This window comes from Neisseriales bacterium (assembly GCA_016699915.1).
Lineage (GTDB): Bacteria > Pseudomonadota > Gammaproteobacteria > Burkholderiales > Q3-R57-64 > Q3-R57-64.
Map to the genome: position 1 here is coordinate 173,015 of CP064990.1, position 115,343 is coordinate 288,357.

General features: G+C 42.8%; 100 protein-coding genes, 3 tRNA genes, 3 rRNA genes, 4 pseudogenes and 1 other annotated feature (2 of these 111 running past the window's edge). Of the genes and pseudogenes, 54 read left to right on the forward strand and 56 right to left on the reverse strand.

From position 1 onward, the window contains the following. From fabF to fabD, 4 genes are all read right to left on the reverse strand, one after another. A protein-coding gene (gene fabF, locus IPK86_00845) for a beta-ketoacyl-ACP synthase II (GenBank protein ID QQS16782.1) crosses the window boundary here: on the reverse strand, nt 1-1,123 show its 5' portion. Its footprint begins 119 nt before the window's first position; only the first 1,123 of its 1,242 coding nucleotides appear in the window; it begins with the start codon at nt 1,121-1,123; the stop codon falls past the left edge of the window. A gap of 44 nt (nt 1,124-1,167) precedes the next feature. Continuing rightward, entirely contained in the window at nt 1,168-1,407 is a 240-nt protein-coding gene (gene acpP, locus IPK86_00850) for an acyl carrier protein (GenBank protein QQS16783.1), read from the reverse strand. Between the two features lie 262 nt (nt 1,408-1,669). Continuing rightward, entirely contained in the window at nt 1,670-2,407 is a 738-nt protein-coding gene (gene fabG, locus IPK86_00855) for a 3-oxoacyl-ACP reductase FabG (protein QQS17016.1), read from the reverse strand. Nucleotides 2,408-2,465: 58 nt separating this feature from the next. Further along, nucleotides 2,466-3,392 carry an ACP S-malonyltransferase gene (gene fabD, locus IPK86_00860; GenBank protein QQS16784.1) on the reverse strand — a complete coding sequence of 309 codons (927 nt, stop codon included), beginning with the start codon at nt 3,390-3,392 and terminating at the stop codon, nt 2,466-2,468. Between the two features lie 142 nt (nt 3,393-3,534). Between fabD and IPK86_00865 the strand changes: the two genes are divergently transcribed. Next, the gene (locus IPK86_00865; protein ID QQS17017.1) at nt 3,535-4,422 is read left to right on the forward strand and encodes an NAD(+) kinase; all 888 of its coding nucleotides are present in this window, start codon (nt 3,535-3,537) and stop codon (nt 4,420-4,422) included. A 40-nt stretch (nt 4,423-4,462) separates the two neighbouring features. Continuing rightward, the gene (recN, locus tag IPK86_00870; GenBank protein QQS16785.1) at nt 4,463-6,133 is read left to right on the forward strand and encodes a DNA repair protein RecN; all 1,671 of its coding nucleotides are present in this window, start codon (nt 4,463-4,465) and stop codon (nt 6,131-6,133) included. Here the strand turns inward: recN and ruvX are convergent. Next, nucleotides 6,126-6,557: a Holliday junction resolvase RuvX gene (ruvX, locus tag IPK86_00875; protein ID QQS16786.1), complete on the reverse strand. Its 432-nt coding sequence runs from the start codon at nt 6,555-6,557 to the stop codon at nt 6,126-6,128. The two genes, recN and ruvX, sit on opposite strands and share 8 nt — an antisense overlap. Continuing rightward, nucleotides 6,550-7,110, reverse strand: coding sequence for a YqgE/AlgH family protein (locus IPK86_00880; GenBank protein QQS17018.1), 561 nt, complete (start codon nt 7,108-7,110; stop codon nt 6,550-6,552). Before IPK86_00880 ends, ruvX begins: the two co-directional genes overlap by 8 nt. Before the next feature lie 222 nt (nt 7,111-7,332). Between IPK86_00880 and IPK86_00885 the strand changes: the two genes are divergently transcribed. From IPK86_00885 to IPK86_00900, 4 genes are all read left to right on the forward strand, one after another. Next, a complete protein-coding gene (locus tag IPK86_00885; GenBank protein ID QQS16787.1) occupies nt 7,333-7,944 on the forward strand; it encodes a glutathione S-transferase N-terminal domain-containing protein in 612 nt (203 codons plus the stop codon). Nucleotides 7,945-7,947: 3 nt separating this feature from the next. Next, nucleotides 7,948-8,412 carry a ClpXP protease specificity-enhancing factor gene (locus IPK86_00890; GenBank protein QQS16788.1) on the forward strand — a complete coding sequence of 155 codons (465 nt, stop codon included), beginning with the start codon at nt 7,948-7,950 and terminating at the stop codon, nt 8,410-8,412. Nucleotides 8,413-8,467: 55 nt separating this feature from the next. Beyond that, a complete protein-coding gene (gene tyrS / locus IPK86_00895; GenBank protein QQS16789.1) occupies nt 8,468-9,754 on the forward strand; it encodes a tyrosine--tRNA ligase in 1,287 nt (428 codons plus the stop codon). Nucleotides 9,755-10,151: 397 nt separating this feature from the next. Beyond that, nucleotides 10,152-11,840, forward strand: coding sequence for an ABC transporter substrate-binding protein (locus tag IPK86_00900; protein ID QQS16790.1), 1,689 nt, complete (start codon nt 10,152-10,154; stop codon nt 11,838-11,840). Nucleotides 11,841-12,440: 600 nt separating this feature from the next. Here IPK86_00900 and IPK86_00905 read toward each other — a convergent pair. The 5 genes from IPK86_00905 to gyrA form a co-directional block, all read right to left on the reverse strand. Continuing rightward, nucleotides 12,441-12,515 (reverse strand) — tRNA-Val (locus IPK86_00905). Nucleotides 12,516-13,073: 558 nt separating this feature from the next. Further along, nucleotides 13,074-13,150: transfer RNA gene (locus IPK86_00910), tRNA-Ile, on the reverse strand. Between the two features lie 76 nt (nt 13,151-13,226). Beyond that, nucleotides 13,227-14,774, reverse strand: a 16S ribosomal RNA gene (locus IPK86_00915). A 158-nt stretch (nt 14,775-14,932) separates the two neighbouring features. Continuing rightward, nucleotides 14,933-16,021 carry a 3-phosphoserine/phosphohydroxythreonine transaminase gene (gene serC / locus IPK86_00920; GenBank protein ID QQS16791.1) on the reverse strand — a complete coding sequence of 363 codons (1,089 nt, stop codon included), beginning with the start codon at nt 16,019-16,021 and terminating at the stop codon, nt 14,933-14,935. A gap of 71 nt (nt 16,022-16,092) precedes the next feature. Beyond that, nucleotides 16,093-18,675 (reverse strand): DNA gyrase subunit A, encoded by a 2,583-nt coding sequence (gene gyrA / locus IPK86_00925; GenBank protein QQS16792.1) that lies wholly within the window; start codon nt 18,673-18,675, stop codon nt 16,093-16,095. 280 nt (nt 18,676-18,955) lie between these two features. On the opposite strand from gyrA, the gene IPK86_00930 reads away from it, so the two are divergent. From IPK86_00930 to trpS, 3 genes are all read left to right on the forward strand, one after another. After that, nucleotides 18,956-20,824: an RNB domain-containing ribonuclease gene (locus IPK86_00930; GenBank protein ID QQS16793.1), complete on the forward strand. Its 1,869-nt coding sequence runs from the start codon at nt 18,956-18,958 to the stop codon at nt 20,822-20,824. A gap of 189 nt (nt 20,825-21,013) precedes the next feature. Further along, nucleotides 21,014-22,384: an amino acid permease gene (locus tag IPK86_00935; GenBank protein QQS16794.1), complete on the forward strand. Its 1,371-nt coding sequence runs from the start codon at nt 21,014-21,016 to the stop codon at nt 22,382-22,384. 1 nt (nt 22,385) lies between these two features. After that, nucleotides 22,386-23,411, forward strand: a complete 1,026-nt coding sequence (gene trpS / locus IPK86_00940) for a tryptophan--tRNA ligase (GenBank protein QQS16795.1) — start codon at nt 22,386-22,388, stop codon at nt 23,409-23,411. Between the two features lie 731 nt (nt 23,412-24,142). On the opposite strand, the gene pstB is transcribed toward trpS, so the two are convergent. The 4 genes from pstB to pstS all read right to left on the reverse strand — a co-directional run bounded on the left by pstB (nt 24,143) and on the right by pstS (nt 27,856). Then, on the reverse strand, nt 24,143-24,907 hold the full coding sequence (pstB, locus tag IPK86_00945; GenBank protein QQS16796.1) for a phosphate ABC transporter ATP-binding protein PstB: 765 nt from the start codon (nt 24,905-24,907) through the stop codon (nt 24,143-24,145). 11 nt (nt 24,908-24,918) lie between these two features. Continuing rightward, entirely contained in the window at nt 24,919-25,770 is an 852-nt protein-coding gene (gene pstA, locus IPK86_00950) for a phosphate ABC transporter permease PstA (protein ID QQS16797.1), read from the reverse strand. 9 nt (nt 25,771-25,779) lie between these two features. Beyond that, nucleotides 25,780-26,742, reverse strand: coding sequence for a phosphate ABC transporter permease subunit PstC (gene pstC, locus IPK86_00955; protein QQS16798.1), 963 nt, complete (start codon nt 26,740-26,742; stop codon nt 25,780-25,782). Nucleotides 26,743-26,821: 79 nt separating this feature from the next. Next, nucleotides 26,822-27,856: a phosphate ABC transporter substrate-binding protein PstS gene (pstS, locus tag IPK86_00960; protein QQS16799.1), complete on the reverse strand. Its 1,035-nt coding sequence runs from the start codon at nt 27,854-27,856 to the stop codon at nt 26,822-26,824. 199 nt (nt 27,857-28,055) lie between these two features. On the opposite strand from pstS, the gene IPK86_00965 reads away from it, so the two are divergent. The 17 genes and pseudogenes from IPK86_00965 to nuoN all read left to right on the forward strand — a co-directional run bounded on the left by IPK86_00965 (nt 28,056) and on the right by nuoN (nt 43,751). Then, nucleotides 28,056-28,823 carry a triose-phosphate isomerase gene (locus IPK86_00965; GenBank protein ID QQS16800.1) on the forward strand — a complete coding sequence of 256 codons (768 nt, stop codon included), beginning with the start codon at nt 28,056-28,058 and terminating at the stop codon, nt 28,821-28,823. Beyond that, nucleotides 28,814-29,164, forward strand: a complete 351-nt coding sequence (gene secG, locus IPK86_00970) for a preprotein translocase subunit SecG (GenBank protein ID QQS16801.1) — start codon at nt 28,814-28,816, stop codon at nt 29,162-29,164. The genes IPK86_00965 and secG overlap by 10 nt, the downstream gene beginning before the upstream one ends. A 9-nt stretch (nt 29,165-29,173) precedes the next feature. Beyond that, nucleotides 29,174-29,259: transfer RNA gene (locus tag IPK86_00975), tRNA-Leu, on the forward strand. Between the two features lie 159 nt (nt 29,260-29,418). Next, on the forward strand, nt 29,419-29,772 hold the full coding sequence (gene ndhC / locus IPK86_00980; protein ID QQS16802.1) for an NADH-quinone oxidoreductase subunit A: 354 nt from the start codon (nt 29,419-29,421) through the stop codon (nt 29,770-29,772). 2 nt (nt 29,773-29,774) lie between these two features. Further along, nucleotides 29,775-30,251 carry an NADH-quinone oxidoreductase subunit B gene (locus IPK86_00985; GenBank protein QQS17019.1) on the forward strand — a complete coding sequence of 159 codons (477 nt, stop codon included), beginning with the start codon at nt 29,775-29,777 and terminating at the stop codon, nt 30,249-30,251. Then, complete coding sequence (locus IPK86_00990) at nt 30,248-30,844, forward strand: NADH-quinone oxidoreductase subunit C (protein QQS16803.1); 597 nt, start codon at nt 30,248-30,250, stop codon at nt 30,842-30,844. The genes IPK86_00985 and IPK86_00990 overlap by 4 nt, the downstream gene beginning before the upstream one ends. Continuing rightward, the gene (locus tag IPK86_00995; GenBank protein QQS17020.1) at nt 30,837-32,087 is read left to right on the forward strand and encodes an NADH-quinone oxidoreductase subunit D; all 1,251 of its coding nucleotides are present in this window, start codon (nt 30,837-30,839) and stop codon (nt 32,085-32,087) included. The genes IPK86_00990 and IPK86_00995 overlap by 8 nt, the downstream gene beginning before the upstream one ends. After that, nucleotides 32,087-32,560: an NADH-quinone oxidoreductase subunit NuoE gene (nuoE, locus tag IPK86_01000; protein QQS16804.1), complete on the forward strand. Its 474-nt coding sequence runs from the start codon at nt 32,087-32,089 to the stop codon at nt 32,558-32,560. Before IPK86_00995 ends, nuoE begins: the two co-directional genes overlap by 1 nt. Continuing rightward, on the forward strand, nt 32,560-33,864 hold the full coding sequence (nuoF, locus tag IPK86_01005; protein QQS16805.1) for an NADH-quinone oxidoreductase subunit NuoF: 1,305 nt from the start codon (nt 32,560-32,562) through the stop codon (nt 33,862-33,864). Before nuoE ends, nuoF begins: the two co-directional genes overlap by 1 nt. 12 nt (nt 33,865-33,876) lie before the next feature. After that, the gene (locus IPK86_01010; GenBank protein ID QQS16806.1) at nt 33,877-36,240 is read left to right on the forward strand and encodes an NADH-quinone oxidoreductase subunit G; all 2,364 of its coding nucleotides are present in this window, start codon (nt 33,877-33,879) and stop codon (nt 36,238-36,240) included. A gap of 1 nt (nt 36,241) precedes the next feature. Continuing rightward, entirely contained in the window at nt 36,242-37,294 is a 1,053-nt protein-coding gene (gene nuoH / locus IPK86_01015) for an NADH-quinone oxidoreductase subunit NuoH (GenBank protein ID QQS16807.1), read from the forward strand. Between the two features lie 18 nt (nt 37,295-37,312). Then, nucleotides 37,313-37,792, forward strand: coding sequence for an NADH-quinone oxidoreductase subunit NuoI (gene nuoI / locus IPK86_01020; protein ID QQS16808.1), 480 nt, complete (start codon nt 37,313-37,315; stop codon nt 37,790-37,792). Nucleotides 37,793-37,801: 9 nt separating this feature from the next. Then, on the forward strand, nt 37,802-38,434 hold the full coding sequence (locus IPK86_01025) for an NADH-quinone oxidoreductase subunit J (protein ID QQS16809.1): 633 nt from the start codon (nt 37,802-37,804) through the stop codon (nt 38,432-38,434). Then, nucleotides 38,425-38,733 carry an NADH-quinone oxidoreductase subunit NuoK gene (nuoK, locus tag IPK86_01030; GenBank protein ID QQS17021.1) on the forward strand — a complete coding sequence of 103 codons (309 nt, stop codon included), beginning with the start codon at nt 38,425-38,427 and terminating at the stop codon, nt 38,731-38,733. Before IPK86_01025 ends, nuoK begins: the two co-directional genes overlap by 10 nt. Before the next feature lie 18 nt (nt 38,734-38,751). Continuing rightward, nucleotides 38,752-40,767, forward strand: coding sequence for an NADH-quinone oxidoreductase subunit L (gene nuoL, locus IPK86_01035; protein QQS16810.1), 2,016 nt, complete (start codon nt 38,752-38,754; stop codon nt 40,765-40,767). Continuing rightward, the gene (locus IPK86_01040) at nt 40,757-42,253 is read left to right on the forward strand and encodes an NADH-quinone oxidoreductase subunit M (GenBank protein ID QQS16811.1); all 1,497 of its coding nucleotides are present in this window, start codon (nt 40,757-40,759) and stop codon (nt 42,251-42,253) included. The genes nuoL and IPK86_01040 overlap by 11 nt, the downstream gene beginning before the upstream one ends. Before the next feature lie 8 nt (nt 42,254-42,261). Beyond that, a pseudogene (nuoN, locus tag IPK86_01045) lies at nt 42,262-43,751 on the forward strand (NADH-quinone oxidoreductase subunit NuoN). Nucleotides 43,752-43,809: 58 nt separating this feature from the next. Here the strand turns inward: nuoN and IPK86_01050 are convergent. After that, a complete protein-coding gene (locus tag IPK86_01050) occupies nt 43,810-44,190 on the reverse strand; it encodes a RidA family protein (protein QQS16812.1) in 381 nt (126 codons plus the stop codon). Nucleotides 44,191-44,421: 231 nt separating this feature from the next. On the opposite strand from IPK86_01050, the gene IPK86_01055 reads away from it, so the two are divergent. Then, nucleotides 44,422-45,030 (forward strand): 4'-phosphopantetheinyl transferase superfamily protein, encoded by a 609-nt coding sequence (locus tag IPK86_01055; protein QQS16813.1) that lies wholly within the window; start codon nt 44,422-44,424, stop codon nt 45,028-45,030. 607 nt (nt 45,031-45,637) lie between these two features. Here IPK86_01055 and IPK86_01060 read toward each other — a convergent pair. Next, nucleotides 45,638-47,014: pseudogene (locus IPK86_01060) on the reverse strand (nitrate reductase subunit alpha). Nucleotides 47,015-47,080: 66 nt separating this feature from the next. After that, the gene (locus tag IPK86_01065; GenBank protein QQS16814.1) at nt 47,081-48,316 is read right to left on the reverse strand and encodes a NarK/NasA family nitrate transporter; all 1,236 of its coding nucleotides are present in this window, start codon (nt 48,314-48,316) and stop codon (nt 47,081-47,083) included. 228 nt (nt 48,317-48,544) lie between these two features. Here IPK86_01065 and IPK86_01070 point away from each other — a divergent pair, with 228 nt between their 5' ends. Next, complete coding sequence (locus tag IPK86_01070; GenBank protein QQS16815.1) at nt 48,545-49,171, forward strand: NTP transferase domain-containing protein; 627 nt, start codon at nt 48,545-48,547, stop codon at nt 49,169-49,171. 165 nt (nt 49,172-49,336) lie between these two features. Here the strand turns inward: IPK86_01070 and rmuC are convergent, their stop codons facing one another. The 3 genes and pseudogenes from rmuC to IPK86_01085 all read right to left on the reverse strand — a co-directional run bounded on the left by rmuC (nt 49,337) and on the right by IPK86_01085 (nt 52,718). Beyond that, complete coding sequence (gene rmuC / locus IPK86_01075) at nt 49,337-50,587, reverse strand: DNA recombination protein RmuC (protein QQS16816.1); 1,251 nt, start codon at nt 50,585-50,587, stop codon at nt 49,337-49,339. A 159-nt stretch (nt 50,588-50,746) separates the two neighbouring features. Next, nucleotides 50,747-51,360, reverse strand: a pseudogene (locus IPK86_01080) (RloB domain-containing protein). Nucleotides 51,361-51,371: 11 nt separating this feature from the next. Then, nucleotides 51,372-52,718 (reverse strand): AAA family ATPase, encoded by a 1,347-nt coding sequence (locus tag IPK86_01085; protein ID QQS16817.1) that lies wholly within the window; start codon nt 52,716-52,718, stop codon nt 51,372-51,374. A gap of 329 nt (nt 52,719-53,047) precedes the next feature. On the opposite strand from IPK86_01085, the gene IPK86_01090 reads away from it, so the two are divergent. After that, complete coding sequence (locus IPK86_01090; GenBank protein QQS16818.1) at nt 53,048-53,662, forward strand: carbonic anhydrase; 615 nt, start codon at nt 53,048-53,050, stop codon at nt 53,660-53,662. A gap of 31 nt (nt 53,663-53,693) precedes the next feature. Here the strand turns inward: IPK86_01090 and IPK86_01095 are convergent, their stop codons facing one another. The 8 genes from IPK86_01095 to rpmH form a co-directional block, all read right to left on the reverse strand. Beyond that, nucleotides 53,694-54,338 carry a site-2 protease family protein gene (locus IPK86_01095; protein ID QQS16819.1) on the reverse strand — a complete coding sequence of 215 codons (645 nt, stop codon included), beginning with the start codon at nt 54,336-54,338 and terminating at the stop codon, nt 53,694-53,696. Further along, nucleotides 54,328-55,248 (reverse strand): PHP domain-containing protein, encoded by a 921-nt coding sequence (locus IPK86_01100; protein QQS16820.1) that lies wholly within the window; start codon nt 55,246-55,248, stop codon nt 54,328-54,330. Before IPK86_01100 ends, IPK86_01095 begins: the two co-directional genes overlap by 11 nt. Nucleotides 55,249-55,316: 68 nt before the next feature. Continuing rightward, nucleotides 55,317-55,754, reverse strand: coding sequence for a molybdenum cofactor biosynthesis protein MoaE (locus IPK86_01105; protein ID QQS16821.1), 438 nt, complete (start codon nt 55,752-55,754; stop codon nt 55,317-55,319). A gap of 65 nt (nt 55,755-55,819) precedes the next feature. Continuing rightward, nucleotides 55,820-56,068 carry a MoaD/ThiS family protein gene (locus tag IPK86_01110; GenBank protein QQS16822.1) on the reverse strand — a complete coding sequence of 83 codons (249 nt, stop codon included), beginning with the start codon at nt 56,066-56,068 and terminating at the stop codon, nt 55,820-55,822. A gap of 15 nt (nt 56,069-56,083) precedes the next feature. Next, a complete protein-coding gene (gene yidC, locus IPK86_01115; GenBank protein ID QQS16823.1) occupies nt 56,084-57,709 on the reverse strand; it encodes a membrane protein insertase YidC in 1,626 nt (541 codons plus the stop codon). An 18-nt stretch (nt 57,710-57,727) separates the two neighbouring features. Next, nucleotides 57,728-57,958, reverse strand: coding sequence for a membrane protein insertion efficiency factor YidD (gene yidD / locus IPK86_01120; protein QQS17022.1), 231 nt, complete (start codon nt 57,956-57,958; stop codon nt 57,728-57,730). 58 nt (nt 57,959-58,016) lie between these two features. After that, entirely contained in the window at nt 58,017-58,322 is a 306-nt protein-coding gene (rnpA, locus tag IPK86_01125) for a ribonuclease P protein component (protein QQS16824.1), read from the reverse strand. Between the two features lie 38 nt (nt 58,323-58,360). Next, on the reverse strand, nt 58,361-58,495 hold the full coding sequence (gene rpmH, locus IPK86_01130) for a 50S ribosomal protein L34 (protein QQS16825.1): 135 nt from the start codon (nt 58,493-58,495) through the stop codon (nt 58,361-58,363). 190 nt (nt 58,496-58,685) lie between these two features. Between rpmH and dnaA the strand changes: the two genes are divergently transcribed. Genes dnaA through IPK86_01155 form a run of 5 tightly spaced genes read left to right on the forward strand, consistent with a single transcriptional unit; the run spans nt 58,686 to nt 65,370 of the window. After that, nucleotides 58,686-60,083 carry a chromosomal replication initiator protein DnaA gene (dnaA, locus tag IPK86_01135; GenBank protein ID QQS16826.1) on the forward strand — a complete coding sequence of 466 codons (1,398 nt, stop codon included), beginning with the start codon at nt 58,686-58,688 and terminating at the stop codon, nt 60,081-60,083. 34 nt (nt 60,084-60,117) lie between these two features. Further along, entirely contained in the window at nt 60,118-61,224 is a 1,107-nt protein-coding gene (locus IPK86_01140; protein QQS16827.1) for a DNA polymerase III subunit beta, read from the forward strand. Between the two features lie 52 nt (nt 61,225-61,276). Next, the gene (gene gyrB / locus IPK86_01145; GenBank protein ID QQS16828.1) at nt 61,277-63,667 is read left to right on the forward strand and encodes a DNA topoisomerase (ATP-hydrolyzing) subunit B; all 2,391 of its coding nucleotides are present in this window, start codon (nt 61,277-61,279) and stop codon (nt 63,665-63,667) included. Nucleotides 63,668-63,685: 18 nt separating this feature from the next. Then, complete coding sequence (locus IPK86_01150) at nt 63,686-64,651, forward strand: biotin--[acetyl-CoA-carboxylase] ligase (protein QQS16829.1); 966 nt, start codon at nt 63,686-63,688, stop codon at nt 64,649-64,651. Beyond that, complete coding sequence (locus tag IPK86_01155) at nt 64,648-65,370, forward strand: type III pantothenate kinase (protein ID QQS16830.1); 723 nt, start codon at nt 64,648-64,650, stop codon at nt 65,368-65,370. Before IPK86_01150 ends, IPK86_01155 begins: the two co-directional genes overlap by 4 nt. A 65-nt stretch (nt 65,371-65,435) precedes the next feature. Here IPK86_01155 and IPK86_01160 read toward each other — a convergent pair whose 3' ends face one another. The 3 genes from IPK86_01160 to IPK86_01170 form a co-directional block, all read right to left on the reverse strand. Next, nucleotides 65,436-66,782 carry a sodium-dependent transporter gene (locus tag IPK86_01160; protein QQS16831.1) on the reverse strand — a complete coding sequence of 449 codons (1,347 nt, stop codon included), beginning with the start codon at nt 66,780-66,782 and terminating at the stop codon, nt 65,436-65,438. 238 nt (nt 66,783-67,020) lie between these two features. Continuing rightward, nucleotides 67,021-67,230: a hypothetical protein gene (locus IPK86_01165; protein ID QQS16832.1), complete on the reverse strand. Its 210-nt coding sequence runs from the start codon at nt 67,228-67,230 to the stop codon at nt 67,021-67,023. Nucleotides 67,231-67,232: 2 nt separating this feature from the next. Further along, nucleotides 67,233-68,129 carry a hypothetical protein gene (locus IPK86_01170; GenBank protein ID QQS16833.1) on the reverse strand — a complete coding sequence of 299 codons (897 nt, stop codon included), beginning with the start codon at nt 68,127-68,129 and terminating at the stop codon, nt 67,233-67,235. 332 nt (nt 68,130-68,461) lie between these two features. Here IPK86_01170 and IPK86_01175 point away from each other — a divergent pair, with 332 nt between their 5' ends. Together IPK86_01175 and IPK86_01180 are read left to right on the forward strand one after the other, a co-directional pair. Further along, nucleotides 68,462-69,073: a biotin transporter BioY gene (locus IPK86_01175; GenBank protein ID QQS16834.1), complete on the forward strand. Its 612-nt coding sequence runs from the start codon at nt 68,462-68,464 to the stop codon at nt 69,071-69,073. Nucleotides 69,074-69,177: 104 nt separating this feature from the next. Beyond that, nucleotides 69,178-70,554 carry an MATE family efflux transporter gene (locus IPK86_01180; GenBank protein QQS16835.1) on the forward strand — a complete coding sequence of 459 codons (1,377 nt, stop codon included), beginning with the start codon at nt 69,178-69,180 and terminating at the stop codon, nt 70,552-70,554. 280 nt (nt 70,555-70,834) lie between these two features. Here IPK86_01180 and IPK86_01185 read toward each other — a convergent pair whose 3' ends face one another. The 3 genes from IPK86_01185 to IPK86_01195 all read right to left on the reverse strand — a co-directional run bounded on the left by IPK86_01185 (nt 70,835) and on the right by IPK86_01195 (nt 71,942). Continuing rightward, nucleotides 70,835-71,323, reverse strand: a complete 489-nt coding sequence (locus tag IPK86_01185) for a hypothetical protein (protein QQS16836.1) — start codon at nt 71,321-71,323, stop codon at nt 70,835-70,837. 149 nt (nt 71,324-71,472) lie between these two features. Next, nucleotides 71,473-71,721 (reverse strand): hypothetical protein, encoded by a 249-nt coding sequence (locus IPK86_01190; GenBank protein QQS16837.1) that lies wholly within the window; start codon nt 71,719-71,721, stop codon nt 71,473-71,475. 65 nt (nt 71,722-71,786) lie between these two features. Continuing rightward, nucleotides 71,787-71,942 carry a hypothetical protein gene (locus IPK86_01195; protein QQS16838.1) on the reverse strand — a complete coding sequence of 52 codons (156 nt, stop codon included), beginning with the start codon at nt 71,940-71,942 and terminating at the stop codon, nt 71,787-71,789. Between the two features lie 473 nt (nt 71,943-72,415). Between IPK86_01195 and IPK86_01200 the strand changes: the two are divergent. Next, nucleotides 72,416-73,881 (forward strand): annotated as a pseudogene (locus tag IPK86_01200) (NCS1 family nucleobase:cation symporter-1). 146 nt (nt 73,882-74,027) lie between these two features. On the opposite strand, the gene IPK86_01205 reads toward IPK86_01200, so the two are convergent. Both IPK86_01205 and IPK86_01210 read right to left on the reverse strand, forming a co-directional pair. Then, entirely contained in the window at nt 74,028-75,200 is a 1,173-nt protein-coding gene (locus IPK86_01205) for a hypothetical protein (GenBank protein QQS16839.1), read from the reverse strand. A gap of 92 nt (nt 75,201-75,292) precedes the next feature. Beyond that, nucleotides 75,293-75,460 carry a hypothetical protein gene (locus tag IPK86_01210; GenBank protein QQS16840.1) on the reverse strand — a complete coding sequence of 56 codons (168 nt, stop codon included), beginning with the start codon at nt 75,458-75,460 and terminating at the stop codon, nt 75,293-75,295. A 149-nt stretch (nt 75,461-75,609) separates the two neighbouring features. On the opposite strand from IPK86_01210, the gene IPK86_01215 reads away from it, so the two are divergent. The 10 genes from IPK86_01215 (at nt 75,610) to IPK86_01260 (ending at nt 86,985) form a co-directional block, all read left to right on the forward strand. After that, the gene (locus IPK86_01215) at nt 75,610-76,860 is read left to right on the forward strand and encodes an ImmA/IrrE family metallo-endopeptidase (protein ID QQS16841.1); all 1,251 of its coding nucleotides are present in this window, start codon (nt 75,610-75,612) and stop codon (nt 76,858-76,860) included. A gap of 11 nt (nt 76,861-76,871) precedes the next feature. Further along, nucleotides 76,872-77,426, forward strand: a complete 555-nt coding sequence (locus IPK86_01220) for a hypothetical protein (GenBank protein ID QQS16842.1) — start codon at nt 76,872-76,874, stop codon at nt 77,424-77,426. Nucleotides 77,427-77,543: 117 nt separating this feature from the next. Beyond that, nucleotides 77,544-80,464 (forward strand): 23S ribosomal RNA (locus tag IPK86_01225). 57 nt (nt 80,465-80,521) lie between these two features. Further along, nucleotides 80,522-80,638, forward strand: a 5S ribosomal RNA gene (gene rrf / locus IPK86_01230). A gap of 87 nt (nt 80,639-80,725) precedes the next feature. Then, nucleotides 80,726-82,729: a M3 family metallopeptidase gene (locus IPK86_01235; protein QQS16843.1), complete on the forward strand. Its 2,004-nt coding sequence runs from the start codon at nt 80,726-80,728 to the stop codon at nt 82,727-82,729. Between the two features lie 31 nt (nt 82,730-82,760). Then, nucleotides 82,761-83,522: a HesA/MoeB/ThiF family protein gene (locus IPK86_01240; GenBank protein ID QQS16844.1), complete on the forward strand. Its 762-nt coding sequence runs from the start codon at nt 82,761-82,763 to the stop codon at nt 83,520-83,522. A 33-nt stretch (nt 83,523-83,555) separates the two neighbouring features. After that, complete coding sequence (locus tag IPK86_01245) at nt 83,556-84,416, forward strand: methyltransferase domain-containing protein (GenBank protein QQS16845.1); 861 nt, start codon at nt 83,556-83,558, stop codon at nt 84,414-84,416. A 27-nt stretch (nt 84,417-84,443) separates the two neighbouring features. Further along, nucleotides 84,444-85,088, forward strand: a complete 645-nt coding sequence (gene nadD, locus IPK86_01250; GenBank protein ID QQS16846.1) for a nicotinate-nucleotide adenylyltransferase — start codon at nt 84,444-84,446, stop codon at nt 85,086-85,088. Between the two features lie 104 nt (nt 85,089-85,192). Beyond that, the gene (locus tag IPK86_01255; protein QQS16847.1) at nt 85,193-85,684 is read left to right on the forward strand and encodes a hypothetical protein; all 492 of its coding nucleotides are present in this window, start codon (nt 85,193-85,195) and stop codon (nt 85,682-85,684) included. A 469-nt stretch (nt 85,685-86,153) separates the two neighbouring features. Beyond that, nucleotides 86,154-86,254 (forward strand) — a sequence feature (23S ribosomal RNA rRNA prediction is too short). 113 nt (nt 86,255-86,367) lie between these two features. Beyond that, nucleotides 86,368-86,985, forward strand: coding sequence for an MFS transporter (locus tag IPK86_01260; protein QQS16848.1), 618 nt, complete (start codon nt 86,368-86,370; stop codon nt 86,983-86,985). A 256-nt stretch (nt 86,986-87,241) separates the two neighbouring features. Here IPK86_01260 and dnaK read toward each other — a convergent pair whose 3' ends face one another. Genes dnaK through IPK86_01295 form a run of 7 tightly spaced genes read right to left on the reverse strand, consistent with a single transcriptional unit; the run spans nt 87,242 to nt 96,733 of the window. After that, nucleotides 87,242-89,188, reverse strand: a complete 1,947-nt coding sequence (gene dnaK, locus IPK86_01265) for a molecular chaperone DnaK (protein ID QQS16849.1) — start codon at nt 89,186-89,188, stop codon at nt 87,242-87,244. A 15-nt stretch (nt 89,189-89,203) separates the two neighbouring features. Continuing rightward, entirely contained in the window at nt 89,204-89,827 is a 624-nt protein-coding gene (gene grpE, locus IPK86_01270) for a nucleotide exchange factor GrpE (protein QQS16850.1), read from the reverse strand. Nucleotides 89,828-89,856: 29 nt separating this feature from the next. Further along, the gene (gene ispH, locus IPK86_01275) at nt 89,857-90,855 is read right to left on the reverse strand and encodes a 4-hydroxy-3-methylbut-2-enyl diphosphate reductase (protein QQS16851.1); all 999 of its coding nucleotides are present in this window, start codon (nt 90,853-90,855) and stop codon (nt 89,857-89,859) included. 33 nt (nt 90,856-90,888) lie between these two features. Then, on the reverse strand, nt 90,889-91,389 hold the full coding sequence (locus IPK86_01280) for a lipoprotein signal peptidase (GenBank protein ID QQS16852.1): 501 nt from the start codon (nt 91,387-91,389) through the stop codon (nt 90,889-90,891). Next, nucleotides 91,382-94,165 (reverse strand): isoleucine--tRNA ligase, encoded by a 2,784-nt coding sequence (gene ileS / locus IPK86_01285; GenBank protein QQS16853.1) that lies wholly within the window; start codon nt 94,163-94,165, stop codon nt 91,382-91,384. Before ileS ends, IPK86_01280 begins: the two co-directional genes overlap by 8 nt. Next, a complete protein-coding gene (locus IPK86_01290; GenBank protein QQS17023.1) occupies nt 94,166-95,080 on the reverse strand; it encodes a bifunctional riboflavin kinase/FAD synthetase in 915 nt (304 codons plus the stop codon). A 24-nt stretch (nt 95,081-95,104) separates the two neighbouring features. Then, nucleotides 95,105-96,733: an ABC-F family ATPase gene (locus IPK86_01295; protein ID QQS16854.1), complete on the reverse strand. Its 1,629-nt coding sequence runs from the start codon at nt 96,731-96,733 to the stop codon at nt 95,105-95,107. A 179-nt stretch (nt 96,734-96,912) separates the two neighbouring features. On the opposite strand from IPK86_01295, the gene IPK86_01300 reads away from it, so the two are divergent. Continuing rightward, nucleotides 96,913-97,794: a 4-hydroxy-tetrahydrodipicolinate synthase gene (locus tag IPK86_01300; protein ID QQS17024.1), complete on the forward strand. Its 882-nt coding sequence runs from the start codon at nt 96,913-96,915 to the stop codon at nt 97,792-97,794. A gap of 93 nt (nt 97,795-97,887) precedes the next feature. On the opposite strand, the gene IPK86_01305 is transcribed toward IPK86_01300, so the two are convergent. The 3 genes from IPK86_01305 to rdgB form a co-directional block, all read right to left on the reverse strand. After that, nucleotides 97,888-98,046 (reverse strand): hypothetical protein, encoded by a 159-nt coding sequence (locus IPK86_01305; protein ID QQS16855.1) that lies wholly within the window; start codon nt 98,044-98,046, stop codon nt 97,888-97,890. A gap of 259 nt (nt 98,047-98,305) precedes the next feature. Further along, nucleotides 98,306-99,478, reverse strand: coding sequence for an oxygen-independent coproporphyrinogen III oxidase-like protein (locus tag IPK86_01310; protein QQS16856.1), 1,173 nt, complete (start codon nt 99,476-99,478; stop codon nt 98,306-98,308). Further along, nucleotides 99,475-100,074, reverse strand: coding sequence for an RdgB/HAM1 family non-canonical purine NTP pyrophosphatase (rdgB, locus tag IPK86_01315; protein ID QQS16857.1), 600 nt, complete (start codon nt 100,072-100,074; stop codon nt 99,475-99,477). Before rdgB ends, IPK86_01310 begins: the two co-directional genes overlap by 4 nt. Before the next feature lie 157 nt (nt 100,075-100,231). Between rdgB and ftsY the strand changes: the two genes are divergently transcribed. From ftsY to rpoH, 4 genes are all read left to right on the forward strand, one after another. Next, entirely contained in the window at nt 100,232-101,179 is a 948-nt protein-coding gene (ftsY, locus tag IPK86_01320; GenBank protein QQS16858.1) for a signal recognition particle-docking protein FtsY, read from the forward strand. Continuing rightward, on the forward strand, nt 101,176-101,829 hold the full coding sequence (gene ftsE / locus IPK86_01325; GenBank protein ID QQS16859.1) for a cell division ATP-binding protein FtsE: 654 nt from the start codon (nt 101,176-101,178) through the stop codon (nt 101,827-101,829). Before ftsY ends, ftsE begins: the two co-directional genes overlap by 4 nt. A 29-nt stretch (nt 101,830-101,858) precedes the next feature. Further along, complete coding sequence (locus IPK86_01330; GenBank protein QQS17025.1) at nt 101,859-102,767, forward strand: FtsX-like permease family protein; 909 nt, start codon at nt 101,859-101,861, stop codon at nt 102,765-102,767. 91 nt (nt 102,768-102,858) lie between these two features. Next, complete coding sequence (gene rpoH / locus IPK86_01335; protein ID QQS17026.1) at nt 102,859-103,737, forward strand: RNA polymerase sigma factor RpoH; 879 nt, start codon at nt 102,859-102,861, stop codon at nt 103,735-103,737. Nucleotides 103,738-103,755: 18 nt separating this feature from the next. Here the strand turns inward: rpoH and IPK86_01340 are convergent, their stop codons facing one another. The 8 genes from IPK86_01340 to ybeY all read right to left on the reverse strand — a co-directional run bounded on the left by IPK86_01340 (nt 103,756) and on the right by ybeY (nt 112,925). Continuing rightward, nucleotides 103,756-105,564, reverse strand: coding sequence for an O-antigen ligase C-terminal domain-containing protein (locus tag IPK86_01340; protein QQS16860.1), 1,809 nt, complete (start codon nt 105,562-105,564; stop codon nt 103,756-103,758). Between the two features lie 15 nt (nt 105,565-105,579). Continuing rightward, entirely contained in the window at nt 105,580-107,067 is a 1,488-nt protein-coding gene (locus IPK86_01345; GenBank protein QQS16861.1) for a trypsin-like peptidase domain-containing protein, read from the reverse strand. 20 nt (nt 107,068-107,087) lie between these two features. Further along, nucleotides 107,088-107,720 carry an endonuclease III gene (nth, locus tag IPK86_01350; protein QQS16862.1) on the reverse strand — a complete coding sequence of 211 codons (633 nt, stop codon included), beginning with the start codon at nt 107,718-107,720 and terminating at the stop codon, nt 107,088-107,090. A gap of 86 nt (nt 107,721-107,806) precedes the next feature. Further along, nucleotides 107,807-108,922, reverse strand: a complete 1,116-nt coding sequence (gene mutY / locus IPK86_01355; protein QQS16863.1) for an A/G-specific adenine glycosylase — start codon at nt 108,920-108,922, stop codon at nt 107,807-107,809. A 10-nt stretch (nt 108,923-108,932) separates the two neighbouring features. Then, nucleotides 108,933-109,529, reverse strand: a complete 597-nt coding sequence (locus IPK86_01360; GenBank protein QQS17027.1) for a sugar transferase — start codon at nt 109,527-109,529, stop codon at nt 108,933-108,935. Then, nucleotides 109,510-110,718 (reverse strand): DegT/DnrJ/EryC1/StrS aminotransferase family protein, encoded by a 1,209-nt coding sequence (locus IPK86_01365; GenBank protein ID QQS16864.1) that lies wholly within the window; start codon nt 110,716-110,718, stop codon nt 109,510-109,512. The genes IPK86_01360 and IPK86_01365 overlap by 20 nt, the downstream gene beginning before the upstream one ends. A gap of 70 nt (nt 110,719-110,788) precedes the next feature. Continuing rightward, nucleotides 110,789-112,339, reverse strand: coding sequence for an apolipoprotein N-acyltransferase (gene lnt / locus IPK86_01370; GenBank protein ID QQS16865.1), 1,551 nt, complete (start codon nt 112,337-112,339; stop codon nt 110,789-110,791). Nucleotides 112,340-112,394: 55 nt separating this feature from the next. Next, nucleotides 112,395-112,925 (reverse strand): rRNA maturation RNase YbeY, encoded by a 531-nt coding sequence (gene ybeY, locus IPK86_01375; protein ID QQS16866.1) that lies wholly within the window; start codon nt 112,923-112,925, stop codon nt 112,395-112,397. A gap of 144 nt (nt 112,926-113,069) precedes the next feature. On the opposite strand from ybeY, the gene gmk reads away from it, so the two are divergent. Continuing rightward, nucleotides 113,070-113,687, forward strand: coding sequence for a guanylate kinase (gmk, locus tag IPK86_01380; GenBank protein ID QQS16867.1), 618 nt, complete (start codon nt 113,070-113,072; stop codon nt 113,685-113,687). Between the two features lie 33 nt (nt 113,688-113,720). Here gmk and IPK86_01385 read toward each other — a convergent pair whose 3' ends face one another. After that, nucleotides 113,721-113,963, reverse strand: a complete 243-nt coding sequence (locus IPK86_01385; GenBank protein ID QQS16868.1) for a sulfurtransferase TusA family protein — start codon at nt 113,961-113,963, stop codon at nt 113,721-113,723. A 129-nt stretch (nt 113,964-114,092) separates the two neighbouring features. Between IPK86_01385 and IPK86_01390 the strand changes: the two genes are divergently transcribed. Next, nucleotides 114,093-115,343: the 5' portion of a cardiolipin synthase B gene (locus IPK86_01390; GenBank protein QQS16869.1), read on the forward strand. The gene runs 210 nt beyond the window's last position; the window shows 1,251 of its 1,461 coding nt (coding positions 1-1,251); the start codon lies at nt 114,093-114,095; its stop codon lies beyond the right edge, outside the window.

Sequence of the window (115,343 nt, forward strand, 5' to 3'; positions counted from 1 at the left end):
CTTCTTTATCTTGATCAGTTAGGTTGATTGTCGGCGGAGAAGCTTGGTGGTGAATTGCTAACACCGTGTAAAGTGCTTCTACTCCGCCTGCCCCCCCTAAAAGATGGCCAACCATAGACTTGGTCGAATTCACAGCAAGTTTTTTGGCATGATGCCCAAATACCAGCTTAAGAGCCTCTGTTTCGTTGACATCCCCTAACGGGGTAGATGTACCGTGTGCGTTGACATAGTCTACTTGATCAGGATTAAGCTTGGCATCATTGAGTGCATTGTTGATGCTCAAGGCAGGTCCTTTCGCAGTTGGTGCCGTGATATGATGTGCATCGGAACTCATACCAAATCCGACCAATTCAGCGTAGATTTTAGCGCCGCGTTGTTGAGCGTGTGCTAATTCTTCCAGAACCATTACGCCCGCGCCTTCGCCCATAACAAAGCCATCTCGACCCTTATTCCATGGACGCGATGCACTTTGTGGGTCATCATTACGTGTGGATAAGGCTTTCATATTCGCAAATCCCGCCACACCTAGTTTGGTAATGGCGCTTTCCGCACCGCCCGCAACCATGATGTCGGCTGTGCCATATTGAATCATACGCGCCGCATCCCCAATCGAATGTGCGCCCGTTGCACAGGCCGACACAATCCCGTAACTGGGTCCTTGATAACCCTTGAGGATAGTAATATGCCCTGCAATCAGGTTAATCAATGAACCGGGAATGAAGAAAGGCCCAACCCTTTTGGGGCCATTTTTAGATACTTCAATGCCGATTTCTTCAATGAGTCGTAAGCCACCAATACCAGAACCGATATTAACCCCTACCTTTGTTTTATCTAGATTAGGTATGGCGTCTAACTGTGCGTCATCAATCGCTTGTAAGGCGGCTGCAATACCAAAATGGATAAATTCATCCATTCTGCGTGCTTCCTTAGCACTGATATATTGCTCAATGTCAAAGTGACAGACTTCGCCTGCGATATGGCAAGGTAAGTCACTCGCATCAAAACGAGTAATCGGTCGTATACAAGCACGACCCGCCATCAAGCTTTTCCACGCATCGGTAACGTTGTTTCCGGCTGGAGAAACTTGACCAAGTCCGGTGACGACAATTCTACGTTGACTCATAGCAAAAGCTACCTCATCATGCCAATTGGCTAATCAATGGGCAGTTATTTGGTTTGATTGTCGTTGATGTAATCAATGGCTTGCTGTACGGTCGTGATTTTCTCGGCTTGGTCATCCGGAATTTCGCATTTGAATTCCTCTTCCAAAGCCATGACCAACTCAACTGTGTCCAGTGAATCGGCTCCTAAATCATCTACAAAAGAGGATTCTGGTTTGACATCTTCTTCTTTGACACCCAATTGTGTTGCCACAATCTTTTTGACACGATCTTCAATGATACCCATGTTCTACCTTTCTGCTGACATGTGAATAATAAAGTTTGGCAATTGTACTAGAAAATAAAAAATTGTATTGGTAAATAATGATTACTGATCAAGCAACACTAAATAGAACCATTTTTGTAAAAGATCCGGAGTATTTTTGCATATCAAAGTGATTGAAAGTTTATATATATTTCAAAACACCCTGCTCATAGCTCAAGTTGCCAATTCTTTTTTTCTCCCATTTCAAGAATAAAAACCGCTTGGTGCTTTGGGTGATACTCAGTTATGACATCAACATACCGCCATTGACATGCAGCGTTTGACCCGTTATGTAGGAAGCATGGGGAGAAGCTAAAAAAAGAACCGCTTGGGCAATATCATCGGCTTCACCAAAACGCCCCAGCACGATATTTTTCATCAGTAAGGCGCGTTGTTCATCTGATAAGGACTGCGTCATCTTAGTGTTGATAAACCCTGGCGCAATACAGTTAACCGTGATGCCACGACTACCTACTTCTCTTGCCAGCGACTTTGTCAAACCAATTAACCCTGCTTTGGATGCGGCATAATTGGTTTGCCCGGCATTGCCTGTTGCGCCGACTACTGAACTGATGTTGATAATACGTCCAAAACGGGTTTTAACCATACTGCGTAGAACGGCTTGAGAAAGCAAAAAAGCTGATGTTAAATTTGTCTGTATCACACTTAGCCAATCGATTTCTTTCATACGCATCAACAGAGCATCCCGTGTTATGCCAGCGTTATTCACTAAAATATCAATATGTTCGTATTGTGCAAGGAGTGCATCAACTAGTTGGGTAATTGCTGCAGGTTGCGTAACATCTAACACTTCACCTGCCCCATTTTGGTGAGCTAATTGTTGTTGAATGGCTAACGCTCCAGCTTGCGTCGTTGCGGTACCAATAACGACTGCACCGTTATCAGCTAGCACTTTGGCACAGGCCGCACCAATGCCTCGTGAAGCACCTGTTACTAAAGCAACGTGATGGCGAAGTAACATCAATTTCTCCTCAATGGAACCGATGGAACCGATCAACACAAAACCTTAAAGGTAGTACTTACTTAAGAGTTGCTTGAGCGGATAAAAGTGTCGCTTCATCAATTAACGCTATCCCATTTAATTGGGGATCAATACGCCTAATTAATCCGGTAAGTACTTTGCCAGGTCCACATTCTACGAAGTGTTGCACACCTTGCTTAACAATCGTCTGGATAGTTTTTGTCCATTGTACAGGTTGATAAAGTTGTGTTAACAAGGTGTGGCGTATAGCTTGAACCGATACATGTTGTTGTGCATCCACATTGTGTAAAACCGCTATACGAGGTGGTTTAAGGGGTAAATTATTTAGTGTATCGGTTAATTTTTCAGCGGCTACTTGCATCAAGGTACAATGGGAAGGAACCGATACAGGCAGGCGAAGTGCTCGTTTGGCACCCTTTTCTTTGGCAATTTGCATGGCATATTCCACAGCTCGTGTTTCTCCGGCGATAACAATTTGTTCGGGAGTATTGAAATTAGCCACTTCAACGCAGCCTTGACTAGATGCTTCATGGCAGATCTTGACAACGATTTGCTCTGCTAGACCCAAAATAGCCGCCATAGCTCCTGTGCTTTGTGGTACGGCTTCTTGCATATATTGTGCCCGTAAACGAACCAAAACTAAGGCATCGCTAAAAGCCATGACTTCGGCAGCTACTAAGGCACTATATTCGCCTAAGCTATGTCCTGCGACAAGAGCTGGCTCTGACCCACCGATTTTTTTCCAGGCACGCCACGTAGCAATGCCTGCGGTAAGCATCAAGGGCTGCGTATTGATTGTATCATGAATTGCCTTGTCGTCTCGTGCGAGCATTGCCCACAAATCAATGCCTAGTACATCGGAAGCTTCTTGAAAGGTTTCTTGAACAATTGGAAAGGCGGTTAGGCTATCCATCATCCCTATGCTCTGCGAACCTTGTCCTGGAAATAAGCATGCAAAAGCCATCGCTGCTCCTTCACTTAAAAAAAACCTTGCACAACTTTATGTGAAACCCACGGCGAATTATGGCAACTTTCTTCCATTTTATAAAACAAAATTTTAAGATTACAGTATGATGCATTGCACCATGTTAAAAGTCCTAACTCCTATGCCAAGATTATTTCGCCGTATTGGATTGATGGTTCGCTTAGCTAGTAAGCCCTCTGTTTTGCAGTTAGTGCAAACACTCGCTAATCATTTAAATAGTCAGGGGCTATCTGTTTTTATTGCTCAAGAAGAGGGTGATGATCCATGGATCCCATCTTACACGGTTATTTCACCTCAAGTACTGGGCCAAACGGTTGACTTAGTCATAGTGATTGGGGGAGATGGCACCATGCTTTCTGCTGCACGACTCTTGGCACCCCATCACACCCCTATGATGGGTATTAATCAAGGGCGATTGGGTTTTATGGTTGATGTGTTACCTCATGATATGATCCGTTCGGTGGATACAGTCTTATCGGGTTGTTTTATCAGCGAGGCGCGCCAGCTAATTAGTGCTACGGTACTCCGACGAAAAAAAACGATTGCAGAGGGTATTGCTCTGAATGATGTTGTCTTTAGTCGCGGCAGCATGGGACAGATGATTGAATTTGAGGTATTTATTGATCAACAGTTTGTTTATACGCAGCGCTCAGATGGACTCATTGTGACGACACCAACCGGATCAACAGCCTATGCTTTAGCCGCAGGCGGACCGATTTTACATCCTACTTTACCGGCCTTTACTATCGTTCCTGTTAGCCCTCATTCGATGAGCTATCGACCGATTGTGATCGGGGATCAATCAATCATTGAATGGGTATTAACAAGTGGTGTTGATGCTTGTGTGCATTTTGATGGGCAGTCTCGGGTTGATTTGAAAAATCATGATCATGTCCTTATTAAGCGTTACACGCATACCTTGAAGCTCATACATCCTGTTGGCTATAGCTACTATGATATGCTGCGTGGCAAACTACATTGGGGCAAAAAACTCTTGTCGGAAAGCTAAACACCAGCTAATCAGCATTTTTTATTGGTCAGGTAACCCTATGCTTTGTATCTTAACAATTCGCAACTTCATCCTCATTGATAGCTTGACGCTTCACTTTGCAAGTGGTTTTAATGTATTAACTGGCGAGACTGGAGCTGGAAAATCTATTTTGATTGATGCGGTAGGATTGTTACTAGGAGATCGAGCAGATGGTATACAAGTTAAAAAAGGAGCCAAGTATGCAGAAATTAGTGCCGAGTTTGATATTGCTCAACGCCCATATATTCAAAACTGGCTGAATAAAGAACAATTTCATGGCACCAAAGCATTACACTTAAGTCGCCGCATTGATCTAAGCGGTCGCTCACGCAATTTTATCAATCAGCAAGCCGCAACCCTAGCACAGCTCAAAGTGCTTGGTGAATTTCTCATTGATATTCACGGTCAACATTTTCATCAATCGCTGATTCGGCCACAAACCCAACGCCAACTCTTAGATGCCTATGCTGGCGCAATCCAATTAGCTGAGGCTGTTTCGAGCACTTGGCAAGCTTGGCAACAAGCAAAACTTGCCAAACAGCAGGCCGAAAACACGATGTATGCTATGCAGGCTAAGCGTGAGGCGTTGCGTTTTCAGATTGAGGAAGTAGCAAGTCTTTCCCTCAAACCGAATGAGTGGAGTGACCTCAATGAAACCCATCAACAGCTGGCCAATGCCAATGCCCTACTTACTGCGGCACAACAGGCTTTGTTTGTGTTATCTCATAATGAGTCCAATTGTTTACATTATCTTACGCAGGCACAACAGGCTTTAAATAAGGCATCAGCGATTGACAAGAATTTACTGGCATTGCAAACGATGTTGTCATCGGCACATGTTGAGTTACGCGAAGCTGCTCATCAGTTACGTCAATATCTTGACCAACTAAAAGAAGATCCGCAGCAATTAGCATACATTGAAGGCCGTATGGATCGCATCTTAACGCTTGCCCGTAAATATCATGTTCAACCAGATACCCTGCTTGGTGAACTTGAAACATGGCAACGGCAGTTTGCGCAATTAAGTGAACAGCAAGTACTAACAGAGCTTGCCCAGCAAGAAATAGCCTGCCAAGATCAATTTTATCGTTTGGCTTCACAGTTGACTCAACAGCGTGTGGTAGCTGCTCAAAGCTTGGCTGCCAAAATCGTGAATAAACTGCAGCAGCTAGCTATGCCCTCGGCACGTTTTGAGATTCAACTCATACCTTTATCCGAGGCTCATGCACAGGGTATGGAGTCGGTCGCTTACCTTGTGTCAACCAATGACGGGATGGATCTACAACCCTTAGCGAAGGTTGCATCAGGTGGGGAGCTTGCCCGTTTGAATCTTGCAATGCAGGTGGCAATTGGCGAAGTATCCAATATACCTACTTTGATTTTTGATGAGGTCGACAATGGTGTTGGCGGCGGTGTTGCCGAGACTATTGGGCGATTACTGAGCCATATTGGTGCGAGCAGTCAAGTGTTTGCGATTACCCATTTGCCACAAGTGGCTGTCCATGGTCACACACATTGGTTGGTGTATAAAGTCAAGCAAGCAGCACAAATTGCGATTTGCGTAGCGCATTTAGTGGATAAGGCACGCATCGAGGAAGTCGCTCGTATGTTAGGGGGGCTTACCTTAACCGACACGACACGACAACATGCTAAAGAACTGCTGTCATCGGCTCATACACATACTACTTAAAAGCCGTGCCGCCGTGGATGAACCAAGTATCTAAAATGACTTTTGCCGCCATTTTATCCAGCAATAGCTTTTGCTTGTGTCCAAAAATGCCCGCTTCATTGAGTAGTAAGCTAGCTGCTTGAGAAGAAAGATGTTCGTCCACTAGCCAAATATTGGCACAAGTTAAGCGCTTTAGCTTCGTTGCGAACGCGTTGATGAATGGGGCAAGCGGATGCAGCGCACCATTTGGATAGGTTGGCAAACCAATCACAAGGTCGGTAGGCTGCCATTCTGCTAGCAGATTTGTGATCGATGACAAAGTGCGCTCGGGTTGCGTGACAGCAATAACAGTTAAAGGGTGGGCATTTTTTAAAGCCATATCCCCCATGGCAACACCGATCCGTTTTTTGCCAAAATCAAAAGCTAGAACAGTCTGTTCAGGCATAACCGATATCGTGGGATAAGCGCATGATGTCAAATCCTAAGCGCGACATGGCAACTTCATAGCGCTGACTGGCGGCTACATCAAATAAGATATCCATGGCAGCGGGCATTGTAAGCCATGCGTTATCTGCCAACTCTTTTTCTAGTTGACCTGCTGCCCAGCCAGCATAGCCAAGGGTGACTAATAATTGATCCGGACCCTTCCCTTCTGCAGCTGCCAATAAAACATCCTTAGAAGTCGTGAAAACTAAATCCTTGCCAATAGTTAAACTAGACTGCCACTTATTTGGATGGGTGTGTAAGACAAATCCGTGATCAAATTGAACCGGTCCACCAAATAACACGGAACCTGTTTTAAGGGACGTATGCTGAACGGGTAAGCCGATTTGCTCAAATAGTTGCATAATCCCCAAATCAGATGGTTTATTAATAATGATTCCCATGGCTCCTTGTTTTTTATGTTCGCATAAGTAAATCAAAGCATGCCTGAAGATAGGATCGGTCGTGCTGGGCGTTGCCAACAAGAAGTGGTTGCTTAGCGAGAAAGTATCCATCATATAATTATGACATAACCTGTTTTGAAAAGCGGGTATTTTCCTGAATAATATGGGGGGTGTTTGCAGTTTATCAACTGACCCTAAAACCATAAAAACTTGCTCTAGCGACTGAAGGGTTTTTGACTTTTTATGACAGAAGCCAGTTTGGCTATCAATTACCTTAAGAAAAAATGCTAGAATGAGGCGAAGTCTACCATTCCTATAGAAAATGGGGTTTTTATGTTAACGCTTTATTCGGGATCTACTTGTCCATTTAGCCATCGTTGTCGCATTGTCCTTTATGAAAAGGATATGGATTTTGAAATTATTGATGTGGATAACCTTCATAAGCCAGAAGATCTAGCGGTGCTGAATCCTTATAATGAGGTACCTGTCTTAGTTGAGCGTGATTTGATACTTTATGAGGCGGGGATTATCAGTGAATATATTGACGAGCGCTTTCCACACCCACAATTGATGCCTGCTGACCCGGTAACACGTGCTAAGGCACGTTTACTACTCTTTCGCTTTGAGCAAGAGTTGTTTTTACATGTTAAAACGTTGGAAAACATGCAGTTAAATCTGACCAGCCGCAAGCGCTCACATGCTCGTGAGGTAATCCGCCAATCTTTAACCATGGTGTCGCCGATGTTTACAGCCAAACAGTATGTTTTTGGTGATGAATTATCCATGGTTGATATTACGATGGCTACCTTGCTTTGGCGATTGGAGCACTATCAAATTAAGATCAACAAAAATATTTTGGGGATGCTGAAATATGCTGATCGTCTTTTTCAAAGAAAGGCTTTTTTAGATTCATTGACTGCAGCAGAAAGAGCTATGCACCATTAAATCATGAAGTCAACGACAGCCAAAGGTGGCATTAAACCTTATTTTTTGCGTGCCTTTTACGAGTGGTGTTGTGATCAAGCTTTAACACCCTACGTTACGGTTTTTATCAACGACCAAGTCAAGCTACCTCGTCAGTACACTTCTGATGAAATCATTACCCTTAATATCAGCCAAAGTGCTTGTTCCGGGTTACTAATAGATAACCATTGGTTATCTGCCACGATGCGTTTTTCTGGTGTCTCCCATGCTGTGTTAATCCCGATGCATAACATCCTGTCTGTTTTTGCCCGCGAGACTGGGCAAGCGATGGTGTTTGAGAAAGAAGGTGAAACCGTGATGCCGACACCACAACCTGTCCTTAAATCAGTTCAGGGTAACTTAACGAGTCAAATATCCGCACCGAATGGTGATAAGCCACCCACTAAGCCGATAAATCAAGGCAAATCTATTTTGCATATTGTAAAATAGCTAAATTAAGCTGAAGTTGTCAGGTATTTACTTACATTGAAGCCAATGTTTTTTTATGTCAGCAGCTAATCAAGCTATTTTAGATTTACAAGCACGTGGACTTATTGCCCAAGTTGCCGAACCGGCTATGTTGCATGCCAGACTTGCAAAAGAATCGGTGACACTTTATTGCGGTTTTGATCCAACAGCAGATAGTTTGCATGTAGGTCACCTTGTGCCGATTTTGACGCTTAAACGTTTTCAGGATGCTGGGCATCGACCAATTATATTGGTTGGAGGGGCAACAGGAATGATTGGTGACCCCAGTTTTAAAGCGGCAGAAAGACCCTTAAAAACACTTGAAGAAATTGAAATAGCTGGCAAAAAAATTGGTGAACAATTGGCTCGTTTTCTCAGTTTAGAAGGTACCAATGCAGCAATTTTAGAAAATAATACGCATTGGTTTGCCAACATGAATATCCTGACGTTTCTACGGGAAATTGGTAAATATTTTTCGATCAATGCCATGATTAGTAAAGATTTTGTGAAGGAGCGTATTGATCGAGCCGATGTTGGTATATCTTTTACCGAATTTTCATACAGTCTATTACAGGCTTTTGACTTTGTTGCACTCAATCGGCGTTATGGATGCACATTACAGATCGGTGGATCGGATCAATGGGGCAATATTACCGTAGGGATTAATCTTGTCAGGCGCCTCGAAAAACAGTCCGTAGATGGCTTAACCTTGCCACTCATTACGAAATCGGATGGAACAAAATTTGGTAAAACAGAAGGCGGTACTGTGTGGTTAGATGCTAATAAAACTTCGCCCTACCAGTTCTATCAATTTTGGTTGCGTGTGGATGATACGGATGTTGATCGTTTTTTAAAATACTTTACTTTTTTATCATTGGATGAGATTAATAGTATTGTATCCAGTAGCAAAAAGGGTATTGGGCAAAGGCGCCTTGCAGAAGAGATGACGCGATTGATCCATGGTGAAGCTGGCCTATCTTCAGCACAGCGAATCACGCATTTTGTTTTTGCGCCAGACCAAGAAGACACCCATATCACCCAAGGTGATGAACAGCAATTGCTCTCTGATCCATTGTTACACTACTGGATGAAAGAAGAACGTTTGTTGGTGAATTTGATTGCTGATAGTGGGTTAGCAACTTCAAAAAGCCAAGCGCGTCAATTGATCAAAGAAGGTGCGGTCAAAGTGAACCATCAAACGGTAATGGATATTGAGTATGTTATCAAGGAAGCAGATTTGACATTTCATCAGCATGCTTTACTGACCTGCGGCAAAAAAAAGCTGGTTTTTTTAAGTCTGACAGATTTGTCTGCTTCGTTTTAAATGAGCTCGAAGTTACACTGTCTTATCTGAAGTAACCTGAGCAATCAGACATGCGTTCTTAATATTTTTTGTAAAACGGCGTAACTCATACGGCGTTAAAAGCATTGTTTTTGAGTCATACTGCATTAGTGTTACGCTTTGTTATGCATATTTTTAATTGGCTTGCTTGTTATTTTCCATAGCACTTAATCAATCTTTTCGGTGCGTTTTCTTCAAACGATGGCCATGCTATAAATGGCACATTGTTTCTAAAAAGATAGCCTGACTATGCACATTAAGAGTTTGGTAAAATAAGTGCGGCTAAAAGAGAAATTAAGGTACATTCAGTTTTGAAAGTGTTGCTTGATTTTATCTCTTATAAGCTAGGTACCTATTATGTTGATAATGTATCTCTTCTATGCTTAATCAGAAAGGAAATTCAGTGGTCAACAAAAAGTTTTGGCTAGCGATTAGTGTTGTTGCAGGCACGTTTTTTATAAGCGAATTAACAGGTGTAACGGCTTTATTGGCTCGTCACTCTTCTAGTACTATGGCTGGGGGGGGGGTAAACGCCAAGACACTGATGGTATGCTCATCGAATCAGCCTTCTGGTTTTGATATTGCGCAATATACCGATGCGGCAACCATTGAGTCTTCCGTTCATGTATTTGATCGACTGGTTGTCTTCCAAAAAGGTAGTACCGATTTGGGTCCCAGCCTCGCCAAAAGTTGGACAGTCTCCCAAGATGGTTTAACCTATACCTTCCATTTAAGACGTGGTGTTCCATTCCATACCACGGATTACTTTAAACCCACAAGAGATTTTAATGCTGATGATGTGGTGTTTACCTTTGAAAGAATGAGGAATCCCAAACATCCTTTCAATGTGGCTTATCCTGCTGAGTTTCCTTATTTTGTTGCGATGGGTCTAGATAAAAACCTTCGGTCTGTCAAAAAACTGGATGATCATACGGTTCAGTTTGTATTAAAGGAAATTAACGCGCCTTTTATTCAGAACATTGCCATGGAGTTTGCTTCGATTTTATCAGCTGAATATGCTAATCAACTCCTACATCAAGGCAAAGCTGAACAAATTAACCAAAAACCAATTGGAACAGGCCCTTTTATGCTGAAAAGCTATAAAAGAAATCAACAGATTCGTTATGTTGCGCATAAAGCGTATTGGGATCAGCGTAAAGAAAATGGGCCTAGGGTTGACCAAATCGTTATAAGTTTGGTCAAGGAAACCATGGTTAATAGTAAAAAAATGCTAGCTGGCGAATGCCATTTAGCAACTTTGGGAGCGATACCGCTTACTGAAATTAAACGTTTTGAACAGCATCCCAAATTTGTGGTGCACAAACAACCTGGATTTGAGACTTGGTTGCTTTCCTACAATACGCAAAAGCCCTACCTTAGTAAAGCTCAAGTTCGCCAAGCTTTAGATATGGCACTTGATAAGGCAGCTATGCTTAAAACAGGTGATGGCTTAATTGAATTGGCGCATAATCTCATGCCGCCTAGCCAATGGTCATATGATCCATCCATTAAAAAGGCTGCATATGATCCTATTCGAGCAAAGCAGTTACTCAAGCAAGCTGGTTATCCGAATGGTTTTGCGCTCAAACTTTTTATTAACTTGGGTCGCAGCCCACTCAATGATCGTTTAGCAGCTATGATCCAAGCTGATTGGAAGAAAATTGGCGTGCGCGTCCAATTGGTAACTTACGATGGTGGCGAATTTTGGAAGCGTGCTGCGGCAGGGGAGCATGATGTTATATTTTCGGGTTGGCAGGGCGATAATGGAGATCCGGATAATTGGTTGAGTTCTGAGTTAGGCTGCAGTGCTATTGGTGGCAGTAACCACGCAAGATGGTGTCACGCAGGCTTTAACCAACTGTTGCTCAAAGCACTTCGTTGTACGAACCATAATGAGCGTATTAAACTTTATCAAGCTGCGCAAAAAATCATTCAACAAGAGGTACCTATTAGTCCTTTGTATTACCGCATGGCATTATATGTTTACAGTAAAGCGGTCAAATTTGAAAGACCTTATATTATTCCAGCGATTGGCGCTGATGAATATGTAGGCATTGCTCTTGAATGATGCTTAATTTTTATTACAGGCTGTTGTCGTAACATGATTGGTAAAAGCCCATTGTCAAGGTGGGCTTTTACTGATTGCTTTAAGTTATGCCATCTTGAAAAAAAACCTTCTAAGGTCAAGACCGTGATCTGAAAGTATGTCTAAGATTGTTAAGTATATAGTTCCTTCAATTTGTCCTGATCTTGGATATTGCAATCCATTAAAATCTTAATATAAGTCTCGTTTGGAAAATGGTGACCAGCAATTACTTTTCCTAATAAATCGGCAAATATTGAGTTTTGTTCAATACATAAAAGCGGTATGAGTTACCTCCTTGCAATGATGTACGCTTGCGTTGAAAAGGTTAAGGATTTTGGTGAGATTCGAGTGAATGTATTATGGTTGTGTGATGCTAGCGTTTATTCTTTCAAATTGTGTGATTATTAACACAAAATATTGTTCTAATTGTAATAAAAAAGAAAAAACCAGTACGCAAAAGCGCTTAATAAAAAGGTACCTAAGAAGTAAATAAAAAAGGGAACTAGATGGCAAATTCGGTAGGATTTGAGCGCAAGATAATTCAGTTTGATGCACCACCATGCTAAATCGTTAAAGTATAACTGGTGGGTGGTGACGGGATTGAACCGCCGACATCCTGCGTGTAAAGCAGGCGCTCTACCACTGAGCTAACCACCCCAAGACAAAACGGTATAACATATATTAAGCAGACGCAGCGTACAGAATTAGCATACTCTTAGCAAATGCTTTTTTATTACCTCAAGCTATATTTAGCGATACAAGGCACCCAATTAAGTCTAATCAATATGGATGATAATCTATATTGACTAACTATCCGATACGTAGCGAAAGCTATACAATCCCTATCATAACACTTAAGACTGTAAATTGTTTAGCGCTTGAGAGTTTTGCTGCATTTGAATTGAGCGGCTGTGTAGAAGTTACGTTACGAATGATTTGTTATGAACACTGTATACAGTAAAAAGTACGATTCATATATTTGGATACGTCATTAGCTGGAATTATCTAAAAGCTTTGGTATATAGCTGGTTTTAGGCTCATTTCAGTTTAGGAAGATTTATCGGTTGTTTTATACCTTACCATTTCGGAATTCAAGCCCTGAAATGCATGGTATGTTAGGTTGATGGATCGTACAAAGACAGGAAAAAGTATTAGTTGTAATCTGTCCGTAGCTCTTTTTGATGCAAAATCCTCAAAACAGTAAAGGCGGATATATGGTGGGTCTGGTTGGACTTGAACCAACGACCCCCGCCTTATCAAGACGGTGCTCTAACCAGCTGAGCTACAAACCCCATGACAGGTAGACATAAAGAACTGATAGATGTGAGACTTGATTGTATTCCTTTTTTAGTCGCTTTCTTTCTCTAGAAAGGAGGTGATCCAGCCGCAGGTTCCCCTACGGCTACCTTGTTACGACTTCACCCCAGTCATGAAGCATACCGTTGTAAGCGACTCCCCGAAGGTTAGTCTACCCACTTCTGGTACCCCCCACTCCCATGGTGTGACGGGCGGTGTGTACAAGACCCGGGAACGTATTCACCGCAGCATGCTGATCTGCGATTACTAGCGATTCCGACTTCATGCACTCGAGTTGCAGAGTGCAATCCGGACTACGATCGGCTTTGTTGGGATTGGCTTCGCCTTGCGGCTTTGCGACCCTCTGTACCGACCATTGTATGACGTGTGAAGCCCTGGTCATAAGGGCCATGAGGACTTGACGTCATCCCCGCCTTCCTCCGGCTTGTCACCGGCAGTCCCATTAAAGTGCTCAACTAAATGGTGGCAACTAATGGTAAGGGTTGCGCTCGTTGCGGGACTTAACCCAACATCTCACGACACGAGCTGACGACAGCCATGCAGCACCTGTGTCCAAATTCCCTTTCGGGCACTCCCGCATCTCTGCAGGATTCTTGGCATGTCAAGACCAGGTAAGGTTTTTCGCGTTGCATCGAATTAATCCACATCATCCACCGCTTGTGCGGGTCCCCGTCAATTCCTTTGAGTTTTAACCTTGCGGCCGTACTCCCCAGGCGGTCAACTTCACGCGTTAGCTGCGCTACTGAGGATTTCAACCCCCAACAGCTAGTTGACATCGTTTAGGGCATGGACTACCAGGGTATCTAATCCTGTTTGCTACCCACGCTTTCGTGCCTGAGCGTCAGTCTTATCCCAGGGGGCTGCCTTCGCCATCGGTGTTCCGCCACATCTCTACGCATTTCACTGCTACATGTGGCATTCCACCCCCCTCTGACAGACTCGAGTTCACCAGTCCTCAATGCCCGTCCCAAGTTAAGCTCGGGGATTTCACATCAAGCTTGATGAACCGCCTGCGCACCCTTTACGCCCAGTAATTCCGATTAACGCTCGCACCCTACGTATTACCGCGGCTGCTGGCACGTAGTTAGCCGGTGCTTATTCTTTGGGTACACTCATGCTATCTTGTTTATTAGACAAGATAAGCTTGTTCCCCAACAAAAGTCCTTTACAACCCGAAGGCCTTCTTCAGACACGCGGCATGGCTGGATCAGGGTTGCCCCCATTGTCCAAAATTCCTCACTGCTGCCTCCCGTAGGAGTCTGGGCCGTGTCTCAGTCCCAGTGTGGCGGATCGTCCTCTCAGACCCGCTACTGATCGAAGCCTTGGTAGGCCTTTACCCCACCAACTAGCTAATCAGCCATCGGCCGCTCGTATAGTGTGAGGCCCGAAGGTCCCCCACTTTCCTCTTCATAACAAAGAGCGTATGCGGTATTAGCTACGCTTTCGCGTCGTTATCCCCCGCTACACGGTACGTTCCGATGTATTACTCACCCGTTCGCCACTCGCCACCCGGTGTTGCCACCTGTGCTGCCGTTCGACTTGCATGTGTAAAGCATGCCGCCAGCGTTCAATCTGAGCCAGGATCAAACTCTTGAAGTTTAATCACTGTTTACATATTGTATTGCATGATTTGCGACTTCTTTGAATCAAAAAAGTCCCACATCTATCGGTTCTTTATGTCTAAATTGTATAAAGAGCATATATCAAACAAGGGGGAAGAACTATACGGGAAGTTAGGTGGGGTGTCAATGGGAAAGCTAGCAATGTGTGCGAGCAAATGCTTGCATAAACGTGGCAAGTGCCTTAATACCATCCATAGACATGGCATTGTAAATCGAAGCACGCATACCGCCCAATACTGTGTGACCCTTAAGGTATTTTAATTGATTGTGCTCAGCTTCTTTTAGAAATGATGCGTTGAGTGCTTCATTGGCTAGCCGAAAAACGACATTCATACGCGAACGAAATGGTGCTTTAACTGGAGCAATATAGAAACCATCGCTCTCATCAATAAGGCGATATAGCCATGCAGCTTTTTCTTCATTACGTTGTGCGATAACTGGAACACCACCTTGCTTCTTGAGCCAATCTAGCACTAATCCGGCCATGTAAATGGCGAAGGTTGGTGGCGTGTTATACATAGAATCGGTTTCAGCCTGCACAATATATTGTAATACATTGGGTATACCGGATCGTTTGGGGGGCATGAGTAGATCTTTTCGAATAACAACTATTGTTAGGCCTGCGATACCCATATTTTTTTGTGCACCAGCATAAATCACACCAAATTGCTTTACATCAATGGGTCGCGATAAAAAATCACTAGACATATCGCACACAAAAGGTACGTTGTGCTGCACAGTCGGCATAGTTGGGAACTGTACACCATGAATCGTTTCGTTAGAAACAAAATGCAAGTAAGTTGCTTGCGAATTGCGGCGCCATGTATTGTCGCTAGGAATGGTTGTATATTGTGTTTGAGCGCTTGAAGCAACCTCATTTACCACAGCATGTTTTGTAGCCGCGTCCATTGCAAGCTGAGACCAATGTCCACTATTAACATAATCAACCACATCTTCAGGTGCAGCAAGATTCATTGCTACCATTGAGAACTGTAATCGAGCCCCGCCTTGCAAAAACAAAATATGGTAGTTGTCAGGAATATCCAGCAATTCTCGCAAGGTATTTTTAGCATGCTGAAAAAGCTTCAAAAATTCGCAACTTCGATGGCTCATTTCCATCACGCTGGAACCAGTACGATGCCAATTACAAAGCTCTTGTTGTGCGATCCCTAGAACCTCGTCAGGAAGTTTTGCGGGACCGGGCGAAAAATTATAAACACACATACTTATTTCGTTTATTTTTGTAAGTTATGGTATGACGAGCGAGCCCATATGGTTAATTGAATAATATGGTACTAGAAAAGGGAATCGCCTTCTTTTTGTTCATGCACAATATTTTCGTGATCAACGATAGCACCCATACCAATTAGTTTTTCGCCTTCATCAAGATTAATTAATTTAACGCCTTGAGCTGTTCTACCTGTTGTGCGCACTTGTTGAGCAGGCATGCGGATGAGTACGCCGCCATCAGTAATAAGGACAAGATCATCAGTCGCTTTCACGAGACATACTGCAACTAGTACACCATTGCGTTTACCAGTATCAATAGCGATGACTCCTTGAGCACCACGACGACACTTACGGTAATGCGTAATGGGTGTACGTTTACCATAACCGTTGGCGGTGGCAGCTAAGACTTGTAACGATTTATCTTCAGACACGAGCATTGCAATAACACTTGCATTGCCTTTAGATAAAGCCATACCTCGTACGCCTCTTGCCGAACGACCCATGCTTCGCACATCGCTTTCGTCAAAGCGAATTGCTTTGCCTTGGCTTGAGAAAAGCATAATTTCATCTTGGCCAGTGGTTAACGTTGCGCCGATTAATACATCACCCTCTTGGAGGTTGAGTGCGATGATGCCGCTGGTACGGGGTCTTGAAAAATCAAGTAATGGTGTTTTTTTGACAATACCATGGGCGGTACACATGAATACATGATAATTTGCTTCAAAGATCGCAACGGGTAATACAGCGTTGATTTTTTCGTTAGGTTGCAGGGCCAAGAGATTAATGATAGGCTTGCCGCGGCTACTTCCACGCCCTTGTGGTACATTGTAAACCTTGATCCAATAACAGCGCCCTAGGGAAGAAAAGCACAACAAATAGTCATGGGTATTGGCAACAAATAAGGTGTCAATAAAGTCATCTTCTTTGGTTGAAGCTGCTTGTTTACCTCGGCCTCCTCTGTGTTGCGTGCGATAGTCATCCATCGGCTGCGATTTGATATAGCCGCTATGCGAAAGTGTTACAACCATGTCTTGGGGCGTAATTAAGTCCTCTAATTCAACATCGCCACCAAACGGCTCAATCTGTGAGCGCCTACCATCGCCAAATTGGTTTTTTGCAGCGAGGAGCTCTTCATCAATAATACTTGTAATACGTTCTGGTTTGGCCAAGATGTCCGATAAATCAAGGATTTGATCCATGGTCAGCTGATATTCATTTACAATCTTATCTTGCTCAAGCCCAGTTAGTTTTTGCAAGCGCATATCTAAAATAGCTTGTGTTTGCGTATCAGAGAGTAGGTAACCTTGATCCTGCAAACCAAGTGAAGCATCCTGATTATCAGGTTGATTAATGGTGCTGTCTACTCTAGATAGAAGTTTTTCAACGAGTTCGGCACGCCAAACACGTGCCATCAATTTAGCTTTAGCTTCTGCTGGATTAGCTGAGGCTTTAATCAGAACAATCATTTCATCAACATTAGAAAGGGCAACGGATAAGCCTTCTAATATATGGCATCGATCGCGTGCTTTTTTGAGCTCAAAAACAGTGCGCCGTGTGACAACCTCTCGACGATGTCGCAAAAATTCTTCCAACATCTGTTTTAAATTAAGCAGTCGCGGTTGTCCATCAACGAGTGCTACCATATTGATGCCGAAACTGTCTTGCAGTTGGGTGAGTTTGTAGAGTTTATTTAAAACAATTTCTGGCATTTCTCCGCGTTTGAGTTCAATGACCATACGCATACCTGACTTATCGGATTCATCGCGTAAGTCGGCTATGCCTTCAATTTGTTTTTCATGAACCAGTTCACCAATTCTTGCTAGTAACCGTGCCTTATTAACCTGGTAGGGAATTTCATCGACAATAATGGCTTCGCGCTCACCTTTTCCATAGGTTTCAACATGTGTTTTAGCGCGCATGATGACGCGTCCACGACCTGTACGATATCCTTCATGGATGCCAGCAGTGCCATAAATGATGCCCGCAGTAGGAAAGTCTGGTGCGGGGATCAAACCAATCATGTCTTCAATATCTAATTCAGGTTGAGCAAGTAATGCACGACAAGCATCAATGACTTCGTTAAGGTTATGAGGCGGTATATTCGTTGCCATGCCTACAGCAATACCTGAACTACCGTTAATTAATAAATTTGGTAGCCGTGATGGAAAAACGAGCGGTTCATATTCAGAATTGTCGTAGTTTGGTGCAAAATCAACAGTTTCCTTACTCAGATCTGCCAAGAGTTCATGTGCAATGCGTGCCATACGAATCTCTGTATAGCGCATGGCAGCAGCGTTATCCCCATCAATAGAACCGAAATTACCTTGCCCATCAATAAGAGGATAGCGTAGCGAAAAATCTTGTGCCATACGCACGATGGTATCGTATGCTGCCGCGTCACCATGTGGGTGATATTTACCAATGACATCTCCAACGATGCGAGCAGATTTTTTATAGGCACGATTCCAATCATTAGATAGTTCATGCATGGCAAATAGTACACGCCGATGTACAGGTTTGAGGCCATCGCGTACATCCGGCAATGCTCGTCCAACAATTACGCTCATGGCGTAATCAAGGTATGAACGGCGCATTTCTTCTTCTAGACTAACGTTTAAGGTTTCTTTGGCAAAAATCTGTTCAGTCATTGACGCAATACTTTTAAAGTTAACGGGTCGCATTTTAGCATGAGCCTGCTACTTTAATCAGTATTTTGACTGAAGAATGTAATAGAGTTGTTTTATCCCATAAGAGGGTACGTTATGATGGCAACTTATTGTGGGGTGGTATATTCCTATTTTGTAAAGCGTAAAAGACGCCATGCATCTTCTTAAAGATGATCAGGTTGACTTTTAAAGTAACAATGAACCACAAATGGCAACGAACCGTAGGTGATATGGTTAGGGTTTTAATTCTTTGGCTTACCACATGAATCTTTTATATGAGGCGAATAAAACCCATCAGGTTGGTCAGGTTATTCGTCAGGAAATTGGCGTATATTGGGTACAAACTGCGACACAACAATCGGTAAAAGTAAAAAGCCAGCAAGTCATTTTGATGCTGACTGAAGATACGGATCAATTTTTGCCTGCTGCTGAAAGGCTATCCAATCAGATTGATATTCAGCGTTTATGGGAAAGTAGTGATGGTCAGACTATGCATTTTGCATCACTTGCCCATCGTTATTTTGTGCATTGGCCTTCAGCCACTGAAAAAGCAGCAACATGGCTTAAACTACGAGCTATGCCGATGTATTTTTACCGGCAATCGGATGGTTATTTTAAGCCCGCTACGGCCACCGCTTTGAAGGCAGCATTAATCAGTATACAAAAAAAGCAAAGCGCACAACAACAAATCGAGGCGTGGTCGACAGCATTATTGTCAGGCCAAGTACCCGATGCAATGGGTACCCAATGGACGATGTTACTACATCAGCCCGATAAACAATCTTGTGCGTATCGCGCTTTACGTGATGCGTGCCGACATAAGCAATGTACACCTTTACAGTTGGCACTCGAATTGGGTGCTATTTCCTCCGTTGCTCAATATTTTTTGGAAGGTTTTTTATTGCAATATTTTCCGATCAAGCCCAAGGCTAGCATCTCTTCCATCCGGCAAGTTTTTGATGATTTACCTTTATCGGACGTTGCAGCTTTTTCGATTGATGATGCTCATACAACAGAAATTGATGATGCGTTTTCGCTACGTCAATTGCCAGACGGATCGCATCGAGTGGGTATACATATTGCTCTACCAGCAATAGGTATTGAGCCCGATCTATCTGTTGATGCGTTATTGTGGCGTTGTGCAACGGTTTATCTGCCTGACCAAAAAATTACCCTTTTTCCGTACGAGGTTATTGAGCAGTTTTCAATGAATGAAGGTACGATCCGCCCAGCGATGAGTTTATATATTGATGTGGATGAACAGTATCATATTAAGCATTGCCAAACACAGATTGATAAAATCAGAATACAAAAAAATTTTGATAAAACAGCATTGGAAATTGCTTTATCTGAAGCATTAACCACTCCTCACGCTTTGCGCAAAAATTTACCCTCTTGTGATAAATTAATATGGTTGATCCATTTTACATCGGCTGTTGCATCGCAATACACCAAACCTAGTCCCTCAATATTCTCTGAGCGTGATTTTGATATTACTGTTTTTGATAACAAGATTAGTGTTCGATCAAGACAACGTAATACGCCGATTGATTGCTTAGTATCTACGATGATGATTTTGGCAAATCAAACTTGGAGCCAAATGCTGGCACAAAGTAATACGATAGCGATGTATCGCTCACAAAACGCAACAGGTACATATACCACATTATCTCCTCGACCGCATGCTAGGCTTAACCTGCAGCAGTACGCTTGGTGTACCTCTCCTTTACGTCGCGCTGCAGATTTTATTAATCAAAGCCAACTTATTGCGCTGTTAACGAATACCAATTCGCGCTATTTAAAAGATCGCAAAACTTTTCTGATGTTTGCAAAACATTTTGATAAAACCTATAGCGCTTACTTAGCCTTTCAACGTCAAATGACGCGTTGCTGGGCGTTACGCTATCTTGTTCAAGAGCACATCACAACGGTTCTTGCAAAGCATATTGGGCATGGTGTGTGTCAGTTGGAGAACTTACCATTACGAAGCCAAGCTATCCCATCTCTTGCTTCATTGCGCATAGGCGAACCTGTTGTGCTTGAGGTTGTTGCGATTGATGAAGCGAATCAATTGGTGATATGGCGAGTATTTTCCAAAACCAAGATAGATGAGTCCATGTTTGTTGAATAAAATTAGTTTTTTTAGAAATGGTAACACGTATTAGACTGCAGCCAATCTTCAAGTTGGTTAGCAAGCGTTGACTTACAAGAATACCAAAAATACCTTACAATCTGCCCATAACTCTTGGTTTTTCATTATTTATTGTTGAGTTTTGGTGGTGGTTAAGCCCATATTTTTTAATTTGCATACAGCACACAAATGACATCAAACAATACTTCATCCAAGCATCAGCTTCAATTAGAAAGAGGTTTGACCAATCGCCACATACAACTGATTATATTTGGTTGCACGATTGGTTCAGGGCTATTTTTAGGGACGGTTCCAGCATTGAAATTAACAGGCCCGTCCATCATATTAAACTACCTTATTGCAGGTTTTGTAGTTTATTTAGTGATGCGCCAGCTAGGAGAAATGGTTGTTGAAGAACCTGCTGCCGGATCATTTAGCCATTTTGCCTATAAGTATTGGGGGGAACAGGCTAGCTTTATTGCCGGTTGGAATTCTTGGATATTATATATTTTGGTTAGTATGGCCGAGTTATCTGCTGTGGGTCAATTAATGCAATTTTGGTTACCAACACTGCCGAATTGGATTACGACTCTTGTTTGTTTTTTGGCTATTAACGCATTGAATTTGATGCATGTTAAAGCTTATGCAGAAACTGAATTTTGGATGTCGCTCATCAAGGTACTGGCTGTTATTGGCATGATCGCTTTCGGTGCTTTTTTATTGCTAAGCGGCGCAGGAGGGGAGCAGGCTAGTGTTGCTAATTTATGGCGCAATGAAGGTGGTTTTTTCGCAGGTGGACTGTCGGGATTTACGATGGCTTTATCACCTGTACTATTTTCGTTGGGTGGTCTTGAATTAGTCGGTATTGCTGCTGCAGAAGCAAATGAGCCCAAAAAAGCGATACCCAAAGCAGTAAATCAGACGATTGCTTGGCTATTAGCCTTTTATATTTTATCTATTGCTATATTGTTGATGTTGTTTCCTTGGCGTCAAGTGATCAGTGGCGGCAGTCCTTTTGTTTTGATTTTTTCAAAATTAGGGAGCGATGTAACGGCGAATGCACTGAATGTGGTGATATTTTCTGCAGCATTATCGGCTTACCATGCTTGTGCATATGCAGGTAGTCGTATGCTGTTTAGCCTAGCTGAAAAAAAAAATGCGCCACAATTTTTTGCGCAAGTCAGTAAGCGCGGCGTTCCTTTTGTTGCGATACTAGTGAGTGCTTTGGCGACATTTGCTTGTGTGGTTGTGAATTTTCTCTTTGCTGAACATGCCTTTAGTATATTTATGATGCTGGTGGTGGTAGCTGCTTTAATCACGTGGTCAATGATTAGTTTATCGCATCTTAAGTTTAGAGAAGCGATGCAAAGACAATGTTTTGCTCCTTCTTTTAAAGCGATTGGCTCGCCAGTGAGCAACTACCTTTGCTTGCTTTTCGTTGCTTTAGTTATTTTTGCACTGATCAAAAATGGTGAAATAGCTTCTGTAGTGGCTATTCCGCTTTGGTTGGTCTTTTTAAGTGGTTTATTTGTCTACAAAAAAAAGCGTGGTTTATCTTAGGATGAAACTGACGAGCATGGCTATATCTCAACGCCCTGTTGTATTGACTGGTGACCGTCCAACGGGGTCGCTACATCTTGGTCATTATATTGGTTCGCTGGTTAATCGCCTTGCGTTACAAGAGACTCATGATCAGTTCATTTTATTGGCTGATACGCAAGCATTAACTGACCATATGGCTCAATATCGTTTTGTGCGCGACAATATGCTTGAAGTGATGCTTGATTATTTAGCGGTCGGTATTGATCCAAACAAAAGCACGATTTTCGTGCAGAGTATGATACCGGAATTAACGGAGCTGACTTACTACTATTTAAACCTGGTGACCATTGCACGATTGGAACGAAATCCAACTGTCAAAGAAGAAATTCGCCAGAAAGGTTTTGAGCGCGCTATTCCGGCTGGTTTCTTTGTATACCCTGTTTCCCAAGCCGCTGACATTACCGCCTTTAAAGCAACTATTGTTCCAGTCGGCCAAGATCAGATCCCCATGATTGAACAAACTAACGAGATTGTTCGACATTTTAATGCCAACGTGCAGCAGTCTATCTTGGTCGAATGTCAGGCACTTGTACCGACAATGGGCAGATTACCGGGTATTGATGGCAAAAGTAAGATGAGTAAATCGCTTGACAACAGTATCTTGTTAAGTGCAAATCCAGACCAGATTAAACAGGCGGTCAAGATGATGTTTACCGATCCCAATCACCTGCGCATTGAGGATCCGGGGCAAGTTGAAAATAATGTTGTTTTTACTTACCTAGATGCTTTTGAGCCTGATAAAGATTTGGTTGAGGATCTTAAAGTGCGTTACCGCAAGGGAGGTTTGGGCGATATAACGGTTAAACAGCATCTTGAAGATTGTCTACAAGCTTTATTAGAGCCGATCCGTTATCGTCGAGAGCGTCTTGCAAAAGACAAACAAGCTATGATTGATCTGCTCAAAATAGGAACGCAACGTGCTCGGGAAGTTGCTGCCAACACGTTAAGCGAAGTCAGGCAAGCTTTGGGGTTAAATGCATGGTAGGATTGTACTCCTTAAACATCTTATTGAGTTCCTATTTCATCCATTCGTTAATTTAGTCATGGCAAGTGCATTGATGCGTGTCAGAGCGGTTGAGTAGTGAGTGCATCTAAAGAACCAAGTCAGCTATAAACTAGAACCTTAGCAATTTTATTTGGGCGGCGTGTCTTTTGCCATGACTTGATTTTACTTCCTTCACATTTTTTCTGGTTACCATCGATATTATCGCTATTTGCCGTTGTCTTTAAATGTAAAAATGTGAGGAGCCACTATGTTGTTTTCTGCTAATCATCCCATGATTATGGTAGGACGATGGGATAAACTTACAGAAGTTGAACATCACACTTGGAGCGTTTTGTTTAAAAAATAAACCAAGTGGTTAGCCGATCGTGTCGTGCTGCCAATGAAATTATTCAATTTATGCAGCATTTAGCAGTTTTTAGCAACAAAATCCCTAAGTTATCTGAATTAAATAAACAATTAACACAAGAAACAGGATGTTCAGCTGTACATGTTGTTGGCTTTATATCGGACAATTTATTTTTTACTCTACTTGCTGAACGCAAGCTCCCCGTTAGTTTTTTGTACGGAAGGTCGCCACCCAAAATCTGATTGTTGCGTGGGGTTCTTGCGCAGTCGAAACTTGAACCCTATAGAATCAATGGGTTCAGCGAGAACTGCTTTATCCTTACTGCAAAAATTGAGTAGCTCAAATAAGGCAATATTGCAACAAGCTAACCAAATTTGCCAGTGATATAGTCTTCCGTCGCTTTTTCTTTGGGCGCCGTAAAGATTTTATCGGTACTACCAAATTCGATCAAATCGCCCAAGTACATGTAAGCAGTGTAATCTGAAACACGTGCTGCTTGCTGCATGTTATGTGTCACCATGACGATAGTGTACTGTGTTTTTAATTCGGCGATGAGCTCTTCAATTTGTGCAGTTGAGATCGGGTCAAGCGCTGAAGTCGGCTCATCCAATAGCAGTACCTCAGGTTTGTTAGCAATAGCTCGTGCGATGCATAAACGTTGTTGTTGACCACCAGATAATGAGCCACCCGATTGCTTGAGCTTATCTTTTACTTCGCCCCACAGCGCTGATTTTTTAAGAGCCCATTCTACTCTAGCTTCAAGTTCTGGCCGAGTGAATCGGTTGTATAGCTTGACGCCGAAGGCAACATTATCATAAATGGTCATCGGAAAGGGTGTTGGTTTTTGAAAAACCATGCCAATTTTTGCGCGTAGCAAACTGGTATTTTGGCTATCTGACAAAATGTTATTCCCATCAAACCATACTTCTCCTTTAGCTTGCATGCCAGGATACAGGGCATACATCTTATTAAAGACACGTAGCAGTGTCGATTTACCGCAACCAGAAGGTCCAATGAAAGCAGTAACTTTTTGCTCAGGGATAGTTAAATTAATTTTTTTAAGCGCTTGAAACCGCCCGTAGTAAAAATCAAGATCCTTGACATGCAGTTTAATAGCATTTGTATTCATAAGCATAACCGTCAATTTGTATGGCGAGAAGAATGTCTACCTAGCCAACGTGCAATGATGTTAAGTATTAACACGCTCAGCGCGATGAATAGTGAAGCAGCCCAAGCTAGTTGATGCCAGTCTTCGTAGGGGCTCATCGCAAAATCAAAAATAACTTTTGGCAACGTAGCGATGGGCGCATTCATATCAGTACTCCAAAATTGGTTGCCAAAGGAGGTAAAAAGTAGCGGAGCAGTTTCTCCAGAAATACGAGCAATAGCAAGCAAAACGCCTGTTAATACACCATGTTTAGCTGCTTTTAAGGTAATTAACCCTACCATTTTCCAGCGCGGTGCACCGAGCGCAATGGCAGCTTCTCGTAAAGTGTTAGGGACTAAGCGCAACATATTTTCGGTGGTGCGTACAACAATAGGGATGACCAACATGGATAGCGCGATAGATCCTGCCCATCCTGAAAAGTGACCCATCGTTTGCACATAAAGTACGGAAACAAAAAGCCCAATAACGATGGAAGGGGCTGAGAGCAAAATATCATTAATAAAACGTGTTGTAGAAGCTAACCAACCGTGCTGGCCAAATTCTGCCAAATAAATACCGGCGAACACACCAATAGGTGTACCGATTAATGCGCCAAAAAAGGTAACCAAAAAACTGCCTAAAAGTGCGTTGGCCAATCCGCCTCGTTCTCCAGGCGGTGGGGTGCTGTGTGTGAAAATATCCCATGAAAGCGCAGCAAAACCGTTGACAAATAATGTCCACAAGATCCAGCACAACCAAAATAAACTAAATGCCATCATCAACACAGCAAAAACCATACCACATACATTGATGATTTTCCGCGTTTGATGAAGAGCAATATCCATTACCTTTTCCTATCCAAAATTACCTTCTTGGCGATGTAAGAATCTCAGTAACAGTTTGGCGCATGCCAATACTAAAAAAGTAATGAAAAATAGGAGCATACCCAGTTCAAGTAAAGCGCCAATGTGAAGTGGAGCAATGGCTTCAGTAAATTCATTAGCGAGTACAGAAGTAATGGAAGCGCTGGGTTGGAAGAGGCCAGCCATGAAATTGGTGGCATTGCCAATAACGAATGTGACGGCCATGGTCTCGCCCAAAGCTCGACCAAATCCGAGCATAATGCCACCTACTACTCCCACTTTGGTATAGGGCAATACAATGCGACGAGCTACTTCCCAAGTTGTTGCCCCTAAACCGTAAGCCGATTCTTTCAAAAGAGGTGGTACGACTTCAAATACATCTCGCATAACGGAGGAGACAAAGGGAATGACCATGATGGCCAAAATAAGTGCCGCAGTAAATATGCCAATACCAATGGTCGGTCCCGAAAATAGCGCGCCAAAAAGTGGCCATCCGTCAAACGTATTGACTAGCCATGGTTGAAGATGCTCGCTAAACCAGGGCGCAAAGACAAAAAGTCCCCACATACCATAAATGATAGAGGGAATACCTGCTAAAAGCTCAACTAAAATACCGAATGGACGACGCAGTTTCAATGGACACAATTCCGTTAAAAACAAGGCCACGCCAAAGCTAACAGGTACAGCGATGATCAGTGCAATAAAAGAAGTAATGAGTGTACCGTAAATAGGAACAGCAGCACTGTAGATATCGTTAACAGGATCCCAGTTATTTTGGGTGACAAAATCCCATCCAAATGCTCTAATAGCTGGCCAAGCACCAACCAGCAAAGACAACATGATAGCAACCAGCAACGCAAAAACTAAAAAAGCAAACCCACGTGTGGTGCCAATAAATATTTTGTCTAAGTTTTGTTGACGCTTAAAGGCACCATCCTGTTTTTTGTCGCCCATTTAATCAACGCTCGTGTTGGTTATGTGATGCGACTCACCGATTAGGCGAGTCGCATCATCTATAAATTAGCGAATATAGTTAGCGGATGGATTTTCCTTCAGTGTTAGTCACGGTTTTCCAACTATTCCGCACGATATCTTTTGTGCTCTTTGGTATGGGGACATAGTCTAACCCAATTGCCATTGCATCACCGTTAAGATAGCACCAATCAAAAAACTTTAAGACTTGTGCACCTTGCGTCGCATTTACTTGTTTTTTATGTAAAAAAATAAATGTTGCGCCAGAGATCGGCCAACTATTTTTGCCAGGCTGATTGGTTAGTACCACATAAAAATGATTAGTGGCGCTCCATTTGGCGTTTGCTGCAGCGGCACGGAATGAGTTAACACTTGGTTGAACAAATTGCTTCGCAGCATTTTGTAATGCAACATGGGCAATTTTGTTTTGTTTGGCGTATGCGTATTCAACATAACCAATGGCTCCTTTAGCACGCATAACAAAACTGGATACACCTTCATTTCCCTTACCGCTTAACCCAGTTGGCCATTTGACTGCGTCGTTTGCGCCAACCGTATTACGCCATCTGGGTGATACTTTGGATAGGTAATGCGTGAATAAGAAACTGGTACCTGAAGAATCTGCACGATGCACAACGGTGATGGCAAGATTAGGTAAGCGCAGCCCTTTATTGAGCCTGACGATCGCCGGATGATTCCATTTATTGATTTTGCCTAAGAAAATATCCGCTAGGACAGCACCAGTGAGCTTTAATTGGCCCGCAGCAATGCCAGGGATATTGACAATTGGCACGGCTCCTCCGACAACGGTTGGAAATTGTATCAAACCACTTTGAGTTAATTCATCGGGGGACAAAGGCTTGTCAGAAGCCCCAAAATCAACCGTTTTGGATTTGATTTGCTTAATTCCACCTCCAGAACCGATGGACTGATAGTTCATTTCATGCCCCGTTTCAGCCTTATAAGCAGCCGCCCATTTTGCATAAAGCGGATAGGGGAAAGTGGCTCCAGCACCTGTAATCTTTGTAGCAACAGCCTGGTTTGCAAAGGCTAAGCAGGCAAGCACTGTAATTGCAATATAACGAACAATTTTCATGACAAATTGCACCTTTTTTATTAAAGACAATAAAGCATTAACAATGACAAAGATCGTACCAAAACATCACCAAAATTTTGCAACGGCGATACAATATCACAATTTTTGTCATCAAGATTCGAAATGATTGTTAAAATTTTTCCATTCAACCCGCATGAGTCGCTTTATGCTATGTAGTCAAGATAATAGAGCTCACACTATGTCGGATCAACTGCTTATTATTGGTAATTGGAAAATGCATGGCAATCCCGTGCATAACGAACAATTTGCCAAGGTATGGCAGTGTGTCAAGCCATCTCAAGGCGTTGGGGTAAGTATTGCCTGTCCCAATATTTATTTAGAGCGCTTGGTTCACCTATTTGCAGGCACACCACTTACTGTTAGCGCACAAGATGTGAGTTGTTTTGTGGACGAAGGTGCCTATACTGGTGAAGTCAGTGCGGCAATGTTAAAAGATATAGGGGCACAATATGTGTTGATTGGACACTCTGAACGGCGACGATACTTCCACGAAGACAATACCACACTATCTGATAAATTTTGTGCAGCACAACAGGTTGGATTACAACCTATTTTTTGTGTTGGTGAATCGCAAGCAGAGCGCCAAGCAGGATGCGCTAAGAAGGTCATTGAAGAGCAATTACAGCCTATTTGTGTTGGGGTTGATTCATTGCAAACCGTTATGATTGCCTATGAACCGGTATGGGCTATTGGAACTGGTAACTTAGCTGGTAGTGAACAAATTTGCGAAGTAAGTGCTTGGATTCAAAATTTTGTCTTGCAAAACATAGGTGGCACTGCTAGCATCAAAATACTATACGGTGGGAGCGTGACTACTGACAATGCACAGGTTATTTTATCCACAGAGGGTGTTGATGGCATACTTGTTGGTGGTGCGTCGTTGGATCCCGAAGTGTTTTTGCAAATTTATTGGATTGCGGAAAGGTTAGTGGCTTCATGGAAATAGTCAGCGCATGTATTTGGATAATAAATCTTATTTCAGCTGTGTCGATTGTATTGTTGGTACTTCTTCAACATGGTAAAGGTGCGGACGCGGGTGCTGCTTTTGGATCAGGAGCCTCGGGTAGTTTATTTGGTTCTGCAGGATCAGCCAATTTTTTAAGCCGTAGCACAGCTATTGCAGCCATTATATTTTTTGCAAGCTGTTTGGCGTTAGCTTTTATCAATCAACGTAGCAGTGAATCTTCGGTGTTAGGTGTGGTTGAAAAACAAATCACAGTGCCCCCTCCTGCGACGGATATGAGCGGTACAGATAAAAAAACCATCCCCCAAAAAATACCGCAATAAGGATGAGTTGCCGACATGGTGGAATTGGTAGACACGCTATCTTGAGGGGGTAGTGGCCTTTGGCTGTATGAGTTCGAGTCTCATTGTCGGCACCAAGTTTAGTTATTGCGAATCGGTATATTTGATTTATTGCTCCATTTAATGAGCCTGCATCCTGAAGCGTTATTTGAAGTTTGGATTCAAATTTTAGGGATGGCAATTTAGTGTTGTTACGTTTACCATCATGACCTTAATTGTGCAACGTTGCTTAAGCTATGCAAAACTATTTATCCATCTTGCTTTTTATCCTCATTGGTTTTTTGATGGGAGTGCTACCCATTGTTGCTGGCAGAATATTGGGGCCGCGTAAACCAGATCCTGCTAAACTTTCTCCTTATGAATGCGGTTTTGACGCCTTTTCGGATGCCCGCATGCAGTTTAATGTTCGTTATTATGTTATTGCTATACTCTTCATACTGTTCGATTTGGAGATTACCTTTCTTTTTCCTTGGGCGGTAGCACTACACAAAATTGGTCTATTTGGCTTTGGCGCTATGCTACTTTTCTTGGTTGTGCTTGTTGTTGGGTTTGTTTATGAGTGGAAAAAGGGTGCACTAGAGTGGAAGTAGAAATGGCTCAAGGTAAGGGGTTTATTGTGACCTCAGTGGATACGCTACTTAATTTAGCGCGTACAAGTTCGTTGTGGCCAGTGACTTTTGGCTTAGCTTGTTGTGCTGTTGAAATGATGCATGCTGGTGCTGCGCGCTATGATTTGGATCGATTTGGCATGTTATTTCGCCCGAGCCCAAGGCAGGCTGATTTAATGATTGTCGCCGGAACGTTATGTAACAAAATGGCTCCTGCCCTAAGAAAAGTATATGATCAGATGGCCGAGCCACGCTGGGTCATTTCTATGGGATCTTGTGCAAATGGTGGCGGATATTATCACTATTCTTATTCTGTGGTGCGTGGCTGTAACCAAATTGTGCCTGTAGATGTTTATGTGCCGGGTTGCCCACCCACTGCCGAAGCGTTGATTTATGGTATCATACAGCTGCAAAATAAGATTCGACGTACGGCCACAATTATCCGCTCAGATGGGTCATGACTTCAGAAACTCTCTTGTTGCTCCAGCAACGCTTAGAGTCCAAATTATCTGACAAACCAATAGTCTTGGTGCGTGCATTGGACGAACTGACGCTCACCTGTTTGAGTACTGAGAGTAAGGCGGTTGCGTTACGTCTCAGAGAGGATCCCGAGCTTGCTTTTGAGCAATGCGTAGATATTTGTGGTGTTGATTACCAAGATTACCCACATCCATTAGCTCGTAATCGACGCTTTGCTGCTGTTGCCCACCTTCTGTCCATTCGTCATAATTATCGATTACGGTTGCGGGTATTTGCTGAGGATAATGCGCACCCTGTATTGCCTTCTCTTGTTGAGGTATGGAATAGCGTCAATTGGTTTGAAAGAGAAATTTTTGATCTGTACGGCATTATTTTTGAGGGTCATCCTGATTTACGGCGTATCCTGACTGATTATGGATTTATTGGTTATCCATTCCGCAAGGATTTTCCTATTTCTGGCTATGCTGAAATGCATTACGATGCTGAACAGCAAAAAGTGGTTTATCGACCTGTGAGTATTGTGACCCGCGAATTAACACCGCATGTCCTTCGTGAGGAAAATTACGGTGGTTAATATCAGCGACTACACGATTAATTTTGGTCCTCAGCATCCAGCGGCACATGGGGTATTGCGGCTGGTGTTAGAGCTAGATGGTGAGGTTGTTAAAAAAGCCGATCCCCATATTGGATTACTGCATCGTGCCACAGAAAAATTAATTGAGCAGCGAACCTTTATCCAAGCCTTGCCTTATATGGACAGATTGGATTATGTTTCCATGATGTGCAATGAGCATGCTTACTGCTTAGCGGTTGAAAAACTGTTAGGGGTGGCCGTGCCAATACGCGCTCAATACATTCGTGTCCTCTTTGCAGAAATAACGCGTATTCTTAACCATTTGTTGTGGATCGGTTCTCACGGTCTTGATATTGGCGCGATGACGATTTTTCTCTATGCTTTTAGAGAACGCGAAGATTTAATGGATTGTTATGAAGCGGTATCTGGTGCGAGAATGCATGCTGCCTATTTTAGACCCGGTGGTGTCTACAGAGATTTGCCGGATACCATGCCTCAATACGAGGCAAAATTTTGTAGTGCGAATGCAACTGCAAAACGCAATGAACACCGCCAAGGCTCATTGCTGGATTTTATTGAGGCATTTACTGAGCGTTTTCCGCGTTGTGTGGATGAATATGAAACACTATTGACTGACAATCGCATTTGGAAACAAAGAACAGTCGGAATTGGCGTTGTTTCTTCTGAGCGTGCTTTACAACTTGGCTTTACAGGACCCATGTTGCGGGGTTCCAATATAGCTTGGGATATCCGTCAAACGCAGCCCTACGAAGTGTATGAAGCCTTAGATTTTGATATTCCTGTTGGCAAAAATGGAGACTGCTATGATCGCTATTTGGTGCGAATTGAAGAGATGCGCCAATCGAATCGCTTGATTAAGCAATGCGTTCAGTGGTTGCGTGCGCATCCTGGACCCGTGATAACGGATGACTATAAGGTTGTGCCACCACCACGTCATACGTTAAACCATAAGATGGAGGAGTTGATCCACCATTTTAAATTGTTCACGGAAGGGATGCATGTACCAGAGGGTGAAGTTTATGTTGCCACCGAACACCCAAAGGGCGAATTTGGTATTTATTTAATATCTAACGGCGCAAATAAACCCTACCGGCTTAAGATTAGACCACCAGGATTTGTGCATTTGTCGGCATTGGATGAAATGGTACGTGGGCATATGATTGCTGATGTAGTTGCTATTATTGGTACGCAGGATATTGTTTTTGGAGAGGTGGATCGCTAGTGTTATCCAAACAAGCATTTGCGAAAATTGATCAGGAAATTGCTAAATATCCTTCTAGCGCTAAGCGTAGTGCTGTGATGTCAGCATTACGTATTGCGCAAACTGAAAAAGGTTGGTTGGATCAGGACACGATTCAATGTATTGCAGATTATTTACAGATGCCGCCTATTGCGGTGCATGAAGTAGCCACTTTTTATCATATGTACTACTTGCATCCTGTTGGTCGCTATACCCTGACGATCTGTACGAATTTATCTTGTGCATTGCAAGGAGGCGTTCAGGCCGCCGATTACCTAAAAAAGAAACTGAATATTGGGTTTGGCGAAACTACATCAGATGGTAAATTTACCCTTTTGGAAAGTGAGTGCATGGGCGCTTGTGGCGATGCACCAGTTATGCTTATTAATAACCATCAATTATGTGGTTTGATGACGCCAGAGGCAATTGATAAAAAACTAACGGAACTTGAATAATGGCAGTATGGGTACCGGGCATTATTTTTGAATCAGTCAATATGCAAGACCCAGCATGTTGGCGCTTGGCAGCCTACCGTGCACGAGGGGGCTATCAAGCACTACAAAAAATAATAACACAACCTTTGTTGCCGGATGCGGTCATTGAAGAAGTCAAAGCTTCTGGGTTACGGGGTCGAGGAGGCGCAGGTTTTCCGACTGGATTAAAATGGAGCTTCATGCCTAAAACTGCTTGCACAAAATATATTGTATGCAATACGGATGAGGGAGAGCCTGGTACGTTCAAAGATCGGGACATTTTGACATACAACCCGCATGCGGTGATTGAAGGCATGATCATTGGGGGATATGCAATGGGTGCCCAGGTTGGCTACAACTATATCCATGGCGAAATTTTTGAACTGTATGAGCGGTTTGAAGAGGCGCTAGCAGAAGCCAATGAAGCAGGATTATTGGGCGACCATATTTTGGGCGCTGACTTTTCTTTTCGACTATATGCACACCATGGTTATGGTGCTTATATTTGTGGAGAAGAGACAGCTTTAATTGAATCGATTGAGGGAAAAAAGGGGCAGCCTCGGTTTAGACCGCCTTTTCCTGCTAGTGTTGGTTTATATGGCCAACCGACTACAGTTAATAATACTGAATCATTCGCTTCGATACCATTTATCATCCGTGATGGTGCCAAAACTTTCTTAGCGCGCGGTATACTTAACAACGGTGGGACGAAATTATTTTCTGTGTCAGGTCATGTGAGTCAACCTGGTAACTATGAAGTATCACTAGGTACACCATTTGCTGATTTATTGGCTCTTGCAGGTGGAGTGAAGGGTGATCGACCACTTAAAGCTGTTATTCCTGGTGGCTCTTCTTCTCCAGTATTACCTGGCAGGATCATGATGGATCTTAATATGGATTATGATGCCATTGCAAAGGCTGGTTCCATGCTTGGGTCTGGGGCAGTGATCGTTATTGCTGAAGGAACTTGTATGGTTAAAGTGCTAGAGCGATTAGCCTACTTTTATCATGAAGAATCCTGTGGCCAATGTACGCCGTGCCGTGAGGGAACTGGTTGGTTATATCGTATTATCCATCGTATTGAGCACGGGCAAGGCTGTTTAGAAGATCTGTTGTTATTAGATACCATTGGCAATAATATGGCCGGACGAACCATTTGTGTGTTGGCGGATGCAGCGGTTTTTCCTGTTCGTAGTTTTCTGAAGCATTTTCGCGATGAATTTGAATACCATATCCACCACAAAGATCATATCAAACAACATGATTGGCCTTCATTTGATCGGTGATTAGAGGTTGCTATGCCTGAAATAGAGATCGATGGTCAAAAAGTAACGGTTTCAGAGGGGTCATCTGTGCTTGAGGCGGCTTGTGCTATCGGAAAATATATTCCCCATTTTTGTTATCATAAAAAGCTATCTATCGCAGCGAACTGCCGCATGTGTCTAGTGGATGTTGACAAAGCACCCAAACCACTACCTGCTTGCGCAACACCTGTTGTTGATGGCATGAAAGTTCAAACCCATTCTAACAAAGCGATCATGGCACAGCGTGGCGTGATGGAATTTTTACTCATCAATCACCCTTTAGATTGCCCTATTTGTGATCAGGGTGGCGAATGTCGATTACAAGATTTAGCGGTTGGTTACGGGCAAAGCGCTTCGCGTTATACAGAGGAAAAACGGACTGTCAAAGGCAAAGAAATGGGTCCTTTGGTTGCTGCAGAAGAAATGTCCCGTTGTATTCATTGCTCGCGTTGCGTACGGTTTTTAGATGAGATCGCTGGATTGCAAGAGATCGGCATTATTCATCGTACTGAGCATGCTGAAGTCACCAGCTTTTTTAACCGCCCACTTGATTCAGAAATTGCTGGTAATATTATTGATTTATGTCCGGTTGGTGCGTTAACTTCCAAGCCATTTCGCTATCATGCGCGTACTTGGGAATTATCGCGCAGAAAATCTGTTGCGCCTCATGATGGACTGGGCTCCAATCTGATTGTTCAAGTGCATCAACACCAAGTCAAACGCGTCTTACCATTTGAAAATGATGCAATTAATACATGTTGGTTATCCGATAGGGATCGCTTTTCCTATGAAGGGTTAAATAGCCCAGATCGTCTTAAAACGCCCATGATTAAAAAAGATGGTCAGTGGTTTGAAGTGGATTGGTTCACAGCATGGCGTGATATCAAAACGCATTTTACTCGCCTCATCGCTAATCATGGCAAAGAGACAGTTGGTGTACTTGCGCACCCGATGTCAACTTGCGAAGAACTTTATTTATTACAAAAACTATTTCGTCAATTGGGTGTTGATAATATTGACAGTCGGCCAAGGCGTAGTGATTTTCGTAGTGACCAGCATCAACAAGGGGCTTTGTGGTTAGGCATGCCCATTGCTGACTTGAGCCAAGCGAAGGCTATTTTGACGATTGGGGCAACGCTACGAAGCGAGCAACCCCTTTTGGCAGCACGTTTGCGACAACTCGCTAAACAGGGCTGCGCATTAAGCAGCATCCATTGTGTTAAAGAAGATTGGCGGTGTTCGCTAGTAGAGCAGGTCGTTGTGGCGCCAAGTCAATTGGTTTATTTACTTGCCGAAGTGCTCAAGGCATTACTTGTTCTGACTCATCAAACCAGTCCATGTGATTTATTAACAGTGTTACCCAGTAAGCAAGCTCAACAGATTGCAAGTAGTTTGTTTAACCAACATGCTGTTTTATTGCTTGGGCAAGCAGCGCAACACCACCCAGCCTTTGCACAACTGTTATCGCTTACCCAAGAAATTGCACGGGTTGGTGGCTTTTCGCATGGTTTATTAAGCGAAGCGGGTAATAGTGTTGGGGCGGAGTTAGTGGGGGCTATACCTACTCATGGTCCATTTTTTAGTCCTGTTAGATCAGGTCTTAACAACATGCAAATGTTGTCTGTGCCACAGAAAGTATATTTTCTTTTTCATCTTGAGCCCGAAGCCGATACCTATAACAGCGCTTTAACGTTATCCGCTCTTAAACAGGCCGAGTTGGTGGTCGCTTGTACAGCCTTTAAGGGAGATGGATTGCTCCATAGTGCAGACATACTGTTGCCAATTTGCCCCTTTACCGAAACGGCTGGTAGTTTTGTTAATATGGGCGGTGATCTGCAATCTTTTAATCAAGTAGTGCCACCACTAGGTGACTCGAAAGCTGGATGGCAAGTCTTACAGATATTGGCGAACCAATTTAATTTACCAGCGTTTAGCTATACATCGGCTGAGGCGGTTCGTGCAGAATGGCTGTCACTTGGCAATATTGATTGCACAACACTCAACAATATGTTATCCGAACTTGTTGTTGAGCGAGCTGCTACGCCGTTATCCAACCAATTAGAACGTATTGGTGAAATACCGATGTATCATGTTGATGCTATTACGCGACGCGCATCCAGTTTGCAAAAAACAACGCCTGCCATGCCGCCAGTTGCTACAATGCATCCGACAACAGCGGCGAGACTGGCCTTGGCGCATAATGCCATCATTGCGGTGTCACAACTTGGTGAAACGGTTTTAACGACGCTACAACTGGATGAAGCAGTACCACAACAAACGTTGCAGTTGCCCGGCGCTCATCCTAAGACTAGTTTGTTGGGTGGGCTATTTGATACCATTATTGTGGGAAACCACTAATATGGAAGCTCTGTTAAGCGCTTATATGGGTCAAGATATCGCTTATCTTATCTGGACACTCATCAAAATTACTGCCATTGTGGCTCCTTTGATGGGTTGCGTGGCTTATTTGACGTTAGCTGAGCGCAAGATCATTGGCTTTATGCAGTTGCGTTTTGGGCCCAATCGTACCGGATGGTTCGGTTTATTGCAGCCTATGGCAGATGGGTTAAAGTTGCTGACAAAAGAAATTATTGTGCCTTCTGCAGCGGATCGTTTTTTGTTTTTAATTGCTCCGGCTTTGTCAATTATGCCAGCGTTGGCTGCTTGGTCTGTCATACCGTTTACCAATCAGTTGGTTTTGGCGAATATTGACGCATCCTTACTTTATGTAATGGCCATTACTTCATTTGGTATCTATGGCGTCCTTATGGCAGGCTGGGCCGCTAATTCCAAATATGCTTTTTTGGGAGCCATGCGAGCGGGCGCACAAATTATTTCCTATGAATTAGCTATGGGATTTGCCTTGATTGGTGTTGTGATGGTTTCCCGCTCTCTTAATTTAGTGGACATTGTGGCACAACAACAGGTTGGTATATTGGGCATGGGCAGTGGATCCTGTTTAGCGTGGAATTGGTTGCCTTTATTACCTTTATTTTTGGTGTATTTCATTGCAGGATTGGCTGAGACCAATCGAGCGCCTTTTGATGTAGCAGAAGGCGAATCAGAAATTGTTGCTGGGTTTCATGTCGAATATTCGGGTATGGCCTTTGCGGTGTTCTTTTTGGCTGAATATGCCAACATGATTTTAGTATCAGCTTTATGTGCTCTGGTGTTTTTAGGCGGTTGGCTTTCGCCTTTTCCCAGCACAATACCGTTTATTGGTGCGCCCCACTTTTTTTGGTTGGCTCTTAAAGTCAGTGGCTTGCTATATGGTTTTTTATGGATCCGCGCAACTTTACCGCGTTTTCGCTACGATCAGATTATGCGTTTAGGTTGGAAAGTATTTATCCCCATTACGTTAATTTGGCTTGTTGTAATTGGGGTGTGGCTATTTCGTGATCAGTTGATTTAGCCTGCTCACGGGAGGGATATGAAAAATTTTTTTAAAACCTTTTTTCTCACTGAGCTTTTTCGGGGCCTGTGGGTGACTTTGTGTTATTGTTTTACAAAGAAAATTACCATTCAATATCCGGAACAACAAACACCATTATCCCCCCGTTTCCGTGGTCTACATGCCCTACGGCGCTATCCTAATGGTGCAGAGCGCTGCATTGCATGTAAGTTATGTGAAGCTGTCTGCCCAGCGCTAGCGATTACCATTGAATCGGAAGAAAGCGCTGATGGGACACGTCGTACCACAAGGTATGATATTGATCTGACCAAATGTATTTTTTGCGGGTTTTGTGAGGAAGCTTGTCCGGTGGATGCTATTGTTGAGACGGATATTTTTGAATATCATGGCGAAAAACCTGAAGACCTGTATTATACCAAACCGATGTTACTGGCCATTGGGGATGTGTATGAAGCGCATATTACAGCAATCAAAGCAAAAGATGCACCTTATAAATAGAAAGCAACTATGTCGTTGCCGCTGATCATATTTTATTTATTGTCTGCTGTTACGTTACTTTCTGCTTGGCGCGTAATTACAACGCATCATCCTGTACATGCTGTTTTATTTTTGATATTAGCTTTTTTTTCTAGTGCCGGGTTATGGGTGATGCTGCGAGCCGAATTTTTAGCGATTGTTTTACTGCTTATTTATGTGGGTGCGGTGATGGTCTTTTTTTTATTTGTTGTCATGATGCTGAATATCAAAATCGAAAAAATGCGCTTGTCAATTTGGCGCCATGCTCGGCTCGCTTTGCTAGTTGCGTTCATCATGGTCGTCGAGTTGGTACTTATCTTTATGACAGTTAAATCACCCACAATTGATGCAATGCAGGAAAAATTGTTCATCAGCAACAATGCACAAATTTTGGGCACGCAACTTTATACCACTTATCTTTTACCCTTTGAATTGGTATCGTTATTATTGGTATTGGCCATGGTTGCAGCCATTACATTGTCTATGCAGTGTTTGCCGACTGCTAAACCATCAAATCAGCCTAGCGAGCAAGTCAAAGTTAATCGCCAAGATCGTATATATAAAGTGAATTTGAGACATGCTCCATCTGCAAAAGCCGATCAGACGGAGGAAACATCATGTTAACCCTGACACATTTTTTAGTATTCGCCGCCCTTTTATTTGTGATGAGCGTATTGGGTATTTTTTTAAATCAGCGCAACATGCTTGCTTTATTCATGGCTATTGAACTGATGCTACTTGCTGTTAATTTTAATTTTTTGGCCTTTGCTTATTACTTATCAGATTTTGCCGGGCAAATATTTGTATTATTTACCCTAACTGTTGCAGCAGCTGAGCTTGCCATTGGATTGGCTATTGTCGTTTTATTGTTTCGGCGTTCCACTTCGATCCACACAGAGGAAATTAGTCAATTAAAAGGCTAACTTATCTTTTTTGAGCGATTGTTGATGATGATTGTTTGCTTGTTGATTGTTTTATTGCCTTTACTGAGTGCATTAGCAATTGGTCTATTGGGCTGGATCATGCCTCGTCAAGTGGTGTACGGGATAGCGATTGCAGGGGTTGCACTAGCTACTTTGCTATCGCTTTATCTATTGTATTATTTTGTTACTGGGCAAGGCATATCCTCAAACTATGATCTTTATACTTGGTTGACGGTCAACAATTGGCGTTTTTCAATGGGCTTATTAATTGACCCATTAACAGCGCTCATGTGTACTGTGGTGACATCAATCAGTTTGATGGTACATGTTTACTCCATAGGTTATATGGCAGAAGACCCAGGATACAAGCGGTTTTTTAGTTATATATCCCTTTTTACTTTTGCTATGCTACTGCTTGTTGTGAGCAATAATTTCATCCAGCTATTTTTTGGTTGGGAAGCCGTAGGTCTTGTTTCTTATCTGCTGATTGGTTTTTGGTTCAAGCGCGATAGCGCAACTTTTGCAAGTTTCAAAGCATTTGTTGTCAATCGCGTAGGGGATTTAGGGTTTTTGTTGAGCATAGGGTTGATTGCGACCCATTGTGGTAGTGCGTTGGATTATGCACATGTTTTTGCGATAGCTCCGCAATTACAGGGTCTATCCATTATGCTGATCCCCCATGTTCATTGGTCGCTCTTGACTGTTATTTGCCTGTTGCTATTTGTGGGTGCCATGGCAAAGTCGGCACAGTTTCCGCTCCATGTTTGGCTTCCTGATTCTATGGAAGGACCAACACCAATTTCTGCGCTCATCCATGCTGCCACCATGGTCACAGCAGGTATTTTTATGGTATCGCGCCTAAGCCCATTATTTGAATTATCGGATACTGCATTGAATGTCATGCTGATTGTGGGTAGCATCACGGCACTTTTTATGGGAATCTTGGGTATTGTGCAGCAGGATATTAAGCGCGTGATTGCTTATTCAACGCTCTCTCAGCTTGGGTATATGACGGTTGCACTGGGAGCTTCGATTTATTCTATGGCGATATTTCATGTGGCAACACATGCTTTTTTCAAGAGCTTATTATTTTTAGCGGCAGGCGCTGTGATCACGGGCATGCATCATGAACAAGATATGCGCAACATGGGTAATTTGCGTCGTTACATGCCGATTACTTGGGCAACTTTTTTACTCGGTTCGCTTTCTTTGATGGGGGCACCTTTTTTCTCAGGTTTTTTCTCAAAAGAGATAATTATTGAGGCCTTACAGTATTCGAATTTACCAGCCGCTCATTTTGCTTGGGGTTGTATGATGCTTGGTGTACTTGTTACTGCACTTTATACGGGTCGCATGTATTGCATGGTGTTTCATGGCAAAGCCCGTTGGCAGCACTTTGTAATGCCTACTAGCCCAGTCACCATGTGTTTTGACCAAACAAGCGATCAGCCACATGAGCCGGGCTGGTCAATGAAACTTCCGCTGATTCTATTAGCAATTCCAGCTACTGTGATTGGTTACTTAGGCCTGCCGTTGTTGCTACATCAACCGTTTTTTGGGACGGCTATTTATGTGAATGATGCACTGCATCCTGCGCTACAAATGCTCTCCTTGCGATTTCATCAATCGTGGACAATGGGGTTACACGGCCTAATAAGCCCGCAAAGTTTTTTGATTGTACTGGGTATTGGTGTAAGTTGGTTATGCTATATCAAACAACCAAAAATCCCCGAAAAAATCAGTCACACTTACCATCGGCTATACCGATTACTAACATGTCAATATTATATTGATACGCTTTACTTTGCGGTCTTCGCTCAAGGTAGCCAATGGTTAGGCAAAAGGTTATGGCAATGGGGAGATATACGCCTCATTGATGGTTTACTGGTTAACGGTAGTGCTGCCATGATTCACCGTTGTGCCGACCTCATGAGAAAATTACAAACAGGTTTTTTGCCCCGTTATGCGCTAGTGATGATCGTTGGTGTACTGACGTTACTGACTTATATTTTTGGCTGCGGTTATGTACGATAAATTACTCAGTCTAATTATTTGGATGCCTATATTGCTTGGTGTATTAACGCTTGTGATTGATAGGCTAGGCTGTTTGAGCCGATATATGAAGCTATTTGCCTTGGCCAGTGCATGCTTGAGTTTTATTGGTGTAGTCCTGCTTTATTTTACTTTTGATCCCTTACAAGGCTCCATGCAATGGGTTGAAATCCGCCCTTGGATTGAGGCGATTCATGCCAACTATCACTTGGGTGTAGATGGTATCTCGCTAATACTTGTGCTTCTGAATAGTTTGATTACTTTAATCGTGGTATGGGCAAATTGGCGTACGACCTTTCATCACGCTGCACAGTATCTGGCGTGTTTTTTGATTATGTCTGGCCTAATTAATGGGGTATTTTTAGCGCTGGATACTTTGCTTTTTTATGTCTTTTTTGAATCCATGCTGATTCCTATGTACCTGATCATTGGGGTATGGGGCGGTTCGCAACGCATTTATGCGGCTTTTAAATTTTTTCTTTATACCTTGCTTGGTTCTTTATTGATGTTAGTGGCTATGATTTACTTATACCAACTAACACAAGATAGTTTTGATTTAGCTGCTTGGCAGCGTTTATATATGCCACTGTCTACCCAAGTTTTATTATTTGTTGCATTTTTTCTGGCTTTTGCTGTCAAAGTGCCAATGTGGCCCTTACATACTTGGCTACCCGATGCGCATGTGGAAGCTCCAACAGGTGGGTCAATGATTCTAGCGGCTATTACTTTAAAAATAGGCGCTTACGGTTTTTTGCGTTTTGCGCTGCCGATTTTGCCGGATGCTTGCCGTTTGTTATCGCCACTGATGGTTGCTTTATCCCTCATTGCGGTCATTTATATTGGCTTCGTTGCACTCGTACAAACCGATATGAAAAAACTGATTGCTTACTCTTCGATTTCACACATGGGTTTAGTTACTTTGGGTTTATTTCTATTTGCAGATGGCCATTTAAATACTTGGGCCGTAGAAGGGGCATTGTTGCAAATGATTTCGCATGGGTTGGTGTCCGCAGCTTTATTTATGGGCATTGGTGTTTTGTATGACCGTACGCATTCTCGTCAAATTCAAGATTATGGTGGTGTTGCAAAACCGATGCCAATTTTTGCATCGTTCATGATGCTTTTTGTGATGGCCAATACAGCGCTACCAGGTACCGCTGGTTTTGTTGGGGAATTGATGATCCTTATTGGGGCGGTACAAACCCATTTTTGGATAGGATGTCTTGCGGGTACCACTGTGGTCTTGAGTGCAGGCTATACATTGTGGCTGTATAAGCGCGTGATTTTTGGGGATGTGATCCATGCATCAATTGCCCAATTAAAAGATGTTAATGCACGTGAATTATGGATTTTAATCTGTTTAGCTGTGGCCATCCTAGGCATGGGTCTATATCCTCAACTGTTGGCCAATACAATCCATCCTACAATTGATCAATTGATTCACCATGTGAATCAACCTAAATTTTAGGAATTGCGATGACTTGGGCAAACCTACTTTTACAACCTGCACTGCCTGAATTATGGCTAAGTGGTGCCATACTCGTATTACTCTTGTTAAGTGTGTTTTATCCTCAAAAACAGCAGCCTTGGATTTACCGACTGTCGCTTTTAAATATTGCCATATGCGCAGGATTACAGTATTGGGTCTTTGCGCAATATCCAGCTCCCATTTATTTATTTTCCGATATGTTTGTGGTTGATGCATTGTCTACTTACTTGAAGTTGGCCATGTATATTGCAACAGCTGGCGTATTACTTTATACCAAACCTTATATGGCAAGTCGCCAGCTCTTGCGGGGCGAATATCTGGTATTGGCTCTTTTTGCGCTACTGGGGATGAATGTTATGGTTAGCGCAGCACATTTACTGGTTGCGTATATCGGCCTTGAAATCTTGTCATTAGCCCTTTATACCCTGATTGCTTTTCAATACACTGCCCGTCTGGCTATTGAAGCAGCCATTAAATATTTTGTGCTAGGTGCCTTAGCCTCTGGCTTTTGCTCTATGGTATGTCTATGTTCTATGGGGCCACGCACACTCTTTATTTACATCACTTATTTGAACAGATTGCCGTTTCATCTTACGAGCCGACCTTACTGGCTTTGAGTGTTGTGTTTATACTTTGCGGTCTTGCCTTTAAATTGGGTGCTGCGCCTTTTCATATGTGGGTACCTGATGTGTATCACGGCGCCCCTTTATCAATTACCCTGATGATTAGTGCGGCACCAAAGTTAGCCATTATAGGTTTTATGATTCGGTTATGGATGGAGTTGCTAGATGGCATACCGATCAATTGGCAAATGCTACTAGTAATCCTTGCTGTTTTGTCCATGACGATTGGGAATATTGCAGCTATCGCACAAACAAATGTGAAACGCATGCTCGCTTATTCAAGCATCGCTCATATGGGATTTTTGCTTCTAGGATTTATGGGCAAAACACCAATCAGTTATGCTGCTGCCTGCTTTTACATAGTGACCTATGTTTTGATGGTGCTAGGTGTTTTTGGTGTGTTACTTGCTTTATCCACAGCAACAAGCGAATGCGAAACGCTGGAAGATTTAAAGGGGCTTAATCAACGCAATAGCTGGTATGCACTCCTTTTATTATTCATGATGTTTTCTATGGCCGGTATTCCACCGATGGTCGGTTTTTACGCTAAATTCAGCGTGATTCGTTCCGTGGTAGGGCTACAGTTGCCTGATCTTCCTTTTGATTTAACAGGTCTGGCTGTTTATGCTGTGACCATGTCTCTGATCGGTGCCTTTTACTATTTACGCATTGTGAAATGTATTTACATGGATAGCAGCACAACGAAAACATCGCCAGTTCGTGTGAATTTGGGTATGCAGATTGCTTTATCAGTCAATGCGCTGGCTGTTTTGCTACTGGGAATTTTACCGAATGCTTTAATGGATATTTGTTTGGCTGTCATGCAAACAAGCAATTTTGCGCTGTCATTTTAAGTTGTTGAAGCATGACATACCCAATACTGCTATTGGGTATGTCACTGGTTTTTATACGTTAACTGCGTAAAGCAATGGCTTCAACTTCGACTAACACACCCTTAGGGAGATCTTTTACAGCAACACAGGAACGGGCAGGGGAAGCATCACCAAAGAAGTTTTTGTACACTTCATTAAATGCTGAAAAATCAGCCATATCGGCTAGAAAGCAAGTTGTTTTAATCACACTACTAAAAGAAGCACCACCTGCCTCTAGAACACCTTGAAGGTTCTTAAGTGCTTGTTCGGTTTGTGCTGCGATGCCACCTAGCACCACTTCGCCTGTTGTAACAGAAAGTGGAATTTGTCCGGACGTAAAGAGCAAATGACCACAAGCAATGGCTTGAGAATAAGGGCCAATAGCGGCTGGAGCATTAGGAGTAGAAATAGTTTTTTTCATGGATCTATCCTCTAAAGTGTCATGTTTATTGCCCGCTCAACAGGTTTTATCCTATTGAGCAGGCGTACTACGTTGCATAAAATAGGTCAATCTTACCGTACATTACTCAGCATTTTACCATCCATTCATTAAAACCCTTACAATGCATCGTTAATGTATTAATGCCTAGCCAAATGGAATGGTATCTTTTGTCAAAGGATAGGCTTTCCTATACTTTTTTGTGCAGCGCACATGCTTACAGTCCAATATTGCTACGCTTTTCTTGATGGCCATTACGATTTTCTGTTAGAAAAGCGCAAGGCTTTATCTCAAAGTGATCGCTTGCGGTTGAAGACGATGACCCATCCTTTACGCCAAGCACAATTTATTGCTGGTCGATTATTGTTGCAACAAGCAGCAAAAAAAGCGGGTTATGCGATAGCTCTAACGGATATGGCGATTCATCCATTTGGGCATCTTTATTTAAGTACTGATTTACGGTGTGCCACAAGCATTACACATAGCCATCATTATGTGGCGGCTGCCTTTAGTGATCGGGGAACATTAGGCATTGATAGCGAATACAAAAAATCCAATCGACCTTTTTTGGCTATTGCGCGCCGTACTTTTAATGCACAGCAATATCGTTGGTTAGTATCATTACCCGATATCCAACAAATGAATGCGTTTTATAGGTTGTGGCTGGAAAAAGAAGCCCGCTATAAAGCGGGTCTGAAAAATCCTGTAACAGGCAATATGCAAAGTTGGTATGATGAAAACTATGCGCATGGCGCATGGTCACTTTGTCCGGTGCGCCTTGTTTTGCATCTGGTTACGCTAACCGATTCAGTTCCTACATAATATGTTTTGTAATATAGCCAGCTGATGCACGTTAGTGATATTTGAAGAAGTCTGGCACAGACTATTAAGGTCTGGCCAGTTTGATTTGTCTAGGCTAAATCAGTTTATGTTAAAACTTATTGACAATGCTGAGTCACTTGAATCAGTATCCGTAGGATCACGAATTAAAGGGTGAATGGCAGGGTATAGGTGAAGGCTATGTTGGTGGTGATGCATTACTTCTTTATAAGTTTGAGAAAAAACACCATCGCTTTCATCAGAGATGGTAACTACAGTCAACTATTCAAATAAAAATCACCATCCCTTCTATTGCTTTATGCTTATAAATACGCGTTATCTTACCTATTGACCTTTCTTACTTTATTCTTCGTTTTTTTAATTTGGAAAAACAAGTAACCTATAAATTTTTTATGATCCAAGGTCTAAAATAGAAAAATAAGCTATAATCGCGTTACTATTACGCAAAAAGGTTGTTTTTATTTTTTAAGTTGTTTATTTATTCAAATAAACTAGCAAGGGTAGTTTTAGGTAATCATGATGAAGGAGTACATGGTGATATCTCATCAAGCTTTGAAACGTTCTTTAGCCCAATTGGGTTTGGCCACACTTACCATGGGTGGATTATCTGATGTGTAGTACTATTAAAATGTTTATGTATAATATTGCCAAAATATGGAAACAAAGCTTCTACAATGGCATCATGTCCCTTGATAAGCGATAGACAGGGTTTGATTGGTTTGCCATCTCTTGTTTCTGCTTTAAGATTCCATTTACCAGAATCAGCGCTTGATTGCTCAGTTTTATCTTAGCTCCATCGGAAGCCAACAGATCCAACTGGTACGACTGGTAAATCAGTATATTCATCAATTACAACAGTTTTCCAGTCTGGATGACTGATTTCACCAAGTGCATCAATAAAATCGGCAGCTCTCACATAGCGATCAGGAACAAATGCACCATCTTTTTTGATCATACGAACAAGATGGGGCATGTCTGTGTATTGACGACAATAATGCTCGAAGTAATCGCTTTTACCCGATACATGAAATTCTTTTAGAATGACATGACACATTGCCATAGCAAGCGCAGAGTCTGTCCCTTGTTTAGGATGCAGCCATATATCTGCAAATTTAGCGCCCTCAGCATAATCAGGAAATACGGATACGATTTTGGTGCCTTTGTAACGAACCTCTGTCATGAAGTGTGCATCTGGTGTACGTGTTTGGGGTACATTTGACCCCCACATCATAATATAGGTAGCGTTATACCAATCGGCTGATTCTGGTACATCGGTTTGCTCACCCCATGTTTGTGGGCTAGCCGGAGGTAAATCACAGTACCAATCGTAAAAGCTTAGGCAAACACCGCCGATTAATGATAAATAGCGGCTACCTGCTGCGTAACTGACCATTGACATGGCTGGAATGGGTGAAAATCCTACTATTCGATCAGGACCGTATTTAGTGGCAGTATAAATATTGGCTGCTGCTACTATATCGTTGATTTCATCCCAAGTCGTTCGCAAAAACCCTCCTTTGCCACGTTCACTTTGATAGCGCTTAACCGTAGCTTGGTCGTTAGAAAGCGCTTCCCAAGCTTGTACAGGCGCAAGTGTTTGGCGATGTTGACGCCATGCTTTTAATAAAGATGAACGTACCATAGGGTGCTTGACACGATTAGCGCTATAAAGGTACCAAGAATACGAAGCCCCACGTGCACAACCGCTCGGCTCATGATTAGGCATATCAGGCCTAGTGCGCGGATAATCCGTTTGTTGTGTTCCCCAAGTAACGATACCGCTTTTGACATAGATTTTCCAAGAACATGAGCCTGTACAGTTTGTCCCATGTGTGGAACGAACAATTTTGTCATATTGCCAGCGACTTCGGTAGGATTCTTCCCACGCACGATCTTCTGCTGTTGTTTGACCGTGCCCATCAGAAAATTTTTCTTTTTTTGCGATAAGAAATTTTAAGCGGTCAATAAACGGATTTCAAATGACGACCTTTTCTGAATATTCTGATGACAATACAAGTATTGCTATAGTTTCTTATTTTCTACGCTCCAATATGGACGAAGAACGAACTTCTGTAAAATGCATCCAAATTAAAGAAACGGAAATGATGCCATATAAAAGCATAAACGCTGAAGAACGAACGCCAGTTAAATCGACCAGTGCGCCAAACATAATCGGTAAAATGAATCCGCCGAGTCCACTAATCAATCCCACGATACCAGAAACAACCCCGATATCTTTTGGATAATCATCTGAAATATATTTAAACACTGAAGCTTTTCCAAAAGCCCAAGCAACTCCCATCGCGAAAAGCAGTAGAGTAAATATTGTAGGAGAAAGACCGATGTGGAATGTTTTATAGCCGTTGATAGTTTGGATGGTAAAGTCTGTTTGTGGGTAAGACATCACAAACAAACAAATCCAACTTACCCACAGCACCCACCATGTTACAGCATGTGCTCCATATTTATTTGATAACCATCCACCTACTGCTCGAAGCACACCTCCTGGTAGAGAAAAACAAGCTGCTAATAATGCGGCTGTTGTTAAGTTAAAACCATACTCTGAAACATAGTATTTAGTCATCCAGAGTGATAACCCAACATATCCCCCAAATACGATCGAATAATATTGACAATATTTCCACACTTTTTTATCTTGTAATACCTGCAATTGATTGGCAATTGGTACACTATTACTGATGTGATGGCTTGTATCAGTAAAACTGAACATCCAAAAAATCAGTGCAGTAACTAGCATGGCAACAGCATAGACTTTAGGTACCATTGCCCAACCAAAGATAACTATAATTGACGGTGCTACAAATTTTGTTAATGAAGCCCCTGAATTGCCAGCACCAAAGATTCCCATTGCCAATCCCTGGCGCTGTTTGTCAAACCATCGCGCAACATAGGCAATGCCAACTGAGAATGACCCACCCGCTAATCCGACGAATAGACCCAAGACTAAGAATTGCCAAAATTTGGTCGCTTCTCCGATCAACCATATAGGTACAATACAGGCTAACATCAATATGAAAAACACAATTCGACCACCGTATTTATCAGTCATCATCCCAAGCGGTAAACGGATTAGTGATCCTGACAAAACAGGCATCGCTGTTAAAAGGCCAAACTCCGTTTCGCTAAGTCCGAGTTTTGCTTTGATGGGTATACCAATGACTGCAAACATCATCCAAACTGCAAAACAAATAGTAAAAGCAAATGTACTGGATGAAACAACTGATAATTGTGCTTTTGTAAATATCATGAGCTCCGATAGCTTATTTAAAATTAGCAAGCCTATTCTACAATGATTGTAGAATATACCTATTTTTTTTAAATCATTTTGTTTTTTTGCATCAAAATTACAAAGATTGCCGCAAGCGATAATGGTGTTGGGTATCTTGCCGTATTACGTTGAATATTTAACCAAAACAAACTGGGTGTGTCAGGAACTGACCACTTTGTATCAATCTCATAGTATATTTTTGATAAGATGGCAACTAATCAACTTCAACAAACTTCTATAACAGTCTTCGGTGTTGTATTAGCTGGCGGTCAATCTCATCGAATGGGCATGGATAAAGCTATACTCAAAATTGGTACGGAAAACTTTTTGCAGCGTTCACGCAAAGTACTTCTTGAGGCGGGTAGTCAACATGTTGTACTTAGTGGATGCCGTAGAGATCAATGGCAAGATCATGTTGTATTGGATCTTTATGCAAAAGCAGGTCCGGTTAGCGGCATTGTTTCAGTTGTTACATGGATTACGTCGCATTTTTCAATGCCACTTGAAGTGTTAATTGTACCAATTGATATGTCATTGCTCAAACCCGATGTACTGAATCATTTACTTATTAACAGCCAATTTTTTGATGGCTGTATAATAGCTCAAAATATGCTGCCTCTTGTTTTGTGTTCAACTCCTCGTGTTGTGTCTCATTGTCGAACTGTAATGTTACGGCTTAAAAATGGTCTTTCATGCTCCATCAAAAACTTTATTAAGCCATTGCATATAAATCAGTTACCTACATCCTCCTCTTTAACTTCCATGCTAAAAAATATTAATACCATTCAAGAATGGAAGAATTTTGAAAAAAATGATGCCAGGGAAGTGAATTGAGAAATTAAGGTAGCTACAAATAAAACTACGTTAGTTATCAACGAATTAGTTAGTGACAGCGAGATTTTGATATCCTCAACAAACTTTTTGTTGTTGCTTGAGGAGCTATTTTATGTGCACAAATTTTAATTGCATTAATAGTAAACTGGCTATTGATAGGCACTATCAATCACCATCTGGTTTTTTTGTTCCCGATGTTTCAGCAATATACGTTAACTCCATTGCTGCTTTATCGACTAATTCTTCAGGCAGTTTTTTTTGTACTGATACCCCTAATTTTTCAAGTGCTTTGGCTTGTTTGATTAGATTATTCTTACCACAATAAAATTGCCCCATTGCTCTATCAAAAATTTCTTTTGATTTATCAATGGATTGCCCAATGCCCAACAAATTTTCCAAAAAGCCAGTTAGTTTTTGATGAAATTTACTAGCTTGTTCTGCCAAGATCTTGGTGTGTGTATTTTGTTCCTCAAATCGCCAAAGCTGCTTGACAATATTTAAACTGGTCAATAAAGTTGTTGGTGTCGTCACTAAAACATGTTGCTCTTCAATGGCTTTTTGAAACAAGCTATCATTTGCACGCAAGGCTTCAACAAAAGCCGACTCAATGGGAATGAACATAAAAACCATTTCTGGAGAATTTAGTCCTGGCAGTTTAAAGTAATCCCGATCAGACAATTCTTTGATGCGATCGCTAATGGCTCTTACATGTTCGTCCAAAGCCATTTTACGTGTTGCTTCGTCCTCTGCTCTGACATAGCGAAGGTAAGCATTGAGCGATACTTTGGCATCAATGATCAGATGTTTATTTTGAGGTAAACGCACTACCACATCTGGGCGTCGATTACCCTCTACCATACTAAAATGCTTTTCTGTTTCAAAATCTTTGCCTTCACGCAATCCTGAACATTCAAGGACATTGCCTAATACTGTTTCGCCCCATGTACCTTGCTGTTTAGCGTGACCCTTTAAGGCGGTAGCCAATTCATGGGCTTCTTTGGTCATGGCTGAGTTTAAGTCTTTAATATGCCGCAACTCGTTTTGCAAAGTTGCCTGTTGCGCAATATCTTGCTTATACATTTCCTCCAATTTTTGCTGGAAGGTTTGAATGTTACTTTGAAGCGGCGTGAGTAATTGCGAAAGATTGACTTGATTTTGCTCGGTAAAGCGTTTGGCTTTTTCTTCTAAAATGTCATTAGCTAATACCTTGAACTGATTTTGTGCTGATTGTGCCAACGCCTCAGCTTGTTTTTTAGTTTCTTCGGCTGTATTGAGCTGAATACGGTACTCAACGACTGTTTCGTTGAGTTGATGGATAGTTTGTTGAGCAGTTTTATTGGTTTTAAGCAACTGAAGCAAGATCATGCTCAAGATCGATATGGTCAGTAGTGCTAAGGATAAGACGAGATAAATCATTGATGGCTCCACTATTCTCCCATGATAACATTCATTCTGGTTTCTTAATGTTTTTCTTGGTTTAAGCCATGACTCCTTAAAGATATCCTAAAACGGATACACGAATGATTGATTTAATTAGGTGTTTTGCAATACTTTAAGCTAAAGATGCCAACCTCATCAAGTTTTGATTTCCTGTTGTAAAATATTGTCAACCAATTTATAAACCGTTGTTTGCCATTTCTCTTGTGGCCATTTCTCGCAAGGCGGATGATCACGCTGTTTGGCACGTTCAACGGCCGAACGAATTTTCTCAATAGTCATTTTTCGATTGTTAATGGTTTTGTCATAATTCGGCATGTGTTCTGCTAGTCGTTTTTTTAATTGATGATCCGAAGTAATGTTTACTCCTTTTTCAAAGTGAAAAAGAAGCCAATATTCGAATTTTGGATTACTGAGAGCTAAGTGATAATTATTTTTTTGTTTTGACCATTCATAAAGAGCATTGAGTTGTTCTTTGTTCCAGCTGTCTTTATCAACGACTAACCATGCTTCGTCGGTAGCCTTAATTGATCCTTTTTCCTTAAGGTGGCTTTGCATGCATTCTAAGACGGCATTTGGTGCACTATGTTTGCTTGTCAGGCAACGCACAAAAACAGCCAAGTTTTTTTCCATTTCATTAAAAAGATTAAAGTAAGCAGGTTCTGTTTTTTGCCTTCGGTGACGATTAAAAACTGCTTGCCATAAGGTAATGCTTGAGAATATCGCTCAAATTTTCTGCGTTCTTTAGCCATTACTATATTTCCTAGGCAATCTCTTCGACAGCCTGACTATTGACAAAATGATTGCCCATTAGAATATGCGGAATACCGCGGAGCCGACCTTGCAGGTAACTTTTTTTGATATCTTTATCGTATCGGATATCCTTATAATCACTAAAAGGTATCAGCATTGATGACCCGGAATGCTTGCGTTCAGCAACCCATATTTCATCGCGACGTAGCAAATGTTGATCCATTAAAAACACATCATGCGTGGTTAGCAGAAGTTGAGATCTTGTTTTATCTGAGCAATTTGCTAAGTAGGCCTCAAGCAGGCGGCGAGTCAGTAGGGTATGTAAACTGCGATCAATTTCATCAATAACAAAAACTTTTTTTGCATTTGACGCAGTGAGCGCAAAAAAAGCAGGAAGCAGATCTAAAACACGTTGAGAGCCATCTGATTCTTGATCAATATCGAACGAGACTTCTGTGCCATCTGCTTTACGATGATTGGCAACCAACTCTCTAACACTTAGTTGTTTATTTTGACAAGTTATAAGGCAACGCTTGTTTTTCCATAGCCGCACTCTAATTGTTTCCCCCTCTTGTATTTTATCCAGTACTTCCTCCTGAAATAACTGCTTAAAGGGTTCTGATAGATGCATCTCTTCCAAAGCAATCGGTTTTTCGCCAAGACGGGCGATACCTGTATCGAGTTGTGGCAACATGTCGTTCATCGTATTATGCAATGAACCGCTTTCATTCATAAATTTATCGAATGGTCCAAAGCGCGAATCGGGCGCAATCAGTACTAGATGTTTTGCAAACCAATCGTAGACAGGTTTAAAGTGCTGCAAATTCAACAATACAGTGCTTGTGAGAAATAACTGGTTATTGCGTGTGCTTTCAAAAGTAAATTTTAGACGCCCCTGTTCAGTTAGTGATTTATCATATTTGATCTTACCGCACGAACGTGTATAAAGCGTTTGTTCGCGATTGCTGAATATTTTGGTCAGTTTTTCTTCCAGAACTTGCTTATGATTGACAGAGAATGCAAATCCATAAATAGTTTTATCTACCAATATTTCTAGCGCAAATCGGGTAGGTTGCTCAACTTTAACATCATCTAGCAGAAAATTTTTAACAGCAATATCGCTATCTGGCTCAGTGCCTCTAACGATGATTTTTCTGACAAAATGGAGCGCCTTAAAAAAATTGGTTTTTCCAGAGGCATTACCGCCATAAATAGCTGTGATAGGCAATATTCGGGTACGATATTTACCCAACTTAGGGACTCTATTGCCATGTTGTCGTTCTTTACTGGCAATCATGGAGAAAGTAACCGGATCACGGAATGACATCCAATTCTCGATTGAGAAACGAATTAGCATTTCTTTACTCCTTTTCTATAAGCATAATTGTACTATGATTCGTTATTTTTTCATAATTAAAGAGCAAAAATCACATTATTTACAGTAAAAACGAGCTCAATAATAGTTTGATCCGAATAAGCAACGGATGATTCTCAGCAAAAACAGTATCATCCTGACTCGATAAATGGTTTTTTCTTGCGAAAATGGCGATTTTTCAACAAAATCAAACTTTTAAAATCAACAGGAATTAGGGCTTGACTCAATCATCATTTTTCAACTTAATGGCTCAAAATCAGGCATACTAACGCCTCTTCATTCTGCTTTTACATTACCCATGGCGACAAAATATGCCTGATGAACTCCTAAAAAAACTACAAGCGTTTCGTCTAGAGTACTTTCCAGCCCATCGCGAAAAGTTTGCTCATTTAGTCAAAGCTGGGCAACGCCCTAAGATTCTCTTTTTGGGTTGTTCTGATTCCAGAATCGTTCCGGATTTATTAATGGGTACGGGGCCTGGTGATTTATTTGTGATCAGAAATGTGGGGGCGATTGTGCCGCCTTATGATGTTTCGCACGGCATGCATGGCACTACTGCAGGCATTGAGTTTGCTGTCTTAAGTTTACAAGTTGATAAGATTATTGTTTGTGGGCATAGTCACTGCGGGGCGGTGCAGTTAGCATATGACGGAGTGCCTCAAGGAGCTGTTAATCTTGCTTCATGGATTAGCTTGTTGGATGAAGCGTTATTACCTCCTCCCAAGACGGATGCTTTATTAAGAAAAGTGGAGCAGCGTGCCATTATTTTGCAATTAGAGCGCCTAATGAGTTTTCCAATGGTCAAGGCTAAAGTTGAGGCTAACCGACTAACCTTGCATGGTTGGCATTATGTGATTGAGCAAGGCGAAGTACATATTTTAGATGTTGCTAAACAATGCTTTATACCAGCTCACGATACATGGTAAGGAAAACGCTATTGCTTTATACCATTCATCCTTAAAAAGGTATGAGCCAATCGGTCAATTGCATTAAATGTTGCAAACAATACCGCAAAAAGCCAGATAGTAGCCCTGATGCTAAAAGTGCAATGAGCAACCATGTACCATAGGGTTCAGTGCGAGCGTATAGATCAGCATAATGACGATTAAAAAGTAAGCTTTGCATGATACGACCGCCATCCATCGGCAAAATCGGTAATAGATTAAATACCATCAGCAGGTAATTAATGTGTATACCAGCTTGACTCATCAACATAAAGGGTAGCGCAAATTCACCCGTCATATTCAACGCTAGGTGATGCAAGACCCCCCAGCTTAATGCCATGAAGAAATTAGCTAATGGTCCTGCAAAAGCTACCCAAGCCATATCTTGCCTTATTCGTCGAAACCGTGCTGGATTGACTGGCACTGGTTTTGCCCATCCAAAAATCCAACCGCCTAATGCAATGGATAGAGCCGGAACAATAATCGTGCCAAGCGGGTCAATATGTTTGAGTGGGTTCAGCGTCATTCTGCCTGCTAAATAGGCTGTATCATCGCCAAAGCGTCGTGCAGCATAGGCATGAGATGCTTCATGGATGGTAATAGCCAAAAGAACAGGTAGTGCGTAGATGATTAAAAACTGAATGGTTTCAGGTTGCATGACCGACTATCCTATCATCATTATTGCTTTGATTGTGTGATGAAGCTACTGGCAGCCAACGGTACCAAACGTAAGGTGCGTGACTCGGTAATGCGGGTGAAAAGCCGACCATTCTGCCATCAGCAGATGGTGCGTGAAAGTCACTACCGACACTGACTTCCAAATTAAACTGCTTGGCATAGTCTACGTAATGTTGGATTTCTGCTACCGAATACCTAGCACTACCGGCTTCGATGGCTATGCCGCCTAAAGCATAAAAAGTTTGCAGAAGTTCAGTTATTTGCTTGGCAGTTAGACCATAACGGCTCGGATGCGCTAAAACAGGAATACCTTTTGCGTGGCGTATCCAAGCCATCACATCCGGTAACGATGCCCAATGATGCGGGACATAGCCGATCTTGCCTGGTGTTAGGTAATAGCGAAATACTTGATGCGTTGTATCAAATAGGCCGATTTTTACGAGGTACCGCGCAATATGCAATCGGCCGACTAGAAGTGGATTTTTAGCATAGTCTAAAGCACCCTCATAAACACCCTCAATACCATGTTCTACAAAAAGGTCATGCATTTTTTTTAGGCGCATTAATCGCCCAGATCGAACTGTTTTAAGACCCTGTATCAATTCAGGGCAAGTTGGATCAATGCCTAGGCCTACAATATGCAGAGTCTGCGTGTTTTGCCAAGTTGCTGAAATTTCAACACCCTTGACAAAGGGTAAGCGCAATGCTTCAGCATAATCATGAGCTTCTGCCAAACCATCGGTACAATCATGATCGGTTAAAGCAAGTAATGCAGCACCATTATTGTAGGCAGTTTGAACAAGTTCAGTAGGGGATAAGACACCATCCGAATAGTAAGAGTGACTATGTAAATCAATAGGTATTTGGGCTAACGCATGGGTACAAGACATAATAAACTTGTGATCAGTGAATGAAATGTACACTCATAAAACCTACCTCTAACCTACACAATTTATGATTAAACAGCCAGCGATTGAGCTTTTGCCCAATAATGGCTGCCATCAATTAATTCTTCGCGTTTCCAAAGCGACACTTGCGTTTTGATCTGATTCATCAGAAATTGCACGGCTTGAAAACCCGCTTCGCGGTGCTGTGTGCCAACTAATACCAGCACAATCGGCTCGCCAGGCAATAATTCGCCGATGCGATGAATGATACGGCAAGCAATGATTGGCCAACGCTTCGAAGCTACATGCGCGATGTTGGTTATTTCTTGTTCGGTCAATACAGGGTAGTGTTCAATACAAAGTGCACGCAACGGTACTGCAGCATCATGAGAGCGTACCACACCTTGAAAGGCAACAATGCCACCAATATCTGGATGCTGTGAACGCAACATAGCTTCTTCTTGCGCCAAATCAAATGGGCTATGCTGTATCGTGACATGTAACCACATCGCCTTATATTTTCCTTGTCAAGGTGATACAAATTAGGTCTAACTTGAAGAGGTTTATGGGGTTGTTATCCGCCTGTGACAGGGGGTAAGAAAGCCACTTCAGATCCGTCTGGAATAGCCGTTGGTTCCTCAATCACTTGGTGATTGAGCACAATACGAAAGACATTTTGTTCAGACAAAGCATTTGCCCAATCGTCACCGCGTGCCCTGAGCTGCTGCAATAATTCGTGACTATCTTGACCCGACCAAGCCAACGTTTCCTCATGGCACTGCAATAATTCGCGTAATAACCCAAAATACCGAATCGTAATCATCTCTTGTTTATCTATCTACCTTGCTGCTTGGCGGTTAACGTACCACTGCTGCAAAATTGATAAAATATTGTTAACCAACCAATATAACACCAAACCTGCCGGGAAGAAGAAAAACATCACCGAAAAAGCAATCGGCATAATCTTCATCATTTTAGCCTGCACCGGGTCAGCCGGTGGCGGACTTAAGTATGTCTGAGCGACCATGGTAATCGCCATTAAAGCTGGCAGGATGAAAAAAGGATCCGGACGTGACAAGTCATGAATCCAACCAATCCAAGGCGATTGGCGCAGCTCAACTGAGGCTAGTAGTGCCCAATAAAGGCCAATGAATACGGGAATTTGTATCAAGATCGGTAAGCAGCCCCCTAAAGGATTGATCTTTTCTGTTTTATAAAGCTCCATGGTTGCTTGCTGCATCTTGATTCGATCATCACCAAAGCGTTCTTTGAGCTGCTGTAATTTCGGGGCAATCGTTCGCATTTTTGCCATGGATCGGTAAGAAGCGGCAGTTAACGGGTAAAACAGTGCTTTAATAATGAGGGTTAATAGCACAATTGCCCAACCCCAATTGCAGGCTAAATCCTGCAGTTTGGTCAACGACCAAAATAAAGGTGCGGCAAAAATATGAACCCAGCCGTAATCTTTGGATAATTCCAGCCCAGGTGTGATATGCGTAAGGAGGTCATATTCTTGAGGTCCTGTAAATAAGGTCATATTAAAGGACTTTTTGGATCCTGGCTTAATCAGGGCAAGGGGTTTTAGTACGCCTGCTGAGTACAAATTATTTTGTAGGGCGTTGACATCAAAATAACAATTTTTTGCACAAGCATTATGTTTACCAGACGGCTGAAAAATCCATGCGGAGAGAAAATGATGCTGAATCATAGCGATCCAGCCATCAGTAGCCTGATTGGGATATTCGGCTTTAGCGCTATCCAAGTCTTCAAAATCAATCTTTTGGAATTGATCTTTTTTGGTGTATAGCGCAGGCCCTGTGAAGGTTGAAGTGAGGCTTGATTCGCCCTCTGGCGTTTGATTGCCACGCAAAAAGCGGTAATAGGCTGTTAAAGATAGGGGCTTATTGAGGCGATTATCAATATCATAGCGCACATCAATAACATAGCTACCGCGATGAAAAGAATAGACTTTATCGACTTGAATACCAGCCAATGGTGGGGCATGTAGACGAACCGTTATGTGATCCCCTTTTAAGGTGTAATGCTCTTTTTCTGCTGTAAAGACTGTTTTATGGGTAGGTAGATCCATTAGGGTTTTATCGGTACTGGTTAGCCCGGTTTGTGCAATATAAATATGACCTTTTTTATCCGAGAGTAATTCAAACGGTTTACCAGTATCAATGGCTGAGTGGTGTTTAAGAAGCGATAAGGTTCTCAAATCGCCTCCCATGGTATCAATTTCAGCTTTCAGTACATCGGTTGTAACAACAATACGTGTTTTACTGGGTAGTGAACTGGCTTCAGATAAGGCCGTGGAGGCTACCGTATTGGGTTCGGCAGTTTTTACTGTGGGTAATGTCGCTATACTTTGTGTGGGTGTATAGGTAGGCGGGAATAAGTAAGTCCAGCCGTACAATAAGGCGGCACTCAAACCAACAAACACCAGTAATTTTTTTAAATCCATGGATAGAGCACTCTTGTGTTAGGGAACAGGGTCATAACCGTGACCACCTAATGGGTGACAACGTAAGATCCGTTTGAAAGCTAACCGTATACCTTTTCGTGTGCCATAGCGCACAATTGCACCTATCGCATATTCAGAGCAAGTGGGTACATAACGGCAACGTGCTGGTAAAAGGGGACTAATGGCGACTTGATAGCCACGAATCACACCGAGTAAAACGTTGAGCCATAGCCGATGAATCCATAACATGCCTCCTTGCCATCGAAGCAGGTTACTACGGTTTTCATGCGACCAGTTCAGTTGCTGTCTATCGAATCGCTTTTTCGAGCTCATATAGCGCTTCCCAAAATGCTTTTTGCTTGGTTTTATCATACACACAGCGGGATTGAATCACGATATCCACAGCAGGAAATCCTGCCTGATGCAGGCGAAACCATTCTCGAACAATCCGTTTAATGCCATGACGTTTACAGGCATGCTTATTGATTTTTTTGGCAACACTCAATCCTAATCTGGGCTCTTGTTGTGCATTAGGCAAGACATAGATGCGAAAAAATGCATTCGAAGCTGTACGGTGACTTTTCAGCACCAACTTAAACTCGGTTGATCGCAATAGGCGCTTTGTCTTATCGAAACGGAGTATCAATGACGCTACACGGCTAAACGTTTGCGACCTTTGGCGCGCCGAGCAGCCAATACAGCACGACCACCACAAGTTCTAGATCGAACAAGAAAACCATGGGTACGTTTCCTGCATATCACAGAGGGCTGGTAAGTACGCTTCATAACGGTGCCATCCAAATAAAAAAGCTTAATATGGGCTATTACACAGTGAACTGGGTGGTTTGTCAATGGTTAAATTCGATAAATTCTGTGGATAACTTTGAGCCAACCATGTAATATGTCACAAGATTCTGCCATCCGTTTGGCATAGTTTTCAGGTTATTAAAGACTATTAAAGATTGCAGCATATTCCATGGATTTAGCGAATTTTTGGGCCAATTGCCTCACTCGCCTTGAAGGCGAGCTGTCTCCGCTTAAATTTAAAACGCTCGTTGAACCCTTATTGCTTGAAACGCACCAAGAAAGCGAAAGTGAATTAGCGTTGATTGCACCCAATCAATTTATTTTAGAAGCGGTTCAAAAAGAAAAGCTATTGGTGTGTATTGAAAAATGGGTCACCGAAGCGGGGCAAGATAAAAAAGTGGTGCTGAAATTGGCTCCTTTACCTCATAGGACTCAAGCGACCCATGCCCCATTGCCCCATGTCCATGTTGTTGCCAATCCGATTGCCTCCGATACACCAAACGCTCATCTTGCTCTACGCAAAAAACACAGCAAAACAGGTCTTGATAATTGCTTTACTTTTGACACGTTGGTGGTTGGCCGTAGTAATGAATTGGCTCACGCTGCAGCATTACAGGTCGCTGGCAATCCTGGAGATAAGGTTTATAACCCGCTTTTTATTTATGGGGGCGTTGGCGTGGGCAAAACCCACCTGATGCAGGCCATCGGAAATCAGATCTATCATCATCAACCCCAAGCTAATATTCGTTACATTCATGCACAAGACTTTGCGCAAGACATTATTCACGCCTACCAGCACAAGGGATTTGAACTGTTTAGAAATACCTATCAAGCCGTGGATTTACTGCTGATTGATGATATTCAATTTTTAGCAGGCAAGCAAAGAACCATGGAGGAATTTTTTTATATTTTCAATACCTTGTTGACAAATCAAAAGCAAGTGGTGATTACGGGCGATGTTTTTCCTAAAAAAATTGGTTCCGATAAAAAACTCATGGATAAACGCTTGATCTCGCGTTTTTCGTACGGCTTGACCATCCAGATTCTCCCTCCCGAATTGGAAATGCGGGTAGCGATTTTACTGAAAAAAGCAGACATGACCAATATAACGATCAGTAACGAAGTAGCTTTTTTTATTGCCCAACATATTCGAGCCAATGGGCGTGAGTTGGAGGGTGCTTTAAAACGAGTCAAGGCATTTGCGGGATTTCATCGGCGACCCATCACTATTGAATTTGCCAAAGAAGCCCTAAAAGATATCATTGCAGCCAACGTACAGCATATTACCGTGGAAATGATTCAAAAGACAGTAGCCGATTTTTATAAAATTCAATTATCGGATATGTATAGTAAACGACGTATTCGCACGATCACCAAACCGCGTCAAGTGGCTATGTTGTTAACAAAAGAGCTGACCCAGTCTTCTTTACCGATCATTGGCAGAGCATTTGGTGGCAGGGATCATTCAACGGTGTTACATGCTTGTCATACGATCGGCGAGCAGTGCAAACACGATGAAACACTGGCCAAAGAAGTGGAACTGTTGCGAGCCATGTTGCAGTATTGATTCTTAACTTGCATAAGATGAGGGAGTTGAACTGATGATCATTTTACAAACTCAATGCGATGCTTTGCTCAAACCCCTCCAAACGGTGGCTGGTATGGTTGAGCGCCGACATACGTTGCCCATTTTGTCGAATGTGTTAATTGAGCAGACCAATAATGCTTTACATATTACAGCAACTGATTTGGATATCCAGATTAGTACGCGTAGCCCAGCATTTGCTAGTGAAGACTTTAGCTTGACAACTTCAGCTAAAAAGTTGCTGGATATTTTACGGGCGATGCCAGAACAAGCTACATTATCACTAGATCAGCAAGCAGAACGCCTTGTTTTAACATCAGGTAAAAGCCGTTTTAATCTGCAAACTTTACCAGCAAAAGACTTTCCAAAGCTTGAAATGGAGCCTGAGACATTAGCCACTTTTACTCTGTCACAGCAGCATTTACATCAATTGTTGTCCCTCGTGCAATATAGTGTTGCTTCCCAAGATATCCGCTATTACTTAAATGGGTTACTGCTACAAACGCGTGCTAAGCAATGCCATTTTGTTGCAACCGATGGACACCGCTTAGCTTACGTGCAAACGGCGCTTGACGACACCATGCCAGATTTAGAGCTGATTTTGCCTAAAAAAACAGTAACCGAATTATATAAACTCTTATCCTTTGATGCAGATCAAACCATTACGGTGAAGTTGTCCGCTAAGCAAGCAGTTTTTGAATTTAATGCTATACAGATTATCAGCAAGATGATTGATGGCAAGTTCCCCAATTATAATGACGCCATTCCATTGGATAACGATAAAATTTTTCTGGCCAATCGACTGGATTTACTGCATGCTTTGCAGCGTGCTGCGATTTTAGCCAACGAAAAAGAGCGCAATGTTAAACTGTCTTTAAAGCCCAATGCTTTATCGATTGTGTGTACCAATAGTGAAAACGAAGAAGCTGAGGAAGAACTGGAGATTGCCTATCAAGGCGAAGCCATGACTATTCATTTTAATGTGAATTACCTACTGGATCTATTGAATAATTTATCCGATGATACGTTGCAATTGGCTTTAAGCGATAACCGTCATCCGGCTTTATTTGTGGTGCCAGGGAACCCTAATTTTAAATATGTGGTCATGCCATTACGGGTTTAATCCATATGCTAGCTTACCCACTTTGAATCAATGATTAGGATAAGAAAACTTGATGACTGAGCAAAAATATGATGCAGAGAGTATTAAGGTACTCAAGGGGTTAGATGCAGTTCGTAAGCGCCCCGGTATGTACATTGGCGATACTTCTGATGGGACAGGCTTACACCATATGGTGTTCGAAGTCTTGGATAACGCCATTGATGAAGTCTTAGCTGGCCATGCTGATACCATCCATATCACGATTCACCCCGATTATTCGGTGACGGTTGAGGACAATGGGCGAGGCATTCCAACGGATATACACCAAGAAGAAAGGCGCTCAGCGGCCGAAGTGATTATGACCGTACTGCATGCGGGTGGGAAATTTGATAACAACAGCTACAAAATCGCAGGTGGATTACATGGAGTTGGCGTATCGGTTGTCAATGCTTTATCGGATTGGCTCAAATTAAAAATATGGCGTGATGGCCATATTCATGAAATGGAGTTTCGGCAAGGTGAGCCCGTGAAGCCACTGCATCAAACAGGCGATACGACCCATTGTGGTACGGCTGTTACTTTCATGGCTAGCGCTGAAGTGTTTGGGGCAATTAGCTATCGCTATGACATCTTAGCCAAACGGATTCGAGAATTGTCTTTTTTAAATCATGGCGTCAAGATTATGTTGACGGATCAAGTCAGTGGCCAAGAGGAAGTATTTTTGCTATCAGGTGGGGTTGCTGGTTTTGTCCAATACATGAACCGCAACAAAACGCCTTTACATTCGACTGTATTTTATGGAGCTGGTGAAAAATCGGGTACTGCAGTGGAAGTGGCGATGCAGTGGAATGATTCGTATCAAGAAAATATTCAGTGTTTTACCAACAATATTCCCCAGCGCGATGGGGGATCGCATTTGACTGCGTTGCGCCAAGTCATGACGCGGACGCTAAATCACTACATTGATGAGCAGGACATTGCAAAAAAAGCCAAGATTGAAACGACTGGGGATGACATGCGGGAAGGTTTAGTATGTGTTTTATCCGTGAAATTACAGGATCCTAAATTCAGCTCACAAACCAAAGATAAGTTGGTCTCCAGTGAAGTTAGTCCCATCATCCATGAAGTCATCGGTGAGGCACTCAAGAACTTTTTACTGGAAAACCCAGTTGATGCTAAGGTGATTTGTGGCAAGATTGCAGAAGCTGCCCGGGCAAGGGAAGCTGCTCGTAAAGCGCGTGAAATTACCCGCAGAAAAAGCGTTTTAGATGGATTACGATTACCAGGTAAGTTGGCCGATTGCCAAGAAAAAGATCCGGCTCTATCCGAATTATATTTAGTGGAGGGCGACTCGGCGGGTGGATCCGCAAAACAAGGTCGTGATCGAGCTTTTCAAGCCATTTTGCCCTTAAAGGGGAAGATCCTGAATGTGGAAAAAGCGCGTTTTGATAAAATGCTCGCTAGCCAAGAAATTGCAATATTGATCACCGCTTTAGGTTGTGGCATTGGTAAGGCAGAATATGATGTAACTAAGCTACGCTACCACCGTATCATCTTGATGACCGATGCGGATGTGGATGGGGCACATATTCGCACGTTGCTACTGACTTTCTTTTACCGCCAGATGAGTGAGTTGGTTGAAAACGGCCATATTTATATTGCACAGCCACCCCTTTATAAAGCTAAACAAGGTAAGCTGGAACGATACCTGAAAGATGATGTGGAGCTGAATCAATATTTATTAACTTTAGCTTTGGATAAGGCGACCTTTATCCCGCGCCGTGGGGCAATGCCGCTTGATCAAACTGTTTTAGCCGATATAGCTCATCAATATTTATTAGCTCGTGCCGTGATGGAGCGGGAAAGCCATGCGATTGATCCTTTGATATTGGAGGCCATGCTCCATACGGGTCCTTTATCACTCCTAACATATGAAGCAGCGATGGATAGCTTAGATGCTTTAGAACCCTTAATCACCAAGCAGGATATAGCTCTTTCACTGATGAAGGATGAAAAAAATAACGCTGAATATATTCAAGTTACCCGACGCTTACATGGCAATACGGTCACTACGCATATCAGCCAACCATTTTTGGAAAGCCAAGATTATGCTGTACTGTGCAAAACAGCACATGTTTTGAATCAATTCGTTCAAGAAGGTGCTCATATTTGTAAAGGGGAAACGCAACAGCCCGTGACGGATTTTGGGATGGCTTTAGACTGGTTGCTTGCTGAGGCAAGACGCGGTGTGAGTATTCAACGCTATAAAGGGTTAGGGGAAATGAATGCGACACAGCTGTGGGAAACAACGATGGATCCCTCGGCGCGTCGCTTATTGAAGGTTAACATAGCCGATGCGATTGCAGCGGACGATGTTTTTACTACCCTCATGGGGGACAATGTTGAACCAAGACGCGCTTTTATTGAACGCAATGCCTTGTCCGCGTCCAACATTGATATTTGAGAAGTAAGAGGCTTTTCCTTGACACGCTTGCCTGATCACGCCATTTTTACCCTATTGCGGCTGCTGGATGATGGCAAAACCCATGCTATAGAGGTGCTGACTCAAAAGCTGTGTTGTTCGCCTGCGGTAATGAGAGAGCTGATCACCCAACTGCAAACCACCTATGGGGTGAGTATTGACACTTTAGCCAATGGGAGCTATCGGCTGCATCGCCCTTTTGAATGGTTAGCAGAAGATAGGGTTTATGCTTTGCTTACGCCGCCTGCTCGTCATGTGTTTACTTTGTCGTTTGTGGATGAAGTCTCCTCTTCCAATACTGTTTTACAAGCTTTGCCCGAACAGGCTCGCTCTTCTGGTTTGGTGCTGGGTGCCGAATGGCAACATGCGTGCCGGGGCAGGATGCACAAAACATGGCAGGTTGCTTTAGGAGGTAGTTTAACGTTTTCTGTTTTGTGGCATTTTGCAAACAAACCTTTAGCATTATCTGGGGTTACCTTAGCTGCAGGGATTGCGGTGATCCGTGCGCTACATCAACTTCAAGTGCCCGCTCAACTTAAATGGCCGAATGATATTGTACTTTGTCAGGGTAAGTTAGGAGGTATCTTAGTCGAAGCCATACATCAACATGCACAAGGCACATGGGGCGTCATTGGTATGGGTTTGAATATTGGTGATGCACCCAATCGACCCGCTACAGCCGTTTATTGCACGATTGCAAGCCGCAACATATTGCTAGCCTATATTCTCAATGCTTTAGAGGCAGTGTTAACAGTTTTAGCTACACAGGGCTTCCAGTGTTTACAAAAAGAATGGGAAAAAGCTTGTGTGCATCTTGATTTACCCGTTCAATTGCTTGTACCTAATGGTCAAATAATGCAAGGTATTGCGCAAGGCGTGAATGAACAAGGAGCCTTATTGCTCAAGACGGATCAAGGTGTGCATCCGTATCATGTTGGTGATATTTCTTTAATCATGATGCCATGAAATTATTGATTGATGCGGGCAATACGCGTATTAAATGGGCGCTTGCCGAAGTAGGGCAGATCGTGCATCAAGGGGTTTTGATGCACCAAGATGTTGCAATGCTTGGTACATTGAGGAAAATAAGTCCAATTAAGCAAGCATTCTGTGCATTGGTAGGTAGTAAGGAGTTAGGCCAGGCTATTACGCAATATTGCCCAGCGCCGATCCGGTGGATGACAACCCAAAAATCAGGTTATGGCTTGCATAATCATGCAGGTAGCTTACGTGATCCATTAGGGGTTGATCGCTGGTTGGCTTTAATTGGTCTTAAAGCGCAAGTGTCAAGCGATGTGGTGTTAGCGTCATTGGGTACCGCATTGACGGTTGAAGCATTGCGCAAAACTGGCGACTACTTAGGTGGATTGATTGCGCCGGGCATGCAAACGATGTGTAACAGTTTAGTAGCCAGTACAGCGCTGATTCGATGTGATATGGGGCACTGGACACCTTTTCCGATTACAACGCCTGATGCTATAGCAAGTGGCATACTGGATGCCTTGGCAGGAGCTATTACCCGATTTCGTGAGCGGTTTGCAGTGCATTGCAGTACCTATCCTATGGAAGTGGTACTTACCGGGGGCGACGCCCACGTGATCCAACCTTTTATTGCTCCACCTTGTCGCTTGATTGATCACCTCGTACTGCATGGCCTCCTCATTGTAGCCAATCAGCAAAGCTAAAAGGATTTATTGATGCCGTGCTCAATGGTTCAACACGCTTGATGAGGGTGCTATTCTAGAATGCACTAATTGCTTTGTACCAGAATAATGAAAATCAGAATTGGTACCACAAAGCGCATACTGTTTTTGATGATTGCCAACCAGATGGGGTGCGTTGGTTGGTTCGACAAATTATTTTGTATGGCATCCCAAGCAACCCAACCTAAAAATAAGGACAACAAAATGCCACCGATGGGCAACATGAGGCAACTGGTGAGGTAGTCCAGAAAATCAAAGAGGGTTTTGCCAAATAATTGGTAATCTGGGCCGCTCCATAGCCCAAATGATAAAGAAATAGGCAAGCAAAAAGGCAAGATTGCAGCAACCGATAATAAGACCGCATGGCGACGTTTTAAGTGTAGTTCATCAATCAGAAAACTGGCTAATACTTCCAGCAACGCAACGGCTGACATTTGGGCAGCAAAATACAACATAACAAAAAATAAGATGGCAAAGAGCTCGCCAAAGGGCATGTGACCAAATATCGCTGGCATCACGATAAAAATAAGACTCGGTCCGGCTGACAAGTTAACACCAAATGCAAAAACAGCTGGTAAAACCACAAGACCAGCTAAAAAACAGGCAAATACGGTTAATAAAGCTGTCCATTTTGCCGAATTGATCAGATTGGTTTTATCGGTTGTGTAGGAGCCGTAAGTCAGGATAATGCCCGTAGCAATTGATAGCGTAAAAAATGCTAAACCCATCGCTTCGAGCAGTGTTGCCATGGATAATTTACTCAAATCGGGGATGAGAAAATATTCAACGCCTGCCCACCCGCCTGGCAAGGTTACAGACCGGATGATGAGAACCAGCATTAAAGCTAAGCGCAAGGGTAGCAATATTTTTGAAAATTGCTCAATACCTTTTTTAACGCCACCCATCACAATCAATAGTGTGGTGAGGGTAAAAAGTGTGCAATAGATAAAAGGTTCAATTGGGTTGGTGATGAATGCATGGAAGATATCTTGGAAAAATTGTGGGTTGACATGAGGTGTAAAGGGAATGGCGCCATCCAAGGATTTGACAACATAAAAAAGCACCCAACCACCAATGATGTAATAGAACCAAGTAATCAACCAACAACTCATGATATTCAGCATACCCACTGCACGCCAGGCTTTATTTTTTGTGATGGCGCGAAAAGCACCAATGGTACTTTTTTTAGTCGTGCGTCCTAAACACATTTCGGCTGCCATCAAAGTCAGTCCTAAAACTAAACAAACAACAAGGTAGGTGAATAAAAATATGCCTCCACCATGCATGCCTGCTAGATAAGGAAAACGCCAAATGGTACCGAGTCCAATTGCCGCACCAACAGCTGAGAGGATAAATCCGACTGAAGAGCCCCATTGCGAACGATTAGTTGACATAATGATCTTTTGTATGATTTTGAAACAGTATATTGCGTGTCACGGTTGCAAAACGGCAGCTATACACATCCACGTTTATCACGATAACAGGTCTACTATTTATTGACAAGCTACCGCTTTCGTCATTTTTTATGCAAGAGCAATCTACGATACATTTTTTTGTGCTACCCCCCCTATAAAACAAAACCCCCCACCTTTTCAGGTAGGGGGTTGATGTTAAGATCAAACTAAAGTTAGATTAGAAGAGTAGATCTAAACCAAGACCTGCTTTAAACCCTTCTGTACTGACTTCTTTTTCAAGACTCAAACCAAGTTCAGCACCTTCTGAGGCCAATAAAGCAACACCACCATTAAGCGTAAACTTGAACTCTGAGGCTTTTGGATCTGCTTGTTCTACGGCAACTTTTACATTCTGGTCAAAGAAGGCTTTTTTAGCACCAAGACCCAATTTCAACGCAACATTGTCTGTTGCTTGAAAGCCTGCTTTAGCACTGATTGAAAGATCCGTTTTTGCTTTTGTAGGATCATCCCCTTCTTCGAATTTTTCAAAGAAGCTTTTCCAATCTCAACTGACAAACTCGGAGAGAATTTGTCAAACTGGGTTGATAAAGCAACACCACCTTTAAAGCCCAAGGCAACGTCTTTGCTTTCAACTGGCTTGCTGTCAGCGCCTATTTTACCAACACTCTTGCTAGCTTTTAACGAGGCTGTTTGTGTCAAGAGCACAGGATTACCTTGTACTTCGCCGATGTGAAGAGCGTACGACTCAAATAGTTGAGCGGCAATAGCACCACCTTCTCTGGCAATACGAAGGTTTTCGTCAGCTTCTTCCTTTGCTGTCTTGGCAGGCTCTACTGATGCTTCCGTAGCAGCAGTTAAGGTTTTTTTAGCAGCAGTAGCGGCAGCAGAAGCTTCTTTTTCATCAAGGGTTAAGGTACCAACCTTAACCTCGTAAGCAATCGTCGCACCTAACTTAAGACCTGTTCCATCTTCTGCAACATCCTGATAGGCAAGGTAGCCACCGAGACCAACAGGCGATGCATTGAATTGTTTTGCGAGGTTAAGTTTTCCAAAAATACCCGATACCAAAGACCCATCTTGGAAAAGATTGGAGCCAAATAGCAAAGCTTTGTCAGCTTTTTTAAACTTATCACCAAAGCTCTCATTAGCGTTAGCTGGGTCACCGAAACCTAATCCACCAACTTCAGCGCTGACAAAAAAATCGCCTTCATCGCCTTCCAAGGGTTGTCCAAGGGGAGAAAAGTCTGCCAATGCAGGACTAGCCAAAGCACCAGCAGTTAAGGTCACTAACCCAAGACGGGCTAAACTGACTTTTAATGAACTCATGTATAACACTCCTACTTGTTTTAATGCGTTTATTCGAATAAATGCTTTTGTTTTGATCAATCAATCTAGTAAAGCTATCTCACAGAATCCTCCCGGGGGCCCCATGAAACTTTCCAACACAACAGCAACAACCTTAAGCTTTATTAGCTCATTCAAAACAATGCCCAGGCAGATTAGCCCATTTTGTGGGGGGTTGTCAAGGTTATTCTAGTATCTACCTCTAAAACGTTGGTTTGACTACACTAAAATAAAAATCTATCATGAGCCTGGCAAGTATTGTTTTTGACATGCATTCCTTAATGTGGAGCATGTTCTTAATTCCTAAAGTATGGATGTTAATCTATTATGGAGTGTCCAAAATGTACAACACAACCTTGGCAGACATGTTGTGGCATGTAAGTGCTAAACCGCTTGTGAACGCACGCTGCTTACTATTAATTGCAGTGGGTGTTTTCCTCTTAACGGTGAGCTCTTACTTGATGATCCCCTTACCATTTTCACCTGTTCCGGTTACGATGCAAACAGCAGCGGTTTCACTGATTGGTTTGACCTATGGCAGACGCTTGGGTGCGATGACTGTTGCAGCTTGGTTAATTGCTGGATCTTTTGGAATGCCAGTTTTTTCTTATGGCGCACGTTATGGCATACCGATTTTTCTGCCAACGGGGGGCTATTTAATTGGTTATTTTTTAGTAGCTAATTTATGCGGTTACCTTGCCGAGAAAGGTTGGGCAAATGATTTTGGTCGATTAACTTTTGCGCTTTTCTTGTCAGCGCTGCTCATCTACATCCCAGGTCTTGCACAGCTGTCACTTTTTGTGAAGGGTGATGTTTTTATGATGGGTTGTTATCCCTTTTTAATTGGTGATATTGCCAAAGCTGCCCTGGTCATAGCATTGCTTCCACCTGTTTGTCGTTGGATACAGAAGCATCAAGCATCGTAAAGGATATGGCGTTTGTTTAACCTGTGATAGATTAATTGATGATAGGCTGATCGGATAGATCAGCCCTGCCTATGTAACTGGCTACTTAATATCAAAAGGATCTTGTGATACTTTCCAGAGTAGTGCATCCAGCTTTTACCATTTTGCATCAAACATGGCCTATTTTACTTAGTCAACTGGCAGTCTGTGGCTTTGGCATCATTGATGTGATGCTCGTTAGCCATTTGTGTGCACAACAATCTGCAGCAGTAGGGGTTGGCATGAATATTTTCAATACGGTGAGTATTGGATTTCTTGCTATTCTTTTTATTCTCCCGCCGAGTATTTCAAAATCTTACGCAGTTGATAATCATCAGGACGTTGCCAGCATCGTTTGCCAAGGGGTTTATTTGGCTTTATTGTTAACGGTGCCAATCAGTGTTTTGCTGTATTTTCCTGATATGCTCATTGGGATTAGTCAACTCAATCCTGCAACCGAAGCCATAACTCGCCGATACTTATTCGGTTTGGCGTGTGCTACACCAGCGATTATGCTCTTTCGTGTGTTTTATGCGTATGCGTCCGGCATGCTACAGACAAAATGGGTGATGCATATGAATCTTGCTGGATTAATGGTGAAAGTTCCGCTGGCTTGGTATTTGGTGTTTGGTATGGGTCAATGGGAAGGGTTGGGAGCCCTTGGTTGCTCCATATCTTCTTTATGCATTTTATGGGCACAAGTTATTTTTGCGGCTTGGTTCATTTACCGTGACCAATCGCCTCATGGACGTTTTATTTTTACCCATTGGTCTAAACCTAACTGGATAAAAATAGGGTACTTATTGAAGAACGGTTTGCCAATTGGTTTGTGCGTTTTTGTAGACTATACAGCACACACGATGATCGGTCTTTGTGTGGCTCGCTTAGGTGATGTCGTCACAGCAGGTCATCAGATCGCTTCTAACATTGCTTTTATCATTTATTTAATCCCGCTTGCTTTATCCATGGCGACAACTATTTTAGTTGCGCACGCCATAGGTAAAAAAGATTGGCTATTGGCTCGTCAAACGGTTTTGACGGCTATTCAACTAGCCATTGGCATAGCATTACTGGTTAGTACATGTTTATTTTTTGGCAATCAGCTCATGGTGTCGCTTTATACTCACCATGATGCTATCCATCATAGCGCTACGCAACTGATTGTTGTTGTTGCTATCTATCACTTTTTTGATGCTTTGGTGACCGTATTTTTAGGTATCTTGAGAGCTTATAACAAAACATTAGTGCCTGCGCTACTATTAGCTAGTACATTATGGTCTTTTAGTTTAGGGGGTGGTTACTATTTGGCTTTTTATTATCAAGAAGGTATGGGTGCGATCGGATTTTGGATAGCCATTACTGTGGCTGAAGTGTTATTGACGATACTTATAGGTTGTTATGCGTGGCGCATGTCTTATCAAATCTTGCGTAAAAACCAAAAAAATGTTGCACCTATTCTTTAAATGATATGCATCCCATTCTTTTGTGCTGATAATGGATACTATGGCCATTGGAAACGCTACCTATCAGATCAGTAGCACATTTCATCATACTGATTAATAAATTATGCGCTTAGCAACATGTACATTGCCAAAAAAGTAATCGCTAGACCTACGACATGCCTTACTAGTTGCGAGATGAAAGATCCATATCACCCAACAATTTTACTACCCCCCCCCCCTATAAAACAAAACCCCCACCTTTTCAGGTAGGGGTTGATGTTAAGATCAAACTAAAGTTAGATTAGAAGAGTAGATCTAAACCAAGACCTGCTTTAAACCCTTCTGTACTGACTTCTTTTTCAAGACTCAAACCAAGTTCAGCACCTTCTGAGGCCAATAAAGCAACACCACCATTAAGCGTAAACTTGAACTCTGAGGCTTTTGGATCTGCTTGTTCTACGGCAACTTTTACATTCTGGTCAAAGAAGGCTTTTTTAGCACCAAGACCCAATTTCAACGCAACATTGTCTGTTGCTTGAAAGCCTGCTTTAGCACTGATTGAAAGATCCGTTTTTGCTTTTGTAGGATCATCCCCTTCTTCGAATTTTTTCAAAGAAGCTTTTCCAATCTCAACTGACAAACTCGGAGAGAATTTGTCAAACTGGGTTGATAAAGCAACACCACCTTTAAAGCCCAAGGCAACGTCTTTGCTTTCAACTGGCTTGCTGTCAGCGCCTATTTTACCAACACTCTTGCTAGCTTTTAACGAGGCTGTTTGTGTCAAGAGCACAGGATTACCTTGTACTTCGCCGATGTGAAGAGCGTACGACTCAAATAGTTGAGCGGCAATAGCACCACCTTCTCTGGCAATACGAAGGTTTTCGTCAGCTTCTTCCTTTGCTGTCTTGGCAGGCTCTACTGATGCTTCCGTAGCAGCAGTTAAGGTTTTTTAGCAGCAGTAGCGGCAGCAGAAGCTTCTTTTTCATCAAGGGTTAAGGTACCAACCTTAACCTCGTAAGCAATCGTCGCACCTAACTTAAGACCTGTTCCATCTTCTGCAACATCCTGATAGGCAAGGTAGCCACCGAGACCAACAGGCGATGCATTGAATTGTTTTGCGAGGTTAAGTTTTCCAAAAATACCCGATACCAAAGACCCATCTTGGAAAAGATTGGAGCCAAATAGCAAAGCTTTGTCAGCTTTTTTAAACTTATCACCAAAGCTCTCATTAGCGTTAGCTGGGTCACCGAAACCTAATCCACCAACTTCAGCGCTGACAAAAAATCGCCTTCATCGCCTTCCAAGGGTTGTCCAAGGGGAGAAAAGTCTGCCAATGCAGGACTAGCCAAAGCACCAGCAGTTAAGGTCACTAACCCAAGACGGGCTAAACTGACTTTTAATGAACTCATGTATAACACTCCTACTTGTTTTAATGCGTTTATTCGAATAAATGCTTTTGTTTTGATCAATCAATCTAGTAAAGCTATCTCACAGAATCCTCCCGGGGGCCCCATGAAACTTTCCAACACAACAGCAACAACCTTAAGCTTTATTAGCTCATTCAAAACAATGCCCAGGCAGATTAGCCCATTTTGTGGGGGGTTGTCAAGGTTTAAGGCAAGTTTAGGGGGGGGGGGGGGGGTGCTATTTGTTGTGCAATAACTACTATCCAAGGTCTAGCTATACTGTTTTTAGTTACAAAAAATCACGTGTTTATATTTTAAAACGCCTGATTTCTAATGCTATATTAATCACCAAGAATCATAGATCATTGATCTTTTTAAGACTATATAGACTATATATAATAGTTTGCTAGACGTTACCAGATTTCCATTCAGTTCGTTATTGTGATTTCTGCATCTTTACTTGTGGGAACATACCGATGACCAATACCAACTTATCCAATAAAGATCTTGACCCAACGACCCAAATTGCCCGTACATGGCGTTGGTATCATTTTGTTGCTGTATGGATTGGGATGATCATGAGTATTGCTGTTTATGAACTCGGGTCACGCCTTATCGAATCAGGTATGTCATGGTCTGAAGCCGTTTTTACCGTCTTTTTAGGTAATGCCATTGTACTTGTCCCAATGCTTTTGATTGGCCATCCTGGTGCCAAATATGGCATCCCTGCTGCTGTACTCATGCGCGCTTCATTTGGCACGATTGGAGGGCGTCTCCCTGCTTTTTTACGGGCTATTGTTGCGTGTGGCTGGTACGGCATCCAAACTTGGTTTGGTGGCCAGATGATTTATACGCTCGGTGGTATTGTCATCGGTCACGCTTTAGGAGGTGCACCCCTTCCTTTTCTGGGCATTAACGCAGCGCAATTCATCTGTTTTTTGCTTTTTTGGGGCATACAGCTTTGGTTTGTTATTCATGGCATTGATTCGATCAGAAAGTTAGAAACCTATACAGCTCCCATCAAAATCATTATTTGTTTTGTGCTTTTGTACTGGATTTATCAAAAGCTGGTGGATTTGGCCCGATTTTGGAGCAACCATCCCAGTTCATTAAAGGCGGTCTTCGGGAAGGGCAATTTTGGCAAGTGTTTTGGCCTTCTTTAACCGCTATGGTTGGTTTTCAAGCAACGTTAACTCTCAATATTCCAGACTTTACGCGTTTTGCTAAAACACAACAAGATCAAGTAATCGGTCAAGCTATCGGGCTGCCGGTGCCGATGGCATTACTCTCGTTGCTAGCGGTGCTTGTAACATCCGGTACTGTTGTGATTTATGGAGAGGCCATTTGGGATCCGGTGACCTTATCAGGGCGCATGACGGGGGCTACTGTCTTGATTGCTTTAATTATCCTGGTGATTGATACAATTAGCGTCAATCTTGCTGCCAATCTTGTCGGACCTAGCTATGACTTTTCTGCCCTTCATCCTCATACAATTTCTTATAAGACTGGCGGCTATATTACCGCTGCTTTAGCCATTTTGATGATGCCGTGGAAACTACTTCAATCAACGGATGGGTACATCTTCACTTGGCTAATTGGTTACTCAGCACTCTTAGGTCCGATAGCGGGTATTATGATGGTGGATTATTTTGTCATTCGGCGCACCCGCTTGAACGTTGAAGATCTTTATCGCCATGATGGTGTTTATTCCTATAAAAATGGTTGGAATAGGGTAGCGATTACCGCTTTTATTGCTGGTGTGTTACCGAATATTCCCGGTTTTTTAGATGCGGCTTTCCCTGAAATGTTGACGCCTATTCCCTCTTTTTTCAAAACTATTTATGCTTATGCATGGTTTCTTGGTTTGGCGATTTCATCCGTGATTTATACGATAGGTATGAAGTGCCGATTCAATAGTTCTGCAATTTATACAAAAAGGTAAGCTGGATATCGGTGTTGCGAAAACATCTGTCAACGCAAGGCGCTAGAGGCGATAATGTTAAAATATGGTTAAAAATACAAACGAATAAGATTACAGTCTAAGCAGATTTTTTTTAAGAACAAGTTTTTAGTTCAGCTTCATGAGCTTTACTTTTTGAGAAACTTTGTTATCCAGTCTACAGCAGTTAGTGGTACTTCATCATCCTTCGCTATGCCGTCACCAGATGGTCTAAACAATGCTGAAAAAATGATTTCCATATGATTACTTCCACTTTCATTAAAGGACTTATTGCGTAGCATTGCCAAATAAGCTTGGCACATCGTTATTTTTTCATAAGCGTTGTTCCAAAGATGAATTTGGCTTAGCAGTAATTTTGTCAGGAGCCTTATCAACCACAAAATGATGGTTATGATGGTAATGTAAATAGCTATAACCATTGTTGGTGAGGAGCCAACAATATCGGCAACACTTTTGATGATTGCGGCTATTTCTTCAATTCCACAAAGTAGAGCGATAATTCCAGACCCAAGTAGTAAAATAATTCCTCCCATGAACCAACAATGTGTCTTGCATTTTTTTCGCCAATAGATTACAGGTGCTTTTGTTGCAAGTTCGGTATTGTAGATAGCCTCTAGATTTTGGAAATCATCCTTTATTTTTTTTAGTTGTTGCTCAAAAAAGATCCTGCGTTCTGATTCTGCTGCTTGAAAATTTTGGTCTTGTTGGATAGTTTTTGCGGTCAAATTGGCTTTTAATTCTGTAAATTTATGACTTTGTTGCTCATAGAGCTTCAGCGATTTATTTAGATCTGATAAAAGCCTATTCTTGATTTGACCGAGGGAGATTTTTGCTCGATTTGATTCCGTAAATCCTTGCTCCACTAAACAGAATTCAATTAATACGGGCAGGATCCTATTAAGGTTTTGAAGGTCTAAATTTTCACCAAGTAGGTAGGCAGCAATAATACTTGCTTCAAACTTTTTTCCTTCCATACACCAGTTATCGATGAAATTTCTTTGTGCGTTTTTTGTACTCAGCCAAGCGTAATTGGAGAACAAATTTTCTAAATGGTTTTTTATGACTTCAGGATTGTGGATATTACTGATGGCAGTGTTTACTTCTCTCTGAATTCTATTCCAAGCATCGCTGGCTGGTGTATAACTTATGCCAAGAGGATCACTTATTTCGGCAAGCCATCTCCATTCTTCAAGTATGCTGCTTAGCCATTGATTCAGCTCTTGCTCATTATTAAAGACTCTTATTTCAGTCTCGCTGCCGAGGTTAATGGTAAGATACGGTTCAGTGCGTACTTCATTCATTAGTTTTACTCATTATTTAATCACACCTTTCAATTTCCAGCTAACCATTGCTGATGCAATAAACATCTCGAAATTTTTGCTTTGAGTGACCATTACTCTTTTTTATCTTCTTCTGGTTGATCTTTATCTGCCTTATCTTTCCGTTCTTCTGGAGGTAGTGTTTCCTCTTCAGTACTCTTGTCAGAATAGGAGAAAACTTTTTTAGAAAATTTATAAACTGATTTATAAACTATTTGGATTATTGTTTTAAACAAAGCCATATTGTCCTCCCGCTTAATGAGATGAATCTAAAAAAACCTTATGTACCTTACACATGATAAATAGATATCAGTATCGGAATAGTATGTTAGATTTTCGAACATATCAAGCAAAATTTTGTATAATAGTTATGTACTATTTTTTATAAATAATGCGCACTGGGGGCAATATGGAGAAATACCGATTGGCTAGACATTTGAGGGAAGCTAGAGAATCAGCTGGGTTAAGCCAAGAGGTTGTAGCAGAGGCACTGCACATACCCAGAACAGCCTTAACTCAACTCGAATCTGGCGCAAGATCTGTTTCAACTTTAGAATTGGTCAAGCTGGCACGTTTGTACAATCGATCTGTTCAATCGTTTGTGGAGGACTCGCTTGATGAACAGTGCGTCGTTGCCTTGTATCGTGCCGATCCTTCCATCAAAAAAAACCGAGCTATCCAACAACAATTAGATCACATTGTCTTGCTTTGCCAAGAAGGTGCTTTGCTTAAAAAAATTCTGGCGCATCCTAATTGGCAACGATTACCGGACTATGGTAGCAATATGCAAGGCAAATTGATGGATGAAATCTGTCGAGCAGAGCATGCAGCTTACCAAGAGCGAGGCCGGCTTGGCCTAGGCTATGCGCCCGTCATTAATATTGCTGATCTTTTAATCAGGCAAGGCATATGGGTTTCAAGTGAAGCGCATTTGGATGATAAAGTTTCAGGGATGTGTTTACAGCATCAAAGCATTGGTGCATTTATTTTAGTGAATGCTAAACATACCTTAAGACGACAACGATTCTCTTTTGCGCACGAGTATGCACATCTCTTATTTGATGGGCATCAAAGGTTTAATATTTCGACGGATGATAATTTTAAAAAGCTGGCTGATAAACGAGCAAATGCTTTTGCGGTGGCTTTTTTAATGCCTGCTGATGGTATTGCTAACTTGCTCAAGAATTTGAATAAGGGTCAGCACAGTCATGTTGAGCAAGTCATTTTTAGCGAATCAAAAAATAAAGCAGTGCATGCAGTGATGCGTACAGATGCCAAGTTGCAGGCAATTACCTGTCAAGATGTTGCGATATTGGCGAGTTACTTTGGAGTTAGCTATCAAGCTACCGTTTATCGATTATTGAGTTTGCGATATTTCTCAAAGTCAGCCAGTTTTGCTTTGCTCAGTAAGGCGGATCTTGGTAATGATTATCTTCGTTCTCTTGATATGTTTGACCTACAAAATGCAGTGAATAAAGTGACCCCAAGACCTAGTCCCTTAGATGCTCAAATCCAGTATTTTGCGTCTGAAGCTTATCGACTCGGGGAGATATCGGGTGGGAAGTTACGCGATCTTAGTATATTACTGAAGATACCCATTGAGAAGATGTGCTTATCTTCATTGCCAGAGTCTATTCATTAGAAAGTGATACGATGAGTGATGACTATGGTGTTATCGTGATTGATACATCGGTGTTAATTAATTTTTTGAACTTAAATCAAATTCATCGGATAGCTCAATGCTTTAAGCAAATGATCCTGACAGATCATGTTGTTGAAGAAGTTACATTACAAAAAGTATACTTGGCAGAGACTATAAAAAGCGGTTTGATCACAGTAGTAAGCTTAAACGAAGAAAGTGATATCAATCAGTTTCTTGCGTTGCTAAAAGAGGGGAGATTAGGAGTTGGCGAATGTTCAGCAATAGCTTATGCCATGAATCACAGTTACACATTAGGAATTGATGACAAACAAGCGATTCGTGCAGCAAGACGATTCGAGCCTGCGATCCCAATTTTGGGAACGTTTGATATCTTTGAGATGCTATTTGAGTATTTTTCACATTCTTGGCTGAGCAAAGTATTATTCAATGAGAAGTCGTTCTTTCCTTCCACCCATCCCCATTTTTCTGTTATACTCTTTTCCCCCTTAACCAACCCTATGTGGTTTGAAACTAAACCATGTGGTCGGTTTAAGATTGCTCTTTAACAATTGAGAAGCCAAAAAAATAGTAATAATCAGCATAACGGGTTAGTTTAAACGTTATGTGAGGGTAGAGATTGTAGTTGTGATGTAGTTTGAAGCTTCAGAACATTGAAGTGATGATGTCAAGTAAGAAAGTGCATTTGGTGGATGCCTTGGCGATCACAGGCGACGAAGGACGTGTAAGTCTGCGAAAAGCGTAGGGGAGCTGACAATAGCGCATTGATCCTACGATGTCCGAATGGGGAAACCCACTCCTTTATAGGAGTATCCCACCCTGAATCTATAGGGGTGAGGAAGCGAACCTGGTGAACTGAAACATCTCAGTAACCAGAGGAAAAGAAATCAACCGAGATTGCGAAAGTAGTGGTGAGCGAAATCGCAACAGCCTGTACAGGTTAACCATAACGTTAGAAGAATGATCTGGAAAGATCAGCCAGAGTGGGTGATAGCCCCGTATTCGAAAACGCTGTGGCCAGACTAGCTGTACGACAAGTAGGGCGGGACACGTGAAATCCTGTTTGAAGATGGGGGGACCATCCTCCAAGGCTAAATACTCGTGATCGACCGATAGTGAACTAGTACCGTGAGGGAAAGGCGAAAAGCACCCCGGGAGGGGAGTGAAATAGATCCTGAAACCGAATGCATACAAACAGTAGGAGCTCCAGCCGCAATGGGATTGAAACCAGTGTCATTGCGGCTGGGGTGACTGCGTACCTTTTGTATAATGGGTCAGCGACTTACATTCCGTAGCAAGCTTAACCGAATAGGGGAGGCGTAGGGAAACCGAGTCCGAATAGGGCGTTTTGAGTTGCGGGGTGTAGACCCGAAACCGAGTGATCTATCCATGGCCAGGTTGAAGGTGCGGTAACACGCACTGGAGGACCGAACCCACTTATGTTGCAAAATAAGGGGATGAGCTGTGGATAGGAGTGAAAGGCTAATCAAACTCGGAGATAGCTGGTTCTCCCCGAAAACTATTTAGGTAGTGCCTTGCGATACACTGATGGGGGTAAAGCACTGTTATGGCTAGGGGATCATCATGATTTACCAAACCATGGCAAACTCAGAATACCATCAAGTGGTTTCGCAGGAGACAGACATCGGGTGCTAACGTCCGGTGTCAAGAGGAAACAACCCAGACCGCCAGCTAAGGTCCCAAATATCCGCTCAGTGGTAAACGAAGTGGGAAGGCTAAGACAGCCAGGATGTTGGCTTAGAAGCAGCCATCATTTAAAGAAAGCGTAATAGCTCACTGGTTAAGTCGTCCTGCGCGGAAGATGTAACGGGGCTCAAGCGGATAACCGAAGCTGCGGATGACAACAGCAATGTTGTTGTGGTAGGGGAGCGTTCTGTAGGTCTGCGAAGGTGTGCTGTAAAGCATGCTGGAGATATCAGAAGTGCGAATGCTGACATGAGTAGCGATAAAGCGGGTGAAAAGCCCGCTCGCCGAAAGCAAGGTTTCCTACGCAACGTTCATCGGCGTAGGGTGAGTCGGCCCCTAAGGCGAGGCTGAAAAGCGTAGTCGATGGGAAACAGGTTAATATTCCTGTACTGTATCAAAGTGCGATGTGGGGACGAAGAACGTTAGGTCAGCGGCCTGTTGGATGGTCGTTCAAGCCTGTAGATGGATCGCCTTGGCAAATCCGGGCGGTTATTAACATCAAGGGGTGATAACGAGGATCTACGGATCTGAAGTGACTGATACGCAGCTTCCAGGAAAAGCCACTAAGCTTCAGCTTTGATGCAACCGTACCGCAAACCGACACAGGTGGGCAGGATGAGAATTCTAAGGCGCTTGAGAGAACTCAGGAGAAGGAACTCGGCAAATTGATACCGTAACTTCGGAAGAAGGTATGCCTCATTAGTGTAGCGGGGTTCGCCCCCAAAGCGCGAAGAGGCCGCAGAGAATCGGTGGCTGCGACTGTTTAATAAAAACATAGCACTGTGCTAACACGCAAGTGGACGTATACGGTGTGACGCCTGCCCGGTGCTGGAAGGTTAAATGAAGGGGTGTTAAGCTCCGGATTGAAGCCCCAGTAAACGGCGGCCGTAACTATAACGGTCCTAAGGTAGCGAAATTCCTTGTCGGGTAAGTTCCGACCCGCACGAATGGCGTAACGATGGCCATACTGTCTCCTTCTGAGACTCAGCGAAGTTGAAATGGTTGTGAAGATGCAATCTCCCCGCTGCTAGACGGAAAGACCCCGTGAACCTTTACTGTAGCTTTGCATGGGCGTTTGAACAAGCTTGTGTAGGATAGGTGGGAGGCTTCGATACCGAGGCGCTAGTTTCGGTTGAGCCAACGTTGAAATACCACCCTGGATTGTTTGGATGTCTAACCTTGGTCCGTTATCCGGATCGGGGACAGTGCATGGTAGGCAGTTTGACTGGGGCGGTCTCCTCCTAAATTGTAACGGAGGAGCTCGAAGGTTACCTAGATACGGTCGGAAATCGTATGGATTGTGCAATGGCATAAGGTAGCTTAACTGCGAGACTGACAAGTCGAGCAGATGCGAAGCAGGACATAGTGATCCGGTGGTTCTGTATGGAAGGGCCATCGCTCAACGGATAAAAGGTACTCCGGGGATAACAGGCTAATTCCGCCCAAGAGTTCATATCGACGGCGGCGTTTGGCACCTCGATGTCGGCTCATCACATCCTGGGGCTGTAGCAGGTCCCAAGGGTATGGCTGTTCGCCATTTAAAGTGGTACGTGAGCTGGGTTTAAAACGTCGTGAGACAGTTTGGTCCCTATCTGCAGTGGGCGTTGGAAGTTTGACGGGATCTACTCCTAGTACGAGAGGACCGGAGTGGACGTACCGCTGGTGTACCGGTTGTAACGCCAGTTGCATCGCCGGGTAGCTAAGTACGGGAAAGATAACCGCTGAAAGCATCTAAGCGGGAAACTTGCCTGAAGATAAGACTTCCCTGGGGCGTGACCCCCTGAAGAGCCGTGGTAGACCACCACGTTGATAGGCTGGGTGTGTAAGCGCTGTGAAGCGTTCAGCTAACCAGTACTAATGACTCGTGAGGCTTGGCATCATCATTTGAATGCTTTGAAGTAAAGCTCACCCTTTTTGGCTTCTTAAATCCGTTATGTCTGGTAGCCATAGCGAGGTGGATCCACCCCTTCCCATCCCGAACAGGACGGTGAAACGCCTTTTGCGCCGATGATAGTGCGGTAGGTTATCGTGTGAAAGTAGGTGACTGCCAGACTTTTATTCAAGAACGAGGGGGCAAAACAAGCCCCCTCTGTTCTGATCCGGTAGGTGCTTGAGGGGTAGGAGGGAGTGGGGGAGTTGGGTGGCTAATCCGTTTTTAACAGAATATATTGATTTTGCGCACCTTGATCCTCTGCAGGTAACCGAAGCGGTTGATCAGAAGATCGTATGCATTCAACAGGCTCTCGAACAGGCTATTGCTGATACGTCCTCTTCTTTGGATACGTTAGCGCAGTTATTTTATGAAGTTGAAGGGTTGTCTTCTATTTGGCGTGTAGCTAATCAACTACATAGTGTGGTCAATAGTGCAACATGGCGAGCAGTTATTCAAGACAATCTACCCAAAATCACGCAGTTAATCACTACGATTCATCAGCATCCACTCCTTTATCAGCGCTTCAAATTGCTTTTGAAGCAGGCTGATCGATTGAGCATGGAGCAACAAGTCTTGTTAACTCACCAAGTTCGCGATTTTCGCTTGTCGGGTACTGAACTTACAAAAACCGATAAAGCAACCTTTTTGACAACCCAGACTCAATTGGCGAATTTGGCTTTGCGGTTTGAGCAAAATGTGTTGGACGCAACAGCAGATGGTGTTTGGTATGTTGAGGATCCTGCTCAACTAGCCGGTATACCGGATGACTTACAAACCGTATTTTGCGAAGCCGCTAAAAAGGATGGTAAAACTGGCTATAAACTAACCTTGCAAAGTACTTGTTGTCAGGCGGTACTTAATTATGCGCATCATCGTGCCTTGAGAGAAAAAATGTATCGTGCCTATGTGGTGCGCGCTTCTGAACTGGGTAACCCAAAATATGACAACACGACTTTAATCAATCAACACTTAGCTTATTATCAAACTATTGCGCATTTATTGGGGTTTACTTCCTATGCCAAGGTATCGCTTGTGCCTAAAATGGCCAGTAGCCCCGAAGCCGTCATTCAATTTTTGCAAGATTTAGCCAACAAAGCGCGTCCTTTTGCGCAAAAAGAACTAGCCAAGTTGACAACATTTGCACGTACTAGGCTTGGTTTATCCGTGATTGAGCCATGGGATATGCATTATGTTGCCGAGCAATATCGACAACAGCATCACGCTTTATCTAGCCAAATGATTCGTCAATATTTTCCCATCCATAAAGTGCTATCGGGTTTATTTGCGCTGATCCATCAGCTCTATAACGTGACGGTTCAGTCGTTGGATGTACCCTTGTGGCATCCAGATGTGCAATTTTATCAACTCTTCGATCACTCGGGTCAAGTATTAGGCGGGTTTTACTTGGATCTTTACGCGCGCGATAATAAGCAAGAAGGTGCTTGGATGAATGGTATACGTAATCGTTTTATTCATCGTGATCAACGACAAAAACCCATGGCATGTGTAACCTGTAATTTTACCCCTCCTACTGGTGACCAACCTGTACTTTTAACACATGATGAAGTCCAAATACTCTTTCATGAACTGGGTCATTGCTTACATCATCTCCTTACGCAGGTGGATACTATCGGCTTATCCGGCATGGAAGGCGTTGAGTGGGATGCGGTGGAATTGCCCTCACAGTTTATGGAATGCTTTAGCTGGGAATGGGATGTTTTGCAACAAATCAGTGAACATATTGATACCAAAGCACCGCTTCCTCGTGCTTTATACGAAAGCATGTTGCAGGATAAACATTTTCAAGGTGCCTTGAAATTATTGCGTCAAATCGAATTTGGATTGTTTGACATCAAGTTGCATGATGCACCGGATTTATCGACTGACTGGCTGACCTTGTTAGATCAAGTGCGAGCAGAAGTATCGGTTATCCCAAAGCCAGCTTATGATCGTTCCATGCATAGTTTTTTACATGTTTTTGCAGGTGGCTATACAGCGGGCTACTATAGTTATTTATGGGCTGAAGTTTTATCATCGGACGTGTATGCGGCTTTTCACGAAGCAAGCGATCGCACAAAGGTTGGTAAGCGTTTTTGGGAAGCAATCCTAGCGGCGGGAAGTACCCGATCAACTTTGGCATCCTTTCGCGCCTTCAGAGGTCGCGACCCGGATACCACCTTTTTTTTACAAAACAAGGGACTAGTGGCCTAAGCAATGAGGATGCATCTGCCAAGGGCATAACATGATGGATGAACAGGCGCTACTTCGTTATAGTCGACATATTTTGCTCAAAGAGATCGGGATAGAGGGTCAGTTAGCCATTTGTCAGGCGACTGTATTGGTTGTGGGCTGTGGTGGATTAGGCGCAACGGTGATATCCATCTTAGCTGCTGCTGGGGTCAAACAGCTAATTTTGGCGGATAATGATAGGCTCGAATTATCCAATTTACAACGACAAGTAGCTTATAGCGAAGCCGATATTGGGCAGCCCAAAGTAGTGCTGGCCGCTCAAGTTGTCAGAAGACTTAATAAACAAGTAGCAACACAAGCCATTCAGCAAAAATTAGATCAGCAGGCACTGATACAACTGATGGATCAAGCGGATGTGGTAGTTGATTGCACGGATAACTACATAACACGTCATGCGGTAAATCAGGCGGCTTTGAAAACGAAAACGCCACTAGTCAGTGGTGCGGCATCGCGATTTGATGGACAGTTAACTGTTTTCGATTTTCGGCAACCCCATAGCCCCTGCTATGCTTGTTTGTTTGATCCTACTATGCTAAGTGATGATGGCCGTTGTGCGACGTTGGGTATATTTTCGCCTTTGGTGGGCATGATCGGGTCACAACAAGCTGCTGAGACGCTCAAATTGATTGGGCAGATAGGAAAGAGTTCCATTGGACAGTTAATTGTTTACGATGCACTATTTGCTAAAATGCACATCATTTCTTTTGCAAAGCGCTTTGACTGCACGGTTTGTGCAAATCCCTTGTCAATTTGACTATGCACTTTTTTGAGAGTGGATTGGGTTAAAGTGACCGAGTGTAATGACAAGATAGAACGACAGGATGCTAGCTTTATTCAGCATCTGTTTGAGCGTATTGCGCCCCGTTATGATCATTTTGCTTTACTGTCTGATGCTATTATTAAAAGGATGATGCATCGTTTAGCCTATGTGCGCTTGCAACCTGATAGGGTGCTTGATGTGGGTAGCGGCACAGGCAACGGCGCTTTCCATTTGCGCCAGCATTATCCGGTTGCTGATGTCATTGAGCTGGATATAGCTTGGTCTATGCTAACTTGTTCTTATTGTAAAACAGTAAACACCTCTTCGCGACGTAGCCAATGGCTACTGAATGCGAACATGGATTACTTGCCTATTGCCAATGAAGCGGTTGATATGCTGTGGTCCAATTTGGTTTTGCATTATACGAATCACCCCGAAAGAATCTTACAAGAATGGCACCGTGTTTTAAAACCTAACGGACTTTTAATGTTCAGTTTATTAGGCCCTAAGACGCTGCAAGAATTTCAAAGTGTTTTTTTGCAATCAGGCTGTCTTGGTTCACCCCATCATTTTGCTAGCATGCAGGCAATCGGTGACCAACTGCTGGAAGTAGGTTTTTCTGACCCGGTTGTTGACCATGAAATGGTTGTGTTAACCTACCCAAATTGGCGAATGATGATACAGGCTTTGCGTGGTAGCGGTATGTATGCTTTACTTATTAATCAGTTACCAGCAAGGCTATCTCAGCAGCAATGGCGAAGGATTCAACAGCAATATGACATGCTGAGGTATGGGGGGGCTGATTGGCCAGTTACTTGTGAAGTGATTTACGGGCATGCTTGGCGCGCTATAGCCGATGATGCGTTATATTCGATCCGGTCGGTATGATCGGTATGTTGAGGATAGGCATAATTAATGCAAAGGTCTGGGATTGGTTTATTTGGCGGCACTTTTGACCCGATTCATCTTGGCCATCTTCGCTTGGCTTGTGCATTAAGAGATGAATTGCGATTATCCAAAGTTTACCTTATACCTGCCGGACAGCCTTACCATAAAACAGCGTTGCCTGTTGCTAGCGCAGCCCAGCGCTTGGCCATGGTCAAGCTCGCTATTCAAGGCGAACCGTTGCTATTTACTGATGATCGTGATGCGGTTAAGCAAACACCAACCTATACAGTAGAAACACTCAGTACCATCCGCCAAGAGGTTGGCAGTAAAGAAGTGTTATGGTATCTGATGGGTATGGATGCTTTTAGGCAATTGACCTTATGGAAAGACTGGAAAATTTTACTGACACTCACTAATATTGCCGTTGCTTTGCGAGATAAGCATCATGCTAAGCTACCGACACAACTGGATCTTCTATGGCAAGCACGGCAATCCGATGTATTTTCCCATCAAGTAGCAGGTAGGTTGTATTGCCTGCATTTGCCTCCCAAAGCTATTGCTTCAAGGGATTTAAGGGAGCAGTTAATGTGCGGTAAACACGATCAAACTTTAGTACCCCAAGCTGTTTTAGACTATATGACACGAGAAGCCATTTATTATCAGCCTGCTTGATGAGGCATCTCTATCCAATCCATAGTTGTTAAAAAATAAGAGCACATTATACTCAACGTGATATTGATCAGGTGCTATTGACTGTGTGATGGGATGCTTCAAATATGATACAACCTACCGAGGCTGATGTGATTTCAATATTATTGATGCGTAATGAACTTGGTTTAGGTATGTTACTCGGTAAGCATTTTTGTAATCGTTACGCTTATGCGTGCAGTATATTTTCCATACTATTGCTTTTATTACTCGTCGTGCACAGCAAGCCTGCTTTTGCCCAATTTGGCCAGGATGATTATGATTATGTGGATTATGAGGATCTCAAATCAAAAGTTTGTGCAAGAGAATTAGAGCGATTTCGTCAAAAACTTCGTAATGATGATATCCCCCTTGTTGTATTCCTCAAAATTACTCGTAAACTGATCATAGAGAAGTGCGGGTCGGATAATTATTTGTTGATTAATTATTTATCTCGAATCATTGTTCAAGCAGAACGGCTCGAAAAAGGTGAAATCAGTTACGAAATATTTAGGCGCTTCAGAAATCAAGAGTGGAGGAGATATGAAAGAAAGGTTCAGCAGAGCAACGAAAAATACTGATACCTCGGCTCACCCAGAAAATTCGTTTTTCAGTCCTCGATATGTTATTGCCTTGTTGTTTGTGGTCTTCATTGCTGTTATCATTTGCGTCATATTTTGGCAAAAAAATACTATTCTAGAAGAAAAAATAAAAATTGCGGACAGCCAAATTGCGTCCAGCGAGGTTGTTGCATTTGAGCCCCAGGTAGCTAGTCAGGAAATTCAAACAGCTCAAGAAACGATGGAGGAGTTTAAAAATAAGCATGACAAGATATCCGAGACAGATGTTGAGCAGTACTGGGAAATTTCGAGCTTAAAAGAACAAAATGCCATATTAGTTAACAATGTTCAAGCGCTCAAACAGTACAACGATAGGCTTGAGTCAGAATCTGCAGCTTTTGGGTCAAGAATTTCAGAGTTGGAGTCAGAAATTGCTGCCTTAAGACGCAGGCTCTACAATCTAGAGGCTCAGGAAGACTATATTGCAGAAGAAGCGAGCGCGGAATAGAGGCTGTAGCAGGTCCCAAGGGTATGGCTGTTCGCCATTTAAAGTGGTACGTGAGCTGGGTTTAAAACGTCGTGAGACAGTTTGGTCCCTATCTGCAGTGGGCGTTGGAAGTTTGACGGGATCTACTCCTAGTACGAGAGGACCGGAGTGGACGTGTGGCATTTACAGCGATGCAAAAATAAAGAAGAATTGGTCGATGAGTAGATTAATCTTGTCTTATATATTTACCTCCTCTTCACTTTGGATCTTCTCCTTCCTCATGCCGTTGTTGTTTTTATCGGCTAAAGCACCCCCATTACTTATTACGACCGCTTATGCTGTTGCTTTTTCGTCTTATTTGATTGTGACTCCTTTTGCTGGCGGGCTTTGTGATCGATTTAACAAAAAAATGATGCTGTTGCTCGGAGAATTATTAGCGTCTCTGTCCATAGCCATTATCGCCATCATGCCAATAAATAGTACGACCACTCCCTTGATTTTGCTACTCACGTTTATTGCTGCTTCAGCAGGCGTGATGCATCATCCAACCTTTCAAAGTATTATTCCTTCTGTCGTACATCCTGATTTTCGCGAAAAGTTTAATGCCAAAATTAATGGGATTGATAATGTGGTTAATATTTTGGCGCCATTAGGCGCTGGTTCACTGTTAATATTGATGAATCATCAACAGGTTTTATTATCATGTATAGCACTTAATTGTATTTCTTATTTAATTATTACTTATTTAAATTATCAACACTTCTCTGATAAGTGGCACCCTGATTTTCCTGGGGGTGCTCTATGGGAAAAAGACACCTTTGTTTGGAGCGGGTGATAATGTCAAGCCCTCCTAAGCTATTCATTAGCTTTTTATATGCATCAAGTGTTTGCGTAATCTATACGCTATGACATCCATTATTCGAACAGATGCTTTCTCATTGAGAAAATAGAACAAAAAAACCTTGGCGAAAATAAACAATTTCGCCAAGGTTCTATATTGCCACTGCTCTAAATGGTTAATATCTTTGACCACTTACAAAGCTTTTCAATAGAAGCGATAGGTTGCTTGCTATTTTCAGTTAGCAGGACAATTATTTTTTATCTTTCTGATCGTCTTTTACCTCTGAAAACTCTGCATCAACAATATCCTCTGGTGCTTTTTTCTCACCATTTTCGGGTTGTTTTGCTTGTTCTGACGTAGCGTTTTTGTCTGCCTGCATCTGTGCATACATCAATTCACCCAATTTTTGGCTCACTTTAGCGAGTGCTTCAGATTTTTGCTCAATTTCTGTTTGGTTATCACTTTTCACAGCTTCTTCCAACGCTTTTAGCGCTGTTTCGATCTGATTTTTCTCGTCTGCACTGATTTTATCGCCATATTCCGCAAGCGATTTTTTTGTTGCATGAAGCAAGGTATCAGCTTGATTTTTAGCTTGCACCAATGCATGGAGTTTTTTGTCTTCTTCGGCATTGGTTTCAGCATCTTTGACCATGTTCTGAATTTCTGCTTCTGATAAGCCGGAAGATGCTTGAATAATAATTTTGTTTTCTTTGCCAGTTGCCTTATCTTTGGCAGAAACATGCAAGATACCGTTAGCGTCAATATCAAATGTGACTTCAATTTGCGGGATACCGCGTGGCGCAGGCGGAATATCGGATAGATTAAATTGTCCCAAAGATTTATTAGCACTTGCTTTTTCGCGCTCACCTTGTAAGACATGAATCGTTACACTACCCTGATTATCTTCCGCAGTTGAAAATACTTGGCTTGCCTTGGTGGGAATAGTGGTATTTTTTTGAATCAGTTTGGTTAAAACACCCCCCAAAGTTTCGATACCCAAAGATAAGGGCGTTACATCTAGTAGCAACACATCAGTTCGGTCTCCTGCCAACACCGAACCTTGAATAGCAGCTCCCACCGCAACGGCTTCATCGGGATTAATATCTTTTCTGGGTTCTTGACCAAAGAAAGCTTTGACCACTTCTTGCACTTTTGGCATACGGGTTTGCCCACCTACCAAAATAACATCGTGAATGTCGCTGACCGATAGCCCAGCATCTTGCAGAGCAATTTTGCACGGCTCAATAGAGCGCTGAATTAAGTCTTCAACGAGGGATTCGAATTTTGCACGCGTTAACTTCATCGTCAGGTGTTTAGGGCCTGACGCATCCATCGTAATGTAAGGTAAATTAATTTCGGTCTGTGTAGCGCTGGATAATTCAATCTTTGCTTTTTCGGCTGCTTCTTTTAAGCGTTGTAGTGCCATGACATCATTTTTCAGATCAATGCCTTGCTCTTTTTTATATTCCGTCACAATATAGTCAATAATGCGCTGATCAAAATCCTCGCCACCAAGGAAAGTGTCTCCATTTGTCGCTAACACCTCAAACTGTTTATCATTATCAACGGCAGCAATTTCAATGATGGAGATATCGAAGGTACCACCACCTAGGTCGTAGATAACAATTTTACTGTCATTTTTTTGGGTTTTATCCATACCAAAAGCCAACGCCGCCGCTGTGGGTTCGTTGATAATTCGCTTGACTTCTAGGCCGGCAATCCGACCCGCATCCTTTGTTGCTTGACGCTGGCTATCATTAAAGTAGGCTGGTACGGTAATCACCGCTTCAGTAACAGTTTCGCCTAAATAGTCTTCGGCAGCTTTTTTAAGTTTTCTTAAGATTTCCGCTGCGATCTGAGGTGGCGCCATTTCTTTGCCTTGTGCTCTGACCCATGCGTCCCCATTAGGGGCTTTCATGATCTCAAAAGGCATCAAGTCAATATCTTTTTGGACTTCTTTATCTTCAAAACGCCGACCAATTAAGCGTTTAGTAGCATATAAAGTATTCTTTGCATTGGTGACGGCCTGACGTTTAGCCGAAGCACCAACGAGCACTTGATTGTCATCCATATAAGCAACCACAGAAGGTGTCGTACGACCCCCTTCGGAGTTTTCAATGACCTTCGGTTTGCCATGCTCTATGATGGCTAAGCAAGAATTGGTGGTACCCAAATCAATGCCAATAATTTTTCCCATAATTTTTCCTAATTTTTAAGAGTGCTTGTCATGATTTAAAGGAATTGTTTCATCTCGTTGATATAGGTCGTGGTCATTTGTCTTATTTTCAAGTACTGAGGATACCGGATTGACTGCAGCAGAAACAATGACCATGGCAGGTCTTAGCACCCGATCAGCGATTACATAACCTTTTTGCATGACACGCAATACACGGTTTGGTTCTTGCTCAGATGCTTCGGTACTAATTGCATGATGCCGGTGCGGATCAAGCTGTTCGCCTTGAACTGGATTAATTTCGCTAATTTGAGCCCTTTCAAAAGCTGAAACTAACTGCTTGAGTGTCAACGAAACCCCCATTTTTAATGTTTCAAACTGATTGCTCTCATCGGCCAGCGCCATTTCTAAGGCATCTTTAACACCTAAAAGGTCGGCAGCGAACTTATTGGACGCGTATTTATGCGCATTCTGTAATGCTTCCTCTGAGCGACGACGCTGATTTTCCATTTCAGCCAATGTTCGCAAAAGCTGATCATGCAACTGGCGACAAGTCTCCTCAAGTTGCAATGTGGTTTGATCGGACTCGTTTTTTTGCGGTGTAGGAGCCTGCACTGTTTCTTCAGGACAAGATATTGTTTTATGTTTAGTATGGCTTGCCATGCTTTATTCCTACAGAATAGCCTTAAGATCTAAGTTTGAGTACAGCTACCAGATGAGGGCATATCGCCTAAATTCAATAGGGCAACGTCAGCACGTTTGGATTGCAAAGTAGATGGCAGCGCAAAAACAACCTTTTCTTCTACACCCGCTAATTCCTGTATGGTAGCTTGGGTCAGCTCTTGAATGCGTAGCGCAATTGTTTTGACTAAGCTCTCCGGTGCTGATGCGCCAGCCGTCAAACCAATATGGGCTACTTGTTCAAACCAGCTTTCATTGAGTTGATCAGCGTGATCCACCATCCAAGCTTGCGTACCTGCTTGTTCAACAACTTCTTTTAGGCGATTAGAGTTAGAGCTATTAGGGGAGCCAACGATCACCATAATATCAGAAAGTTTAGCAAGCGTGATTGCGGCATTTTGTCGATTTTGCGTAGCATAGCAAATATCGCTTTTTCTAGGCCCGATGATACCAGGAAACTTTCTTTTTAATGCTGTAATAATTGCTTGGGTTTCTTGTACGGCGAGCGTGGTTTGCGTGACATAAGCGAGTTGTTGTGAATGCTTGACTGGAAGTAGTGCAATATCATCGATAGATTCAATCAAGTAAATATGTTCCGTTAACTGTCCCATTGTGCCTACTACTTCGGGATGTCCAGCATGGCCAATCATGATGATTTCGAATCCAGCCTCATGCATTCGGCGAACTTCCAGATGAACCTTTTTAACAAGGGGGCAGGTTGCATCGAGTATTCGCATGGATTTAGCTTGAGCGGTTTGCTCAACGGCGCGCGATACGCCATGCGCTGAGAAGATGCATACGGACTGTGGCGGGGCTTCATCAAGATTTTCTACAAAAATGGCACCTTGTTTTTGTAATGCAGCGATGACAAATCGATTATGAACGACTTCGTGATGCACGAAAACAGGTTGTCCAAATTGTTCAAGTGTCAAGCGAACAATGGATATAGCTCGATCAACACCTGCACAAAAGCCACGCGGATTAGCGATATATAATATTTTTTGAGTCATTGGCGTCGCCATGCTATGTTAAGTACTACATCGTCATGAGCGTTTCAGCGTGGCTGGACGATTAATAAGGAAACCCAATGCACCGAGTGTAATGCAACTATCAGCAAGGTTAAAAGCTGGAAAAGTATATTGCTGATAATAAAATACGAGAAAATCAGTTACATAACCATAAAGGCATCGATCAATCAAATTACCGATTGCTCCACCGAGAATCAATGCTGCACTCATTGACATCATGCCGACAAAATACCCACGCCAGATACCTCGTATCAACCAAATGGCCATTATGATGGCTAGCGCGGCAAAAAGGTAAATTTGCCAACCCGTCTCATGAGATAAGAAGCTAAAAGCCGCGCCAGTGTTATAGTACAAAGAGAGTTTAAAGAAGCCTGGAATGGCTTCGTAAGAGGTTACTTTGGCTAACCAAGCGCGACAAGTTATTTTGCTAAGCTGGTCTAGTAAAATCATAACACCCGCTAAACCTAACCACTGCCAAGGATTGGCATCATGTTTTTTTTGGATCGTATTAGGCATGGCGACGTATTTCTCCTTGACCATATACATTGCTCTGGCAACGATTGCACAGTGTTGGGTATGTAGTAGATTGACCAACGGATGGATGAAAATGCCAACAACGGGCACATTTATTATGCTGACTAGGTAGGACATGCAGGGTTAATGTATCTCCCATGATGATACTAACTTGCGAGACGATGAGTGCGAATTGCAATTCATCCTGTAGGCTAGATAAAAAGGAGTATAACGTTTTGGGAGCAATCACTTGCACTTCGGCTTGCAAGGAAGAGCCGATATGGCCGACTTGACGCTGATTTTCAAGTGCTTTATGTACTACTTCACGAAAAGCGCGGATGGCCTGCCATTTATCAAGCAAAATTTGTCGCTCGCCAGGAGATTGCTTAGGAAAAATGTAAGTCGTGTGGAACAAAGTGCTATCTTGATCGTCTTGTACAAGCGTCTCCCATGCTTCTTCTGCAGTGAAGGTTAAAATAGGGCTCATTAATAGTAATAGACTATGTGTGATATGGTAAAGCACAGTTTGTGCCGAACGCCGACCCAGGCTATTTTTCTGCATGGTATAGAGGCGATCTTTGATGATATCTAAATAAAAAGCCCCTAAATCTTCTGAGCAATAGTGTACCAGTTCTTGTACAGCAAAATGAAACGTGTAGCGCTCGTAATGAGTAAGAACCTTTTCCTGCAACAGTTCTGAGACAATTAACATATAGCGATCTAATTCGATCATCTGATCCAGCTGTATTGATTGCTCGGTTGGGTTAAAGTCGGATAGGTTAGCTAACAAAAATCGGATGGTATTTCGTATCCTTCGATAACTTTCGGTTGCCTGCTGCAAGATTTCATCTGAAACCGCTATCTCGCCTGAGTAATCGGTCGATGCGATCCATAGACGCAAAATATCTGCCCCCAACGAATCATTGATTTTTTGGGGTGAGATGACATTCCCGAGCGATTTGGACATTTTATTGCCCTTGCTATCGACCACAAAACCGTGGGTGAGTAGTTGACGATAAGGGGCTTTTTTAAGGATAGCGCTACCAATAATTAAGGAGGTTTGAAACCAACCACGATGCTGATCAGAGCCTTCCAAATATAAATCAGCAGGCCAAGTCAGTTCAGGTCTTTCCTGTAAGACAGTCATATGGGTTGATCCTGAATCAAACCACACATCTAAAATATCAGGGGATTTTTGGTATAGATCAGCCTCATCTCCGAGCAAGGTTTTGGGGTCAAGTTTGAACCATGCCTCAATACCTTCTTTTTCGATCAATTGCGCAACTTGTTCAAGTAGTGCCTCGGAATTCGGGTGCAGTGTTTGGGTGTGGCGGCGCACGAAAAATGGTATCGGAATCCCCCATTGTCGCTGCCTCGATATACACCAGTCGGGTCGCGAATCAATCGTAGATCTAAGGCGTATTTTGCCTGAATCAGGAAAAAATTGTATTGCTTGGGCTACTTGCTTTAGTGTTGTACGTAACGTGGTTTTTTGTGACCCCAGTTTATCCATGTGGATAAACCATTGTTTTGTTGTACGAAACAAAAGCGGGGTGTGATGGCGCCAGCAATGTGGATAACTATGCGTGATTTTTGCTTGATGAATCAAAGTATGCTGTTTTTGAAGTGTATCAATAATTGTTTGATCAACTTGCCTAACCGACAAGCCAGCGAACAATTCCACATCAGGTTTGTAGCATCCGCTTGCATCCAAGGGATTATGAAGTGGCAAGTGATATTTTAGTCCAACAAGAAAATCTTCTGTGCCATGAACAGGAGCAGTATGGACAAGGCCTGTTCCCGCATCGGTTGTAACATGTGAACCGCATATGATGGGCACGGTTCGCTGATAAAAAGGGTGCTGCAATACTAGATGCTCTAGTTCACTACCCATTGCCTCTGCTATGAGGTCGTATCGTTCAATGCCACAGCGTTGACAGGTTATATCAACCAGTGCTTTAGCTACTATCCAGCAAGTATTATTGTTGATGCTAATTAATTGATAGATTAATTCAGCGTGCACCGCAACGGCCTGATTTGCTGGCAATGTCCAAGGTGTTGTTGTCCAAATTACCGCAAAACAAGCTTGATTGGGTTGCGGAATACCAAATGCTTTGGCTAATTTGGCAGGTTCTTGTACCCGAAATGCGACATCAAGGGCAATGGTGGTATGTGGGGCGTATTCCACTTCTGTCTCAGCTAGTGCTGAGATGCATTCGATACACCAATGTACGGGTTTTTCTCCCTGTCCCAAGTAACCTGCTTGATAAACCCTACTCAAGGTTCGTACGGTATTAGCCTCTGTTAAAAAATCCATCGTGATATAAGGGTGATCCCAATCCCCACAAATACCCAACCGAATAAAATCCTGCTTTTGTTTGGCGATTTGCTGGGTAGCATATTCGCGACATCGTTGACGAAATTGATCGGCAGGCATAGCTTTACCATATATTTTTTCAATAGCCAGCTCAATCGGTAATCCATGGCAGTCCCAGCCAGGTATGTAAGGCGCATCAAAACCAGCAATCGTTTTTGAGCGAATCACGATATCTTTGAGCACTTTATTGACAGCATGCCCTATGTGGATAGAGCCATTAGCGTAAGGGGGGCCATCATGCAAAATAAATTTTGGTCTACCAAGAGCCAGCTGACGCAAATGTTGATAGCGGCCTTGTTTTTGCCATTTTTTAACCCACTCCGGCTCCCGTTGCGCTAAGTTAGCACGCATGGGAAAGGTTGTATCCATCAAATTGATGGTGGTTGTGTAATCTATATTCACTTATGCTAATTCCCAGTAAATTTTTGCTTGTCGCACATCCTCTTGTATTTGTGTTACCAGCGCATCAATGGTCTGAAAACGTTTTTCATCACGCAATTTTTTAATAAAATATACGGTCATGCGTTGACCGTACAGTGAACTGGAATGGTTCAAAAGATGCGTTTCCAATTTATATTGTGTGTTGCTGTGTACAGTTGGGCTTTTGCCAAGATTAGCCACGCCATATTGTTTGCCAAATGCACCTTCTGATTCAACAATAAATACGCCTTCCAATACGGGCTGATTGCTGGTTAAATAAATATTTGCGGTTGGAAATCCTAGTTGTTGGCCAAATTGGCGACCATAAGCAATTTTTCCAGTAATTTGGTAAGGCTGTTCCAGTAGTTGTGAAGCGTAAGCTAAATCACCCTTGGCTAATGTTAGGCGAACCAAAGAACTAGAAACTCGTTCTCCATTCATGAGTACCGTTGGCATGGTTTCTGTTGTAAATGATGCGTACTGCATCAAGTGTGTTACATTACCAAGCCGTTGGGCGCCAAAATGAAAATCTTCACCAATTAGTATATAACGGGTTTTGAGTGTATCGATTAGTATATGACGTACAAAATGGTCAGCACGCAATGCGGCAAATTGCTTAGTGAAGCGACAGACAAATACCTGATCAAGCAAGTTTGTTTGCGATAACAAAGTTAGTTTGTCACGCAATGTAGAGAGTTGAGAAAGCTTATTAAATGGACTTTTTGAGTGGGGCTCAAAGGTCAAAAGACTGGCGGGCAAACCCCTTTTATCGGCCTCTTTTCTCAAGCATCGCAGTAATGCTCTATGTCCGTGATGTACGCCATCGAAATTACCGATGCTCAACGCACAGCTTGGCAATTTTTGCGTGTCCTGAAAGGGTAAAAAAATAACCTGCATCATGCTCAAACCAGTTGTTTACAATTACCTGCCGATGCCCTGTTTAGCAAGGTAACTGTCATAGTTGCCCAAATGATAATGATACCGACTTGTACCATCTAGTTCCAAAATTTGTGTAGCTAACGAAGCTACAAACTGACGATCATGGGATACAAAGATAAGTGTCCCAGCATATTTTTCAAGAGCGATATTGAGGGATTCAATCGATTCCATATCCATATGATTTGTGGGTTCATCCATAATTAGCACGTTGGGTTGTTGCAACATGAGTTTGCCATATAACATCCTACCTTTTTCGCCGCCGGAAAGTACTTGGACGGATTTATTGGCCTCATCACCAGAAAAAAGCAGTTTACCCAATGTACTGCGAATGTTTTGCTCGTCTTGTTGTGTACCCCATTGTCGCATCCAATCAATCAGGGTCATAGCGGATTGGAAATCTTTTTCGTGATCCTGTGGATAGTAGCCTACTACAGCCTTTTCTGACCATTGAATGGTACCTGTATCTGCCAAAATGGGTGGTATGCTTGCCGCATGCCATGCACTATATAACAATTTAACAAGTGTTGATTTACCCGAGCCATTCGGGCCGATAATGGCGAGTCGCTGACCTGCCTTGAGCATGAGATTAAGTTGGCAAAAGAGGGGTTTATCAAAGGCTTGACTTAATTGTTTGATTTCAACTGCTTGTCTATGCAATGGATGATGCTTATCAACCTCAAAACGAATAAAAGGGTATTGACGGGTGGAGGGTTTGATCATGATCATGCTAGATTTTATTTTTTCAACTTGTTTAACGCGACTTGTTGCTTGTCGTGCTTTGGATTTATTGGCTGAGAAGCGCGCAACAAAGCTTTGTAAGGTTTGAATTTGTTCCTTTGCTTTGGCATTGAGTGCTAATTGCTGTGTACGAGATTGTGTGCTCGCTAGCATGTAATCATCATAGTTACCGGGATATATCCCAATAGTTTGATAATCTAAATCCATGATATGAGTACAAACCGCATTAAGAAAGTGGCGATCATGGGAAATGATGACCATCATGGCACCATAATTGTTCAGGGTTTCTTCTAGCCAGCGAATGGTATTGATATCTAGGTGATTGGTAGGTTCATCTAACAGTAAGATATCGGGGTTAGAAAATAAAGCTTGCGCCAAGAGCACGCGAAGCTTCCAACCAGGCGCGATATGACGCATGAGCCCTTGCTGTGCTGGTAAAGTAATGCCTACACCAGATAATAGTTCACCGATTTTAGCTTCAGCAGCATAGCCACCGTAGGATGCGAATTTTTCCTCAAGTTCTGCAGCGTGCAAGTAATCAGCTTCTGAGGCGCTTGGATTGGCGTAAATAGCATCACGCTCGGACATAGCTTGCCACATTTCTTGATGGCCTTGCATGACAACATGCAGGACGGATTGATCCTCAAAGGCGAATTGATCCTGACGTAGTTTACCAATTCTTATATTCGGTTCGACGATAACTTGCCCATCAATGGGTACAAGATCGCCTGCTAAGACCTTTATAAAGGTGGATTTACCTGAGCCATTTGCACCGATGAGCCCGTATCGACAACCTGCATTGAATTTAAGAGAAATTTTTTCAAATAAGACATGGGCACCAAACTGCACTTTAATGTCATTGACGCTTAACACAATGTTGTTTACTTACCTTAAAATATCTCTATGAATTTGGAATAGAGCAGCATTAAATGTTCATTTTAGCATAGGTTTAAAGGATAGACTGTCCCATACCTTATTTATCGTGGCATAAGCAATGAAGCGTTGATAGGTGCTCATACAACTTCCTTAGTTTTATGGAAAGGGATATATTCATGTTAACGGGTAGCATCGTAGCACTTATAACACCCATGCAGCAAAATGGGCAGATTGATTATGTGGCATTAAAGCGTTTAATTGATTGGCATATTGTTCAGGGTACAGATGGTATTGTATTAGGGGGTACTACTGGAGAATCTGTAGTACTAGAAGACGAGGAATATAGGGCAGTTATCGAATTTGTTGTACAGCATATTAATGGTCGCATTCCAGTTATTGTGGGGGCGGGTGGTAATTCAACGCATGCGACTATTCGGCGTGTACAGCAAGCCAAAGAAGCTGGAGCACAATCTGTTTTATCGGTTGTACCCTACTATAATAAGCCAAATCAAGAAGGTATTTATCAACATTTTGCATGTATTGCCGACGCTGTTAAAATACCCCTTATCCTCTATAACGTACCGAGTCGCACAGCATCGGATATTCAAAACGAAACTGTGTTGCGTTTAGCGCAAATTCCCAATATCGTCGGTTTGAAAGACGCAACAGCCAATTTAGCAAGGGCTTGTGAGTTGATGGCATTAGTGCCGAAGGATTTTGCGTTATATTCGGGTGATGATGCTACAGCGATGGCTTTTATACTCTGTGGTGGACATGGCGCTGTTTCTGTTTGCGCGAATATAGTTCCTCATGCTTTTCGAAAGATGTGCCATGCTGCTTTGTCAGGTGAGATTAACTTGGCGCGCCAGCAAGATAGCGATTTGAGAGTACTTTATGAGCAGCTTTTTATGGAAACCAATCCATCGCCTGTCAAATGGGCACTACACGAGATGGGTTTTATTGAAAACGTGATGCGACTGCCATTGATACCGATTTCGCCACACCTCGTAGCTAAACTAACGTATACATTGCGTCGCATGAATCTTATTAAATTGTAAAAAATTTATCACCAAAACTTGAACAAAAAGCCGACCATCAAGGTCAGCTTTTTGTTTCTTTAGTCGACTAAAGACTAGTTGCTGCGTACAACCTTATTCAGCAGCAGAGGCTTCGGAGGCTTCTTCAATGCTAGAAGCTTCTTGATTAAGAGGATCTGAAGCAACTTCCGATGAGGCAGTATCACTTTGTTTACCAGCACAACCAGTCAAAGCGATAGCCAACAAAGCAGCAACAAGTAGTGATTGTTTCATAATTCTTACCTTCGTTAAAAATGACAATTAAACTTTGCAAAGTATTACCGTTCTATAATACTACTAGACCGAAACACAAACCGCTTTTGAGGGATCCTAATACGGTGTCGCAAAGACATCCATACCTATACTCCCCCTTCCGCAGGAGGATTTATATCATAAAATGAAACTTTTAGCACTATTTACTTGTCTTTGAACAGAATTTATTGTGCTAGTTATCCATATCATCGCGAAAAATGAAGCCAAGCAACATGGTTTTTTATGATGACGAAGACATAAATAAGAGCAAGAGATCATTCAAAAACTTTCTACCTCGTGTACTGGGCTTGATCAGGCTTGAATTGACTATAGCTAAACCTTGTCGTTTGGCTTCATCTAAAGCACCGCTTAGCACACTAAACGGTAAACCAGTTCGCTGTGTAAATAGAGTGGGCGCAAAACCAGCTGTCAATCGTAAAGCATTCATCATAAATTCGATTTTAAGCTGGTTTGGAGCAATATGATGTTGTGACTGAATAGGTGTTTTATTGGAAACCTGTCTGGCATAGGTTTTTGGATGCTGATAGCGCATAGTACGCAAAATACCATGCTTTGTTGTCAGTTTGCTATGCGCACCAGCACCAATACCCACATAGTCTCCAAACTGCCAATAATTGAGATTATGCTGGCAGTAATGGTGATTTTGGGCAAAAGCTGAAATTTCATAATGCGCAAACTTAGCAAGCCGAAGCTGTTGATGTATGGCTTTAGCAATCGCATCGGATTGATCGTGATTCGGTAAATCTTTGGGTGGTGCACAACCAAAAGGTGTATGTGGTTCAATAGTCAGTTGATAGGCTGAAATATGGCTAACGCCTGATGCCAGTGCAGTTTTTATATCCAACAAAGCTTCTGTTATGGTTTGGTGAGGCAAAGCGTACATTAAATCAATATTGACTTTTTTAAAATAAGACAATGCGCAATCTACTGCACGATGTGCTGCAAGGTTGTTATGAATGCGACCCAAGCTTTGTAGGCAACGGTTGGAAAAACTTTGTATACCAAGGGAGAGTCTTGTCACACCAGCTTGAGCAAAGCGCTGAAAACGACTTTGGTCTACAGTACCAGGATTGGCTTCTAAAGTAATTTCGATATTAGGTATTAAGTGGCAATATTTTTGTATACCTAAGAGCAATTGTTCAAGTGCTTGGCAAGAAAGCAAACTGGGTGTTCCGCCTCCGATAAAAATACTCACAATTGGTCTATGATCAATGCTTGGTAAGGCAAACAAAAGATCTTGCAGTAGGCTATCGACATAGGCTTGGTCATCAACATGATGGCTCGAAATGGCATGGGAATTAAAATCGCAATAAGGGCATTTTTTGATACACCAAGGGATATGCACATATAACGATAAAGGAGGTAGACAGTGCGAGTCGGTAAACGGTGTCATTTAACGGGTAAGAATAAATGAGATTGTGCTAGTAATTTTTTGAACGCTTGTGCACGATGACTGAGGCGATTCTTGTTAGTTGGGTCTAACTGTGCAGCGGTTAATTTTAAATGTGGTAAATAAAATAAAGGGTCGTAGCCAAAGCCCTTATCGCCTTGTAAAACCGTGGCTATTTGGCCGAACCATATGCCTTCTGCTATGACAGGTGCAGGATCATCAGGGTATCGTACAAGGGTCAACATGCAGTAGAAATAGCCATCACGTTTTGTGACTCCACGCATTTTTTCAATCAATAACTGATTATTTGCAGCATCTGAAGGTGGTTCTCCTGCAAATCTTGCCGAGTGGATGCCCGGTAATCCATGTAAAGCGCGTACACATAACCCAGAGTCATCCGACAGTGCAGGTAAACCCGTTATACGGCTGGCTTGCCTTGCTTTATGCAGTGCATTTTCAATAAAAGTACTATAAGGTTCGTCGGCAGGCGGTATATGTTGCTGATTTTGCGGTATTAATTGTAGAGCAAGTGGTGCCAATAGTGCCTGGCATTCTTTGATTTTGTGTGGGTTATTACTGGCAAGGATTATCCTCTTCATATGCATGAGTCTAGGTTAGTTGAGTTGTGAGCGGAAAACAATAGCTCAAGCACACTACTTAAGCGATGCTTCATGTATAAATTACATTATAAGGTGTTAGAATTTTAATGTGAGATAATGGATAAAATAATTATAGATTGGCTCGTCTTAAAATCATGTGGAATGTTATATTTTGGGATCCCTATTAACAAACAATACTTGGGCTCAACAACTCAAGAAAGGATTGCTGAAGACGCGGCAAGGTTTTGGCCGTGCTTTGTCTGATTTATTGAGTGCGCATCGCATAGATATGACATCCTATGAACAGCTCAAAAATATATTATTAGCTACCGATATGGGGTTAGATGCAGCGGAGTATTTATTGTCAGTATCCAAACAACAAGCGGTGCATAATACACAGCAATTGATACAGGCTTTATCTGACGCTTTATTTACTTTGATTCATCCGCTGGAACAGCCGCTTGATGTAACTGCCCATCAACCTTTTGTGGTGATGATGGTTGGTGTGAATGGTGCTGGCAAAACCACTTCTATTGGTAAACTGGCCAAATATTTTAAAGACCAACAAAAAACGGTATTACTCGGTGCTGCCGATACGTTCCGAGCAGCAGCCTACGAACAACTGGTTAAGTGGGCAACGTTAAGCGATATTCCTGTTGTCAGTAAAGTGGATGGGGATGCGGCTGCTGTATGTTATGACGCTATTGCAACAGCTTGTGCACAGCATATTGATGTCGTATTCATTGATACGGCTGGTCGATTGTCTACACAAAAGCATCTGATGGATGAAATCAAAAAAGTCAAGAAGGTTGCCCAAAAGGTATTATCTCATGCGCCACATGAAATATTATTGACGTTGGATGCTAATACGGGATTAAATTCACTGTCTCAAGCTAAGGCATTTGATGAAGCCCTCGGGGTAACTGGATTGGTGCTAACAAAATTGGATGGTACGGCAAAAGGCGGTATCATTGCTGCTATGGCACAACAAAAGCCCATTCCACTGCGTTTTATTGGGTTGGGGGAAGGTGTCGGTGATATACGTCCTTTTATTGCGCGTGACTATGTGGATGCTTTATTTGAAAATGGAAATGGTGCCTTATGATTCAGTTTGAGCAAGTCAGCAAGCATTATTCGGATCGCATACAGGCGTTAAATATGCTCAGTTTCTCAATTGCGAGTGGGGAAATGGTATTTATCGCTGGGCACTCCGGTGCTGGTAAATCAACATTATTAAAATTGGTCGCAGCAATTGAGCGCCCAACAAGTGGTCAAATTACTGTCAACGGCTACAACATCAGTAAGGCAACTGATGCACAACTTTGCTTTGTGCGCCAGCATATTGGTGTGGTATTTCAAGACCACAAAATATTGTTTGACCGCAATGTTTCTGATAACGTCATGCTACCACTTGATATTGTTGGGATAGGGCGTAAAGAGGCTAAACGTAGAGTGCAGGCAGCTTTAGATAAGGTGAATTTATTAGGCAAAGAAAAAGTGGCACCGATTCAGTTGTCTGGCGGCGAGCAACAGCGGTTATGCATTGCGCGTGCTGTAGTGCATCGCCCGGCGATTTTGCTGGCGGATGAGCCTTCAGCTAATCTTGATCGTGACTGCGCGCTAGATATTATGGAGCTGCTACAATCTTTTCATCAGTCTGGCGTAACGGTGTTGATTTCAGCCCATGACGAAACATTGATGGAAGACTATGGTCGGCGTATTTTGCGATTGAAAGCCGGACAGTTTATTACCTAACCTTTTTGCAATGTGGATATACCATGTCTATTAAATATTATATTTATTTGCATGCACGCAGTGCTAAAGACGCATTTGTTAAGATTGTTCATCAGCCATTCAGTTCTTTATTGTCACTTGCTACATTGTCGTTAGCGTTGCTATTGCCACTGATGCTTTATGCTGTGGTTGCCAGTGTGCAGGATTATGCACCACGCATGGCCGCCTCACCACAAATTACGTTGTTCATGGATCTTTCTGCTGACGACGTGGCTTTGGGATCTGTTCATCAACAACTCAAGCAACATCGTTTGGTGGCACGTTATATATTTATTAGCAAAGACCAGGCGCTGGCTGAACTAGAGAGCCATGACGATATATCAGGTCTGAGGGACATATTACCTGATAATCCCTTACCCGATGCGTTCGTGGTTACCCCCACTGTTACAGATTTGCAAAGTTTGTCATCATTGCAAAAAACCTTATCGAATTTGCCGGGTGTGCACCAAGCACAATTTGATATGCGCTGGGCACAACGGTTTTATGAGCTCATTAAACTGGGTCATCGTGCCGTATTACTTTTTGCTTTGGTTTTTGGTGCGGCTGTTGTGTTGATTACTTACAATATTATTTACATGCAAATTTTGGGTAAAAAGGAGGAAATTGTTGTATCCAAATTGATTGGAGCTAGCGATCACTTTATCCGCCGAGCCTTTTTTTATCACGCATGTTGGCAAGCGTTATTGGCTGCTCTTATCGCTTGGCTTGGCACCTTATGGGTTGCAGGAGCAGTGAATCCGGTGATTCATCATTTTGCTTCTCTATACCATGAAAAAATACTGCTACGCCCATTGTATTTTGACGAATTGACCCTATTTATTTTACTGACGGTTGCGCTGACTGTTTTGGGTGCACGCCTCGCGGTTGGTCAACATTTACGCCAACTAAAAGCCCACTAAGGCAAAAGTTTTGAGATGTTGGCAGCACACCACGGTTTGTGTTAGAGTACGGTGGCAGGTGTTGTACAAATAAATGAGGAACATGGAAGTGATGACTGAGATGAGGTTGCCTGTTTTGTCGGCTGGCGGTAGCCTGGAGCGTTATATCCACAGCGTAAACAGCATCCCGATGCTGTCAGTGGATGAAGAATGTAGCTTGGCAGAGCGTTTTCAGAATCAGGGTGATTTGGAAGCGGCAAGAAAACTTGTTTTGTCTCACTTAAGGGTTGTTGTGTCGATTGCAAGAGGCTATGCGGGGTATGGTTTACCACAAGCTGATTTGATACAGGAAGGCAATATTGGTTTGATGAAGGCGGTTAAGCGTTTTCAACCGAACCGTGGCGTGCGCTTATTTTCTTTTGCGATCCATTGGATCAAGGCGGAGATTCATGAATTTGTCCTACGCAACTGGCGTTTGGTGCGTATTGCGACAACGAAATCCCAACGTAAATTGTTTTTCAATATACGTAGCATGAAACGCAAGCTCACTGCGCTGACAGACGGAGAAGCACAGCGTATTGCTGATGAATTAGGTGTCAAGCGCGAGGAAGTATTGGAGATGGAAATGCGTCTTGCTGGGCAGGATATGACGTTATCAACGGATCATGCAGAAGATACCTATTATTCACCCATTCATTGGTTGTCAGACAGTGAGCAAGAGCCTATTCGGCAATTAGAACGCAAAGCGGATGATCGCTTGCAAGGAGAAGGATTACAGGCGGCTTTAAAAGCACTTGATGCAAGGAGTCGTCGTATCATTGAGGCGCGTTGGTTAGAACTTGACAAAACTGGCGAGTCTTCCACACTACATGATCTTGCCAAAGAATTGGGTATTTCAGCCGAGCGCGTTCGTCAAATTGAGCAAAAAGCCCTTACTAAAATGAAGAGCTTCTTTGCGCAAAAAGGCTTACTTCCCATGTCGCTGAATTGATTATTTGTTTTAACTACACTATTTATAGCGCTGGGGCAATTGCTCGTGCTGTGTTTGGGTCATCTTCCTTAATTGTTGATAAGCAGGCTCCTCAGCTGGCAGAGTTTTTAGGTAAGTTTTTGCTAGCGTTGGAAAAGAGGCCAATACTAATGCCATGGAATGCTCAGATTCCTTGAGCCGACCTGCCAAAGCTTCCAATTTTGCTTTTTTAAGCATGATGTTTGGAAAGGGACGTATTTTAGCGAGTTGCTTGATATAGTATAGTTTTAAGTCAAGCGCTTGATGGCTGGCAACGAGGTAGTTATTCAGCGTTATGAGTGCATAAAAACTAAATAATGTGTTGTGATCAACCATGTCTTGTAAGTAGATCACACGTTGATTGTAGGTTTTTGCATCGCGTATTGGCATATAAATGCGCGTCAGTGTGCTGTACGTTGACCAATGAAAAAACATTAAGAAAAGTAACGCGGCAACCGTAAGGCCTGACAGGGCAGGCACCAATCGTCGCTTCCAAAAGGAAGTAATAATATGCTCATCATTGGGCACTCCAGTTCGTTGAGGGGCAAGCGTGACTGCGACTACAAAAACGGCTAAAAACCCCATATTCCACAACGGATATTCTACCATGCTGTGTAACAGGGTAATCATCATCATACCAAAAGGTAATATGCTGGTATGTTGAGCGGGTTGCGTAAAATATGTGTGAATTGCCCAAATAAATCCCACTAGGGCGGTTAATGTGCCGATGACACCCATTTCGGCGAGCAAATGAAGCACCAAGTTATGCACATTGGTAAACAGCGAGCTACTAAAATCACTCTGTATAAATTCAGGGCGCAAATGCAGTGTTAAACTATGCTGAGCGAACTGGCTCCATCCACAACCAAACCAAGGATAGTTTTGGAAAACAAGCCATGCTTTATGCCATTCAGTTTGACGGCGACCGATACTGGATGCTTGTGCACCTATAATCCGCTCTATACCTGATGTAGATTGAATGGTAAGCCACTGATCCAGTTGGGGTAATAGCCACTGTATGATTAGACTGGCCATACTGATAGCACATAACCAAACCCATATCTGCCGAGATTGCGTAGTTTGGAGTCGGCTATGCCATGAGGTTGCTACTGCTGCCATAGCAATCAGATAAAGCACAACTGTTCTTGAGCCATTCCATGCCATTAATGAAGCCAGTAATAAAATAAGCCCTATGGCTATCCATGACTTGAGCTGATGGCAAGCGACCAAATATCCTGTAGCAAGCATACCCCAAGCCAAGTAATGCGCATAAAGGTTCCTCTGGCCGATTATGCCAATGATCGTGGTTTTATGGCTGCTATCATAAGCAATCCACCCATGTAGGTGACTGGCAAGACCCGTGAACTGCAAGATCCCCACTATAGCTTGCATAACAGCGCCGATCACCAAAGCCCAAGCAAGACAGGACACTAATTTTTCCGCTGTCCATAGATGTTGTAAACCAGAACTTACATAGGCTAGTAATGCCATAGATAGAAAAACCAACACTGCCCATACATTGAATCCAGGAAAAAGGATATCTACGCAAAGTGGCTGTATGAACCATATGATTGCTAAACCAATCATCCAGTAGCTGGTGGATGGGATCCTACTAGGTAACTTATGACATACAAGTAACGTGAGCCATAACATGGATGTAATCAGAACGACCGATACGCCAATAAACCAATTTGGTATAGGATGATAAGCAATACACCTTATAAAAGGTAACAAAAATAAGCTTGCCCACAGCAACAGCGTGGCCTGTTTTACTTTGTGCTGATAAGTGAATGAATCTGCGATAGCCATTGTCGTTTATGTAGGTTAGTTAAAAGAAAGTGGAATGAATAATCGTTCCTCTGCACGTTGAACCAACAAAGCAACATAGCCGTTGGATTGTGCTAAAGCGATGCGTAATTGTGACAACGTATTAATCGGTTGGCGATTATTAACGCCAATAATAATATCGCCACGCATTAAACCTGCTCTGGCTGCCATATCTTCTACCTGTTGCACGATGAGTCCTCCTTGAGGCAAATGCAACTGTTTTTTTTGCCAAGAGGTTAAAGGTGATAATGTTGCACCCATCCCCTCAAGTCGCTTGTTGGGCGATGCAACATACCGTTGTTGATTGGTTACACGATGCTTGATGACCCTATCAGTTGGTAACTGCCCCAATTTGATGCGGAGGGTTTTTTGGGTACCATTACGCCATATTTTTACCATGATGACTTGGCTAGGCACAGTCTTGTTTAACATGACCGATAGATCGCTATAGGATTCAATTGCCTGCTGATCAATGGATAGCAAGATATCTCCTGTTTTAAGGCCAGCATGATGAGCGGGTCCCCGTTTTTCAAGACCCGCAATTAAAATACCATGGGTTCGATCCAGTGCAAATGCCTTAGCAATGCCTTGCGTAACGGGTTGGATATAAACCCCTAATTTACTGTGCTGTGCCTGACCTGTTTTTTTGATTTGATTTGCTGCATGCATCGCAATATCAATTGGTACAGCAAACGCGATGCCGCTAAATTCACCTGATTTACTATAAATTTTGGTGTTGATACCAATTACTTTGCCGTTCAAATTAAATAATGGGCCGCCGGAACTGCCGACATTGATTGCCACATCGGTCTGAATGCATGGAATATAGCTACCATCTGGCAGATTGCGCCGCGTTGCCGAAATAATGCCTGCTGTGACGGTATGATCTAACTGAAAGGGCGAGCCAATGGCTACTACCCATTCGCCAACTTTAAGCGTAGCAGGATGACCGATTTGAACAACGGGTAGGTCATATGCTTTTATTTTTAATAAAGCAATATCAGTGTGTTGGTCAAATCCCACAACGGTGGCTGGAAACTCTCGCTTATCCATACAAGTGACGGTGATATAACCAGCATGCTGCACTAAATGTGCGCTGGTGAGAAGATAGCCATCAGCGCTAATGATAAAGCCTGATCCGCCTGAAATGAATGCGCGCCCAGCGTTTGAATCAGGCGGTGCAAAATAATGAAAAAAGTTCCACGGGAGATCATCTTCAGCGGGGCGGGGTAGCATTTTTTGCAGCACATTGGATCCATCGTGATAGGCTTGGATATTCACAACGGCGGGACTATAGCGTTCAACAAGCTTTGTAAAGTCAGAGTTCAGAACAACAGCTCGGTCTTCTTTGTCCCCTGTTACTATCGCATTGAATTGAGCAATCCAATGTGATACGGATGTGGGCAGTATATCAAACGTATGGCTACCCCATAAAAGCAGTAGACCGACTACACATGTCCAAAAAATAGGTTTTTTATACCGCATGGAACTTTACTCAATATCCGTTACATCAGTTTAGCTGGGTATTCGCAATGCTGAGCAATAACACATTGTGCGCACAGTGGTTTTTGCGCCTTACAAGTATAGCGACCCAACAAGACTAACCAATGATGAGCATGTTGACGAAATGGATCTGGGATGTTGTGCATCAAATGCTTTTCAACAGTTTGTACATTGCTACCGCGCGCAACACCTGTACGGTTTGACACACGAAATACATGGGTGTCAACAGCAATCACAGGCTGATCAAAAATGATATTGAGTAGGATATTGGCGGTTTTTCTGCCCACACCAGGCAATGATTCGAGTGCTTCTCGGCTATTGGGCACCTCTCCTTGATGCTGATCAATTAACTGCTGGCAAATACCCAACGCATGTTTGGCTTTATTGCGATATAACCCTAAACTGTGAATATAGTGCACGAGTTTTTCATAGCCAAGTTTTAACATGGTTTGTGGTGTTGGTGCGTCGTGGAATAACGTTCGTGTGACCCGATTAACTGCTACATCGGTAGATTGTGCCGAGAATACAGCTGCAATCAACAGTTGAAAGGGCGTATCGTATATGAGCTCTGTGGCAGGTGTTGGGTTATTTTTTGCCAACAGCGTAAAGATTTGATAACAAGTAGGACGATCCATGACTAACCAACCTGTAAGCGATCCAATTCAATAAGCATATCTTAGCATATCGTATTGAAATACGGTATTGGCTACGCGATGTGGTGCTAATGGGCATGATTTTCAACAATATACTGATGATGTGGGTTAGCGGTATGGAATAAACGTTCTAATAATTGCAAAACGGGTGCTGGAATCGCTATTTTTTTTACTGTTTGATAATCTATCCACCGCCCAGGGAGCTTATCAAGCGATGGCGTTGCAGCATGTACCTTAACAATTTGTGGTGAAATTACCAAACGAAGATGAGTAAAGACGTGAATGATTGTTGGCCAAGCAGGTGGCAGCGGATAGATATCCAAGGTATTAACAACACGCAAAGCACTTTGTAGGCTATCAAATGCCGGAAATGTCCACAATCCTCCCCAAATACCATTGGGTGGTCGTTTTTCTAAATATACACCATGCTTGTAGCAAATCAAAAGCATCGTGGTATACCGTACTTGCAATGGGTTTCGTACTGGTTTTGCGGGGATGCTGGCTGTTTTATTTTGTAAAGCTGCCAGACAAATGTCTTGCATCGGGCAAGTGGCGCAGCGTGGTTGGTGATGTTTACAAATCATGGTGCCAAGATCCATCAAACCTTGAGTATAAGGCACCATATCGTTGTGATGATTTGGGAGTAATTGCTTGGCTAGTTGCCACAATTGTTCTGTTGTTTGGCGTCGTGACAATAAAGCTTCAATGCCAAATACTCTTGCCAAGATACGCTTGACATTGCCATCTAAAATAGCCTCTTTTTGGTGTGCAGCAAATACGGCAATAGCTCCTGCAGTTGATCGTCCGATACCTGGCAAGGTTTCCAAAGTTTGCCGCGCTGTGGGAAAGCGACCTTGAAATTCAGACACAATAATTTGTGCTGTTCGGTGTAATCGGTGTGCTCGATGGTAATAGCCCAAACCACTCCATAAGGTTAAGACCTCATCAAGTGGCGCGTTAGCCAGCGTAACAATGTTAGGAAATTGCGTCACAAAACGTTTGTAATAGGATAGAACCGTATGAACTTGGGTTTGCTGTAGCATAATTTCTGATAACCATATTCGATACGGATCGGTGACTTGCCAAGGAAGGTGGTGTCTGCCATGCGATCGCTGCCAAGTAATCAGGCGCGGAGCAAAGGTTGAAACAGCTACAGTAGTGATGGGGATTGGTGCTTGATGCACGTACTTACCTTTAAGTATTGCTGAGAATATGATACAGCGTTACACACAATATTTTAAGGTCGCCAAGCAAGGTCTGATGGGCTACATAGTGCAGATAGTAACGCATTTTTTTAGGCAAGATATGGTCAATATAGTAACCTTCAGGATCGCTGACTGTAGCGAGCAATTGGTTTTCTCGTAGCATCCGAATAGATGCCCAATCGGTCATACCGGGTCGTAGTGACAAAATACGTGTCCGTGCCGAAGCAGGATAGTATGCAATGTATTTTGCCACTTCAGGCCTAGGCCCAACAAAACTCATTGTTCCTCGTAAAACATCAATCAATTGAGGTAGTTCATCTAGCTTGTATCGGCGAAGAAATTGCCCGACGTTTGTAATGCGATGATCATTGCCTATGGTCAATGCACTAAACTGTTCTGAACCGATGTACATGGTGCGAAATTTGAATATGTTAAAAGGTTTGCCAAACTGACCTATTCGAGTTTGGCGAAAGAAAATGGGGCCGGGTGAATTCCATCGAATGCATAGAGCAATACCTAAAAAAACTGGCAACAATATCAGCAATAGCAAACTACTACTGATGACATCAAATAATTTTTTGATCATTGTTTTGTGTCGATTCATGGGCCAATAAGCATTGCTCTAAGGCGTGAATCACGTTGTCTTGGTCTTCATCGGTCATAGTGGTATAAAGCGGCAAAGAGACTTCATGCCTGAACAAAGCATCCGCATGAGGAAACTGTGTTTTATCAAGGTTATAGGTATTTTTCCAAACGGGTTGGCGATGTAGTGGAATAAAATGCACTGAGCAGCCAATACCCAACTTTGCCATGTTGGTAATGAGCTGTGCTCTATCAATGGGCGCATTACCCGTTAATTGTACAGGGTAAAGATGCCAGGCATGCTGGTTTTCCGAAATGGATCGCGGCGGTAGGCGAATAGGAAGTAAAGACAATGCCTTATCATAGCGCTTAGCTAATTGCACACGTCGTTGGTGAAAACGGTCTAACTTGCCCAGTTGATGGATACCAATGGCTGCTGCAATATCAGTCATATTGTATTTAAACCCTGGGGCAACGACTTCATAATACCAAGCTGGTGTTTTAGAATGGTAGCGGTCAAATGCATCTTGGTTGATGCCATGTAAACGCATCACTTGACAGCGTTTTAACAAGGTGGGATCGCGCGTGACAATCATGCCGCCTTCCCCAGTAGTCATGGTTTTGGTAGCATAAAAACTAAAAACCGTGGCGTCGCTTTGTAGTGCCCCGATACGTTGGTTACAATAAGTCGTTGGCAAAGCGTGTGCAGCATCTTCAACAACACGCAAATGATATTGGTGAGCAATGGATAAAATTGCATCCATCTGGCAAGCTAGACCTGCAAAATGCACGGGAATGATAGCACGCGTTTTCGGGGTAATTGCTTTGATAATAGCCTGTGGATCGATATTATAAGTATCTGGATCAACATCCACGATTACGGGGCGAGCACCCAAATAGTGAACCACTTCTGCTGTGCTGGTGAAGGTGTAAGAGGGCACGATCACTTCATCACCTGTTTTAATGCCAATTGCTTCCAAGACCAAATGGAGTCCAGCTGTTGCAGAGTTAACGGCAACAGCCTGCACATTGCTACCAATATATTGCGCAAAGTCTGCCTCGAATTGCTTTGTTTTCATGCCTGTTGTAATCCAACCGGAACGCAAAGTATCAACGACTTCACGGATTTCTTCTTCACCAATATCAGGCCAAGCAAAACGCAAAAATGAAATTGATTTAATCGGATGGTTCATGGCAACTCAACGAGGCTCTTTGCAAAGACAGCTGTTTATTGTGGTGAGGCTGTTATTTTATCATCCAACTTTACAGGATGTATCGCTTTTTAAGGCATGACCATAAACTAGCCAATACCAATAGACCGATGCATAAAGCGAGTACAGGGTAGTCACCATAGTGCATGTAAGGCGTCCATCCTGTATAGCCTTGTGCTTGACCTACTAACACGGTTTTTTTATCAGTAGGTACCATTACAGCGATCTGTCCTTTAGGCGTAATGATAGCTGTTCGGCCAGTATTTGTCGCACGCAACATAAATCGCCCATTTTCCAGTGCGCGTGCCTGAGATAATTGTAAATGTTGATCCAAACCGATGCTGTGTGGGCCAAACCAAGCCAAATTGCTAAGGTTAGCAAGCATAGTGGATTGCCGTGCCATGTGGATTAATTCTTCCCCGAAGCTGTCTTCATAACAGATATTAAAAGCGATGCGCTGTGTAGCCAGTGCAAGCGGTGTTTGGTGATCATTGCCTGGAAGTGTTTGGCTAGCACATTTTTTGATCTGCCGATACAATTTTTCTGTAAATGACCAAGGGGCATACTCGCCAAATGGTACCAAGTGGCGTTTGGCATATATTGCTTGTGTATCGAGTGACATGACTGTATTGAAAATATGTGAACTACGAGGTGCGCCACGTAATACGCCAAGTGCAATAGACATATGGCGATAACTGGCTAGTTGTTTGAGGTGATCAATATAACCCAATGGTAGGTGCTCAAAGTCAGTCAGAAAAAGCGATTCTGGAAAAATCATCAAGTCTGCTTGTGTTGCCTCAATTTGCTGTTGGTACAAATTGAGCGTGGCATAAAACATTGCCGGATCCTGCTTGAGTTGTTGTGGCACATTACTTTGTGCTAAGGCAACTCTTATCGGTTGACCAACTGGGGTTGTCCAAGCCCAATTTTTCATGAGCATAGCTTGGAAATTGCCCAGCAACAATCCGCTAGTCAATACCACAGCAACCTTATATGAGGGTTTTAAACTGAGCAGGATGAGTATGCCAGTACTGATCATTAAAAAAAGCGTGACGCCATGTATGCCGAGTAGGGGTGTTATGCCAGACAATGAGCCCTCAGCAATTTGTGTCAGTCCCATTTCTCCCCAAGGAAACCCGGTTAATATTTTGCCACGTAACCATTCGGTAAGAGTCCATGTTGCAGGAAATACCATTAACCAACGCCAATATTTTTGTGTAGTAACGCGACAAGTTATCCATAATGCAATTGCCGGGTAACAGGCTATGTACATGACAAAGGCGCTCATCGCTAATAAGGTCACGGTGAAAGATAATTGCGCAATGATCAGTAGGCTGTAATAAATCCAGCCAAAACAAGCACCATAAGCGGCCAATCCCCATAAATAACCATATCGAAAGGCGTGTCCGGGCTGTTTTTGGATAAATCGGAGTGGCATAAAAAGGCTTAAAGGAGCCAGCCAATAATGTCGAAAAGGTGCGAGCGCAAAAACCAACAGTAGGCCAGATAAGGCGATACATAAAGGTGGATAGAGTGTGCGTAGCCAAGCCACGAGTCGAGGGTAATGGCTCATCCAACGAACCATTGTAGACGATAAACTCATAGAGCGATCTTTTAGCTTGGATGTATAAGCGTCCATGATAGCGCGCTTGGGCGTCTCATGTCTGATTCACAGGTAGCGTGTCATGGGTAATATAGGGGTGCTGATAGCCTAATTTTTGTAGGATACGGTATTCCAATTGCAGCATCAGGGCAGCTGCTTTTTGGTTGGCTTCATGGTGATAGCCTTGCAAGTGTAACATACCATGTATTATCAGCAGTGCATAGTAAGCGTGTAACGGCTGTTGTTGTTGAGCAGCTTCCTTGACGACAAGTGGCGTACATAATACCAAGTCGCCGATCAGGATATTATGGCTATGTACGCTATTTGGTGTGGCTTCACTTAACGAAAAAGATAGTACATTAGTTGGATAATTTTGATGTCGCCACCTTTGATTCAAGGCACTACTTTGTTCCGCATCTGTCAACATGACGCCAATATATGCTTGGCGAATATGTGGCATTAAAGCGCTTTGGATAATTTTACGCAGTTGTTTAGTCGTAGGATGCGGTGGACAAAAACCGCTAACGCTTAATGACAGCCGATGGATCCATTGCTCCTTTAATGGGCTTTTTCTGGCCTTTTTCATGATGTCGTCATGCTGTTTAATGATCGTGTAGGCGGTTTGTTATCCAACGAAAATACAGGCACGCTTCCCAAAAAAGAGGACAATGCGACCTGCCTCCAAGTACAATAAGACCTGATTAACCATCTTTTTATGGGTTGCAAGGGTATGCAAACAGGCAATATGATTGTCATCACAGGTCCTTCTGGTGCTGGCAAAACAACTCTTGTACAGGCGCTACTGGATGCAGATCCTCATGTTTGTTTGTCTGTCTCGTATACTTCGCGACCGCCTCGCATCAACGAAGTGAACGGACAACACTATCATTTTATTACGAAAGCTATTTTTGAGACATATATTGCCCAAGGTGAATTTATTGAGTATGCCACGATTCATAATCATTATTACGGTACCAGTCGGCGTTGGATACAGCAACAGTTAAACCATCATACCTTTGATATTTTGCTTGAAATTGATTATCAGGGATTAATTCAAGTACGCTCCATGTTTCCGCAAGCTGTCAGCGTTTTAGTTTTGCCGCCTACTTTATCTACATTGTCAACACGTTTGCAGCAACGTAATACGGAGTCTTCAGAGGCGATTACCCATCGCCTAGCCCGTGCTATCAAGGAAATCGATATATTATCTTGCTGTGACTACTTTATCGTGAATCACGATATTCAGCAAGCTACGCATGATCTTATGCATATTGTGCAAGCTGAGCGCTTAAAAATGGTACGTTGTGAGGATGTGTTACAGCAAATACTGCAAAACCATACCGCCTAACAACCGTAAAAGATAGGTAAGGCAGGCCAATGACTATCGTGGCTTTTTTTGTATCACAATGCGGTGCGTTTGTTGTTTTGTATTAGCCTCAGATACCAGTAAACGATGACCAGTTTGGTGACAAAATGCTGCCAGATCATCCGGTGCGTTGGGGTCGTCAACGGTGATCTCTAATAGCATATCTGCTGTCATATTGGCCAAGGCTTTTTTAACCTGTAAAACAGGCAATGGACAGCGTAACCCAGTCAGTGATAGGTGCTGTACAGAAGACGACATACATATCCTTTTCAAGGTCATCATGCTGACTTAACCAATAGATTGTGCTAATCCCTGCATCAACCTTCAATCAACTCGGTTACAATAGCACAAACCGCAATAGGTGGCTTGTTTGTATGGTGAGGTGTTATGTTGCTTAACGATACAACAACTTCTCGACTCAATCTTATTCGACACATGGCTGACCAAGCCTTCTCGCGTTCTGCTGGCGCTCCGTTAGTTGGTGGCAATCATATCGAATTATTATTTGATAGCACACAAAATTTTCCTGCTTGGGAAAGAGCGATTACCCAAGCCCAACACCATATTTTTATTGAGATGTATATATTCTCAAATGGCAGATTTGGTTGCCATTTGCGGGATTTATTGATTAAAAAAGCAACCGAAGGCATAGCAATTTATCTTTTATATGATTGGTTTGGTTCATGCTACGAACATTATTTTGGTTTTTTTAAGCCTTTGCAAAAAGCAGGAGTGCATGTTCGCGTGTTTAATAAACCCTCAACCAATCGTATTTTGCAACTTTTGCAGCGTGATCACCGCAAACTCATCATTATTGATGGCCATACAGCTTTTGTGTCTGGACTATGCATTTCAAGCTTATGGGAGAGCCATGCATCAGGATCCACAAAAGTATGGCGCGATACGGGCACAAAACTGACGGGACCTATTGTAGCCGACGCTGTAGCTGCTTTTGCGGACAGTTGGAGCCGGTGTGGTGTACCACTTACCGAAAACCTGAAAAATATACAAACCATGCCTTGTGGATCGGTTCAAGCGCGACTCATTGCCACAACACCCGATACGGTGAGTATGATGCGACTTGATGTATTAATTGCCAGTATTGCAAGGCATACTTTATGGATTACGGATGCTTATTTTATGGGTAGTGGTCTTTATATTAGCGCCTTAAAACATGCCGCAAGAGATGGTGTTGATGTGCGGATTTTAGTGCCACGCTCTTCGGATATTGGATGGATTGCTACCATTTCACGAACGTTATATCGTCCGCTCATTGAGTCAGGGGTTCGTGTGTTTGAATGGAACGGCGCCATGATGCACGCTAAAACGGCTGTGGCTGACTTTAGGTGGTCAAGAATTGGGTCAACTAATTTGAACTTATTTAGTTGGCTTGCGAATCGTGAATTAGATGTTTCTATTGAAGACGAATTACTTTCTACAGAAATGGCTACGCGTTTTTTGGACGATCTGAACAATGCCACAGAAATTGTATTGTCCGGATCAAGCCATCGCCTTAACCTTGCTTTGCCACGTCAGCACGAAGCGCCTTCATTCATGCCATTACGCGGTCGAAGCGTTGCAAGTGCCAATGCTGTGGCTCGCCAAATTGTACGCATTAAAGATGTTTTGGGGGTGGTT

Excerpts from the sequence above, each read along its gene's own strand:
- acpP (QQS16783.1), bottom strand. The coding sequence starts at position 1,407 with ATGGGTATCATTGAAGATCGTGTCAAAAAGATTGTGGCAACACAATTG.
- fabG (QQS17016.1), bottom strand. The coding sequence starts at position 2,407 with ATGTTACTTCGCCATCACGTTGCTTTAGTAACAGGTGCTTCACGAGGC.
- fabD (QQS16784.1), bottom strand. The coding sequence starts at position 3,392 with ATGGCTTTTGCATGCTTATTTCCAGGACAAGGTTCGCAGAGCATAGGG.
- IPK86_00865 (QQS17017.1), top strand. The coding sequence starts at position 3,535 with ATGCCAAGATTATTTCGCCGTATTGGATTGATGGTTCGCTTAGCTAGT.
- recN (QQS16785.1), top strand. The coding sequence starts at position 4,463 with ATGCTTTGTATCTTAACAATTCGCAACTTCATCCTCATTGATAGCTTG.
- ruvX (QQS16786.1), bottom strand. The coding sequence starts at position 6,557 with ATGCCTGAACAGACTGTTCTAGCTTTTGATTTTGGCAAAAAACGGATC.
- IPK86_00880 (QQS17018.1), bottom strand. The coding sequence starts at position 7,110 with ATGGATACTTTCTCGCTAAGCAACCACTTCTTGTTGGCAACGCCCAGC.
- IPK86_00885 (QQS16787.1), top strand. The coding sequence starts at position 7,333 with ATGTTAACGCTTTATTCGGGATCTACTTGTCCATTTAGCCATCGTTGT.
- IPK86_00890 (QQS16788.1), top strand. The coding sequence starts at position 7,948 with ATGAAGTCAACGACAGCCAAAGGTGGCATTAAACCTTATTTTTTGCGT.
- tyrS (QQS16789.1), top strand. The coding sequence starts at position 8,468 with ATGTCAGCAGCTAATCAAGCTATTTTAGATTTACAAGCACGTGGACTT.
- IPK86_00900 (QQS16790.1), top strand. The coding sequence starts at position 10,152 with ATGCTTAATCAGAAAGGAAATTCAGTGGTCAACAAAAAGTTTTGGCTA.
- serC (QQS16791.1), bottom strand. The coding sequence starts at position 16,021 with ATGTGTGTTTATAATTTTTCGCCCGGTCCCGCAAAACTTCCTGACGAG.
- gyrA (QQS16792.1), bottom strand. The coding sequence starts at position 18,675 with ATGACTGAACAGATTTTTGCCAAAGAAACCTTAAACGTTAGTCTAGAA.
- IPK86_00930 (QQS16793.1), top strand. The coding sequence starts at position 18,956 with ATGAATCTTTTATATGAGGCGAATAAAACCCATCAGGTTGGTCAGGTT.
- IPK86_00935 (QQS16794.1), top strand. The coding sequence starts at position 21,014 with ATGACATCAAACAATACTTCATCCAAGCATCAGCTTCAATTAGAAAGA.
- trpS (QQS16795.1), top strand. The coding sequence starts at position 22,386 with ATGAAACTGACGAGCATGGCTATATCTCAACGCCCTGTTGTATTGACT.
- pstB (QQS16796.1), bottom strand. The coding sequence starts at position 24,907 with ATGAATACAAATGCTATTAAACTGCATGTCAAGGATCTTGATTTTTAC.
- pstA (QQS16797.1), bottom strand. The coding sequence starts at position 25,770 with ATGGATATTGCTCTTCATCAAACGCGGAAAATCATCAATGTATGTGGT.
- pstC (QQS16798.1), bottom strand. The coding sequence starts at position 26,742 with ATGGGCGACAAAAAACAGGATGGTGCCTTTAAGCGTCAACAAAACTTA.
- pstS (QQS16799.1), bottom strand. The coding sequence starts at position 27,856 with ATGAAAATTGTTCGTTATATTGCAATTACAGTGCTTGCCTGCTTAGCC.
- IPK86_00965 (QQS16800.1), top strand. The coding sequence starts at position 28,056 with ATGTCGGATCAACTGCTTATTATTGGTAATTGGAAAATGCATGGCAAT.
- secG (QQS16801.1), top strand. The coding sequence starts at position 28,814 with ATGGAAATAGTCAGCGCATGTATTTGGATAATAAATCTTATTTCAGCT.
- ndhC (QQS16802.1), top strand. The coding sequence starts at position 29,419 with ATGCAAAACTATTTATCCATCTTGCTTTTTATCCTCATTGGTTTTTTG.
- IPK86_00985 (QQS17019.1), top strand. The coding sequence starts at position 29,775 with ATGGCTCAAGGTAAGGGGTTTATTGTGACCTCAGTGGATACGCTACTT.
- IPK86_00990 (QQS16803.1), top strand. The coding sequence starts at position 30,248 with ATGACTTCAGAAACTCTCTTGTTGCTCCAGCAACGCTTAGAGTCCAAA.
- nuoF (QQS16805.1), top strand. The coding sequence starts at position 32,560 with ATGGCAGTATGGGTACCGGGCATTATTTTTGAATCAGTCAATATGCAA.
- IPK86_01010 (QQS16806.1), top strand. The coding sequence starts at position 33,877 with ATGCCTGAAATAGAGATCGATGGTCAAAAAGTAACGGTTTCAGAGGGG.
- nuoH (QQS16807.1), top strand. The coding sequence starts at position 36,242 with ATGGAAGCTCTGTTAAGCGCTTATATGGGTCAAGATATCGCTTATCTT.
- nuoI (QQS16808.1), top strand. The coding sequence starts at position 37,313 with ATGAAAAATTTTTTTAAAACCTTTTTTCTCACTGAGCTTTTTCGGGGC.
- IPK86_01025 (QQS16809.1), top strand. The coding sequence starts at position 37,802 with ATGTCGTTGCCGCTGATCATATTTTATTTATTGTCTGCTGTTACGTTA.
- IPK86_01040 (QQS16811.1), top strand. The coding sequence starts at position 40,757 with ATGTACGATAAATTACTCAGTCTAATTATTTGGATGCCTATATTGCTT.
- IPK86_01050 (QQS16812.1), bottom strand. The coding sequence starts at position 44,190 with ATGAAAAAAACTATTTCTACTCCTAATGCTCCAGCCGCTATTGGCCCT.
- IPK86_01055 (QQS16813.1), top strand. The coding sequence starts at position 44,422 with ATGCTTACAGTCCAATATTGCTACGCTTTTCTTGATGGCCATTACGAT.
- IPK86_01065 (QQS16814.1), bottom strand. The coding sequence starts at position 48,316 with ATGATATTTACAAAAGCACAATTATCAGTTGTTTCATCCAGTACATTT.
- IPK86_01070 (QQS16815.1), top strand. The coding sequence starts at position 48,545 with ATGGCAACTAATCAACTTCAACAAACTTCTATAACAGTCTTCGGTGTT.
- rmuC (QQS16816.1), bottom strand. The coding sequence starts at position 50,587 with ATGATTTATCTCGTCTTATCCTTAGCACTACTGACCATATCGATCTTG.
- IPK86_01085 (QQS16817.1), bottom strand. The coding sequence starts at position 52,718 with ATGCTAATTCGTTTCTCAATCGAGAATTGGATGTCATTCCGTGATCCG.
- IPK86_01090 (QQS16818.1), top strand. The coding sequence starts at position 53,048 with ATGCCTGATGAACTCCTAAAAAAACTACAAGCGTTTCGTCTAGAGTAC.
- IPK86_01095 (QQS16819.1), bottom strand. The coding sequence starts at position 54,338 with ATGCAACCTGAAACCATTCAGTTTTTAATCATCTACGCACTACCTGTT.
- IPK86_01100 (QQS16820.1), bottom strand. The coding sequence starts at position 55,248 with ATGTCTTGTACCCATGCGTTAGCCCAAATACCTATTGATTTACATAGT.
- IPK86_01105 (QQS16821.1), bottom strand. The coding sequence starts at position 55,754 with ATGTGGTTACATGTCACGATACAGCATAGCCCATTTGATTTGGCGCAA.
- IPK86_01110 (QQS16822.1), bottom strand. The coding sequence starts at position 56,068 with ATGATTACGATTCGGTATTTTGGGTTATTACGCGAATTATTGCAGTGC.
- yidC (QQS16823.1), bottom strand. The coding sequence starts at position 57,709 with ATGGATTTAAAAAAATTACTGGTGTTTGTTGGTTTGAGTGCCGCCTTA.
- yidD (QQS17022.1), bottom strand. The coding sequence starts at position 57,958 with ATGTTATGGATTCATCGGCTATGGCTCAACGTTTTACTCGGTGTGATT.
- rpmH (QQS16825.1), bottom strand. The coding sequence starts at position 58,495 with ATGAAGCGTACTTACCAGCCCTCTGTGATATGCAGGAAACGTACCCAT.
- dnaA (QQS16826.1), top strand. The coding sequence starts at position 58,686 with ATGGATTTAGCGAATTTTTGGGCCAATTGCCTCACTCGCCTTGAAGGC.
- IPK86_01140 (QQS16827.1), top strand. The coding sequence starts at position 60,118 with ATGATCATTTTACAAACTCAATGCGATGCTTTGCTCAAACCCCTCCAA.
- gyrB (QQS16828.1), top strand. The coding sequence starts at position 61,277 with ATGACTGAGCAAAAATATGATGCAGAGAGTATTAAGGTACTCAAGGGG.
- IPK86_01155 (QQS16830.1), top strand. The coding sequence starts at position 64,648 with ATGAAATTATTGATTGATGCGGGCAATACGCGTATTAAATGGGCGCTT.
- IPK86_01160 (QQS16831.1), bottom strand. The coding sequence starts at position 66,782 with ATGTCAACTAATCGTTCGCAATGGGGCTCTTCAGTCGGATTTATCCTC.
- IPK86_01170 (QQS16833.1), bottom strand. The coding sequence starts at position 68,129 with ATGAGTTCATTAAAAGTCAGTTTAGCCCGTCTTGGGTTAGTGACCTTA.
- IPK86_01175 (QQS16834.1), top strand. The coding sequence starts at position 68,462 with ATGTTAATCTATTATGGAGTGTCCAAAATGTACAACACAACCTTGGCA.
- IPK86_01195 (QQS16838.1), bottom strand. The coding sequence starts at position 71,942 with ATGAGTTCATTAAAAGTCAGTTTAGCCCGTCTTGGGTTAGTGACCTTA.
- IPK86_01205 (QQS16839.1), bottom strand. The coding sequence starts at position 75,200 with ATGAATGAAGTACGCACTGAACCGTATCTTACCATTAACCTCGGCAGC.
- IPK86_01210 (QQS16840.1), bottom strand. The coding sequence starts at position 75,460 with ATGGCTTTGTTTAAAACAATAATCCAAATAGTTTATAAATCAGTTTAT.
- IPK86_01215 (QQS16841.1), top strand. The coding sequence starts at position 75,610 with ATGCGCACTGGGGGCAATATGGAGAAATACCGATTGGCTAGACATTTG.
- IPK86_01220 (QQS16842.1), top strand. The coding sequence starts at position 76,872 with ATGAGTGATGACTATGGTGTTATCGTGATTGATACATCGGTGTTAATT.
- IPK86_01240 (QQS16844.1), top strand. The coding sequence starts at position 82,761 with ATGATGGATGAACAGGCGCTACTTCGTTATAGTCGACATATTTTGCTC.
- nadD (QQS16846.1), top strand. The coding sequence starts at position 84,444 with ATGCAAAGGTCTGGGATTGGTTTATTTGGCGGCACTTTTGACCCGATT.
- IPK86_01255 (QQS16847.1), top strand. The coding sequence starts at position 85,193 with ATGATACAACCTACCGAGGCTGATGTGATTTCAATATTATTGATGCGT.
- IPK86_01260 (QQS16848.1), top strand. The coding sequence starts at position 86,368 with ATGAGTAGATTAATCTTGTCTTATATATTTACCTCCTCTTCACTTTGG.
- dnaK (QQS16849.1), bottom strand. The coding sequence starts at position 89,188 with ATGGGAAAAATTATTGGCATTGATTTGGGTACCACCAATTCTTGCTTA.
- grpE (QQS16850.1), bottom strand. The coding sequence starts at position 89,827 with ATGGCAAGCCATACTAAACATAAAACAATATCTTGTCCTGAAGAAACA.
- ispH (QQS16851.1), bottom strand. The coding sequence starts at position 90,855 with ATGACTCAAAAAATATTATATATCGCTAATCCGCGTGGCTTTTGTGCA.
- IPK86_01280 (QQS16852.1), bottom strand. The coding sequence starts at position 91,389 with ATGCCTAATACGATCCAAAAAAAACATGATGCCAATCCTTGGCAGTGG.
- IPK86_01290 (QQS17023.1), bottom strand. The coding sequence starts at position 95,080 with ATGCAGGTTATTTTTTTACCCTTTCAGGACACGCAAAAATTGCCAAGC.
- IPK86_01300 (QQS17024.1), top strand. The coding sequence starts at position 96,913 with ATGTTAACGGGTAGCATCGTAGCACTTATAACACCCATGCAGCAAAAT.
- IPK86_01305 (QQS16855.1), bottom strand. The coding sequence starts at position 98,046 with ATGAAACAATCACTACTTGTTGCTGCTTTGTTGGCTATCGCTTTGACT.
- IPK86_01310 (QQS16856.1), bottom strand. The coding sequence starts at position 99,478 with ATGACACCGTTTACCGACTCGCACTGTCTACCTCCTTTATCGTTATAT.
- rdgB (QQS16857.1), bottom strand. The coding sequence starts at position 100,074 with ATGAAGAGGATAATCCTTGCCAGTAATAACCCACACAAAATCAAAGAA.
- ftsE (QQS16859.1), top strand. The coding sequence starts at position 101,176 with ATGATTCAGTTTGAGCAAGTCAGCAAGCATTATTCGGATCGCATACAG.
- rpoH (QQS17026.1), top strand. The coding sequence starts at position 102,859 with ATGACTGAGATGAGGTTGCCTGTTTTGTCGGCTGGCGGTAGCCTGGAG.
- IPK86_01340 (QQS16860.1), bottom strand. The coding sequence starts at position 105,564 with ATGGCTATCGCAGATTCATTCACTTATCAGCACAAAGTAAAACAGGCC.
- IPK86_01345 (QQS16861.1), bottom strand. The coding sequence starts at position 107,067 with ATGCGGTATAAAAAACCTATTTTTTGGACATGTGTAGTCGGTCTACTG.
- nth (QQS16862.1), bottom strand. The coding sequence starts at position 107,720 with ATGGATCGTCCTACTTGTTATCAAATCTTTACGCTGTTGGCAAAAAAT.
- IPK86_01360 (QQS17027.1), bottom strand. The coding sequence starts at position 109,529 with ATGATCAAAAAATTATTTGATGTCATCAGTAGTAGTTTGCTATTGCTG.
- IPK86_01365 (QQS16864.1), bottom strand. The coding sequence starts at position 110,718 with ATGAACCATCCGATTAAATCAATTTCATTTTTGCGTTTTGCTTGGCCT.
- lnt (QQS16865.1), bottom strand. The coding sequence starts at position 112,339 with ATGAGTTTATCGTCTACAATGGTTCGTTGGATGAGCCATTACCCTCGA.
- ybeY (QQS16866.1), bottom strand. The coding sequence starts at position 112,925 with ATGAAAAAGGCCAGAAAAAGCCCATTAAAGGAGCAATGGATCCATCGG.
- gmk (QQS16867.1), top strand. The coding sequence starts at position 113,070 with ATGCAAACAGGCAATATGATTGTCATCACAGGTCCTTCTGGTGCTGGC.
- IPK86_01385 (QQS16868.1), bottom strand. The coding sequence starts at position 113,963 with ATGTCGTCTTCTGTACAGCACCTATCACTGACTGGGTTACGCTGTCCA.